At 70.1% G+C, this 94,033-nt stretch carries 70 protein-coding genes, 2 pseudogenes, 1 CRISPR repeat array and 1 riboswitch (1 of these 74 running past the window's edge); of the genes and pseudogenes, 27 read left to right on the top strand and 45 right to left on the bottom strand.

The features are described from left to right. Positions 1 to 543 carry the 5' end (the start) of a glycosyl hydrolase family 18 protein gene (locus tag ABZ565_RS06335; RefSeq protein ID WP_361021014.1) on the bottom strand. The gene continues 1,227 nt to the left of window position 1, outside the view, so only the first 543 of its 1,770 coding nucleotides appear in the window; the start codon lies at positions 541 to 543; its stop codon lies off the left edge, out of view. Positions 544 to 789: 246 nt separating this feature from the next. After that, a complete protein-coding gene (locus ABZ565_RS06340) occupies positions 790 to 3,210 on the bottom strand; it encodes an excinuclease ABC subunit UvrA (protein WP_361021016.1) in 2,421 nt (806 codons plus the stop codon). 95 nt (positions 3,211 to 3,305) lie between these two features. Here ABZ565_RS06340 and ABZ565_RS06345 point away from each other — a divergent pair, with 95 nt between their 5' ends. Continuing rightward, positions 3,306 to 3,791, top strand: coding sequence for a hypothetical protein (locus ABZ565_RS06345; RefSeq protein WP_361021018.1), 486 nt, complete (start codon positions 3,306 to 3,308; stop codon positions 3,789 to 3,791). A 36-nt stretch (positions 3,792 to 3,827) separates the two neighbouring features. Here the strand turns inward: ABZ565_RS06345 and ABZ565_RS06350 are convergent, their stop codons facing one another. Next, positions 3,828 to 4,043: a dodecin gene (locus ABZ565_RS06350; protein ID WP_164401437.1), complete on the bottom strand. Its 216-nt coding sequence runs from the start codon at positions 4,041 to 4,043 to the stop codon at positions 3,828 to 3,830. 201 nt (positions 4,044 to 4,244) lie between these two features. Between ABZ565_RS06350 and ABZ565_RS06355 the strand changes: the two genes are divergently transcribed. Next, positions 4,245 to 5,501 carry an extracellular solute-binding protein gene (locus ABZ565_RS06355; RefSeq protein WP_361021021.1) on the top strand — a complete coding sequence of 419 codons (1,257 nt, stop codon included), beginning with the start codon at positions 4,245 to 4,247 and terminating at the stop codon, positions 5,499 to 5,501. 57 nt (positions 5,502 to 5,558) lie between these two features. Here ABZ565_RS06355 and egtD read toward each other — a convergent pair whose 3' ends face one another. Genes egtD through egtA form a run of 4 tightly spaced genes read right to left on the bottom strand, consistent with a single transcriptional unit; the run spans position 5,559 to position 9,920 of the window. Next, positions 5,559 to 6,521, bottom strand: coding sequence for an L-histidine N(alpha)-methyltransferase (gene egtD / locus ABZ565_RS06360; protein ID WP_361021023.1), 963 nt, complete (start codon positions 6,519 to 6,521; stop codon positions 5,559 to 5,561). Next, the gene (gene egtC, locus ABZ565_RS06365) at positions 6,518 to 7,273 is read right to left on the bottom strand and encodes an ergothioneine biosynthesis protein EgtC (protein WP_361021025.1); all 756 of its coding nucleotides are present in this window, start codon (positions 7,271 to 7,273) and stop codon (positions 6,518 to 6,520) included. The genes egtD and egtC overlap by 4 nt, the downstream gene beginning before the upstream one ends. Further along, positions 7,273 to 8,607 (bottom strand): ergothioneine biosynthesis protein EgtB, encoded by a 1,335-nt coding sequence (gene egtB, locus ABZ565_RS06370; protein WP_361021027.1) that lies wholly within the window; start codon positions 8,605 to 8,607, stop codon positions 7,273 to 7,275. The genes egtC and egtB overlap by 1 nt, the downstream gene beginning before the upstream one ends. Next, positions 8,604 to 9,920 (bottom strand): ergothioneine biosynthesis glutamate--cysteine ligase EgtA, encoded by a 1,317-nt coding sequence (gene egtA, locus ABZ565_RS06375; RefSeq protein ID WP_361021029.1) that lies wholly within the window; start codon positions 9,918 to 9,920, stop codon positions 8,604 to 8,606. Before egtA ends, egtB begins: the two co-directional genes overlap by 4 nt. A gap of 147 nt (positions 9,921 to 10,067) precedes the next feature. Here egtA and ABZ565_RS06380 point away from each other — a divergent pair, with 147 nt between their 5' ends. Beyond that, complete coding sequence (locus ABZ565_RS06380) at positions 10,068 to 10,895, top strand: TIGR02452 family protein (protein WP_361021031.1); 828 nt, start codon at positions 10,068 to 10,070, stop codon at positions 10,893 to 10,895. A 48-nt stretch (positions 10,896 to 10,943) separates the two neighbouring features. On the opposite strand, the gene ABZ565_RS06385 is transcribed toward ABZ565_RS06380, so the two are convergent. Then, positions 10,944 to 11,411, bottom strand: a complete 468-nt coding sequence (locus ABZ565_RS06385; RefSeq protein ID WP_361021033.1) for a type II toxin-antitoxin system PemK/MazF family toxin — start codon at positions 11,409 to 11,411, stop codon at positions 10,944 to 10,946. Between the two features lie 76 nt (positions 11,412 to 11,487). Between ABZ565_RS06385 and ABZ565_RS06390 the strand changes: the two genes are divergently transcribed. Then, entirely contained in the window at positions 11,488 to 12,510 is a 1,023-nt protein-coding gene (locus ABZ565_RS06390) for a LacI family DNA-binding transcriptional regulator (protein ID WP_361021035.1), read from the top strand. Positions 12,511 to 12,554: 44 nt separating this feature from the next. Continuing rightward, complete coding sequence (locus ABZ565_RS06395; RefSeq protein WP_361021037.1) at positions 12,555 to 12,890, top strand: hypothetical protein; 336 nt, start codon at positions 12,555 to 12,557, stop codon at positions 12,888 to 12,890. Between the two features lie 28 nt (positions 12,891 to 12,918). On the opposite strand, the gene trxA is transcribed toward ABZ565_RS06395, so the two are convergent. Further along, entirely contained in the window at positions 12,919 to 13,305 is a 387-nt protein-coding gene (gene trxA / locus ABZ565_RS06400) for a thioredoxin (protein ID WP_361021039.1), read from the bottom strand. A gap of 119 nt (positions 13,306 to 13,424) precedes the next feature. Here trxA and ABZ565_RS06405 point away from each other — a divergent pair, with 119 nt between their 5' ends. Beyond that, positions 13,425 to 14,861 (top strand): NAD(P)/FAD-dependent oxidoreductase, encoded by a 1,437-nt coding sequence (locus ABZ565_RS06405; RefSeq protein ID WP_361021041.1) that lies wholly within the window; start codon positions 13,425 to 13,427, stop codon positions 14,859 to 14,861. A 75-nt stretch (positions 14,862 to 14,936) separates the two neighbouring features. On the opposite strand, the gene ABZ565_RS06410 is transcribed toward ABZ565_RS06405, so the two are convergent. From ABZ565_RS06410 to ABZ565_RS06420, 3 genes are all read right to left on the bottom strand, one after another. Continuing rightward, entirely contained in the window at positions 14,937 to 15,404 is a 468-nt protein-coding gene (locus ABZ565_RS06410; protein WP_361021042.1) for a hypothetical protein, read from the bottom strand. 156 nt (positions 15,405 to 15,560) lie between these two features. Continuing rightward, positions 15,561 to 16,229, bottom strand: a complete 669-nt coding sequence (locus tag ABZ565_RS06415; protein ID WP_361021044.1) for a helix-turn-helix domain-containing protein — start codon at positions 16,227 to 16,229, stop codon at positions 15,561 to 15,563. A 337-nt stretch (positions 16,230 to 16,566) separates the two neighbouring features. Continuing rightward, positions 16,567 to 17,145: a histidine phosphatase family protein gene (locus ABZ565_RS06420; protein ID WP_361021046.1), complete on the bottom strand. Its 579-nt coding sequence runs from the start codon at positions 17,143 to 17,145 to the stop codon at positions 16,567 to 16,569. A 124-nt stretch (positions 17,146 to 17,269) separates the two neighbouring features. After that, positions 17,270 to 17,361: riboswitch (adenosylcobalamin (AdoCbl) riboswitch) on the top strand. A 45-nt stretch (positions 17,362 to 17,406) separates the two neighbouring features. Here ABZ565_RS06420 and ABZ565_RS06425 point away from each other — a divergent pair. Together ABZ565_RS06425 and ABZ565_RS06430 are read left to right on the top strand one after the other, a co-directional pair. Next, positions 17,407 to 17,622 carry a CbtB-domain containing protein gene (locus ABZ565_RS06425; RefSeq protein ID WP_361021048.1) on the top strand — a complete coding sequence of 72 codons (216 nt, stop codon included), beginning with the start codon at positions 17,407 to 17,409 and terminating at the stop codon, positions 17,620 to 17,622. Positions 17,623 to 17,654: 32 nt separating this feature from the next. After that, entirely contained in the window at positions 17,655 to 18,425 is a 771-nt protein-coding gene (locus tag ABZ565_RS06430; protein ID WP_361021050.1) for a CbtA family protein, read from the top strand. 64 nt (positions 18,426 to 18,489) lie between these two features. Here ABZ565_RS06430 and ABZ565_RS06435 read toward each other — a convergent pair whose 3' ends face one another. Together ABZ565_RS06435 and ABZ565_RS06440 are read right to left on the bottom strand one after the other, a co-directional pair. Continuing rightward, entirely contained in the window at positions 18,490 to 18,984 is a 495-nt protein-coding gene (locus ABZ565_RS06435) for a GNAT family N-acetyltransferase (protein WP_361021052.1), read from the bottom strand. A 66-nt stretch (positions 18,985 to 19,050) separates the two neighbouring features. Beyond that, positions 19,051 to 19,398: a tetratricopeptide repeat protein gene (locus tag ABZ565_RS06440; RefSeq protein WP_361021054.1), complete on the bottom strand. Its 348-nt coding sequence runs from the start codon at positions 19,396 to 19,398 to the stop codon at positions 19,051 to 19,053. 121 nt (positions 19,399 to 19,519) lie between these two features. Here ABZ565_RS06440 and ABZ565_RS06445 point away from each other — a divergent pair, with 121 nt between their 5' ends. The 5 genes from ABZ565_RS06445 to ABZ565_RS06465 all read left to right on the top strand — a co-directional run bounded on the left by ABZ565_RS06445 (position 19,520) and on the right by ABZ565_RS06465 (position 31,178). Beyond that, positions 19,520 to 20,485 carry a pirin family protein gene (locus ABZ565_RS06445; RefSeq protein ID WP_361021056.1) on the top strand — a complete coding sequence of 322 codons (966 nt, stop codon included), beginning with the start codon at positions 19,520 to 19,522 and terminating at the stop codon, positions 20,483 to 20,485. A 629-nt stretch (positions 20,486 to 21,114) separates the two neighbouring features. Further along, positions 21,115 to 21,582, top strand: coding sequence for a transposase family protein (locus ABZ565_RS06450; RefSeq protein ID WP_361021058.1), 468 nt, complete (start codon positions 21,115 to 21,117; stop codon positions 21,580 to 21,582). A 54-nt stretch (positions 21,583 to 21,636) separates the two neighbouring features. Continuing rightward, on the top strand, positions 21,637 to 25,254 hold the full coding sequence (locus ABZ565_RS06455) for a hypothetical protein (protein WP_361021060.1): 3,618 nt from the start codon (positions 21,637 to 21,639) through the stop codon (positions 25,252 to 25,254). A 453-nt stretch (positions 25,255 to 25,707) separates the two neighbouring features. After that, positions 25,708 to 30,330 carry an AAA domain-containing protein gene (locus ABZ565_RS06460; RefSeq protein ID WP_361021062.1) on the top strand — a complete coding sequence of 1,541 codons (4,623 nt, stop codon included), beginning with the start codon at positions 25,708 to 25,710 and terminating at the stop codon, positions 30,328 to 30,330. Then, positions 30,327 to 31,178: a hypothetical protein gene (locus ABZ565_RS06465; protein WP_361021064.1), complete on the top strand. Its 852-nt coding sequence runs from the start codon at positions 30,327 to 30,329 to the stop codon at positions 31,176 to 31,178. The genes ABZ565_RS06460 and ABZ565_RS06465 overlap by 4 nt, the downstream gene beginning before the upstream one ends. Before the next feature lie 1,129 nt (positions 31,179 to 32,307). On the opposite strand, the gene ABZ565_RS06470 is transcribed toward ABZ565_RS06465, so the two are convergent. Beyond that, positions 32,308 to 32,490: a DUF397 domain-containing protein gene (locus ABZ565_RS06470; protein ID WP_219567515.1), complete on the bottom strand. Its 183-nt coding sequence runs from the start codon at positions 32,488 to 32,490 to the stop codon at positions 32,308 to 32,310. Beyond that, positions 32,487 to 33,284, bottom strand: a complete 798-nt coding sequence (locus tag ABZ565_RS06475) for a helix-turn-helix transcriptional regulator (protein ID WP_361021066.1) — start codon at positions 33,282 to 33,284, stop codon at positions 32,487 to 32,489. Before ABZ565_RS06475 ends, ABZ565_RS06470 begins: the two co-directional genes overlap by 4 nt. A 295-nt stretch (positions 33,285 to 33,579) precedes the next feature. Here ABZ565_RS06475 and ABZ565_RS06480 point away from each other — a divergent pair, with 295 nt between their 5' ends. Together ABZ565_RS06480 and ABZ565_RS06485 are read left to right on the top strand one after the other, a co-directional pair. Continuing rightward, entirely contained in the window at positions 33,580 to 33,942 is a 363-nt protein-coding gene (locus tag ABZ565_RS06480) for a hypothetical protein (RefSeq protein ID WP_361021068.1), read from the top strand. Positions 33,943 to 33,968: 26 nt separating this feature from the next. Beyond that, positions 33,969 to 34,469, top strand: coding sequence for a hypothetical protein (locus ABZ565_RS06485; protein WP_361021070.1), 501 nt, complete (start codon positions 33,969 to 33,971; stop codon positions 34,467 to 34,469). Positions 34,470 to 35,083: 614 nt separating this feature from the next. Here the strand turns inward: ABZ565_RS06485 and ABZ565_RS06490 are convergent. From ABZ565_RS06490 to ABZ565_RS06505, 4 genes are all read right to left on the bottom strand, one after another. Then, positions 35,084 to 35,221, bottom strand: a complete 138-nt coding sequence (locus ABZ565_RS06490; RefSeq protein ID WP_361021072.1) for a hypothetical protein — start codon at positions 35,219 to 35,221, stop codon at positions 35,084 to 35,086. An 871-nt stretch (positions 35,222 to 36,092) separates the two neighbouring features. Then, positions 36,093 to 37,274, bottom strand: coding sequence for a cytochrome P450 (locus ABZ565_RS06495; protein WP_361021074.1), 1,182 nt, complete (start codon positions 37,272 to 37,274; stop codon positions 36,093 to 36,095). Between the two features lie 4 nt (positions 37,275 to 37,278). Continuing rightward, the gene (locus tag ABZ565_RS06500; RefSeq protein WP_361021076.1) at positions 37,279 to 38,454 is read right to left on the bottom strand and encodes an MAB_1171c family putative transporter; all 1,176 of its coding nucleotides are present in this window, start codon (positions 38,452 to 38,454) and stop codon (positions 37,279 to 37,281) included. Further along, positions 38,451 to 38,810 carry a hypothetical protein gene (locus ABZ565_RS06505; RefSeq protein WP_361021078.1) on the bottom strand — a complete coding sequence of 120 codons (360 nt, stop codon included), beginning with the start codon at positions 38,808 to 38,810 and terminating at the stop codon, positions 38,451 to 38,453. Before ABZ565_RS06505 ends, ABZ565_RS06500 begins: the two co-directional genes overlap by 4 nt. Positions 38,811 to 39,434: 624 nt before the next feature. On the opposite strand from ABZ565_RS06505, the gene ABZ565_RS06510 reads away from it, so the two are divergent. After that, on the top strand, positions 39,435 to 40,196 hold the full coding sequence (locus ABZ565_RS06510) for a helix-turn-helix domain-containing protein (protein WP_361021080.1): 762 nt from the start codon (positions 39,435 to 39,437) through the stop codon (positions 40,194 to 40,196). Positions 40,197 to 40,238: 42 nt separating this feature from the next. On the opposite strand, the gene ABZ565_RS06515 is transcribed toward ABZ565_RS06510, so the two are convergent. From ABZ565_RS06515 to ABZ565_RS06565, 11 genes are all read right to left on the bottom strand, one after another. Next, positions 40,239 to 40,388: a hypothetical protein gene (locus ABZ565_RS06515; RefSeq protein ID WP_361021082.1), complete on the bottom strand. Its 150-nt coding sequence runs from the start codon at positions 40,386 to 40,388 to the stop codon at positions 40,239 to 40,241. Positions 40,389 to 40,597: 209 nt separating this feature from the next. After that, on the bottom strand, positions 40,598 to 41,083 hold the full coding sequence (locus ABZ565_RS06520; protein ID WP_361021084.1) for an NUDIX hydrolase: 486 nt from the start codon (positions 41,081 to 41,083) through the stop codon (positions 40,598 to 40,600). Further along, complete coding sequence (locus ABZ565_RS06525) at positions 41,080 to 41,769, bottom strand: PIG-L family deacetylase (RefSeq protein ID WP_361021086.1); 690 nt, start codon at positions 41,767 to 41,769, stop codon at positions 41,080 to 41,082. Before ABZ565_RS06525 ends, ABZ565_RS06520 begins: the two co-directional genes overlap by 4 nt. Positions 41,770 to 41,779: 10 nt before the next feature. After that, entirely contained in the window at positions 41,780 to 42,667 is an 888-nt protein-coding gene (locus tag ABZ565_RS06530; protein ID WP_361021088.1) for an aminoglycoside phosphotransferase family protein, read from the bottom strand. An 83-nt stretch (positions 42,668 to 42,750) separates the two neighbouring features. Next, positions 42,751 to 43,929 carry a GNAT family N-acetyltransferase gene (locus ABZ565_RS06535; protein WP_361021090.1) on the bottom strand — a complete coding sequence of 393 codons (1,179 nt, stop codon included), beginning with the start codon at positions 43,927 to 43,929 and terminating at the stop codon, positions 42,751 to 42,753. Between the two features lie 13 nt (positions 43,930 to 43,942). Beyond that, positions 43,943 to 44,473, bottom strand: coding sequence for a MaoC family dehydratase (locus ABZ565_RS06540; protein ID WP_361021092.1), 531 nt, complete (start codon positions 44,471 to 44,473; stop codon positions 43,943 to 43,945). Further along, positions 44,470 to 45,318, bottom strand: a complete 849-nt coding sequence (locus ABZ565_RS06545; protein ID WP_361021178.1) for a CoA ester lyase — start codon at positions 45,316 to 45,318, stop codon at positions 44,470 to 44,472. Before ABZ565_RS06545 ends, ABZ565_RS06540 begins: the two co-directional genes overlap by 4 nt. A gap of 5 nt (positions 45,319 to 45,323) precedes the next feature. Next, positions 45,324 to 46,352, bottom strand: a complete 1,029-nt coding sequence (gene dmpG / locus ABZ565_RS06550; RefSeq protein ID WP_361021094.1) for a 4-hydroxy-2-oxovalerate aldolase — start codon at positions 46,350 to 46,352, stop codon at positions 45,324 to 45,326. Beyond that, positions 46,349 to 47,227 (bottom strand): acetylating acetaldehyde dehydrogenase, encoded by an 879-nt coding sequence (locus ABZ565_RS06555; RefSeq protein WP_361021096.1) that lies wholly within the window; start codon positions 47,225 to 47,227, stop codon positions 46,349 to 46,351. The genes dmpG and ABZ565_RS06555 overlap by 4 nt, the downstream gene beginning before the upstream one ends. Before the next feature lie 34 nt (positions 47,228 to 47,261). Next, positions 47,262 to 48,077, bottom strand: coding sequence for a fumarylacetoacetate hydrolase family protein (locus ABZ565_RS06560; RefSeq protein WP_361021098.1), 816 nt, complete (start codon positions 48,075 to 48,077; stop codon positions 47,262 to 47,264). A 166-nt stretch (positions 48,078 to 48,243) separates the two neighbouring features. Continuing rightward, positions 48,244 to 48,606, bottom strand: coding sequence for a hypothetical protein (locus ABZ565_RS06565; protein ID WP_361021100.1), 363 nt, complete (start codon positions 48,604 to 48,606; stop codon positions 48,244 to 48,246). Positions 48,607 to 48,890: 284 nt separating this feature from the next. On the opposite strand from ABZ565_RS06565, the gene ABZ565_RS06570 reads away from it, so the two are divergent. Together ABZ565_RS06570 and ABZ565_RS06575 are read left to right on the top strand one after the other, a co-directional pair. Beyond that, on the top strand, positions 48,891 to 49,934 hold the full coding sequence (locus tag ABZ565_RS06570) for an XRE family transcriptional regulator (RefSeq protein ID WP_361021102.1): 1,044 nt from the start codon (positions 48,891 to 48,893) through the stop codon (positions 49,932 to 49,934). Positions 49,935 to 49,950: 16 nt separating this feature from the next. After that, positions 49,951 to 50,523 carry an HD domain-containing protein gene (locus ABZ565_RS06575; RefSeq protein WP_361021104.1) on the top strand — a complete coding sequence of 191 codons (573 nt, stop codon included), beginning with the start codon at positions 49,951 to 49,953 and terminating at the stop codon, positions 50,521 to 50,523. 77 nt (positions 50,524 to 50,600) lie between these two features. On the opposite strand, the pseudogene ABZ565_RS06580 reads toward ABZ565_RS06575, so the two are convergent. After that, a pseudogene (locus ABZ565_RS06580) lies at positions 50,601 to 50,759 on the bottom strand (transposase); the annotation flags it as partial. Between the two features lie 2,386 nt (positions 50,760 to 53,145). Between ABZ565_RS06580 and ABZ565_RS06585 the strand changes: the two are divergent. Then, positions 53,146 to 53,313, top strand: coding sequence for a helix-turn-helix domain-containing protein (locus tag ABZ565_RS06585; protein WP_361021180.1), 168 nt, complete (start codon positions 53,146 to 53,148; stop codon positions 53,311 to 53,313). Between the two features lie 70 nt (positions 53,314 to 53,383). Here ABZ565_RS06585 and ABZ565_RS06590 read toward each other — a convergent pair whose 3' ends face one another. The 4 genes from ABZ565_RS06590 to cas5c all read right to left on the bottom strand — a co-directional run bounded on the left by ABZ565_RS06590 (position 53,384) and on the right by cas5c (position 58,225). Further along, positions 53,384 to 54,118: a tyrosine-type recombinase/integrase gene (locus ABZ565_RS06590; protein WP_361021106.1), complete on the bottom strand. Its 735-nt coding sequence runs from the start codon at positions 54,116 to 54,118 to the stop codon at positions 53,384 to 53,386. A 578-nt stretch (positions 54,119 to 54,696) separates the two neighbouring features. Then, entirely contained in the window at positions 54,697 to 55,566 is an 870-nt protein-coding gene (gene cas7c / locus ABZ565_RS06595) for a type I-C CRISPR-associated protein Cas7/Csd2 (protein ID WP_361021108.1), read from the bottom strand. Positions 55,567 to 55,617: 51 nt separating this feature from the next. After that, positions 55,618 to 57,450 carry a type I-C CRISPR-associated protein Cas8c/Csd1 gene (gene cas8c, locus ABZ565_RS06600; protein WP_361021110.1) on the bottom strand — a complete coding sequence of 611 codons (1,833 nt, stop codon included), beginning with the start codon at positions 57,448 to 57,450 and terminating at the stop codon, positions 55,618 to 55,620. A 1-nt stretch (position 57,451) separates the two neighbouring features. After that, positions 57,452 to 58,225: a type I-C CRISPR-associated protein Cas5c gene (gene cas5c / locus ABZ565_RS06605; RefSeq protein ID WP_361021112.1), complete on the bottom strand. Its 774-nt coding sequence runs from the start codon at positions 58,223 to 58,225 to the stop codon at positions 57,452 to 57,454. 154 nt (positions 58,226 to 58,379) lie between these two features. Between cas5c and ABZ565_RS06610 the strand changes: the two genes are divergently transcribed. Both ABZ565_RS06610 and ABZ565_RS06615 read left to right on the top strand, forming a co-directional pair. Beyond that, positions 58,380 to 60,707: a CRISPR-associated endonuclease Cas3'' gene (locus ABZ565_RS06610; RefSeq protein WP_361021114.1), complete on the top strand. Its 2,328-nt coding sequence runs from the start codon at positions 58,380 to 58,382 to the stop codon at positions 60,705 to 60,707. A 1,249-nt stretch (positions 60,708 to 61,956) separates the two neighbouring features. Next, a CRISPR array of direct repeats spans positions 61,957 to 63,369; the repeat unit is 37 nt; unit sequence GTGGCGGTCGCCCTCCGGGGCGGCCGAGGATCGCAAC. Between the two features lie 195 nt (positions 63,370 to 63,564). Further along, positions 63,565 to 63,747, top strand: coding sequence for a helix-turn-helix domain-containing protein (locus tag ABZ565_RS06615; RefSeq protein ID WP_361021116.1), 183 nt, complete (start codon positions 63,565 to 63,567; stop codon positions 63,745 to 63,747). Positions 63,748 to 63,817: 70 nt separating this feature from the next. On the opposite strand, the gene ABZ565_RS06620 is transcribed toward ABZ565_RS06615, so the two are convergent. After that, positions 63,818 to 65,017 carry a tyrosine-type recombinase/integrase gene (locus tag ABZ565_RS06620; protein WP_361021118.1) on the bottom strand — a complete coding sequence of 400 codons (1,200 nt, stop codon included), beginning with the start codon at positions 65,015 to 65,017 and terminating at the stop codon, positions 63,818 to 63,820. A 49-nt stretch (positions 65,018 to 65,066) separates the two neighbouring features. Here ABZ565_RS06620 and ABZ565_RS06625 point away from each other — a divergent pair. After that, positions 65,067 to 65,231 (top strand): annotated as a pseudogene (locus tag ABZ565_RS06625) (pirin); the annotation flags it as partial. Positions 65,232 to 65,274: 43 nt separating this feature from the next. On the opposite strand, the gene ABZ565_RS06630 reads toward ABZ565_RS06625, so the two are convergent. Continuing rightward, on the bottom strand, positions 65,275 to 65,784 hold the full coding sequence (locus ABZ565_RS06630; protein WP_361021120.1) for an N-acetyltransferase: 510 nt from the start codon (positions 65,782 to 65,784) through the stop codon (positions 65,275 to 65,277). 59 nt (positions 65,785 to 65,843) lie between these two features. Further along, a complete protein-coding gene (gene rsgA / locus ABZ565_RS06635; protein ID WP_361021122.1) occupies positions 65,844 to 66,932 on the bottom strand; it encodes a ribosome small subunit-dependent GTPase A in 1,089 nt (362 codons plus the stop codon). A gap of 649 nt (positions 66,933 to 67,581) precedes the next feature. Between rsgA and ABZ565_RS06640 the strand changes: the two genes are divergently transcribed. Both ABZ565_RS06640 and ABZ565_RS06645 read left to right on the top strand, forming a co-directional pair. After that, positions 67,582 to 68,733: a type III PLP-dependent enzyme gene (locus ABZ565_RS06640; RefSeq protein WP_361021182.1), complete on the top strand. Its 1,152-nt coding sequence runs from the start codon at positions 67,582 to 67,584 to the stop codon at positions 68,731 to 68,733. Next, positions 68,730 to 69,236 (top strand): GNAT family N-acetyltransferase, encoded by a 507-nt coding sequence (locus ABZ565_RS06645; RefSeq protein WP_361021124.1) that lies wholly within the window; start codon positions 68,730 to 68,732, stop codon positions 69,234 to 69,236. Before ABZ565_RS06640 ends, ABZ565_RS06645 begins: the two co-directional genes overlap by 4 nt. Before the next feature lie 7 nt (positions 69,237 to 69,243). On the opposite strand, the gene ABZ565_RS06650 is transcribed toward ABZ565_RS06645, so the two are convergent. The 6 genes from ABZ565_RS06650 to ABZ565_RS06675 all read right to left on the bottom strand — a co-directional run bounded on the left by ABZ565_RS06650 (position 69,244) and on the right by ABZ565_RS06675 (position 77,144). After that, the gene (locus tag ABZ565_RS06650) at positions 69,244 to 70,584 is read right to left on the bottom strand and encodes a glutamine synthetase family protein (protein WP_361021126.1); all 1,341 of its coding nucleotides are present in this window, start codon (positions 70,582 to 70,584) and stop codon (positions 69,244 to 69,246) included. Between the two features lie 88 nt (positions 70,585 to 70,672). Further along, the gene (locus ABZ565_RS06655; protein WP_361021129.1) at positions 70,673 to 71,653 is read right to left on the bottom strand and encodes a ketoacyl-ACP synthase III; all 981 of its coding nucleotides are present in this window, start codon (positions 71,651 to 71,653) and stop codon (positions 70,673 to 70,675) included. 268 nt (positions 71,654 to 71,921) lie between these two features. Further along, positions 71,922 to 72,713, bottom strand: a complete 792-nt coding sequence (locus ABZ565_RS06660) for an ABC transporter ATP-binding protein (protein ID WP_361021131.1) — start codon at positions 72,711 to 72,713, stop codon at positions 71,922 to 71,924. Beyond that, a complete protein-coding gene (locus tag ABZ565_RS06665; RefSeq protein WP_361021133.1) occupies positions 72,710 to 74,575 on the bottom strand; it encodes a dipeptide/oligopeptide/nickel ABC transporter permease/ATP-binding protein in 1,866 nt (621 codons plus the stop codon). The genes ABZ565_RS06660 and ABZ565_RS06665 overlap by 4 nt, the downstream gene beginning before the upstream one ends. 2 nt (positions 74,576 to 74,577) lie before the next feature. Next, complete coding sequence (locus tag ABZ565_RS06670) at positions 74,578 to 75,546, bottom strand: ABC transporter permease (RefSeq protein WP_361021135.1); 969 nt, start codon at positions 75,544 to 75,546, stop codon at positions 74,578 to 74,580. Positions 75,547 to 75,560: 14 nt separating this feature from the next. Further along, positions 75,561 to 77,144: an ABC transporter substrate-binding protein gene (locus tag ABZ565_RS06675; protein WP_361021138.1), complete on the bottom strand. Its 1,584-nt coding sequence runs from the start codon at positions 77,142 to 77,144 to the stop codon at positions 75,561 to 75,563. 510 nt (positions 77,145 to 77,654) lie between these two features. Here ABZ565_RS06675 and ABZ565_RS06680 point away from each other — a divergent pair. The 3 genes from ABZ565_RS06680 to ABZ565_RS06690 form a co-directional block, all read left to right on the top strand. Then, positions 77,655 to 77,981, top strand: a complete 327-nt coding sequence (locus ABZ565_RS06680; protein ID WP_361021140.1) for a DUF5132 domain-containing protein — start codon at positions 77,655 to 77,657, stop codon at positions 77,979 to 77,981. Positions 77,982 to 78,190: 209 nt separating this feature from the next. Beyond that, on the top strand, positions 78,191 to 80,470 hold the full coding sequence (locus tag ABZ565_RS06685) for an ATP-binding cassette domain-containing protein (RefSeq protein ID WP_361021142.1): 2,280 nt from the start codon (positions 78,191 to 78,193) through the stop codon (positions 80,468 to 80,470). A gap of 94 nt (positions 80,471 to 80,564) precedes the next feature. After that, the coding region (locus tag ABZ565_RS06690) for an amino acid adenylation domain-containing protein (protein ID WP_361021144.1) at positions 80,565 to 94,033 on the top strand (13,469 nt) is incomplete at its 3' end.

Genomic DNA, 94,033 nt, shown 5'->3' on the forward strand with positions numbered 1-94,033 from the left:
GACCTTCTTCAGCGCCTTGTTCCGGCGGTCGATGCCGGCGCTGTTCGTCAGCGAGTTGTCCTCGATGTCCATGTCGAGGCGGGACACGTCGTACGTCGTGATGACCTTCTCGTACGCGGCGGCGATCGAGTCGACGTTCGTGCAGCTGTCGGCGATCTCGGTGCCGGTGTTGTCCGCGGTGTAGCCGCCGAACGACGGGATCACGTCGCCGCCGCGCGAGCGCATCGTGGTGAAGTCGGCGCCGAACTCGGACTGGGCGATGGGCATGCCCGAATCGCCGTTCCAGTACGGGGTGCAGGAACCCTTGGTCGCGGCCTGGATGAAGGCCATCGTCAGGTACTTGGCGCCGGACGCCTGGGCGAGCGCGGCCGGGCTGTCGCCGTTCCACGCCTCGAAGTACGGGGCGAAGACGTGCGCGGGCATGGGGGTGGCGGCGGTGGTGGCGGCCTGTGCGCCGGCGCCTGATCCGAGCACCAGACCTGCGGACGCGACGGCGGTGGCCAAGGCGCTCAGGACGGCGCCGACTGTTCTTGGACGTCTCATGGGGCAGCTCCCAGCGGGGTGGGACAACGGGCGGATGCACGGCTCGGCCGCGCCCGGAGTGGGGCGCGGCCCGTTCCTGTGATTCCCGGCCGGGGCTCACATGCCGCACGGTGACGTACGACCGTGTGGCATGCCCATGATTGGTATGGACCAGATAACTGTCAACATTCTTTACTGTTTCATTTCCCTTCCCCGCGCCGGCCGCCAATCTGCGTGGCCTCCACCGGAGTTGGGTGGACGGGCCGCTCAGGCGAGCCCCATGGCCACCCGCAGGTACCCCGCCGTGCGGCTCCCCGGCGCCCGCGCCACCTCCAGCGGAGGCCCCTCGGCCACGATCCGGCCGCCCCGGTCACCACCGCCGGGGCCGAGGTCGATCACCCAGTCCGCGCCCGCGACCACGGCCATGTCGTGCTCCACGACCACCACCGTGGAACCGGCGTCCACCAGCCCGTGCAACTGCCGCATCAACACCTCGACATCGGCCGGATGGAGCCCCGTCGTCGGCTCGTCCAGGAGGTACAGCGTGCGCCCCCGGCACGCCCTCTGGAGCTCCGCCGCCAGCTTGATCCGCTGCGCCTCGCCGCCGGACAGCTCCGTCGCGGGCTGCCCGAGCCGCAGATAGCCGAGCCCCACGTCCAGCAGCGTCCCCAGGCTGCGCGCGGCCGCCGGAGCCTCCGCGAAGAACCCGGCCGCCGACTCCACGGTCAGGTCCAGCACCTGGGCGATGTCAAGCCCGCGCAGCGTGACATCCAGCGTCTCCGGGTTGTACCGCGCGCCGTGACAGTCCGGGCAGGGCGCGTACGTGCTCGGCAGGAACAGCAGCTCCACCGAGACGAACCCCTCGCCCTGGCACGTCTCGCACCGCCCGCCCGCCACGTTGAACGAGAACCGCCCGGCCCGGTACCCCCGGTCCCGGGCCAGGGGCGTGGCCGCGAAGAGCTTGCGCACCACGTCGAAGAGACCGGTGTACGTGGCCAGGTTGGAGCGGGGCGTACGTCCGATCGGGCGCTGGTCCACCTGCACCAGCCGGTCCACCGCGCCCAGCCCCTCGGCGCGGGTGTATCCGGCGACCGGCTGCTCGTCGCTCCGGTCCTCCGAGGCGCCGCGCCGGTCCGCGAGCGCGCCTGCCAGCACCTGCCCCACCAGCGTCGACTTGCCGGAGCCGGAGACCCCGGTCACCGCCGTGAACACGCCCAGGGGGAACGCCGCGTCCACCCCGCGCACGTTGTGCCGCTCCACCCCGTGCAGCCGCAGCCACCCCGAGGGCGCGCGGACCTCGCGAGGCGGGGGCGGCGCGTCCGGGAACAGGAAGCGCCGGGTGGCCGACTCCGCGACCCCGGCGAGCCCAGCGGGCGGACCGCTGTGCAGCACCCGGCCGCCGTGCTCACCGGCCAGCGGCCCCACATCCACGAGCCAGTCCGCCTGCCGCACCACGTCCATCTGGTGCTCCACCACGAAGACCGTGTTCCCGGCCTCCTTCAGCCGCCCCAGCACCGCGAGCAGCGCCTCGGTGTCCGCCGGGTGCAGACCGGCGGACGGCTCGTCCAGGACGTACACCACGCCGAAGAGCCCCGCGCGCAGCTGGGTCGCCAGGCGCAGCCGCTGGAGCTCACCGGAGGAGAGCGTGGGCGCCGTGCGGTCCAGGCTCAGGTAGCCGAGGCCCAGTTCGGTGACGGTCCCGATGCGGGCGAGGAGGTCCGCCGTCAGCACCCGGACGGTCCCGTCGCCGCCCGCCGCCGCGAGCAGGCCGGCGAGTTCGGTGAGCGGAAGACCCGCGAGCTCCGCGATGGTGTGCCCCGCGAACGTGACGGCCATGGCCTCCGGCCGCAGCCTGCTGCCCCCGCACACCGGACAGGGCTCGCTGGTCAGGAAGCGCTCGGCCTTCGTCCGCAGGGTGGCGCTCTTCGAGTCGGCGAAGGTGTGCATCACATAGCGCCGCGCGCTCATGTACGTGCCCTGATAGGGCCGTTGGATGCGCCCCGCTTCGCGCACCGGATGCACGGTCACCACCGGCTGCTCGTCGGTGAACAGGATCCACTCCCGGTCGGCCGGGTCCAGTTCCCGCCACGGCCGGTCCACGTCGTAGCCGAGGGCGCCCAGCACATCGCGCAGGTTCTTGCCCTGCCAGGCCCCGGGCCAGGCGGCGATCGCGCCCTCCCTGATCGACAGGCCCGGGTCCGGGACCAGCAGCTCCTCGGTGGTGCGGTGGACCCGGCCGAGGCCGTGGCAGCGGGGGCACGCCCCGACGGCGGTGTTCGGCGAGAACGCGTCCGAGTCCAGCCGCTCGGCCCCCTCCGGATAGTCCCCGGCTCGTGAGAACAGCATCCGCAGCGAGTTGGACAGCGTCGTCACCGTGCCCACGGACGACCGGGTGCCCGGCGCCGATCTGCGCTGCTCCAGCGAGACGGCCGGCGGCAGCCCGGTGACCTCGCCGACCGCGGGCGCGCCGGCCTGGTGGATCAGCCGCCGGGCGTACGGGGCGACGGACTCGAAGTAGCGGCGCTGGGCCTCCGCGTAGATCGTGCCGAAGGCCAGCGAGGACTTGCCCGAGCCGGAGACGCCGGTGAAGACGGTGAGGGTGTCTCGGGGAATGTCGACGTCGGCGTTCCGCAGATTGTGCTCGCGGGCGCCTCGGACCCGTACGTACGCATCGTGGGGCGTGGTCATGGGGGGAGGGGTCTCCGTACTCGGTGCGGGTCTGTCGGCCGACCGGTGGCTGTGCCGGTTCGCCGGACGGTGCTTCCGCTTGGTTTGCTGGCCGCATGAGAAACGACGTCCGGCCGGTGGCCGTGTTCGATCTTGACGGTACGCTCGCCGACACCACGCACCGCCAGCACCATCTCGAGGGCCGCCGGAACTGGGCCGCCTTCTTCGCGGCAGCCGTGGACGACCCGCCGCTGGACGAGGGCGTACGGCTGGCGCTGAGCAGCGCCGAGGAGTGCGAGATCGTCTACCTCACGGGGCGGCCGGAGCGGTGCCGCAAGGACACCGTGGCCTGGCTGGCCCGTCAGGGGCTGCCCGAGGGGCGGCTGCACATGCGGCGCAACGACGACCGCCGGCCGGCGCGCCGGACCAAGCTGGAGATCCTGGAGCGGCTCGGCCGCGACCGTACGGTACGCATGCTCGTGGACGACGACGAGATTGTCTGCGACGCCGCCGAGCTGGCCGGATTCACCGTGGTACGCGCCCGCTGGACGCCGGCCTCGCCCGCGCTGAAGGACGCGCAGGAGCGCGAGGGGCGCACCTGAACCGGTCGCGCCCGCACGGGGCGGTGGGCCGACGCGTCACTTCGGGTCGTCGAGCCGGAAGCCCACTTTCAGGCCGACCTGATAGTGCGCGATTCGGCCATCCTCGATCTGCCCGCGCACCTGCGTGATCTCGAACCAGTCGAGATTGTGCAACGTTTCCGAGGCTCTTGCGACACCGTTACGAATCGCCTCGTCCACGCCCTCATGGGAGGTTCCTACGATTTCGGTAACGCGATACGTGTGATTTGACATGGTTTGTCTCCTCTCGTCCCTACCAAGGTGCCCCACCTCGGCCCGGTTCGCGAGAGGTCGCGGACGTCACGCATGTCCGGAACGGCGCTTGACCAAAGTATTGGTCCATACCAAAATCCAGCCACGCCCGTGCGAGCGCAGCCCGCAGTCCCCCACACCGGGTCCGCACATTTCGTCCTGCCGTTCCGCAGAAGGTGAACCGTGAAAAACCGCATGCTCGTCGGGGCTGTCGCCCTTATTTCCACCGTTGCGCTGGGTGGCTGCGGCGTGATCCCCGGAACCGGCGGCTCCGGCGGCAAGAAGGTGACGATCTGGCTGATGAAGGACAGCGTTACCGCCGATTTCCTGGACCGTTTCACGAAGTCCTACGAGGATGAGCACTCCTCGGTCGAACTGGAGTTCAAGTTCCAGGAATGGGGCGGCATCGGCCCCAAGGTCCTGGAGGCGCTCGCCGGCAAGGACACCCCCGACGTCATCGAGGTCGGCAACACCCAGGTCGCCCAGTACGCCGAGAGCGGCAACCTGCGCGACCTCACCCTGGAATCCATGCGTGACCTGGGCAGAGAGGACTGGCTGCCCGGTCTCGCCGAGCCGGGGAGCATCGGCGGTGTCCAGTACGGCATCCCCTGGTACGCGGCCAACCGTGTGGTGATCTACAACAAGGACATCTTCGAGGACGCGGGCATCAAGAACCCGCCGAAGACGCGCGCGCAGTGGATCAGCGACACCCGGAAACTGAACCGCGACGGAATCCAGGGCATGTATCTGCCGGGGCAGAACTGGTACGTGCTCGCCGGGTTCATCTGGGACGAGGGCGGCCAACTCGCCGGCGACGAGGAAGGCGACTGGGAGGGCACCCTCGACACACCCGCCGCGCTCAAGGGCATGGACTTCTATTCCCAGCTCCAGGCGCTGGGCGACGGGCCCAAGGACGCCGACGAGGAAAAGCCCCCGCAGGCCGATGTGTTCGCCGAGGGGAATGTCGCCCAGATCATCTCCACCCCCAGCACGGCGACCCTGATCGAGAAGAAGAACCCCGGACTCAAGGGGAAGCTCGGCTACTTCCCGATCCCCGGCAAGACCGCCAAGGCCCCCGGGTCGGTGTTCACCGGCGGCTCCGACCTGATCGTCCCCCGGAAGTCCGACCAGCGCGCCGCCGCCTACGAGGTCATCAAGGCGCTGGCCGGGGCCGAGTGGCAGGAAGAACTGGCCAAGACGATGAGCTACGTGCCCAACAAGCCCGCCCTCGCCCATGTCATCGAGGGCGAGGAGAGCACCGCCGCCATGGCCGAGGGGGCGGCGCAGGGTCACGCCACACCCAACTCCCCGCAGTGGGCCGCGGTCGAGGCCGACAACCCCATCAAGAGCTACATGACGGCGGTCCTCCAGGGCGGTGACCCGGCGACCGAGGCGAAGACCGCCTCCGAGAAGATCACCGCGGTGCTCGCCGGCAGCTGACCCCCGGCGCGGGTACGGGACCGGACACCGCCGGCCCCGTATCCGTACCGTGCCCGGTCAGTCCACCGTGGACAGGGACAGCGCGAACCTGCCCTCGGAGTCCGTCCACCAGTGGGCCAGGCGGAGCCCCGCCCCGGCCAGTTCGCCGCGCACCCCCTCCTCGCGGAACTTCGCGGACACCTCGGTGCGCAGCTCCTCACCCGCCTCGAACGGCACCACGAGATCCAGTTCCGGAATCTTCACCGTCAAGGACCGGCGGGCCCGCAGCCGCATCTCGATCCACTCCTCCCGCGGATTCCACCGCGCGACGTGCGCGAAGTCCTCCGGTACGAAGTCCGCGCCCAGCTCGCGGTCGACGACCGACAGCACGTTGCGGTTGAACGCCGCCGTCACCCCCGCCGCATCGTCGTACGCCGCGACCAGCACCTCCTCGTCCTTCACGAGATCCGTGCCGAGCAGCAGCGTGTCCCCGGGCACCAGCAGATCGCGTACCGACTTCAGGAACACCGACCGCTCACCCGGCAGGAGGTTGCCGAGGGTGCCGCCCAGGAACGCCACCAGCCGTGGCCCGGGCGTCTCCGGCAGCGAAAGGCCGGCCGTGAAGTCCGCGATCAACGCGTGCACGGACAGCTGCGGCCGCTCCCTCAGCAGGGCGTCCGCCGCCCCCCGCAGCGCGCTCTCGCTGACGTCGACCGGCACGTAACTGTGCAGATCCGTCAGCGCGTCCAGCAGATACCGCGTCTTCTCCGACGAGCCGGAACCCAGCTCGACCAGCGTGCGGGCGCCGGACGCGGCGGCGATCTCGCCCGCCCGGTCGATCAGGATCTCCCGCTCGGCGCGCGTCGGGTAGTACTCGGGGAGCCGGGTGATCTCCTCGAACAGTTCGCTGCCCCGGGCGTCGTAGAACCACTTGGGCGGCAGCGTCTTCGGGCGCCGGGACAGGCCGTGCAGCACATCGGCGCGCAGCGCCGCGTCCGTCGCGTCCTCGGGCAGGGTGCGGGTCAGCAGGAAGGGACTCACGTGCGGGGCTCCTTCAGCGGGGTCAGCAGGACATCGCCGGCGGTTGCGGTCAGCAGGGTGCGGTCGGGTACCTCGTGCCAGCGGGGGTCGTCGTCGTAAGGCTCCGAGGCGACGACCGTGTGCCGGCCGGGCTGGGTCAGATGCCACAGGGTGTCGCCCCAGGCGGTCGCCACGATGGTGCGGCCGTCGGTGAGCAGCAGGTTGAGCCGGGAGCCCGGCGCCGCCTCAGCCACCTCGGGCACCGTGTCCGCCACGGCCTGCGCGAGCGGGTCGCCCGTCGCGAGCCGGTGCCGCACCAGGGCCCACACCAGGGCGGAGTCGCTGCGCGCCGCGAGCCGCAGCAGCTCGGCCGGGGGCAGGGTGGCCGCCACGGACGCCAACGCACCGGGCCAGCCCCGCACCGCGCCGTTGTGGCTGAACAGCACCCGGTCCGCGGCGAACGGCGCCGCGGCCGCCTCGCCGTCCGGATCGGCGCCGGTCGCGTCCCGGACCGCGGCGAGCAGGGCGTGGCTGCGGACCACCCGGACCAGGTCGGCGAAGGTCTGGTCGCCCCAGACGGGGCCCTGGCGCCGGTAGCGGCCCGGGACCGGGTCGCCCTCCGCGTACCAGCCGACCCCGAAGCCGTCCGCGTTGACCGTGCCGTGCCGCTGGCGGCGGGGCTCCCAGGACTGCCGCACCAGGGAGTGCGCCGGGCGCGACAGCACCTCGCCCAGGGCGACCGGCGGCCCCAGGTAGGCGATGTGCCGGCACATCAGAGGTCCCTCGCGGTGCGGAACCCGGCGAAGATCTGCCGCCGGACCGGCAGGTCCCAGTTGCGGAACGTGCCCCGGCAGGCCACCGCGTCCACCGCGAACGAGCCGCCCCGCAGCACCTTGTGCTCCGGGCCGAAGAACACCTCCGAGTACTCGCGGTACGGGAACGGCGTGAACCCCGGGTACGGCAGGAAGTCGCTCGCCGTCCACTCCCACACGTCACCGATCAGCTGACCCGCCCCGCACGGCGCCCGTCCGGCCGGGTACGCCCCGGCGGGCGCGGGCCGCAGATGGCGCTGCCCCAGGTTGGCCCGCTCCGGCGTCGGGTCCTCGTCGCCCCACGGATAGCGGCGCGAGCGCCCGGAGACCGGATCGTGGCGCGCCGCCTTCTCCCACTCCGCCTCGGTCGGCAGCCTGCGGCCCGCCCAGCGCGCGTACGCGTCGGCCTCGTACCAGCTGACGTGCACCACCGGCTCGTCGTCCGGCACCGGCTCGGTCACCCCGAAGCGCCGCCGCAGCCACTGCCCGGCGTCCCGGTGCCAGAACAGCGGGGCGCCCAGACCGTGCTCCCGGACCATCGCCCAGCCCTCGGGCGCCCACCAGCGCCGCTCACCGTAACCACCGTCCTCGATGAACGCCCGGTACGCGCCGCACGTCACCGGAGCCGTGTCGATGACGAACCCGGGAACGTCCCGCCGGTGCGCGGGGCGTTCGTTGTCCAGGGCCCACGGCTCGGCCGACGTACCCATGGTGAACGGGCCGCCGGGCACCAGGACCTCGGCGGGCAGCGCCGGGGCGTCGTCCGCCGGGCGCGGCGGCTCCGGGGCCGTCAGGGCGGCCGGACCGGAGCGCAGTTGATGCGTGATCAGCATCGTCTCGTCGTGCTGCTGTTCGTGCTGCGCGATCATCCCGAAGGCGAAACCGGACCTGACCAGCGCGGGCCCGTCACCGAGCGGGGCGGACTCCAGCACGTCCAACGCCCTGCCGCGCACCTCCGAGGCGTACGAGCGGGCCTCGTCGGGAGCCAGCAGCGGCAGCGACGGCCGGGTGGCGCGCGGATGCTCGAAGGCGTCGTACAGCCCGTCGATCTCCGGGCGCATCGCCTCCCGTCCCGCCACACCGCGCAGCAGCCACAGCTCCTCCTGGTTGCCGATGTGCGCCAGGTCCCAGACCAGCGGCGACATCAGCGGCGAGTGCTGGGCGGTCAGTTCGTGATCGTCGACGCTGTCGGTGAGGAGCGCGGTACGCCTGCGGGCGGTGAGCAGCGCGGCGAGCGCGCGCTCGCGCAGCGCCTCGGCGTCCCCGGCGTGCGGGGGCGCGGGGGATTCGGTCATGACAGGGTCCCCTTCGGATGGGCCGGGCGGCGCGCCCCGCCCGTGGTGAGCAGGTCCCGCAGGTCGTCGGACGGGCATCTGCCCCGGGCGACGAAGCGGTCGTGGAAGCCGGCGACCGCGTCCTGCACCGCGACGCTCGCGCCCAGCCGGGGCAGCGCCTCCAGGGCGAGCCGGAAGCAGACGTCCGCCGCCTGGCGCAGTTCCGGATCGGCCAGGCCGTCGCGGGCGGCCGCGGTCCACAGCGGATTGCCCGGAGCGGCTCCCGCCCCGGCCGTCTCGGCGAGCGGCTTCACGGTCCGGTACACCGTCTCCGCGGCCTCCGGGTCGTCGAACAGGGCGGTCGTGACGGCGAGGGGCACGATCCAGCCGTCGTGACCGGACTGCGCGTCGATCATGCGCAGCTCCAGGTGCCCGCGCGGCCGGGCCGGCGGGAACAGCGTGGTGAGGTGGTAGTCGAGGTCGCTCAGGTCGGGGCGTCGGGGCGCCCCGGACCGGATCCAGTCGCGGAAGGTGAGCCCGTCCGGCACGTGCCACGGTCCCTCGCCCCGTACGCACAGCACGGGCGTGTCCAGGACGTGCGCGGCCCAGGCGTCCCGGGGCGGCATCGGCCCCTCCGGGGCCAGCGTCCGCTTCGGGTCCAGGGTGGCCCACAGCGCCTGGCGGGTGGACCGCCACGGCGTCGGCGCGCCCTCCCGGAACGGGGAGTTGGCGAAGGCCGCCACGAGGACGGCGCCCAGGAGATGGGCGAGCTGCCAGCGGCGCGCGTACCCGAGCGGGCCGGGCTCCTCCTCCCCGGCGTCCAGGCAGACCTGGACGGACGCGGTGGTGCACATCATGGCGCGGCCGGCCGGGCCCCACCGGTCGAGGGCCTTCTCCATGGCCTCGTACCGGGGCTCGCGCAGGAGCCGGCGCGGTGTCTGCCAGGGATCGACGCCCAGCCCGGCCGGAGCCAGGCCCAGTCCGTCCAGGGCGGCGCGTACGGCGGTGAGATCGGCGGCGGTGTCCTCGACACACGCCATCAGGGAAGCGGCGGGGCGCGAGCTGAGTTCCAGCTGGCCGCCGGGTTCGAAGGTGAGCGCCGCGCTCAGGGGCAGCGCCCGGACGGCCGTTGCGGCCGCCTCCAGCAGGTGGGGCGGGACGGTGCGACGCGGTTGGTCACGGTCGTGCAGGAGCCATTCCAGCTCGACGCCCACCGTGCGCGGCGGTCCCGTCTTGAAACAGATGCCGCGCAGTAGATCCTCCGCCTCGCCCTCACCGAGGGGCGGGGTCTGACCGGGTGGCGGACCATGGCCGCCGGGTGTCTCGGATGACATGCCGGGCCTCCTTGTTCCGGTGCGTCCGTCCTACCCAAACCGCTGCTGAGGCATCGCACAAGAGTGCCTTCTTCGCCGGATATTCGCTTGCGTGTCCGGGAGAAGAACGCCGATCATGCCCCGTATGCACCATAAGGGGGAGGGCCCATGAGCGCCCGGCTGCGCGGCATCGCGCGCGAGACGGAAACGATCGTCCGGGCGGGTTCCTACCGCGCCGGGAACGGGCGCGGGATCAGCATCGAGAAGGCTGTGGCGGCCGCCCTCGCGGGCACGCGACTGTACGGCCCCGAGCCGGTGCCGGTGGCCCCCGGCCGGGACCGGACCCCGGTCATCGAGGTCACCGGCGAGAGCAGCCTTCAGGCGGCCGCCCGGATGACCCGCGAGGGGCCCGGCGAGGTCGCCGTCCTGAACTACGCATCCGCCCGCAACCCCGGCGGCGGCTACCTCAACGGCGCCCAGGCCCAGGAAGAGGCCCTGTGCCGGGGCTCCGCGCTGTACGCCACGCTGCTGCGGGCACCCGACTTCTACGCCCATCACCGCGCCGAACGCAGCGCGTTCTACACCGACCGGGTCATCCACTCACCCGGCGTGCCGGTCTTCCGCGACGACCGGGGCCGGCTGCTCGACGCCCCGTACACGGCCGGATTCCTCACCTCGCCGGCCCCCAACGCCGGGGTCATCCGCGCCCGCACCCCGCAGGAGGCCCATCGCGTTCCGGCCGCGCTCGCCGCCCGGGCCGAACGCGTGCTGGAGGTCGCGGCGGTGTGCGGCTACCGCAGGCTGGTCCTGGGCGCCTGGGGCTGCGGTGTGTTCCGCAACGACCCGGCGGAGGTGGCGGGCGCCTTCCGCGCGCTGCTCACGGGAGAGGGCCGGTTCGCGGGCCACTTCGAGCAGGTCGTCTTCGGCATCCTCGGCCGCGACGACGATTCGCCCACCCGGGTGGCGTTCGACCGGGTGTTCGCCGACCGGGGGTAACCCTGACCCTGAAGTCGAGGGTGAGGGCCGGGCCCTGTCGGGCGGCCCTCACGCCCAGCCGTAGCGCTCCCGCAGCCGCCCGGCGACCAGGTCGAACCTGGCCCGGTCCAGGGCGCACGCCTCGCGCCGCATCCCGTCCTCGTGCACCCGCAGGACCCGGTCCAGGTCCACCCACGACTGACGCCCCGAGCTGTCCCAGGGGCCCGCGCCCAGCGCCACCCACTCCCGCTCCATGTCGTGCTGCTTGCTGGACAGCTGCACGGCCAGCAGCGTGCCCGCCGCCTCCCGCGCCACGACCAGGACCGGCCGGTCCTTCCCGCGCCCGTCGTTCTCCTCGAACGGCACCCAGGTCCAGACGATCTCCCCGGGGTCGGGGGCGCCGTCCCGGTCGGGGGCGTACGAGGTGCGGACCGGGCCCACATCGCGCGGATCGGCCTGGGCGGTCGCGGTGGAACCGGTCCGGCCGGGGAAGGCGGCCGGCTCGTCGTAACTGTCGCTGCGGTGCTGGATGGTCATCGCCACACCCTAGGTGGTTCCCCCGCCCGGCCTGCGCGCCGGTGCGCCGCAACGGTCTGGAAGACTGCCCGGAGCCATGAGTCAGTTACCCGATCAGCCCACCGAAGGCCCCGTCCCGACCAGCGCCGACGTGGCGCGGGTCGCCGGCGTCTCCCGGGCCACCGTGTCCTACGTCCTCAACAACAACGCGCAGGTGCGGATCAGCGATCAGACCCGCCGCCGGGTACGGGAAGCCGCCGACGAACTCGGCTACGTACCCCACGCCGCCGCCCGCACCCTGCGCGCCGGCCACTCGCGCATGGTGCTGCTGCCCACCGGCAACGTGCCGGCCGGGCCCCTGCACCTGCGCTTCCTGCGCGACCTGGAGGCAGGACTGCGGCGCCTCGACTACACGGTCGTCCAGTACGGCTCGCTCGGCCTCGGCGCCGACGACGCCGCCCGAGCCTGGGCGGAACTGCGCCCCGCCGCCGTCATCGTGCCCGGCTCCGTCCCGCTCGCCCCGCGCGGCACGGCCGTGCTCCGGCGCTCCGGGGCCAAGGCGGTCATCACCCTCGGCCCCCACCCGGTGGAGGGCGCCCACGCCCTGATCATGGATCAGCGGGAGGTCGGCGGCTGCGCGGTGCGCCATCTGCTGGAACGCGGCAGGCGCCGCATCGGCGTGGTGATGCCCGAGGACCCCGCCACCGCGCTCTTCGCCGCCCCGCGCCTGGCCGGCGCCCGGGAGGCCGCGCGGAACGGCGGCGCCCACGTCGAGGTGCTGCCGCTGCGCTACGAGGAGGAGTCGGCCGCATCCCTGGCCGCCCGCTGGCCCGCGCTCGGCCTGGACGCCGTCTTCGCGTACGACGACACCTACGCGATGCTGCTGATGCGGGCGCTCCAGGACGCCGGGATCGGGATACCCGACGAGGCCGCCGTGGTGGGCGCCGACGACTCGATGCTCGGGCGGCTGCTGCGCCCGAGGCTCAGCAGCGTACGGATGGAGCTGGCGACCGTCCAGCCGCTGGCCGACCTGGTGGACCGCCTCGTCCGCCACCCGAGGACCCCGCCCGAGCGGCACGACCTGCTGCGCGCCCGCACCGTACGACGGGAATCCAGCTGAGCCGGACCGACGACGTGCGCGGCGCACCGCCCGTGCCTAGCGTCATGACCATGAGCGATCCGCAGAGCTACGAAATCCTCATCGTCCCCGAGTTCACCGACGACAGGGCCCCCGCGGCCGGAGAAGGCGCGACGGGGGCCAGCGTCAGGGGCGCGGCGGCCAAGGGCTCCGACGGCGGGGGACCGGGCGACGCCATCCGGTCGGCCGTGGTCACCGCCACGGGTGAGACGGGCGAGACCGGCTACCCCCGGTACGCGGGCGACGGCATGGTGGCGGACATCGACCCCAGGACCAGGGCCGTCGAGGGCCTGCTCGTCGACGGTTCCGAACTCGCGTACGGGCTCTCGGCCCGTATCGCGGAGCGCGGCACGGACACCTGAGGCCGCCCCGCGCGGGGGAGTGGCGGCGCTACTGCTGCTGCCCCTCCGCCTTGGCCTTCTGCTCGGCCTCGACGGCCTTGCGCACCTCGTCCATGTCCAGCTTCCTGGCCTGGCCGATGACGTCCTCCAGAGCCGCCTCCGGAAGCGCGCCGGGCTGCGCGAAGACCGCCACGTTGTCCCGGACGATCATCAGCGTGGGGATCGACCGGATCTCGAAGGCCGCCGCCAGCTCCTGCTCCGCCTCCGTGTCGACCTTCGCGAAGACCAGGTCCGTGTGGCGCTCGGACGCCGCGTCGTACACCGGGGCGAACTGCCGGCACGGGCCGCACCAGGAAGCCCAGAAGTCGATCAGGACGAACTCGTTGTCGCTGACGACCTGGTCGAAGTTTTCCTTGGTGAGCTCTACGGTGCTCATGCGTTGCTCCCTCTTCCTGTGCCCGTATGAGACGTGTCCGGGTCAACGGTGCCCGTTCTCGTGCTATTCCGTGCCTGCCCATGTGGCCGACGCCCACACCCCCCGCCAGAATGGGCCGCATGACACATGGAGCGGAGCCTGTCGCGTACGACGTCGTGGTCATCGGAGCCGGGCCGGTGGGTGAGAACGTGGCCGACCGGGCCCGGGCCGCCGGGCTGACCACCGCGGTGGTCGAGTCGGAGCTGATCGGCGGTGAGTGCTCCTACTGGGCGTGCATGCCGAGCAAAGCCCTCCTGCGCCCCGTCGTCGCCCGCGCCGACGCCCGCCGCGTCCCCGGCCTGAGCGGCGCCGTCCAGGGACCGCTGGACGCCGCCGCCGTCCTCGCCCACCGCGACGCGTACGCCTCGCACTGGAAGGACGACGGCCAGGTCGCCTGGCTCGACGGGATCGGGGCCGACATCTTCCGCGGCCATGGCCGGCTGACCGGACCCAAACAGGTCACCGTCACCGCGCTCGACGGCACGGAACACCGGCTCACCGCCCGGCACGCCGTCGCCGTCTGCACGGGCAGCCGGGCCGTGGTCCCCGGCCTGCCCGGCATCGAGGACGCCCGCCCCTGGACCAGCCGCGAGGCGACGAGCGCCAAGGAGGTCCCCGGCCGGCTCGTCGTGGTCGGCGGGGGAGTCGTCGGCGTTGAGATGGCCACCGTGTGGAACGCGCTCGGCGCGAAGGTCACCATGCTCGTACGCGGTGAGGGGCTGCTCCCCCGGATGGAGCCGTTCGCCGGTGAACTGGTCGCCGATGCGCTGACCGAGGCCGGAGCGGAGATCCGTACCGGCGTCTCGGCCACCGCCGTACGCCGCGCGGACGGCGAAGGGCCGGTCACCGTGGAACTCGACAACGGCGAGAGCGTCGAGGCCGACGAGGTCCTGTTCGCCACCGGCCGCGCCCCGCGCACCGACGACCTGGGCCTGGAGACGGTCGGCCTGGAACCCGGCTCCTGGCTCACGGTCGACGACAGCTGCCGGGTCGAGGGCACGGACTGGCTCTACGCGGCCGGCGACGTCAACCACCGCGCGCTCCTGACCCACCAGGGCAAGTACCAGGCACGCATCACGGGCGACGTGATCGGGGCCCGCGCGCTGGGCAAGCCGCTGGACACCGCCCGCTGGGGCGCCCACGCGGCGACCGCCGACCACGCGGCCGTCCCGCAGGTCGTCTTCACCGACCCGGAGGCCGCTTCCGTGGGCCTCTCCCTGGCCGAGGCGGAACAGGCGGGCCACCGCGTCCGTGCCGTCGACTACGACCTCGCCTCCGTGGCCGGGTCCGGGCTGTACGCGGACGGCTACCGGGGCCGCGCCCGCATGGTGGTGGACCTCGACCGCGAAGTCCTGCTGGGCGTCACGTTCGTCGGTCCCGGCATCGGTGAACTGCTCCACTCGGCGACGATGGCGGTCGCGGGCGAGATCCCCGTCGACCGGTTGTGGCACGTGGTCCCGTCGTACCCGACGATCAGCGAGGTGTGGCTGCGGCTGCTGGAGACGTACCGGGGGTAGGAACAGCCGCTCGGCCCGGCGGTGAAGGTCCCCGCCGGGCCGAACGACCCCCCGTGCTCCGGCCGGAACGGCGGATCAGATGTCGACGACCCGGTAGGCGAGGGTGTAGACGCCACCGGAGCCTTCCAGCACCCGGTACTGCGTCTCCGCGCCGAACTCGTTGCCCGTGACGGTCACCGAGCCGAGCCTGTCGTCGCCGCTGGTGCTGTCGTAGTCCCACAGCGAGAGCGTGCGGGACTCGGTCTTGCCGAAGAGCAGCAGCGCGTTGCCGTTGCTCTCGTCCAGGGCGCGGCGGTAGCCGGTGCCCATGGTCTGGTACGACGCGCCGGCGGGCCACAGCCTCACGGGCTTGCCGCCGTTCGCCGCGATGTTGAGGTACGCCTCGTCGTGGTCGCCCTCGCTCTGGGACCCGCAGTACAGGTCGACGAGCTGGATCTGCACATAGTCGACCGGATCGGCCTGCGCGGCGCCGGCGGCACCCACCAGCGAGGTGAGGCCCAGAGCGCCCGCCAGGGCGAAGGTGGTCAGTCGTCGGACAGACATGATGTCCCCCATGGATTCAGGTTCTCGCCGGTCCCCCGACCGGCTCGAGGAACAGACTGCCGGACCGCTGTCCGCCGTTCTACGCGCGTTCCACTGAGTGGAACCGGCGCGCGGAACGAGACCGGTTACCTCGTACGCCCCGGAGGTGACGGTGGGTCAGTAGCGGAGGACGGCAGGCAGACGGGGCGGGGCGTCGGCGCGGGCGAGGGTCGCGGTGACGGCCGCGGCCGCCCGCGCCGCCTCCTGGGCCGCCCGTTGCAGTTCCGGCGCGGACAACGTCATGACGGCGATCGCGGCGACGGTCCGGTCGTCGCGTCCCCGCACCGGCAGCGCCGCGCAGCACACCCCGTCCATCACCTCCGCGCACTCCAGCACCGCCCCCGGCAGCCGGCCCCCGGAGCAGGCCCGGCCTCGGACGCTCAGCACCTGGCCGGCCGCTGTGTCCAGCGGGAAGCTCATACCGTTCCGCACCGGCACCAGCGGCTCCGCCCCGCCCGGCACGGACGCCACGGTCAGCGCCCGGCCGTCATGCAGGACGGTCAGCAGGGCGCTCGCGCCGGTGGCTGCCCGCAGCCGGTGCAGCGGGTGACGGGCCGCCCCCCGCAAGCCCGGGTGCGGCTCCCACGTCTGGCCGAGGCGGTAGAGCTGCGAGCCGACGCGGTAGCGACTGCCCCGCCGCTCCACCGCACCCACCAGCAGCAACTGCTCCAGCAGCCGGTGGGCGCTCCCCTTGGGCAGGGCGCAGGCCGCGGCGATCTCGGTGAGCCCGGCCTCCCCGCCGCACCTGCGCAACGCCTCCAGGAGCGCGAACGCCCCCTCGATCACGCCTCTCCCGCGGCCTGTTCCCCGCTCCTGCTCCGTGTCCGCGTGTCGCGGCATCTTCTCCCCCAGGCGGTCACCGGGCCGTACCTCTTCGCACGGCCGCCGGGAGAGAATGCCCGACCTTCACAACAGGGGCACACCCCGCCACGCGCGAACGTGACCCACGGCACACCGCGCGCCGCTACCCGTGGGGCGAGAGGAGCGCAAGAGGCTTTGAGGTCCTGGTGAGGCCGGTCGGCGGCGTGCCTCCGGGCTCGGATCCCGGCCAGGGCCGGAGCGGGCGGCCCGTTCTCGTCGAGGGGTCCTCGTTTCCGGCCGGTAGGCGCTCCGTACGCACGTCTCAGCCGGCCGGCGCCGGTGCGAGGGGCCGGCCGCAGCGCAGGTTCCACCGCCCCGACCGGCCGCTCAGCTCCGTCAGCGTGAGCGGGGCGACGTCGAGGCGCCAGAACGCCTGGGGCGGCAGCGCGAGGGCGTGGACGACGGCAGCCCGCACCACGGACGGCTCGGCGACGGCCAGCACCCGGACCTCACCCTGCAGCGAGTCGAGCCACGTGCCCGCCCTCGCGCACAGGTCGAGCAGCGACTCGCCGCCGTGCGGGGCGGCCGAGGGGTCGGCCAGCCAGGCGGCGACCCCCTCGGGCTCGCGCGCGCTCACCTCGTCCAGGCGGGCGCCCGACCAGCGCCCCAATCCCCATTCGCGCAAGGCGGGTTCACCCGACGAGCGCAGGCCCAGCGCTTCCGCCGTCCGGGAGCACCGCTCGGAGGGCCCGTGCACCGCCCGGTCCGCTTCGGGGACATGTGGCGCGGCCGGCGCGGCCGCCCGCACGCCCGACGCGTCGAGCGCGGCGTCACCCGCGAACCGGGCCTCCCGCAACGCCGCGTTCATGGCCGGTGAGACCAACAACACCCGTACCGTCATCCCCGCCCTCAACTCCCTGAAAAGTGGCCGCACGACCGAACCCACCATGGCATCCGGGCTCCGCGGGCTGTCCGGACGGGGCATGGCGGCGCCGGGCGTCCAGGCGGTATGGTCGCGGCGACATGACGAAGGTGTGACGGAAGTCCGGTGAGAATCCGGCACGGTCGCGCCACTGTGTACCCGCGCACGCGGGAAGTCAGACCCAGCACCTTCGTCTCAGGCACCACGATCGGGACGCGTGTTCCCACAGGAGGTTCTGCCATGGCACAGAGTGCTGCCCCCGCAACCGGCGCACCCGCCATCACCCCCATCTCCCTGAAGGCCATTGCCCCTTGGGCGGTGTTCTTCGGCATTCTCATGCTGGTCCTGCTCTACTTCGTCGGCGCCGAACAGGGTGCCACGGCCCTCATCTCGGGCGAAGGCGTCCACGAGTGGGTCCACGACGGCCGTCACCTGCTCGGTTTCCCCTGCCACTGACCGCCCATCCGGCTGATCCAGGGGAATCCCTCATGAACTCCGTATCCGTCAGAGCCCTGTTGGTCCGCGGCATGCTCGCCGGAGTGGCCGCGGGAGCGCTCGCGCTGCTCGTCGCCTACTTCCTCGGCGAGTCACGGGTCGACGCGGCCATCGCGCTCGAAGAGGCCGCGCACAGCGCCCACGGCCACCATCACGGCGCCGGCGAGGAACTCGTCGGCCGGGGCGTGCAGTCCACCGCCGGCCTGGCCACCGGTGTGCTCGTCTTCGGCGTCGCGGCCGGCGGCATCGCCGCGCTCGTCTTCTGCTACGCGCTGGGCCGGGTGGGCCGGTTCGGCCCGAGGGCCACGGCCGCGCTGATCGCGGGCGCCGCGCTGGTGAGCGTGTACGTCGTGCCGTTCCTGAAGTACCCGGCCAACCCGCCGGCCGTCGGCAACCCCGACACCATCGGCAGACGCACCGCGCTGTTCTTCCTGATGGTCGCCCTCAGCGTGCTGCTCGCGGTCGCCGCCGTCATCGTCGGCAAGCGGCTGGCACCCCGCCTGGGCAACTGGAACGCGACGGTCGCGGCGGCGGCCGGCTACGTCCTGCTGATCGCCCTCGCCTACGTGTTCCTGCCCTCGTTCAACGAGGTCGGCAAGGACTTCCCGGCCACGCTGCTGTGGCAGTTCCGGCTGGCCACGCTCGCGGTGCAGGCCACGCTGTGGACCACGTTCGGCCTGCTCTTCGGCCACCTCACCGAACGGCTGCTGGTGCCGAGGGCCGACGCGCTCGCGGGTGGCCGGACAGCCGCCGCGATGGGCTGACGGCAGCCGTACGTATGGCAACGGGTGGTGCCCGCCGGGTGGCCGACGGCGGGCACCACCCGTTTTACGCCGCCCACTCGGCGAGGTAGTACTTCAGCGACGCGTCCTCGTTCACGAGTCGCATCCCGGCCGCCGTCATGACCCGCTGCGAGGGGATGTTGCCGGAGTCGGCGTCCCCGCGCACCCGCGCGACGCCTTGTTCCCGGGCGAACCGGAGCAGCGCCCGGAGCGCCTCGGAGGCGTAACCCTGTCCGCGTGCCGACTCCACGAGCCCGTAACCGATCGTGACGCTGCCCCGCTCGTCCGGCGCGCCGTGGAAGCCGATGCCACCGATGACCACACCCTCCGCACGGAGCCGTATCTCGTAGGAGCAGAACGGGCTGGGATCTCCGTTCTCCGCGCATGTGGCGAGGAAGCGCGTCGCGGCCCCCTGCTCGCCGGGGGAGGGGTAGCCGGGGGCCCAGCGCGCACCGGCCGGGGGTGCGCCCGCGGCGACGTGCTCGGCGTCGGCGGGCGACATCGGGTGCAGGAACAGGCGCGGCGTCTCAAGGTCGGTCATGGTCCTGTGGAGTATCACGCGGCTGCTGCTCCCGGCACCCGAAATACGGCGGGTGCCCATACGGGCTTACGCGGGCCCGAGGTCACCGGACAGCGCGGCGGCCAGCCGCAGCTGGGTGTCCGCCTCGGCCTGCCGCCCCTGGCGCTCCAGGGTCCGGCCGAGCATCAGGCGGGCGTAGTGCTCCACCGGGTCGCGCTCCAGAACCGCGCGAAGCTCCGTCTCGGCCCGCCCGAGGCTCGCCGAGTGGTAGTAGGCGCGGGCCAGCAACAGCCGGGGCGCCACCTGCTCCGGGACCTCCTCGACGAGTCCGCCCAGGATGCGGGCAGCGGTCGTGTACTCCTTCGCGTCGAAGAAGAACCCCGCGCGCTCCCAGCGCTCGGCGGCGGTGCCGAACTCGTAGTAGCTGTCGCTCATGTCGTCTCCTCGGTCGGTCGGGCGTCCGGTCCCCACAACACCAGCAAGTGGTTTAACATTCCACTAATTGTCCGGCGTGGGCGCTACCCGCCCCCGCCCGCATCGGAATAGGTTGAGCGCCATGAGCAATCTCGATCGCCAGGCCGTCCCCACCGTCTGCGGGGGCCGGGGTTTCGTCGTCGCGGAGCCCGTACGCGAACTGCTGGCCCCGCGCAAGGTGCGGCTCGGCGAGTCCACCGAGGTCCGCAGGCTGCTGCCCAACCTGGGCCGCCGGATGGTCGGCGCCTGGGCCTTCGTGGACCACTACGGGCCCGACGACATCGCCGACGAACCCGGGATGCAGGTGCCGCCGCACCCCCACATGGGCCTCCAGACCGTCAGCTGGCTGCACGAGGGCGAGGTCCTGCACCGCGACAGCCTCGGCAGCCTCCAGACGGTCCGCCCGCGCGAACTCGGCCTGATGACCTCCGGCCGCGCGATCAGCCACTCCGAGGAGAGCCCCAAGCAGCACGCCGCCCTGCTCCACGGCGCCCAGCTCTGGGTGGCTCTCCCGGACGCGCACCGCTTCACCGAACCCCATTTCCAGCACCACAGCGACCTGCCCGTGGTCACCGCCCCCGGCCTGACGGCCACCGTGATCCTGGGCGACCTCGACGGCGCCACCTCGCCCGGCACCGCGTACACCCCGATCGTGGGAGCCGACCTCTCCCTGACCCGTGGCGCGCGGGCCCGGCTCCCCCTGGACCCCGACTTCGAGTACGCCGTGCTCTCGATGTCCGGCGAGGCCGAGGTCGACGGCGTCCCGGTCCTCCCCGGCTCCATGCTCTACCTCGGCTGCGGCCGCACCGAACTCCCGCTCCGCGCGGAGTCCGACGCGGGCCTGATGCTCCTGGGCGGCGAGCCGTTCGAGGAGGAGCTGATCATGTGGTGGAACTTCGTGGGCAGAACCCAGGACGATATCACGCAGGCTCGCGAGGACTGGATGAACGGTGATCGGTTCGGCACCGTACATGGCTATGACGGGCCGCCGATCCCGGCTCCCGTGCTGCCGGACGTGGCGCTGAAACCTCGTGGACGCGTGCGCTGATCTGCGGTTCTGCGCTTGCGCGGAGTGCGGCCCGCTTTTCGGAGGTGGGCCCTGTGGGAGTAGGCGTGCAAGCGGAGCGAGACTGCCCCGGAGGGCGCCTGCTGCTAGGTGGGGCTATCTCATCTGTGTCAGCGTGTTTCCGTGTGTGCCAGGGCGGATGCTGACTTAATGCTGACTTTCCTGATGGGGCGTCAGTTGAGTTCGATCGTCGGTCGGGATGCTAGCCCTGGGCGCTCCCCGGTGAGCGTGGCTGCGGCCCAGCTACGTCAGGCGCTTGCTCCTCGGGCTGCCATCGTTGCCACGGGGCGCGTCTAGGAGGCGGCGTGAGGAACCCGGTTCGGGTGCGCGGGGAAACCACACCGAAGGCCTAACACGGTTGTGCATGGAGAAGTCGAGCAGGCGCCGGCGGCGGCGGGGGCCGGCCGGGAGCTGGGGCAGCAGAGGGGGAGGCAAGCCCAGCCACCTTGAGGGCCGCCCCGTAGGACTCCTCCCAGCGATTCTGTGAGTCGAGAGGGCTCTCACGTCTGTGAGTCGAGAGGGCTCTCACGCTGGCCCTCGCCCCCGCCCGTCGCTGCTGGGGCCCGTGCGGTCGCCCATGGCCTCGGCGACGAACTTGTCCCGACGGCGCCGTGCTGCCGATCGACCGCAATACCGCCGACAGGCCGTACTACTCGGAGAAGAAGCACCACAGGATGAACGTGCAGGTCCTCGCGGATCCCGCCGGTCGCCTGATCTGGGCCTCGGACGCGCTACCAGGAGACATGCGCGATCTGACCGCGGACCGGACCCACCACATTCCCGCCGTTCTCTCCGCCAACGACACCAAGTTCTGGGCGGATCAAAGCGGATCAAAGCGCACGACCTGCTGTTGGCGTCCCGTGCCGAGGCAAGATCCTGCGCGGCTGGCGCCGACGCCACAACCGCGATCCGCAGCCTCGGGCGACCGCGCCATGGCCACCCTCAAATGCTGGCGTCTTCTACGGAAGCTCCCCTTGCAGCACCACCCGGATCTCTGCCGTCCTCCGTGCCGTCGTCGCCCTAGAAGTCGCCACCTGATCAAGATGGAAAGGGCTCACTGTGTCAGCGGCGTCGCCTAGGCTGGATGTGCTGATCAGAGCCGTAGAACAGGGGCTGGGTGTATGAGTGGGGCAGTGCAGGCCGACGGGCGCTACCTGTACGAGCGGCTCGATGAGAAGACGTTTCAGCGACTGTGCAATGCGCTGCTGGCTCACAACTTTCCTGAGACGCGCTGCTATCCGGTCGGACACTCCGACGGGGGACGTGATGCCACCCGTGAGGTGGACGGAAAGCTGGTCGTCTACCAGGTGAAGTGGACCAGCAAGGCGCAGCAGAAGCCGGCGGCCTGGCTGAACGAAGCAATCGCGGGCGAAGCCGACAACATTCGGCGGCTCGTCAGGGAAGGCGCTAAGGCCTACTATCTGATGACCTCGGTCACTGGGACAGCCGTGCCGAAACGCGGATCAATGGACAGGCTGGACGACCTTCTCGACAAGCACGCAGAAGAATTGGGTATTCCCATCCACGTGTGGTGGCGTGCCGATATCGACGCGCGCGTGGATGCGGCCCCCGACGCGCTCAAATGGGCTTACTCCGACATGCTGGCCGGTCATGACCTGGTCCACTACCTCATCCATGGCGCGAAAGCGCAGGCGCACGATCACGCGCTTCGCAAGCTCGCTATGAACGTGATCGCCACGCAGTGGGAAGACGATGCGAAGGTCAAGTTCAAGCAGGTGGAACTCACCTCACACCGCCTGGAAGACCTGTTTATCGACGTCGAAGCCGTCCGTGTGGCAGTTCCCAACAACATCGTTGGTCGCATATCCGTGCAGCCCGACAGCACGGGCCTGGGCGGAGCCGCAAGCTACCTGATGAACACACGTCAGCCATTCACCTTGATCAGAGGTGAGCCTGGGCAGGGCAAGTCCACCCTCGGACAGTACGTGTGCCAGCTCCATCGTGCCGCCTACCTGGGGGAAGTAATCCCGGACGGCGCACCAGCCGCCAGGGAGCCAGGCGGGGACCCGCGTCTGCCCTTGCGGGTGGACTTGCACGACTACGCGGCCTGGCTCGCGGGGATAGATCCTTTCGATACCGCCGTCCAAAAGCCTCGCGCGACGCTCCGCCGCGAGGGGACTCTGGAGGAGTTTCTCGCACACGTGCTCACGGTTCATAGCGGCGGTCTGTCGGCGACGGCGGTCGAGGTCGCCGGTATTCTCGAGCGCCTGCCCGCACTCATCGTCCTGGACGGTCTGGACGAAGTAGCACGGGCGCAGACCCGCGAACGTGTCGTCGAGGAGATCGACCGCTTCACCGCCCGGCTGCGTACCGCCTTCGACGCACAGCTGGTCGTCACCACCCGTCCCAATGTCGGTGGCCTGGCCGAGCCCACCCCCGACCGCTTCGAAATGATCGCCCTGGACCGGCTCAGTGACAGTCTGCGTACCACCTATCTGCACAAGTGGGTGAATGCCAGGTCCATCTCGGAGAAAGAACACCGTAATCTGGAGCGCATTTTCCATCAGCGCTCGGCCGAACCGCACATCGCTCAGCTCGCCAACAACCCCATGCAGCTGACGATCCTGCTCTCCCTGATGTACAAGCGTGACAATTCGGTCCCGGCCAACCGAACCGACCTCTACACCTCGTACATGGAGACGTTCCTCGACCGGGAAGCCGCGAAGACCCCGGCGGTGAACGAACACCGCACCGACCTTGAGGAAGTGACCGCCTTCCTCGGGTGGCAGCTGCAAGCTGATGCGGAGAAGGAAAGCAGCAACGGCCAGCTGCCCATCCGGGAGCTGAAGCGCCTGATCCTGAACTACCTCTTCAGCGTGGACAAGAACATCGCCCTCGTTGACGACCTCTTCACCGGCGTCACCGACCGCGTGTGGGCACTGGCGAGCAAGACCCAAGGAACCTTCGAGTTTGACGTCCAGCCTCTGCGCGAGTACTTCGCCGCGCGCTATATGTACGAGTTCGCCGGCGCCGACGATCGTACCTTCGACCGCTCCGAGATTTTGCGTCACCTCGTACGCCGGAGCTACTGGCTGAACACCAGCCGCTTCTTCGCCGGCTTCGCACGGCCCAACGAGCTCGCTGGGCTGGTGGAAGCCTTGGAAGAAGAGCGCGACGAAGGCGCCCGGCCGAGACAGCTACGGCTTTCTGCCTGGGTACTCCTGGCCGACGGGGTCTTCAGCGGCCGGTCGAAGACCCAGAACCGGGCCGCGGACATGTTCCTGGACGACCTAAGCGTCCGCTTCATTCACGAAGCCCTGACGCAACAGGACGATCTTCCCGTCCCCACACTCGACCGCGGCGCAAAGTACCTCGCCGACAAACTCCTAGACCTCGTCAGCGAGGCCCCCGCCTCGCAGGCCACCCCGGAGCGGCTGGATCTTGCCGTCTACCTTCTTGACGACGCAGATGCCTTCTACGAATGGTGGCACCCCCACATGCGGCGCGCCATGGGGAGCGGCCACGAGACCGCATGGCTGCGGATAGGCATCGCCTTTCACAGCGCCGGTCGACTCACGGCGCAAGAGACCACCCATCTCGCCCTTGCCGATGACCTCGCGGCTACTGCTGCCCTCGACGCCGGCCTGACACCCGCTCCAGGTTCCCAGCAGGAACATCGCATGATCCAGGCCGTGCTCAACGGGCATGCAAGTGATCTGCCGTGTTCCGCTTCAACCTTCGCCGCCAGCTTGATGCGGGTACTTCGGCCGCAGAACTTCCTCAGAATGGCGGACAATGCTGCTGCCCATCTACTCGCGGTCGTTGGCCATCTGGCTGCGGACGTTGACGCCCAGCACCGCCAAAGGGGATTCAAGCGCCTCAAAGAACGCGATCCGCGCTTCGCCGGCCTTCAGACCGCACTGAAATTTCAGAAGGGTCAGAGCCACACTACCTCTCCCTGGAGCAATACCGCACGCGTCCTCACTACTCTCTTCGGCCCCTCATGGCTGGCCGCAGAAATCACGGTGATCGGCGCTGCTGCAGCGAACTACACCACGGGCGGGGATCTCACCCCCGGCTCGCAACCACTGGGGCCGGCCCTCGACCACGGCCGTCTTCTGGCCGAACTCCGGCGCAACCGCACCGATGCCTCCTGGTGGAGCGAACAACACGGCGCCCATTCCGATCCGCTGTCGCGTGCAACATGGCTGCTCGGCCTGTTCGCGGTCGCGGAGGAGCATGTGGTCAACCAGTACCTGCCGCTCATGAACGCCACCCTCAACGCTCTGCCCGAGAACATGCGGCAAGCTCTCCTGATGAGCTCCAGTCGTATAGGCCTCACAATCGCCCGGCCCTTGAGCCACGATACGTTGCTAGCGGCAGCCGCACTCTCCCCGGCTATGGCCGTCGCTATATCCCACTACGCACACCGACCTGATCGGGTGCCATTCGAGGGGCGCGACATTCCTGGTCTCTCCACTGAGACCTTGACAGATATGGCCCGATTCTCTGCCGCCGCCTGGCCAGTACACATGCCGCTTATGGCCCGCACACTCAATGATCATCGCAACTTCGACTTCACCGTGCTGAAGACATTCAAGGCGCTTGGCCCCAAGAGCGAAATTCCCGCCACCAGAGTCGTTTTTCCCTCGGAGGCGGCTGCCACCATCCTCAGTTCTCCATTTGACTATCCGATGTCGGTTGTGGATGCGGCGGCTACATCTGGCGGCCGTGTTGCCACGATGTATCTTGCCGATGTGGCTGCTCAGACGAGGTGGTTTCCGGCCTAACGGCCGATGTGTGCTCCCGCAGCCTCCAAGAAAGAGTCATCTGCCCCTGCCGATGACCCGGAATTCTCGGGAGTGTCCGCTGAGCCCTTTTCGACCCAGCGTCCGCGCTATTTCAGCGTCTTCCGTCCAGAACCTGCGTCAGCTCGGAGAAGGCTCACCGCCTTCGGGGCGGTCCGGCGCCCCCCGTAAGCCGCGTTGGAACTGCCAGTTCCTGCCAGATCGAGAGGTGCTGTTCGACGGTTGCGCGTGACACCGTCCGTGCGTCTTTTCGGGGCTGCGGAAACGCTTCTACCTCCTGCTCCGCCTCCTCTGTCGAACTGGCGTTTTATCTCTTGGGTCGTCTGTTGCGGTTCTGTTCCATGGAGTGAATCTGGCCATCTTCGACAATGTGTGTGCTTGCTGACCGGGGCATCCCTCATCCTGGACCGTTCGTCATCGACCGGAAGGAGAGAAGTGAACGCCCCGCGACGCCATGCAGCCGATCCGGATGTCATCGCACAGACCACCGGGCTCGTGAATTTTCTGCGGGACATGGTGCACAGCAGCCATCAGCGCCAGCGCGACGACCGTGGACGGGGCCGGCTGTGGCTGGCCGATCTCCCTGAACAGGTGCGCCGGCCAACTGCACGCGAGGACGGCACCGTGCTGCGCCTCGATCACGTCTCACAGTCCACGCCGCCGGAGTTGCCCGAGGTGCTCGACGGGTGGGTGGACCAGGCGGCTTGTCTGGATGCCGACGGCATCGATCCGCCGCTGGCCGAGGCGGGACCGGGCCGGTCGCTGCTTCCCGCGCGCGGTACGGAGGAGGACGAAGAGGACGCGGCCATCACCATGGCGCGCGATGAGGCCGGTGAGGTGTTGCGCGCGTACGGCCCCTGGCTTCAGCGGTGGCGCAAGTGGGCCGAGCGGGAGCGCCAGGAACGACCCTTGCGGGCGCTTTACGACAAGGTCTACGCGTGGCATCAGCAGCTGGCGATGGAGGACGACCGCACGGAACTCGTGCTGGCTGTTGGGTTGTTGGCGTGGGCCAGGCCCGGTGAGGAGACGGTGCACCGACATCTGCTCACGCAGCGGGTGGAGACGTCGATGGATCGCCGGACGGCGCAGGTGACGGTGCGGCTGTCGGCCGAGGGTGCGTTGCGGCTGGAGGACCAGGACTTCCTGGACACCGATGACGGCTGGGTGAGGGAACGGGGGGCGGCGCTGGCCGAAGAGATCGCCGCCCGGTCGACGCATCCGTTGCATCCCGACGCGGTGGAGTTGCTGGCGCAGTGGCAGGAGCGGGCGACCGAGCAGCGCGTCGTGTTCAGTGCGCGGTGGCAGCCGCCGCAGGTTCCTGAGCCGGTGGCGCGGCTGACGTATGCTCCGGCGCTGGTGCTGCGGCCCCGGAACATGAATGCGCTGCTGCGTGTGTACGGTCAGATCTCGGACGCCATAGTGGCTGAGACACACGCGCCGCTCGGCCTTGCCCAGATGGTGATGAACCTCGATCCTCCCGAGCGTGCGGCCTGGGATGTGCGTGGTGGACGGCGAGCGCCGTTGTTCGGTGACGATCCGCTTTTTCCCGGCAAGACCAACGAGCAGCAGCGCAGTGTGCTGCGACGCCTGGAGAAGGAGACCGGGGTTGTGGTGCAGGGTCCTCCCGGTACTGGCAAGACCCATACGATCGCCAATCTGGTCTCGGCGCTGCTTGCCCAGGGGCAGCGTGTTCTGGTCACCAGTGCGCGTGACCAGCCGCTGACCGTGCTGCGGGACAAATTGCCGCCGGCTGTGCGTGACTTGTGTGTCCTGTTGTTGAGTTCGACCCGCCACGGCGGAACGAGTGAGCTGGACCGCACCGTCACCGCCCTGACCGAGCAGGTCGCTGGGGCGGACACCGAGACGCTCCGCGCCGAGATCGACCGCCTCACCAAGCTGCACCTCGATATCCGCGGCAGGATCAACACTCTCACCGACCAGGTGCTTTCCCTGCGTGAGGAGGAGTACCGGCACCGGTCCGTGGCCCCGGGCTACGACGGGACCTTGGCCCGGATCGTTCAGCAGGTCCAGGACCAGAGCGGGGCACACGGCTGGATCGGGGCGCTGCCGGAAGGTGCCGGAACCTCGCCCGCGATCACCGCGGAGCAGGCCCTGGAACTGCTCCTTCTGTTGCGCGATGGCGCGGGCGAACCACGCTCCGGAGGTGCGCTGCCTTCGCTCGAACATGTGCCTCCGGTGAGCGAGGTCGCGGCCACATTCGGTGCGAGCCGTGTCACCAATGACGGGCTGACGTCACAAACGGTGGAGTTGCGCAACCTGCTGGCCTCGCTCGATCCGGCGGTCACCGACGAACTGGCGCTGCAGCTGGAGGAAGCGGCCACGGCCCTGCACCATCTCGGTGTCTCTTCCGATGCCACACGCTGGGATGCCGGTTCCTGGGTCACGCGTGCGCTCACGCTGCGGCTGTCGCGTGGCGGTCTGGGGCTGTGGGAGCGCGTCACCACCACGGGTGTGCACATTGCCGGCGCGCGTGAGGCCCTGGACGCAGCGGGCCTGCGCCCGGTCCGTCTCCCGGAAGACCTGGACGCGGACCGGGCGGGGCGCATGGTCACCACGGGGCAGGCATTACGTGACCACCTCGCGGCCAAGGAGGGCCGCACAGTACGCGACCGGCTGTCGCGCTTCGCCTCTCGGGCGCAGAAGGACGCCCAAGAGATCCTGACCTCGTGCACCATCGACGGCCATGCGCCTCGTACCGCCGCCGACCTCGACCACATCCTGTCCCGGCTGCGCGCCCACATCGCCCTGGACGCGGTGGCCTTGCGCTGGAAGCAGGCGGACGCGCCCCTGCCCCCCGGTGACCTTGAAGTGCAACTGGCCGAACTGAACAATCGCAACGCTCAGTTGGGAAACGTAGACGCCTTCGCTCGGGCCCGTGAGAGCGCCGACGACATCCTGGTGCGGCACGGCGTCCGCATGCTGCTCACCACACCGGAGGCGTGGCAGGACCTCGCAGTCGCGGTCACTGCGCTGGGCGGACGCCGCGCGGCCGACAAGGCGCTCGCCCGGCTGGCTGCCTGGGACGAGGAACTGAGCGCCACCCAGGAGGGTGAGCACATGTGCGAGGAAGCCAGGTCATTGGTCTCGGCCCTGCGCGACCAGGACGTCGATGCCTACGCCAAGGCCGTCGACGCGCTGGAGCACGCCCACGTTCGCGATACCCGCCGGAGGCGGTGCGGACGGCTTCTCGACGATGTGCGGGCCGCGCATCCACTGCTCGCCGGTCGGCTTCTCGACGAGGCGGAGGACCCCGCGTGGGAGTCGCGTCTGGCGGCACTTGACCGGGCGTGGGCATGGGGCAAGGCGGCGCAGTTCGTCAGGGTGCGCCGCGCGCCCGGACTCGAACGCCGGCTGGACACCGAACTGACCGAACAGGAGGACCGCCTGGAGGAAGTAACCGGCGACCTCGCCGCCGCATGGGGGCGGCTGCACTGCCGTCAGAACATGACGCAGGAGCAGAAGTCCGCCCTGCAGGCGTACCGCACCCACATGGCGTCCGTCGGACGGGGTAAAGGCCGCAGCGCCGGGCATTTCCGGGCTGCCGCCCGCGAGCGGATGGCGGTGGCGCAGGGGGCGGTGCCCGCCTGGGTCATGCCGATCGCCCAGGTCGCCGAAATGGTCCAGGCCCAGCACGACACGTTCGATGTCGTCATCGTCGACGAGGCCAGTCAGGCCGGCATGGACGCGCTGTTCCTGCTGTGGCTCGCTCCCCGCGTCATCGTCGTCGGCGACGACAAACAGTGCGCGCCCCCAGTCAGTGGCAAGGGACGCCATCAGGCGATCCGCGACAAGCTTGCGGCCCACCTCCCCGACATGCCCACCGGCCTGCGTGAGCTGTACATGCCGCACACCAACCTCTACGGCCTGCTCACCACGTTCTTTCCCGAAGTCGTACGGCTGGACGAGCACTTCCGCTGCGTTCCGGAGATCATCAACTGGTCGTCCAGCACCTTCTACGACAACAAGCTCCTGCCCCTGCGCCAGTACGGCGGCGAACGTCTCGACCCGCTGTGCACCACTTTCGTCGAAGACGCCGCGACCGTGGGCCGGGAAGGGCGCATCCACAATCCCAAGGAAGCGGAAGCGATTGTTGACACCTTGGAGCGGCTGACCTCGGACGAGGCCTACCGTGACAAGACGATCGGCGTGATCGTGCTGCAGGGCTTCGGGCAGATCAGACTCCTGGAAAACCTGATCAAGAAACGCATCCCCGCCCCAGTACGCGAACACCACCGCATCCGAGCCGGCAACGCCGCCTCCTTCCAGGGCGACGAACGCCACGTCATCCTCCTGTCGATGGTCGTCACCGACCCGCACCGCGCTGCCGGCGGCGCCCGCAGCGAGCAGCAGGCGTACAACGTCGCCGCCAGCCGCGCCCAGGATCAGATGTGGCTCTTCCACTCGGTACCGCCCGACCGCCTCCGCCCGAACGATCTGCGGCTCAACCTCCTCACCTACATGGAGAACCCGCCCACGGCCCTTGCCGCGAATGGCGACATCGGCCTGGTCCGCCCGGATGTGCACAGGCCGCCGTTCCAGTCCCTGCTTGAGCAGCAGGTCTATCTGAAGATCAAGGAGCTGGGCTATCACGTCCTGCCGCAGTACCCGGCGGGTACGAAAAGCATCGATCTGGTCGTCGTCGGCGCCCGTGGACGACTGGCAGTGGAATGTGACGGGGACTACTTCCACCACACCACACGCGAACAGATCGACCGCGACCACCAGCGCGACCGTGAACTTCGCCGCGTCGGCTGGCGGTTCTGGCGGGTGCGGGAGAGCGAGTTCCGCTTCGACCCGGACGAAGCGCTGAGCGGGCTGTGGGACGAACTCGACCGGCTGGACATCCGCCCGGCCGACTACTCCCGCCCCGCCACCGCTCCCACCGATGCCACGCCCTGGACGCCGCTCAACCTCCCGGACGCCCCGGACGACGACACCGCCGACGCCGGCGCCGACCCCGAAGCATCACACACAGACGCCGCGGAAGAGATCAACGTGGCTGCCGAAACCCTTCACTCCATCAAGGACCCCGCATGACACAGACGCACGTGGCCGCCATCGCGGCTCCGCTGGACACCAACACCCTCAAGGAACTCGTCCGCGTCCTGTGCGGCGACGACCATCTCCTCTACCGCCCCGCCTACAAGATCTCCGAGTTCCTCGAGAACGCCGGCTGGCGCAACCTCCCCGAAATCGATGGGGAGTCCCGCGCGGAGTGGACCCTCGAACGTCTCATGGAGCGCCGCACGGACCACAGTGCCCTGGAGGACGTACTGCTCCGGCTCGCCGACGCCCGCGAGTACTACGAAGAACCCGAGCAGCTTCCCAGGGTCGTCGCGGCCGTCAACACCTTCCTCGTCCATGAGGGCCTCCGCCTGGAGAACCCGGGAGGCCGCCCACGTCTCGTGCCATGCGACCCCGCACTCGCCCACCCCGGCCAGCACGCGCCCCTCGAACTCAAAGCAACCATGGCCGACATCATCGGCGACGAACGCATGGCCGCCCTCCTCGAACACCGCCTGGACGAGGCCCGCACCTGCTTTGCCAACGGCGCCCACGTCGCGGCCACCATCATGCTCGGCAGCCTCCTCGAAGGCGTCCTCCTCTCCGCCGTCCAGGAACGGGACGCCACCCTGCTCGGCAACAAGAGCCCCCGCAACATCGGCCTCCAAGAGCTGATCGACATCTGCCGCAAGGCCGGCTGGATCGACGCGGACGTGACTTCCTTCAGCCACGCCCTGCGCGACTACCGCAACTTCATCCACCCCCACCGCGAGTACCGCGAGGCATACCGGCCCGACCGCGACACGTTCAACGTCTCCTGGCAGGTGGTGAACGGCGCCCTCAACGACCTCGCCGCAACCCGCCCTCGGACCACGTCCTGACGGCCGTCTCATGGATCACCGCGCCGGGCGAGGCGACGGGCCGGTGAGCCACGCCTTCCAGGAGACGCACGAGCCGATCTCGAATCGAGTGGAACTCCCGCACGCCGGACGGATGGCTTCGTTCAGTCTCAAAGGGTTCTGGCTCATCTTCCGTGCTGAGCGACGCTCCGTCAGGGCTGGACATCGAAGAGCGCAGCGGAAGGGGGCGGGGAGAGCAGTGCGCGAAGGCGCGTCAGTATGGCTCGCCACCGCTTCCAGTCCTCCGGGTCGACCCACCCGTCGCATTCTGCTCACCATGTTCGCCAACGGCCTCGTCGACAACCCGCATCCGACCCCAGCCCAGAACGTCCGTACCAGCGCGCACAAAAGCCTCGCGCAGAAAGCCGCTCTCGCATCAACCGTCCTGCTCACCAACCGGTCAACGACCTCGCCGCTGCCCACATCACTCAAATCCCTCGCCGTCATCGGCCCCGCGGGAAGCGACGCCCTCACCGGAGTCGCCGGCTCGTCCTACGTCGATCCCGGTGACTGGGCCACCCCCTACAGGCCATCAAGACTCGCGCCGGCCGTGGCATCACGGTCACCCACTCCCAGGGAACCCTCGGCGACATCCCGCTCACACCCGTCCGACCGGGGTGTTAGCTCGGGGCGCTCCCCGGTGAGCGTGGCTGCGGCCCAGCAATGTCAGGCGCTTGCTCTTCGGGCTGTCATCGTTGCCACGGGGCGCGCCCAGGAGGCGGCGTGAGGAACCCGGTTCGGACGGTGGTGAACTGATAGCGCACTGGGCGGAGGTCGACACTGCTGGAGAGATCGTTCAGGAGCACTCGGCCGGGATGTCATGCGCTGGCCAGTCGGACGGACTGCGCCGTCCAGCCCAGGTGCCCAGGCCAGAACGCCGACCTGGTCTGGGTTCCGTCTCAGAGACAAGGCCCGGTCTGCGTCAGACGATCTTCGACGCAGACTCACGCCCACGACCAGCACGAGCACCCCGAAAAACGATCACACCAGCCCTTTGACCTGCGTCTTCAGGTTGGCGGAGGGTCAGTGCAGTGCGGAACCGGTCTGGTAAGCCCCTCAAGGTAGACGGACGGCCCCCTCGTGTGAGGGGGCCGTCGGGGCGCTCCTGGCGTCACTTCATCGAGCTGATGAAGGCCGTCCAAGCCGGCCGGGAGGCGTTCAGCTCCGGACCGATCTCGTCCTTGTGCTTGGAGTCGCGGACCATGACCTGAGGCAGGTTGTCCGCGACCTCCACGCACGCGTCGTTGCTGGAGCCGCTGTAGGAGGACTTGCGGTAGGTCGGCTGCTCGCTCACTTGAACCTCTTCAGTACTTCGTGGATTCGGCCGGTGGAGTCACGGGCGCTCAACGCCTCCTCGGCAAGGCGATCATAGACCCGCTGGTACTGCATGACCGTCGCTGTTTCCTCAGAGTAGCTACCCGTTCCGAAGCCTTCTGTGTATGTGGCCCGCCGGCCGCTGTTGAGGGTGAGGAGGGTGAACGATCCGCTGACGATGGCGGCCGTGTACGGCAGAACCCGGACGCTGATGTTCGGCTGCTCCTGTGCCTTCAGCAGGTGCTCGAGCTGCTCGCGGGCGACCTCGGGTTCCCCCATGTCGCAGTGCAGTACGGCCTCGTAGATGATCGCCGTCAGCCACGGCTGATGCTCTCCGCTCAGCACGCGGCGAGCGCGTTCCATGCGCTGGTCCACGATGTGCTGGATGCGCCGGGGATCGCCGGCTTGTCCTGCCAGTACCAGGGCTCGGGCGTACCCGGGTGTCTGGAGAAGGCCGGGGACTATCAGGCCGAAGTCGTAGAGCATCGTTGCCTCGGGGAGGCGGCGGATGTAGGGCCTGGCGTAGTCGTTGACGTTCTCCTGGTTCAGGATGCGCACCAGGTTGACGAGGGAATCGGGATCGAGGCCCAGGGTTCCTTCGAGCTTCTGCGCCAGGTCGGTGTCGGGCGGGACCTCACCCGTCTCGACCTCGGAGATCCGGCTCTGCGACGTGTACGTGCGCTTGGCGACGAATGCCTGGCTCCAGGGTGCGTCCTTGAAGTCACCCTTCTCCTTGGCCTCCTGCTGCCGCCTCAGGCGGGCGTCCTGAACCATCCTGCCGATGTACTGCTCCAGCCCCTGGCTGGGATCTACATCCCTCGTCTTTGTCATATGCCGGATATCCCGATCGCCGCCCGGTACTCAACTCCTAGTGATCGTAGGGCTACTGGCGGCATCTTGGGAGGGCCGAAGGAAGGCAACGGATCGCCGGGACACGGAGAAGCCAGGAGCAGCTATGTCGCACCCCCCGAACGAGGCCCAACAGGCACCAGCCCTGAATCTCGCAGCCGCTGCCGCCCTTGCTGACCAAACGCTGCGCCTCCAGCTCGGAACCACCACACTCCCCGCCATGCAAGTCCAGGTCGCGCTTCTAGTGGAGCAGATCCGCTGCTTCTTCGAGGCCGGTCTTCCCGAGAACCAGGAGGAGGCCGACGCGCAGCGCCAGGAAATCCTCCCGCTCCTCGAAGAAGTGCCCGCCGGGGATGACGTTGCCTGGCGTACGTGGACGCGCATGCGGGCGCTGGGCCGCGTTCTGCGGCGGCACGTTGCCCAGTACACCGACCGGAGGCTCGGCGAGGGTCGAGAGCCGAGGGACGTTTCGGCGGTAGCTCCGGGCAGTGTGGGTCCCAGGGGCACCTACCGGGTTCCTACCGTCCTGGAGATGCAGCGTGCTGAGCAGTGGCTGAACCGTTCGGCGGGAGGGCACCAGTGATCGGGACGGCCGCCGTGGCTCGTGCGGTGAGCGACTACATACACCGCCGCCCAGGGGAAGCCCTGACGCTCGCCCCGTTGTGGCAGACGCTCTCCCAGCACGCGAAGGCGGGCATCTGCCACCACCGGGGCACTTGTCCGATCGTGACGGCAAGCCCGATCGTGCTCAACGAGCGCCAAGAAGTGCTGGTGCTGGGGGTCGGGCGTGGCACTGTAAGGATTCCCGAGGCTCGGTTCGAGGATGGGTGGGACACCCTCGCTGAAGCTGCCTCGATGCTGGCGCGGGCCCTTGGAGTTCATGAGTTGTGGACTCAGCCGGGTTGCGAAGACCCGGTTCAACTCCACGCGGCTCGCGCGGATGCTCAAGACGGTGAGCGTATGCGGGTCGCGGCCCGTTATCTCTTTCGCACCCATGCCGGCCTCTGCCACTTCGCGCCGGGCGCCCCTCAGACGTGGGTGCCGCTGGCTAAGGCGGACATCGAGCTGGCCACGCGTGTCCATGCCCTCGTCGCTGAGGTGCCCCTGTGAACCGGCAGGCGCCCGAGTGGATCTACCTCAGCGTTCTGGCGGGCCTCACGGTTCTGCTCGTCGCCGGAATCTGGGCAAGCCGGTGAGCGGCACTCATGTGCTCACGACTGTCACCGTGACCCCTGCGCAGGTTCGTGCCGGCGACCTCGTCCGCTGCGAGGGGGCGTGGCGAACGATCCGGGATCTCCGCCGCACCGGACGCGGCGGAAGGGCTGCCGTGATCAACGGCCTGCCGGGCGTCTGGAAGCTCCCCAGCACCTTCGACGTGATGCGTCCTGCCCGCCGAAGTTAAGGCTCCGTCCCGGTGAGAGCACAGCTCTCCCCGGAGGCCAGTCGGCCCTCGGCCCGCTCTGTCCGCCCCTCCTCCACGCGGCAGACGGATCGGGCCCGAGGCCCCGACACCCTCTCCAATCACGAAGGAAGAACGAATGAAGTCCACCATTCCCTCGCCCTGGCCCTGGGTACGGCTGTCCGTGCTGCGCACCTGGCGCTCACAGCCAGGCAGCACCGCGACGTGACGTGCGGTGCCTCGGGCTGGCGCACATGCATGGCGAGCTGATCCGGGACACGGCCCCGAACCGCCGACCTCGCGCTGACAGCACACCCGGATCGGCCTACCAGGCCATGCGCTGACTTCCGTCCGTGGACGTAGCCGTGACGTCCGCGCACCACGCCCCGTGCTCGGCTGGCACCTCCAGCGCCGCGAAGCACCTGGCCGCCCGGATCGCGCCCGCCATTTCCAGCTTGAGCATGTGGTGTTCCCACGACTTGTTCAGCAGTTCGCACGACTTCGGCCGGTCCCGGTCGTGGCAGAAGAAGAAGTGAATCCCGTACCGGGAGACCTTCGGGTGCAGGCCTCAGGAACAGTCGGGCAGGTGAGGTGGATACGGGGATGGACCTTGTGGATCTGGTCCCCTTCCAGGCCGCGTCCGGGGCCGGGGAGGGATGAGTCGAGGCGGCTCGGTTCAGGATGCACGGCAGTGAAAGGCATGAATCGCTTCTCCCGGCGATCGGCATGCTTGCGGCGTACCTAACAGGACAACAGATATCAGGCACCACTGACAGCGGGCCGCCAGCGTCTGGTCCTTGCCGTCGCCCCGTACATCGACAAGGCGTTACCCCCCAGTTCATCTACAGCTGGGACGCGCGGCACACCGCACCGGCTCGGCGCTGAGGTCGCCAGGCTGGGCGAACTGCCGCCGGAAGGCCCCGGGCGGACACTCCTCTGGCGGCGGCCGCCGTTGCGATCGGAGCCTGCGCCCCCGCACGAGCGCGGGCGCCTGGGCCAGACCCGCTGGATGCTCGACCGGCACAACGACACCGAGCACCTCAGCCTCCTCACGCCCGAGCCGACCTCGTGATCGCAACCTCGCGCGGCCCCCAGATACAACTGGCGCACATTCTTCTCGGCGCAGTCGATATCGCAGCGGACCCCGCGCTCCCGCCCCGCGTCGTACGCCTGGTGGCCGGCGACGGGCATCAGTTCAAGTCCGGTCCGCCGAGAACGCTCCTGCCTCAAGCCTTCTCACGGAGACACAGGCTACTTGTCTGTCCTCGCGCAGGCCATGACGCCGTCGGCGAACCCGGGCCTTCCCATACGCCCCGGCAGCGGGCGCCGGATCGCTACGTCAGTACGGGGAGTGACGCGAGTCCGCGTACGAGGCGGGTGTGCTTCCAGTGCAGGTGTTCGGCCGGTATGGCGAGCCGGATTCGAGGGAAGCGGGTGAGTACCGCTCGCAGGGCGATCTCTGCCTCGGCTCTGGCGAGGGGTGCGCCGAGGCAGCGGTGGATGCCGTGGCCGAAGCCGAGGTGTCCGGCTGCGTTCCGGTCCAGGTCGAGTAGGTCCGGCTCCGAGAATCGTCTTGGGTCACGGTTGGCGGCTCCGATGGCGAGCAACACCGGCACGCCAGAGGGGATTTCGGTCCCGCCGAGGGTGATGGTTTCCGTGGTGAAACGGAAGGTGGCTGTGCTCACCGCCGAATCGAAGCGGATCAGTTCGTCCAGCGCGGCGGGAATGCGGTCCGGGTCGTCGCGGAGGCGGCGGAGTGCGGCTGGGTGCTGGAGCAGCGCGAGCAGGGCGTTGCCGAGGGTGCTGGCGGTGGTCTCGTGGCCGGCCACGAGCAGAAAGACGGCCAAGGAGACGAGTTCTGTCTCGCTCAGGTGGTCACCTCCGTCGCGGACGGCGATGAGCCGATCGAGAAGGGCGGTGCCGGGGGAGCGGCGCTTGGCGGTAACGAGGCTCGTCATGTAGTTGGCGATGTGGTGCGAGGCCGTGTCGATGGTGTCGGGTTCTTCGGCTGCGAACAGTTCGGCTGACCAGCGCCGGACATCGGCTCGGTCGGTCTCCGGGACGCCGAGCAGCTCACAGATCACGGTCACCGGAAGCGGCACCGCCACACTGGCCATGAAGTCGAACGGTTGGTCTGCGGGGCATTCGTCCAGCAGCTCGTGGGTGACCTGGGCGATGAACGGGCGCAGCCCTTCGACGGCTCCGGTGGTGAACGCCGCGGTCACTAGCTTGCGCAATCTGGTGTGGTGCGGCGGGTCGGTGGCCAGCATCGTGTGTGCCACCGCTGGATGCAGGCGACGCCCTGACTCCTTGCCGGCGAAGAAGACCGCTGTGTCCTTCGAGAGGCGGCGGTCGTTGAGCGCCGCTCGTGCCTCCGGATATCCGGTGACCAGATAGCCGGGGCGCTTACCTGGCCCGGTGGGAAGCGGGTGCACGGGGCTGGCGGACCGCTTGGTCGTGGAGGCGGCGGGGTAAGGGCCTTGCGGAGGTCGGTCGTCCTGGGCCGGGTCGGTCATTTGTTCAGCCTCCAACATGCGTCGATGGGGTGCCTTCGGTGACCCAGCCGGCAGTCTTGGTGTAGGCGCGGGCCACCTCGAGTAGCCATTCGGCTTCCTCGCGCAGATTCCCGCGTCCAGGCGTTGTCGCTGGCAAGGGGATTACGTCGTCGGCAGGCTGGCCTGCCGCGAGGTCGGCGAGGGCCGCCTTGACGATAGCTGCCTCAAGTGCTGCGTCCTCCGGGCCTGCGCCGGGGACGAGCGTCTTCCGGGCTGCTTCGAGGGCCCTTCGGGATCGATAGGGACGCAGGGCGAGGACTCCGTCGCTGATCTCGATGACTCTTCGCTGAAGGGCGAAGCCCGTGTCGTCCGATACGTCGTCTACGGGTGCCAGAACGATGTGCGGCATCGCCGCCGTCAAGTCCCTCCACAAGGTGTCCAGCGCCTGGACAGCGTCAGCTTCCCAGTGCCGGCGGCGTCTCTGGCTGAGCGGGTAGGCCACCGCAGGCAAGGTCAGGCCGAGGCAGATGAGCAGGACGGCAAGTGCCGGAGCAGTCACGCTGAACATGCAGCGCGTGGCAGCGAGCGACGAGCATCTCGAATGCTCGCCTATGAGCCCCAGTCCTAGGCCGAGGTCGACGAGGCGCAGGGTCTTGTAGCCGAGGTAGAGCAGTGCGAAGCCGCACCCCACCGCTGCGGTACGCAGACCGGTTCGCACGGCGCGTCGGCGGGTTGTTGTTGCCTGGCGGAGGGCCTGTGCCAGGAAGCCGACGACGGACTGGGCGAGGCAGGTCACGTACAGCAGCAGGTACAGAGCGTACGCCTGGGCGGACTGGCGGCTCATCTGCTCGTACACGAACAGGCCGGTCATGCCGAGGACGGCAGTGGCGAGGGCTACGAGTCGTACTCTGATGCGTCGCGCGGCCGACACTCGGTCCAGGTTGAGTTGGACGGAAACGGCGAGGGCTGCGGTGGCCGCCGCCAGCGAGGCCGAGTTACTGATAAGGCGGGCGACGTGTGGCGCGAGACCCTCGACGGCGCTCTCGAACACGGGGGCGTAGGAGACGAAGGCGAGAGCGAGAGATCCGAGAAGCGCACCCACGGCCCATGTACCCGCAGGGCGAGGCGTTCCGCGGCTGATCACCCAGAAGAAGCCGGCCAGAGCGAGTACCAGAGCCATGCTGAGGAAGAGGATGTTCACGGGCCTACCCAGCGCTTCCTGAAGGGCTGGGAGAAGAGAGCGTCCCAGCTTTCCGTGCCTTGCTTTGGCCTGGAGGGAGGGCGTTCCCGGTCTTGGTAGATACGCCGTCGGATCACCGAGGCCATCATCTCGGCCTGGCGCTCTTCGTCGGTCGAGTAGCTCGTACGACCCGACATGCGCAGCATCAGCGCTGGGTTCACTCCGAGGGAACGAGCGGTGGCGGCGTCGACTTCCAGAGTTCCGGGGTGGTTGAAGTGCACGTGGCATAGCTCATGCGTGAGGATATGCCGCTGATGATGCACAGATGTGCCCTCCTCATAGAAGAGGAGGTCTGCGGTCGGAGTCTCGATTCTCATGCCACAGGGAGCGTCGACGGCTGCGCCAAGAGTGGACAACGGCCTGATCAAGATTTGCTTGCCGCGGCGTGCGGCTATCGATTCGAGCAATTTCCGTGTGGTCAGCGGATGTGGGAGGTGGAGGAGATCGACCTGGTCCTCGCACCACTCGCGTAGCCGCGATCCGTTCGCTTGTGACAAGGGCATGGCAGTCTCCGACCTTTCGGTCTGGCGTATGTCAATTCCCGACTCTTGCTGCTGAGCGGGCGTGGAAAGAATGCCAAACGAAAGCAGGAACTTGCGCTTCCAGGAACTGGCAGTTCCGACTACGCAAAGTGAGTTCAAAAGTAGACTGATCGAGCGGAGAGGCTGTCGCTTCCGCCCTCCTTCCGCTGCCCGCGCCCTGAAAACTCGGCCCGACGTGATATGACGCTCAATCGAGGGCAGTGCAAGTGGCCCCCTTTGTCTGACTACGCTGAATGACTGAACCATGATCGCGGGATGAGAGCTCGCGGTCGTTTGTGGCACAGGTCACGTAGCAGAGGCCTATTTCGGGGCCGTGCGACCGCGGTGGAGGGTGAGGGCGTGAGCGGTGACCGCGACCCAGGGTCGCTTCCTGCGCTGCTGCGAACATGGCGGGGGCGTATGAGTCCCAGTGAAATCACTGGTCTGGTGGCAGAAGGCCGCAGAGGGAAGGGCTTGACGCAGCGCGATGTCGCTCGCCTGACGGGAGTGAGCGAACGTTGGTACGGCGCCTTTGAGCGCGGGATCGAAGCTGAGTACTCGCCAGCCTTTCTCGACCGGCTCTCTTCCTTGTTCCGGTTAAGTCCCGCTGAGCGCCGGACTCTCTACCTCAATGCGCTAGGCCGCCCGCCAGCCCCCGCAGGATCTCTGGAAGCGGGTGCTGTCCCGGAGGTGGACGAGAAACTTCTGCAACAGTTCCTCGACAACCAAACCCCCGCTCCCGCCTATGCGACCGACCTTGCATGGAACGTAATTGCGTGTAACGACCCGCTGCTGCGCTGGTTTCCGTGGGTATCATCCCAGGCGAACCAGATGCGATGGGTGTTCCTGGATCCGGAGGCACGCGAACAACTGGTCGCATGGGAACGCGACTGGGCACGGCCCTTTCTGGGGCAGATCCGCTACGAGCGAGCCCACCACCCGAACAACGAGGCACTGCTTCGCCTTGAGCGGGACATCCTGGAGGGTTCGCCGGCTGCACGAGAAATGTGGGATCGCCGCGAGGTGGTCGACCACTCCCACGGCGACCTCCGACGGCTCAAACTGCCCTGCCACCAAGGGCGGGAAGTCGCCATCCGTATCGTCACGGTGCGGCCGATGCACAGCGAACTCTTCTGCGTGAACGTGTTGCTGCAGGACCAGCAGAGCGGCATGGGTGCCTGATCGGGCTAAGGGCGGTGCAGGCTTCCCCGGCTGGTCCTACCGTCACTCGTCGTCGAGCAGGTCCGAGTTGTCCATTTCGGGCATCCCCTCAAGCCTGCGGGCCTGCTCGATCACCGTGCTCACCATGTTCAGACTCGATGTACTCAGTCCATCCGCGCGCAGGGCGACCCGGAGCACGTTCTGGTCGCGCATGGCAGCCACTACTCGGATCTCCGCGCGTTGCCGAGATCCAGATCAGCGAACCCGAGCCCGACACGGAGCCGACCGACACGATGGCCCTATTCTGACGACGGCACCCGGCAGGAAGAAGCAGCGCACCGTGGCCCCATGGTGGCTGGAGTTGGCCGTGAACAGGACCGTGCCCTCTATCCATGACGAGACAGGGGGCATGGGTGCGGCCGTCAGCTCTCCAGATAGGCGATCGTCCCGGTACGCCGGGCGTCGTCGGTCGCTTTGAGCCGGGCGAAGCTGTACGGCGACATGATCCCCTCCCACTCCTCCACGGTGTGCACTCGCAGCTCGGTGTGCTCGTCGGGGTCGAGAACGATGGCATTGATCTGCTCGTCGGTGAGCCGGCCGCCGTCGAAGATGACGCCGAACTTGTTGAGCGGCCAGTTCGTTCCCTGGCTGATGAAGTGGAACGCGAGGAATTTCTTCTCGCCCGCGAAGGTGATGCCGGTCTCCTCGCTGCACTCGCGTACCGCGCATTCCCACGGGGTCTCGCCGTGGTCCATGTTCCCGCCGGGCCACTGCCAGGTCTCCGCGCTGAGGGCTGAGCGGAGTTGGATGGGGCGGCCCGCAGTGTCGGTGAAGTAGAAGCCCGCGTAGGAGGTCGCGTTGGCGATCGTCTTGACGTACTGCTCCGGCGGGAGCCAGGTCGGGCTCATGCGGGTCCTTCCGTGGAGGGGCGTCGTTGGAATGGATCTGCCCGGCCTGCGAACTCGATATCTCTCGCTGTGCGGAAGAGCTCGGCGGAGTTCGTCCCCGGAGGGAAGCGCTCGACCACGCGGTGGTGTACGTGCTGTCGGTACACGACCTCGGCGAGCTTGCGGAAGACGTCCATGTCGAGTTGCTGTTGCGAGGCGAAGCACCTCAGAGCCCTTGCTTTGAGGTCCAGGAGTTCCTGGGTGCCCACGAAGATCTTGGTGGGTTCGAACCCGATGCTGTAGGGGGAGCGGAAGTAGATCAGGTTGTTGGCTGCGCGCAGGGCGACGGTCGTGGCCTCCTGCGCGGTGACGCGGTGATCGAGGTGCTGGTCGTCGGGAAAGTGCGTGTAGACGACGTCCGGGCGGGTCTCGTCGAGGAGCTTGACGAGGTCGCTGTTGATCTCGCCGCGATTCTCGACGAACCGGGTGTCGGGGATGTTCGAGAAGCTGTAGTTCTCCACGCCCAGGATCGCGCCGGCGGCCACGCACTCGTCCCTGCGTTCCGGGGTGCCGTCCGGTCCGGGTGCCCCGGTGGTGAGGCAGTGCACCCAGACCCGTGCTCCCTGCCTCGCGTACTCGTGGATGCGCATCCCCATGGCTATCTCGGCATCGTCGGGGTGTGCCACGACGATGAGGACGGTCGTCATCAGGACGCCCCTATGCGTGCGTCAGGCGGCTGAGGACGAGGTGCCCCCGCCTGACGAGCACCGGGTTCTGCTTGGAGAGGCCGGTGGCGAGGTAGGAGACACCGAGCCTCGCGGTGAGGAGGAGCAGCGCCCTCTCCTCGCTGTCCGACAGGGCGCGGCCGTATCCGGTGAAGTATGCGGCCTTGAGGTCCGGGTGGGGCGCCCATACCGCTCCGCACAGCCACACGAACTCTTCGACGGCGACGCCGTGGGCGGACATCTCGAAGTCGATCACGCCGTAGCCGTGGTGGGCGTCCCACAGCCAGTTGCGGGTGGCGTAGTCGCCGTGCCGGTACACGACGGGCAGCTTCTCGGCGAGCTGCGGCAGCTCGTGGGCAACGCACTGGACCAGAGCACGCTGCCTGTCGTCGAGGTGTCCGGCGGTGGTCTCCAGGCAGGCGGCTGCTTCGCTCGCCTGGCCGGCCATGGATGCGTGGATCGTGTCGCGGTCCTGCTTCGAGGCGGGGGAGGAGGCGTCGTGCCAGCGCCTGAGCAAGATTCCCGCCCGTTCGTGCACCCGCAGCTCCTCCTGCCTGCCGAGGGGCAGCCCGCGTACGACGCGGCCCGGCTGGAGCGAGGTCATGACCGCTTGCAAGCCGGGATCTGCGGCGAGGAGGCGGGGCGCTTCCTGCGGGGCGAGGACACGCGCCGCGTACGCGTAGCCTGCCACCTCCCGCTCGTAGTCCTTCGGGCTCGGGCTGAGCTTCACGAAGACCTCGGTCCCAGCCGTGGGCACCCTCCAGACTCGCGAGTCGCCGCGGTCCCAGGAGACGTCCTCGGCCTTGTCGGGGTCCCCGTCCGGCAGGCTCTCGGTGATCCATCGGCGCAGGTCAGGAGGCATGGGGGTGTTCCGCGTCATGTGGTGGTTTCTCCGAATTGCGTGCAAGCAGTGGGATCGGCCCGTAAGCGTGAAGGGTACTGCGGCGCCGCGCGGCATACGGGTCAGAAGTGGTCAGCGAGCCACGGTTCACGGTCGGTGGTGACAGCCAGGAACCGGGCGACGGTGCGCGGAGGGGCGGCCACTCCGGCCAGGGTGGCGGCGGCCGTGCTGCGGTAGCCGCCGGCGTACCAGACGGCGAACTGTCCTCTGGTCAGGGTGATCTGTCCCGCTCGCGTGGTGGGTTCCAGATCGGCCTTTCCGTCGGTGATCCGGAGCGTGTAGCGCTCGGTGGCCTCGCCGCTCTCGGTGACGATTTCGATCGGGAGGGTGAGGTTGACCTCGTCGGGCCAGCCGCGCAGCTGCACTGCCCGGCGCAGATCCAGGATGCGGAGCATCCACGGGTGCCAGGACCGCGCGGTCAGGGAGCCGGGACGGTCCAGGCGGTGCAGCAGCAGCGGTCCGGGCGGCAGACCGGTCCGCTGGAAGGCGACGGTGGGGATGCGGCTGTTGTGCCGGCCGAGGAAGGCAAACATGGCGGCGGCCGTGTCCTGGTCCGCCGCCCAGAAGTCGTGGACGACGACCTGCCGCCCCTCGATGGGGTGAGGCTCGTTGGCCACGCAGAGGACGCCGGTGGGCTCCTGCCCCGGCCGGTTGAACCGGTAGGTGGTGAGGCCGGGGTGCTTGCCCCGCTGCCAGTCCGCCCACCACTGCGGTCGCTGCCACGTTCCGTTCCACCAGGCCGCCAGGTCGTTCTGGAGCAGGCGGACCTTCGCGTTCGTGCCGTGGGTGATCTCGAATCCGGTCTCAGTGAAGCGCCGTTTCAGTTCGTCGGTGGGGACGGCCCACGAGTACACCTGGGTGGGGGCCTCCCAGCCGAGGCGGCGGGCGTAGCCGCTGGACGCGGTCCAGAGCGTGGAGACCACGGCTCCCTGGTCGCGTAGCGGGCGCAGGCGTTCGGAGATCATGCGGAGGGAGAGGCGGGCTCCGCGTTCCTCCGGGGCGACGCAGCCGGCGCCGAGGAGTGCGGACGGTACTGGGGCCCCGCCGAAGAACTGCGGCAGGAGGAGGCCGAGACCGCCGGCCACGACGTGACCGTCCCTGACCGCGAGGCGGATATCCGCATGGGGACGCAGGAGGGCGATGTCATCCACGGGGTGGCCGTAGCTCCGGGCCGCGAGACTGTCGTACTGCTGCCAGTGGTCGTCGTTGACGACCTCGGTGAACAGGGTCCGATCGGGCATGGGACGTCCGCTTCTAGTAGTTCGTGCGGTCTCGGACGGAGGCGCTGTCGAGAGGGACGAGGAAGCTCCTGCTGAACGCCATGACGACTTCGTCGTTCTGGTTGCGGCCGGTCGTGCGGCAGGTCACGATCCCCGTCCCGGGCCGACTCCCGGATACCCGACGGCCGGTGACTTCGGTCTCCGCGTAGAGGGTGTCGCCGACGAAGACCGGGTGGGTGAAGCAGATCTCCTCGAAGCCGAGGTTCGCCAGGGTGAGGCCGCTGGTGCTGCGTACGGTCATTCCGCCGACGATGTGGAGGGTGATGCTGCTGCAGACCAGGGGGCGGCCCCAGTCGGTGAGACTGCTGTAGTGGGCGTCCGTGTGGAGGGGAGCGTCGTTCCCGCCGAGCGTCGTCATCAAGACGTTGTCGGTCTCGGTGAGGGTGCGTCCGGGCCGGTGCTCGATGACCAGGCCCACGGTCAGCTCGTCGAACCCGAGACCGACGACCTCCCGGTAGCGGCCTTCGGCGATCCGCCGGTACCCCTGCGGGCCGACGGTGCTCATGCGCGCACCTCGTGTGGTGTGTCGGCACGGGTGAGGAGGGAGCGGGCGGCGGCGACCATGGGGGGACCGATCATTTGGTGGCCGACACGGACGATACGTCCGCCGGCAGTTTCGGCGGCCTCGACGATGGTGCGGGCGGCGGCGATCTCCTCGTCCGTCGGACGGAACACCTCCGTCACCGCGAAGAGCTGCCGAGGGTGCACGCAGCACTTCCCGGCGAAGCCGAGCGTCTTGACCTGCTCGGCTTCACGACGCAGCCCGTCGAGGTCGTCCAGGTCGAAGAACGGGGAGTCAATGGCCGGGATGCCCGCGGCGGCGGCGCTGGTGACAAGCGCGGACCGGGCGTGCAGCATCGCCTCCCAGCCCATGGCGCTGCCGGCGGACGTCGCGTAGTCGGCCGTCCCGAACAGGACCCCGGCGATTCGGTCGGCCCGCACGATCGACGGCAGCGCCTCCACGGCGCGCGGGGTCTCGATCAGCGCGTACAGCAGGGGCGTGTAGTCGGGGGTGTCGAGGACACCGGCGACGATCTCGAAGTCGCGCGGCGATTCCACCTTGGGGATCAAGACGATCTGCGGCTTCACAGGGAAGACCGCGATGGTGGCAAGGTCGCGAACGCCGTCGAGGGTGGCGGGCGAGCTGATCCTGACACCGAGCGTGCACTCGGGCGCGGCGGGGGCGGCGAAGAATCCGCGGGCGGCGGCACGGGCGGACGGCTTGGCCACAGAGGGCACGGAGTCCTCCAGATCCACGAGCGCGACGTCCGCGCCGCACTCGTGCGCGGTCGGGAAGCGCTCGGACGCGTGGCCCGGCGTGATGAACCAGACGCCGGCCGGGGCTGTCATGGCGGTCACCGGTCCGCTCCCCGCGTCGCGAGGCTGCGGGCGGCCTCCGGGATCACGTCCTCCTGCCCGGCGATCACCTGACGGCGGCCGAGTTCCTGGAACAGGTCCCAGGGGTGAACGCCTTCGCGCGCGGCGGCCTCCAGGACGGGCTTCTTGAACCCGGAGAAGACGCCGGCGAGTCCGGACGCGAGGCCGGTCGAGTCGATCGACGGCGGCGCGGGCATGAGCGTCTGCCCGGCGAGGTCGGCGGCGTCGGCCAGGCGCCGGACGTCGATCCCTGTGGCGTGGCCGCAGCGCTCCAACACGGGCACGAGAACTTCCAGTTGGGTGTTGCCCGCGCCCGCGCCGAACCCCCGGGCGCACGCGTCGATGACGCGGGCTCCGGCCTCGGCGGCGGCGACGGAGTTGGCCACGGCCATACCGAGGTTGTTGTGCCCGTGGAAGATCACGGGCACCTCCACCGCCGAGGCGATGGAGCCGATGCGGGCGGTGACGTCCTCGGGCAGGTAGAAACCGGCGCTGTCCATGATGCCGACGGCCTGAGCCCCGTAGCCGACCAGAAGCGCGCACTGCTCGGCGAGCTGCCCAGCATCGGCCATGTGGCTCATCATGAGCACGGCCTGTGCTTCGGCGCCGAGTTCCCGGATGACTCCGAGATGGCGTTCAGCGGCGGTGGCCTCGGTGCAGTGCACCGCGATACGGGCCACGTCCGCGCCGTGGCGTACGACGGCGTTGCGGAGGTCGGCGGAGGTTCCCCAGGCGGGTGCCATGAGGACGGCCATCTTGCTGTGTGTGAGGGCCTCGCGGGCGGTGGACAGCATCTCGTCGTCGCTGATCTTGCTGTGTCCGACCTGGAAGGAGGACGCGCCGAGTCCGTTGCCGTGGCCGATCTCGACGACGGGGACGCGGGCCGCGTTGGCGGCGGCGGCGTAGGCACCGATCTGGTGGCGGTCGAGCTGGTGGCGCACGGCGTGCTGGCCGTCGCGCAGGGTCGGGTCGTGGACGATCAGGCGACCCTGGTTGCTGGAGGTCATCGTACGTACTCCTTCATTGCCGAGGGCCGGGTCAGGGCGTGTTGTTCGGCGGCATGGATGGCGGCGGCGCTGATCACTTCGAGGTTCCCCGCGTGCACCGGCATGTTGGTGCGGGTGGCGGCGACCTCGACGGCCACGCGGATCGTGTCGTCGGCGACGGTGCACGAGGCCACGTGGAAGCCGGGGACGAAGGACCGCATGGTGTCAGCCGTGGAATCCACGATCTTGCGGACCGGCTCCGCCCCCGCGCCCGGGGCCAGGAGCGTCATCGTGCTGCGGAAGCGCGGCGGCGGCGTGGCGGGGCTGATGTTCAGCATGGTCTTGACGGTGTCCGCGTCGGTGAACTGCTGGATCGCGGACTGGGTCGTCTCGATGTACTCGTCGAGGTTGAGGCGGCTGGCCCGGCCGACGCTCTTGGTGGCGGCCGTGGCCACCATCTCCACGTGGAGGGCCGGGTAGTGCTGGGTGATGGCGTGGAGGACGGGGATCGAGGTCTGGCCGCCACACGAGGCGAGGCTGATGTGCTGGTGTGCGGCGGCCTGGTCGCCGTTGATGGCGGGAAAGATCAGCGTCCCGGTGTTGGCGGGGGTCAGGTTGATGACCGTTGCTCCGGTGCCGGCGAGGCGGGCAGCGTGCTCGGGGTGGGCGAAGGCGTTGGTGACGTCGAAGACGATGTCGAACGGCTCCTTCGAGTTGGCCAGGGCGGTGATGCTGCCCGCCGCGGTGGCGCAGCCCATGGCGGCGGCCTTGCTCAGGCCGGTGCTGTCGGGGGCGCGGCCGACGACGAGACCGCAGTGTAGGTGCGGGGAGTTCTGGATGCGCTCGACCAGGTCGAGGGCGAGGAGACCGGTACCGAGAACGGCCGTGTTCAGCACGTGTACTCCATTCTTCAAACGAAGCGGGCAGGACTCAGACGGCGTGCGTATGGATGGTGGGGAGCCGGGGCGACGTGGCCCGGATGTCCATGTCGGCGGTGAGCGGGATGCTGGCGTGCACGGAACCGGCCAGGACGATGTCGCCCGCGCGCAGCGTGGTCTTGAGGACGGGGAGGCGGTACGTCAGCCACATCAGCGCCTTGAACGGGTCGCCGAGGATGTCGCGTCCCTCTCCGGTCGCCACGGTCTGGCCGTTGAACCTGACCGTGATCTGCTCTGCGGCGACGTCCTCGATGTCGTCGACGGGGACCGGGGTTCCGGTGATGACCCGGGCGCACGCGGCGTTGTCGGCGATGCTGTCGACCAGCGTGATGTTCCAGTCGGTAAAGCAGGTGTCGAGGACTTCGAACGCGAGGAACACCTCCGCCACGGAGGCGCGGACGGTACGAAGGTCTGCGGGGGCGTTCAGGTCGCGGCCGATACGGAAGGCGATCTCCGTCTCGATCCGGGGCGCCATGAAGTCCGCGATGCTCAAGCGGCTGCCACTGGGCGCGATCATGTCGTCGAGGACGAATCCGGAGTCGGGCTCGTGGATGCCCATCTGCTGCTGCATGGCAAGCGAGGTCAGCCCGATCTTGTGACCGACGACGCGGCCCCCCACCGAAACGCGACGTGCCACGTTGAGTCGCTGAATGCGGTACGCATCTTCGAGAGTCAGGCCCGGGACCCGGCTGGTCAGCGACGGCACGGGAGCACGGACGCGGCTTGCGTCCGCCAGTTCCCCGGCCAGGGCGGCGAGGGGCGGTCGCTTCCCACCATGGGGCACGTGGGAGTTCAGCAACTTGGCCATCCGTGCTTCTCCTTCGCTGAATGTGGCAGAAGACTGCGGCTGGGGGCGATTCAGGAACTAGGCGTGCCGGCTATGGCCGGCGCGACGACGACGACGAACGTGACTACGACGACGAACGCGGGGATAGCCAGGTGCTGGCGCCAGCCGGACCAGAGGCGTAACCGGGTCACAGGAGCTGGATGTTGTCCGCGGCCGTCGTCCACTCGATCCCACCCCGGGGGCGGATGTGCGCGATCCGCACGGTGCCGTGGCTGTGGAGCTCGTGCGTCACGGCGACGAGGAGGCCCTCACCGTGCGAGGTAGAGTCCCGGACGTTCTTGTTCAGGAGTGGGTGCTGCTCGTACCCGTCCGGATGGACCGGGTTCACGTTCCCGCCTCCGGTCGGCTCGCGGCGGCGCATGAACTTCTCCCAGCCGTCGGCCGCCCGCAGGCGCAGAGCACGGCTCGGCGCACCCGGCTGGGGCTCCGGCGGCGCGTACGTCCGGCCGCTCGCGCCGGGGGCCCTACGGGGCAGTTCGGAGGCGGTCACGTGGTCGCTCCTCTCGTGTGGGCAGCAGCGGGCCGCGGTTCGGGACGCGACGAGGCCCGCTGCCTCGGGGGCCGCCCGGAGTCCTTAATCTCCGACCGAATGCGTCAACAGGTCGAACCCATCCGGGTGCTGTCGGTTTCCGCGTCTTGAACGTACGGTCACTCTGAGCGCGGTAGGACTGACTGGCAGTACGGGTTGGGGGATAACGCGCACTCGGGGAGCAGGACATGGCAGCGAGACCGCCCGCACGGGGACGTGCGGCAAAAGGATCGGTTGCGGGGTTCGTGCTGCGGCTGGCGCGGGAGAGCATCCCCCGCACGCAGACGACGATGGCGGAGGCCCTGGATGTGGACCTGGGCACCTTGCAGGGCTGGGAGTCGGGGCGCCGCCCACTGGCGAACATGAAGGCGGGCGCGCTGCTCAGCCTGCGGCGCCGGCTCGGGTTACTCGGAGCGGATCCGCGGGTGGTGGGCTTACTCGATCCGGCGATGGACGCGGACCAGATCATCGGGGCAGCGCTCGACGCACCGGAGGAGCTGGACCTGCACCCGCTGGCGTCGTGGGTGCACACGAGGGACACCGCGCACATGCTGGCGTGGGCCTTGACGGGACTGGCGCCCCCAGCCCTCGCCAGCCGGGTTCCTGCACCCAGGCGGGGGCCTTCGGCTCTTGCTCCGCAGCTCGGCATAGGGGAGCGGGCGCAGTTTTTCGAGAACCTGCGGGATACCGCCGAAGCGGCGCGGAGCCCGGCAGGTGGGGCTCTGCTACACCGCCAGGCGCTCTATCTCGCCTCATACGACCGGGGACCCGCGGCGGCGTCCTGGACGGCGCAAGCCCTACATGCACGGCGCGGGGTGCTGGCCCGACGGGGGTGGTCGGAGCACTGGGCGGAGGCGCGTTCGACGGCGACCGCACTTGCCCGTCTGGGTGATCCCCAACCGCTTAGGGACTTCATCGAGCGGTCCCTGGCCGACGACGACACTGCCGAGGCCGCTAACTTGAACTACTGGGCCTACTGGCTCGGCGGCGTACGACTGCCACAGTCCGACGACCGGTTCATGCGGGATCGTGAACTGACCGCCTGGGACCCGGTCACGTTACTGCGGGGCCTGGTGCGAGGGTTCCACTACGCCCCTGGGTATGTCGACCTGTACGCCCACACCCTTTGGGCGCTGCTGATCGCGCACCCATGGCTCCCAGCAGCGGCGAAGGGGCTGGCGGGGGAGCTTGAAGCACGTACCGAGAGGGTGCTGGACGGGAATGGGATCTCGGAAAGGTCCCGCCGCGAACTCAACGTCGTGCACTACGTTTTGCGTGATCGCATCTGAGAGCGGAGGTCAGCACATGGCGGACGACACGGCAAAGGGCACAGCCGGCTTCATCTTCGAGATGGGCGTGATGAAGCAGGCCAAGAGGACCGGCTGGTGGTTCACCGGCAACAACAACCCCGAGTCGATCGCCGACCACTCGTTCCGAGTTGGGATCATCGGTGCCGTCCTCGCGATGATGGAAGGTGTGGACCCAGCGAAGGTCGCGCTGATGTGCATCTTCCACGACACCCAAGAGACCCGGATCGGGGACATCCCCCATATCGGCCGCCGCTACATCAAGGCCGCGCCGAACGAGACCGTCACCGCCGACCAGACCGCCCGCGCGCACCCGGCGGTGAAGGCCGGAGTCCAGCGTGTGGTTGAGGAGTACGAGGCCAACGACAGCCCCGAGGCGATCGTGGCCAAGGACGCGGACAAGCTGGAGTGCTTGGTGCAGGCGGTGGAATACCGGGCGCAGGGAAACACGCTGGTGCAGGACTGGATCGACACATCGTTGAACAGCCTCAAAACGGCGTCCGCCCGAGAACTGGCCGAGGCGGCGCTCACGATGTCGCCGCTGGAATGGCGCCAGACCTTCCTCGGCTGACTGAGTGAAACGACGTAGTCTCCGCCCCGGAGCGATCCGGATCGGCGGAGGCTACGCCGTATTCACGGTTCGAACGGCTCGGGCAGATCCCGCCACTGCACACCGGTCCGCACCCTGTAGAGAACACCGTTGACCACTCGACAGTGCTCACTCCACCGACCACCACGCGCACCACCAGGAGGTAAGAACGACTCCAGCCGATCGCACTCCGCATTCGTCAGATCGCCACGGCTCATACAGCCAGCCTGGCGCCAACGCGCGACCGGCGTCGGGAGATCCGAGTAACCGCGCCCAGGCCACATTGCGATCCTCGGAGGGCGACCGCCACGGCGGTCGGGGGAGTACCAGCGGTTCGGGGCAGGACGGGATGGACCATCGGCCGCCCCGGAGGGCGACCGCCACCCGGGCAGGCCGAAGCAATGAGCATCGCGGACTTGTGGTTGCGATCCTCGGCCGCCCCGGAGGGCGACCGCCACAAGATGTCGCAGAAGGACTTCGCCGCCGCGGTCAAGTTGCGATCCTCGGCCGCCCCGGGGGCGACCGCCAGGCTGGCTGACCAGGGCCTTTACCTCAAATCCGCCTGGGTTCTCTCCATGAACTCCTCTGCAGGCCCGGAGTTTCGGACATTCTCCTTGGGCGCGGCCCGCGTGTCACGTGTGTGCTTGGGGTTCCGAACCGCCAACGGCTCTCAGCGGAGTGGGTGAGTTCGAGGATGCAGCATCGGCGCGGCCATTTTCCCGTAAGCCCAGTTTTTCCTTTGACTGTCAGTGGGCTCGTGTAGCTTCTGCCTACCAGGCGAATCGGGGAGGTTCGTGCTGGCAAGGGGGTTTCTATGTCTTCAGTGTCTTCAATGCCTTTATATGCGCATAGTCGAAGTCCGGGAGCACTACGCCTACCGCCCCGCCAGGCAGGACTCATCCTCCTCGAACAGACGTGGTCCGAGTCAAGCGCGGTGGCGGTCGTCCTTCGGGGTGGCCGAGAATCGCAACTCGTGCCCCCTCCGCGCCGTACGGGCCCGGCAGGCCGTGGCGGCCGGGGATCGCAACATGGAAGGGGGCTACGCGCTGATCTGCCGGTGCGGTGGTGGCGGTCGGCCTCCGAGGCCGAGGATCGCAACTTCACCGAGTGTGCCAAGGGTGAGGCGGACAGCGTGGTGGCGGTCGCCCTCCGGGGCGGCCGAGGATCGCAACACCGGCCTGTACGACGGGACGGACCCGCTGGCCATCGTGGCGGTCGCTTTCCGGGGCGGCCGAGGATCGCAACGTCCGGGAGCACCCGGACCGGGTCCGCCTCACCGTGTGGCGGTCGCCCTTCGAGGCGGCCGAGGATCGCAACCTCCCGGGGCCGCTGCCCACCGTCGGCCAGTGGACGTGGCGGTCGCCCTTCGGGGCCAGCCGATGATCGCAACACGTCGGGTACGTGCGCGGGCGCGTCGACTCGGGCGGTGGCGGTCGCCCATCGGGCCGGCCGAGGATCGCAACGGCACGACCACGGTCGTGATCACACCGACGAGGAAGTGGCGGTCGCCCTCCGGGGCGGCCGAGGATCGCAACAGCATTGAACCCGTCTACCGCAACATCCCCTTCTGCGGTGGCGGTCGCCCTTTGGGGCGCCGAGGATCGCAACAGGAAGACGGACGCGAGACCGGTGATCCAGCGGAACGGTGGCGGTCGCCCTCTGGGGCGACCGAGGAGCGCAACGCCTAGACGCTGCGGTGGCTGCGCAGGATCGCCCCGTGGCGGTCGCCCTACGCGGCGGCCGAGGATCGCAACACGCACAACCCTGGCGAAGACGAGGAGACCGCCGAGGTAGAGGTAGCCCTCCGGGGCGACCGAGGATCGCAACGGGATGGCGCTGGACCTGTGGTCGAAGACCGACCTGGTGGCGGTCGTCCTCCGGGGCGGCCAAGGATCGCAACCAGGAGAACCTGGTGCTGCTGCTCGCGGAGGCGTATGGGCGGTCGCCCTCCGGGACGACCGAGGATCGCAACACCTCAGCGACCGCCGTACGAATCATCGTCGGCTCGGGTGGCGGTCGCCCTTCGGGGCGGCTGAGGATCGCAACCTGCTGTACGTCGGCATTCAGGGCGTCGGCATCCGGTGGCGGTCGCTCTCCGGGGCGGCCGAGGATCGCAACATCCGGTCCTGTGTGAACGCGCCGGCTGCGGCCGACGTGGCGGTCGCCCCCGGGGGCGACCGAGAATCGCAACCTTGGCAAGGCCGGCTACGGCAAGGTGGAGATGTGTGGCGGTCGCCCTCCGGGGCGTCTGAGGATCACAACGGCAGGACGTTGACCCACACAGCACCAGCGCGAGGTTGGCGGTCGCCCTCTGGAGTGACCGAGGATCGCAACGGATATGGCAGAGCCGCGGTCCCGGCGGCGTTGGCCCCCGGGGCGACCGAGGAGCGCAACGGTGGGCACGCCGAACCTCGACCGATGTATCCAAGCCACGAGCGTCGTTGTGTAGGTGAATGAACCTGGCGTCCGCCCGTCCGAACATACGAGATGACACCTTAGCGGAATTTCCCGGCCAATCCAAAGCGCAGGCCCCGTGGAGTATATGAACGTCTCGGAGACCTAGACGTTCCACTGGAAGGGCGGACAGTGATGGCTGTGCAGTTCATGGATGTAAGGCAGGTAGCTCAATACCTCAACATGTCCGTGCCTTGGGTGTACAGGGAGGCGGCAGCTGTGGGGCTGAAGGCTGACAAGTTCGGCAATGGAAGTAACGCCAAGATTCAATTCAAGTCTTCGGAAGTTCAGGCTTGGGTTCGGATGCGGCAGCTCTGAACGTCGTCGCTCTAAGGAAACGGCCCCGTGGGGCCCCTGTGCGTGTACCGACAGGGGCCCCACCTACGTTCTATGCAGCCAATCCCATATTGAGCATCTTCGCGGCCCTTCCGATTGAACCCGGAATTAGGTGGCGATAGATCTTGAACGTGATATCCAGGCTCCTGTGGCCCATCCATTCTGCTACGTCGGTGATCGGAATTCCGTGACTCAAGCAGTTCGAGGCGAAGTAGTGCCGGAAGCTGTAGATCACTAGCCCCTCCGGGATGTCCACATTTCCGGAGGCTTTGATTCGCTTCCATTGATTGGAGAGGCTGTAGGCCGGGTACGTCTGGCTGGGATCCCGAGGATGACGCATCAAGTACCCCTCGGGGCTCGTCCCGTGCTTATCGGCGTACCAGAGGATCGTCTGCCTCGTGTGGGCGGGGAGCGGTGTGTCGCGGTACTCGCCCAATTTTCGGTGCTTGAGGCGGTCATACAGCTTCGTCGTTTGGTTCACTTGCTCGGTTATTCGGTAGATGTCGTCGGCGACGATGTTGTTGATATTGACCGCTGCCGCTTCTCCGTTGCGCATTCCGCAACCGCTCATCAAGTCGGTGATCAGGAGGAAATCGTCATCGCCGGCAACCCGGAGCTTCTCCCCGGAGGGCGACCACCACGGGGTTGCAGATGCCGTGGGTGCGCAACGGGAGGCAGTTCCGATCCTCGGCCGCCCCGGAGAGCGACCGCCAATCCCGACGAGTTCCGCCTCCCCGCGGGTGACCATGTAGTTGCGATCCTCGGCCGCCCGGAGGGCGACCGCCACCGGAGACCGGCAGTGTGCAGCTGGCCGACGAGGACTAGTTGCGATCCTCGGCCGTCCCGGACGGTGACCGCCACCAAGGGCGTCGACCCTGATGGTCTTCTGCTTGGGGCTGTGACCCTTGGCCGCCTGAAGGGCGACCGGCACATGCCCAGGTGTGGGCCCAGAGTTTCGACGTCGAAGGCGTTTCGATCCTCAGCCATTCCGGTAGATCGGTTCTAGTGTAAACAGAGCTACACCCAGGTCTTCGGCTTTGGTGCCATTGCGATCCGCGGCCTCCCACCAGGCGACCGCCAGGGCCAAAGCATCCACTATGGGGCTGGCCACTATGTGGTTGCGATCCTCGGTCGCCTTGAAGGGCAAGCGCTAGCCGGAAATACAGCTCGCCGTGGTGGTCTGCGCTATTGGTAGCGACGCTCGGCCGTTCCGAGGACGATCGCCACCTGAGTAGTGTTTTGCGGTGCCCTGAGGAAAGGGGGCGTTGCGACCCTCGGCTGTCTCGGGGAACGATCGACGCATGTCGCGCCGCTCGGTGGCGAGGACAAATGGGCGTTTGTGATCCTTGCAGGCGGAAGATGAGTTCAGTCGATGAATCGGGTCAGGGTCACCCCGGCGGGCACGTTGTGTTCGTCGATGGTGATCCGGTCGGTGTAGTCGTCCCAGGATCGTGCCTCGCTGTGACCCAGGGGATTGATACGGATCAGATCGAAGAGCTTGTGGGCGGGGGCTCGTCCGTAGGCGTCGGCGTGGGAGAAGATGTACAGGCCGCGCATGGCCATTTCGCCGCGGGAGGATGCCCGGTCGTGGTCGAACATCATGGTCAGGGACTGCCAGTAGGCGGCGAGGTCTTCTGGGGTGACTCGTGCCTTGGCTCCGAGGGCTCCGGAGTAGAAGCCGTGGCCGCGGTAGAGGCCGTAGGGGATGTAGTGCTTGTTGCCCATCTCGGTGACCTTGCCCTTGGCCAGGTCCTCGGGCTTGTTCGGGGCGACACGAGTGATGCCAGCCTCGAGTGGGGTGACGGGGTCGATGGAGCGGGAGAAGGTGAGCTGCATGGGTCCGCGGGCCCTGCCGGCGTGCTTCTTCTGGTCGCCCACGGACATGACGGCTCCGAACAGGCGCACGTCCCAGAAGTTTCGGATCATCCATTCTTGCGCGGTGGCGGTTTCGCCTTCCTTGGCGCCCCCTTCGATGTAGGCACGCTGGATCTGCGGGTTGAGGGCAACACCTTGCTCTACGTACATCTCGAAGCCGGGCTTGCCCTGGTGGACGAGGGTGATGGTATTGCGGATCTTGCGCTTGAGGGCGACGTCGGTGATGAGGCCCTGCCCGGTGATGGGGTCGGTGCGGGGCATGCCTCCGGCGTCGGGGTCACCGTTGGGGTTGCCGTCCTTGACGTCGATGAGGAAGACGTAGTCGTGCTTGCGGGTGGGGTCCAGGTGCGCGTCGGTCATGGTTGTGCTCGTGTCCTTCCGGGGCAGTGGTGAACGGGTGGCGGCAGGCGTCTACCAGAGGGTGCTGTCCGAGGATTCGGTGTCCTCGGCAGAGACTTCGGGAAGGGCGTCCGCTTGCTGTTCTGCGGCAAGTTCCTTGCCGGCTTCCCGTGCCTTGATGGCTTGTGCCGCAGCACGTGCGGAGTGGGCTCGCTGGTGGTCGTAGCCGAGGATGAACAGGGCCTGCTGCTCGGCGCTCAGGTGCGCGGGAATGGTGTCGAGCAGGTCGAAGACGTCTCGCAGTCTGTTGTCCATGGCCTTGGCTGCGGGGTCACTGGCCCGGCCGATGGTGCGCAGGTGCGGGCGTGCTCCGATACGGAGGCGGGTGAGGACGGCTCGGGGGGAGACTACGGCAGTGCTCAGGTACTTGTCGGTGATGGTGGTGTTGACCTTGGGCATGGCCTTGCGCTGGATCGCTTCGAGCATGGCCATGATCCGTCCGCATACATAGCCGGGCTCGGTCGACTGGGGGTTCAGCTGGGGCACACAGAGCTCCTTGTGGCGGGTGGTGGTACGGATCAGGGCGAGGCGCAGCAGGGCTAGGCGGGGCCGGTCGAGGTGGTGGTCGGCGCGGATGCGTTGCAGGAGGACCGGCAGGAGATGAGCTGGTGGTGCGGCGCCGTGGAGTGCGGCTTTGGTGAGGTCGGCCTGGAGGTGCTTGGGGACGGTGGTGTCGATGTATTTGTTCTTGCGCTTGTCCCAGCGGGCGCAGGCGAGGGCGAGCCGCCAGACCGACCAGTAGGTGTAGATGTTGTTCCAGCCGTCCCAGGTCTGTTGGTCGGCGAACCAGGTCCCGAGTCTCTGTTTCAGTTCGGGGACAGGGATGGTGATCCAGTCGGCGACGATGACCCTGTTGGTGTTCACCCGCAGAGTGAGGGCGTAAAAGGCATCCTCGTCGAGGACCGTCAGCGCGTCTCGCCCCCTTTGGGGGTGGCGGAGGCCGGCGACGAGCTGGGCCACTTCCTCGGGCTGGGGGTCGCTCAGAGTCCACATGGATGTGTCGGTGTCGGGATCGCGGGTCCACCAGACGATGGCGGAGTCGTCGGCAAAGGCGCGGTGTTCGGGGTCGGCGAGCAGCCTGTTCAGAGCGGTGGCGGACTTGGTGCCGCAGTCGACGCAGATGGGGGTGGCACCAAGTTGCTTGGTGCCGGCACGGAAGTGGGCGGGTTGGTTGAGGCAGACCAGCTGGGTGTTCATCCCGGAGTTGGGGATGCCCTTGATGGGAACCGGCAGCGTGGACAGCAGGGGCATGACGTGTCCGCACACGAGGCAGAGTCCCTGGTTCGCCTTGCCCGTCCTCCCGCTCTTGGCCTTCTTGACCTTCTCGGCCCACCAGCTCCTGGCCTCTGGCAGGTCGTGGAGCCACTCGCCGTCCACGCTGATGGCGATGAGGTGGTCCTTGTCCATCTCCAGCGGCCACGCGGTCGGCATCGGGCCATTCAGCCACGCGGACACTGTCTGTGCCTGGGGAAGATGTGGGTGGTCGTCGCACCAGGAGGTGACCAGGTCACGGTAGGCGGCATGTCGATTTCTTGCCTTGGTGACGTCGACAGCGCCGATTGAGAGAGTCCTCTCCCCGTCCGGTCCTTTGATCAGGCCGGGGTGGGCGAGCGCGAACTGTGCGGTGTCGGCTAACAGGAGTGGTGCCGGCTTGGACCCTGAGCGGCCGGTGTACGGGGCGGTGATCTTCCGCTGTTCCTGACGAAGGTCGATGACCAGCGGTTCGGTGCTCCCCATGCCGGTGCCGGATAGGTCGATCTGCCACATGACCCGGCGCGCGAGGTAGTACTCGGGGGTGTCGTCCTGGCGGCTGCCGGCTTGCCGGACAAGGCTCTGCAGCAGCATTTCAGGCCACCCCGTCCGCGGAGGCGCGCCCCTCGGCGCCGGGCATGCCACTGACTTCGGCGGGGGCGAGCGGGCGGTCGGGCACATGGAGAACGCCGTGCTCGAGGCTCGCCCGGAACCAGTGGTAGCGCTCCTTGCCTTTCGGGAGGTACTCGATGTGGTGGAGCATCAGTCCGAGTTCGTCGATGGGCGGAATGCCTGTCTGGTCAGCCGGGGTGACTGCACCGGCTTCCTCCGCCGACCCATGGGGCCCGAAGAAGGCTGCGAATTCACGGCAGCCGAAATGGGGTTGCTCGTAACAGGCGCCCCGTACGAGCCGGCGGTCGAACTGGTCGCGGTACTTCGGCAGCGGCGCGGTGCACCGACCAGTGGCGTGGATGGTCGCGTGGACGCGGTAGGCGACATCGCTCAGGGCGACGGTGACCCGCTGACCGCGGTCTTCGGTGACGTCATAGTAGTAGCCGTTGTTGGCCCGCAGGCTCACGTAGGCGTTCTTGGTGATGATCGAGTTGTTGACCTCGTTGCGCCGGAAGCGGGTCCACCTCACTGGCTTGAGCTGTTCGATCCGCTCGATCCGGTAGGTCATCTCCGGCTTCCAGAAGATGGCCTCCAGGAGCCCTCTCGCTGCGGAGGGGGTCATAGTCGGATAGGAAACACGTTCGACTTTGAGCTCCGGGCGGGTGAAGCATGCCAGCGGTCCCCATGTCTCCACCTGGACATGAAGGGGCCGGTCAGCCCTTACCTCGAGCTGCTTTCGGGGATGTGACGCAGTCATGCACTTGTTCCCATTCTTGCCTTCTGGCGCAGGCTGTTGTCAGTGCCTGCGTCTACCTTCCTTACGTCGCGCGACCCCGAAGTCTGCACCTGCGCTTCGACATGTATGCGGCGATCTGGTCGGATCTCAGCGCATACCTGATAGAAAGTCAAATATGGTTGTACAAAGGGCAGTTGCTGCGCTAAAGGGTGTCTTGCCGTCCCCTGTAGACAGGCTCGTGGCTCACTCGCCGGGCCATCAAGGGACATGGCACTGGTACGAAGATCACGCCCGCGGTACGGCCGAACTGGCTAGCCGGTTCGCCGAGCCGTGGGGAGGCGGAGATCTCGCCTACCGGCTCGGACGCGACCACGACACGGGCAAAGGAGCCTGTGCATGGCAGGAAGGATTGATCGAGGAGGCCACCACCGGCCGCAAGATCAGACGACCCCCGCATAACAACGCCGGGACGCTCTTGTTCGCGCGGACGGCCGAACGGGTTCCCGCCCTGCTGCCATGCGCCGGAGTGATCGAGGGACACCACACCGGTCTGTCCGCGTGGTCGGAAGTCCGACTCCGCCTGAAATCCCTGATGATCGACTCCAGCGAGGTGGACGAAGCGATCCACCGCGTAGCCATGGTCATGCCGGAAGTCCTGGACGGCTCATGCCCCACCGTCCCGAACTGGCTCGATCCGCGCGATACGGCCGCTGTGGAGATGCTGGTCCGCATGACCTACTCGGCCGTGATCGACGCCGACCGGCTCGACACCGCCGCCCACTTCAGGCCCGGCACGCACATCAGGCCGCACGTCGGGATGCATGAGCTATGGGAGCGGTACGAGGCCCGCAGACAGGGGGCCATTGTCGAACGTCAGCGTTCCAAGGGTGCCTCCTGGCTGGACAAGCTGCGTGAGAACGTCTACCAGGAGGCCCTTGAGGCCGCCGCTGGCAAGCCTGGCGTGTACCGGCTGCACCTTCCGACGGGCGCCGGAAAGACGTTCACCGGCGGCGGCTTCGCTCTCCGCCACGCTTCCCTGCACGGACTGCGACGCGTCATCGTCGCAGTCCCGTTCATCTCGATCACCGAGCAGAACGCAGCAGAGTACCGAAGCCTCCTGGACCCGGAGCAAGGACCACCGGTGGTGCTGGAACACCACTCTGCCGTGAACGTCGAAGCACCACAGTCCCCCGGCACCTCGACCAACGCACGCCACGGCCAGAAACGTGGACAACCGAACCGGTGGGCGAAACTGGCGACCGAAAACTGGGATGCTCCCTTCATCGTCACCACCACCGTCCGCCTGATCGAAACGATCTTCGGAAACACCCCATGGGCCACCCGCCGGCTTCACCGGCTCGCCAACTCCGTGATCGTCCTGGACGAGGTCCAGGCTCTTCCCGACGGGCTCCTGACGCCGATCCTCTCGGGTCTGCGGGAACTCGTGGAGCACTACGGCGTGACCCTCGTGCTGTCATCGGCGACCCAGCCGGAACTCGCCGCACTGAATCCCTGGCGCTCCGGCCTCCCGCAACGTGACGTCGTCGCCGCCCCCGCGCCACTCTTCGAACAACTGCGCCGGGTCAGGTACGAGTGGCGGACCGGCCCGGACGTGACCCTCACAAGCATCGCCGCCGAGGCGGCCGACCACGACCAGGTCCTCGTCGTGGTCAATGGGACCAAGGACGCCAATCGGATCCATCGCGCCTGGATCGGCACGAACCACGAGGAAAACCCAGGCATCTTGCATCTGTCGACCCGCATGACCGGCGGCCATCGCCGAGAAACCATCCAGGCGGCGAAACAGCGTCTGGGGGAGGGTATGGGAACCTTCCTCGTGTCGACCTCTCTCATCGAAGCCGGCGTCAACCTCGACTTTCCCCGCGGGTATCGCGCCAAATCAACACCGGAGTCCGAGCAGCAGGCTGCCGGACGGATCAACCGCGAGGGCAAGCGCCCCGTGAAGGACAGCGTCATGACGGTATTCGACCCTCAGGACGGCCTCAAGCCGGAGATGGTCTACAACACATGCGCCATCGCAGCAGCCTCCCGTCGCTTCGGCGACGGGCTGGCTGATCCCGACGATCTGGACGCTCTCCGCTCGTACTACCAGCACCGCTACCGCCTCCAGGCAGGACAGCATTCCAAGGACCCCAATGGAGCCACCGGGGAAGTCATCGAGGCGCTGCGAGCAAAGCTGCACTACCCGGAGGTCGCACGCAGAATGCGGATGATCGACAACGAGCACTCCCTGGCTGTGGTCGTCATCCGTCCCCGCCTCGAAGAAGAAGCCCGACAGGCCGTCCAGAAGGCAGTTGACCAGCTCCGCCACGGCCTGCCGACGCCAGCGACCTACCGAGCCCTCCAGGAACACATGGCATCCATTCCCAAACGGGAGCTGGAACTGGCGATCAACGCCGGCCACGCCATCGAAATCACCGGTGACCTGCACCAGTGGGTCGGCTCCTACCACCCCCAACGAGGCATCGAACCTCCCGCATGACCATTCAGACCACCGAGTAGCATTTCAACTACGCCGGAACCTCAAGCACATACACGACACGCAGATCGCACCGAAGCAAAGTGTCCCTTTCGGTGCTTTGGTCGCCCGCTCGCAATGCCGACTGCGCGGGCTGGGAACACACGTCCAGGGCGGCCGAGGATCGCAACAGGCTGAGACCGCTCGGGAACCGATACCCGGGCCGATGTGGCAGTCGTCGGCCGGGGCGGCCGAGGATCGCAACAAAGATGTGCGCATGCTCCCAACAAGTACCGAGATGTGGCGGTCGCCCTTCGGGGCGACCGAGGATCACAACGGCCTGTTCGCGGGCACCGCCGAGGGCCGGTTCGCCGTGGCGGTTGCCCTCCGGGGCGACCGAGGCTCGCAACGGCTGCGCCCACGCGTCCAGCCACATGCGCACGCGCGTGGCGGTCGCCCCCGGGGGGCGACCGAGGATCGCAACGGCGATACTGATGCCGATTCACTGCTCGACGAAGACGTGGCGGTCGCCCTCTGGGGCGGTCGAGGATCGCAACGGGGTGAGTTCCGCCGACCATGTTCCGTCCCCCTGCGTGGCGGTCGCCCACCGGGGCGGCCGAGGATCGCGACGGGTTGGTCACGCTCGTGCCCGGGCCGGCGTGCGGAGGTGGCGGTCGCCTTCCGGGGCGGCCGAGGATCGCAACTTCTGGACCATCTGTGCGTGGCTCATTGGCGTTGCCGTGGCGGTCGCCCGACGGTGCGGCCGAGGATCGCAACGACGACAGCCTCACCTGGACCGACCCGGGCAACGGCAGTGGCGGTCGCCCTCCGGGGCGGCCGAGGATCGCAACATCTGGGCGTCCGTGGTGGCGGCGTCGACTTAGGGTGGCGGTCGCCTTCGGGGCGACCGAGGTTCGCAACTCCGCTTCCCGGCCCTCGGTGGTCGCGGCCCGTACGGGTGGCGGTAGCTTCCGGGGTGACCGAGGATCGCAACGCCGAGACGAACTGGGTGATGCGGCCGGTCGGGGCGGTCGAGGATCGCAACAGCACCAGGAGGCGAACGCGGCGCTCGGTCTGACGGGTGGCGGTCGCCCTCCGGGGCGGCCGAGGATCACAACTGTGCCTGGTAGAGCTCAGCCGTGCTCTCAGCATCGTGGCGGTCGCCCTCCGGGGCGACTGAGGATCGCAACCAGCGGGCCGTCGTCGCGAAGTACCAGGGCACTACGGAGGATCGCAACATCGAGACCGGTGGCGTGATCAGGCTGTGGGGCGGGTGGCGGTCGCCCTCCGGGGCAGCCGAGGATCGCAACCTCGGTAACGACCGCATCGCGCCGTACACGAAGCAGTGGCTGTCGCCCTCCGGGGCGGCCGAGGATCGCAACCGCTGAAAGTCGCGGAGCCCGTCAACCTGAATCGTGGTGGCGGTCGCCCTCCGGTGCGGCCGAGGATTGCAACGGCCCGTCCGGCACCGCCGGTACGACCTCCTGGCCGGCGGCGGTCGCCCTCCGGGGCTGCCGAGGATCGCAACTTCCAGAAGGGCCTAAAGGAACAGCATGAAGAGCATGGGTGGCGGTAGCCCTCCGTGGCGGCCGAGGATCGCAACACGATCAGCAGGACCGCTATGCCGATGGGGCCGGTGTGGCGGTCGCCCTCTGGGGCGGCCGAGGATCGCAACTCCAGCTCAAGCCAGGCCGGAGCCAGCAGCATGCGCGTGGCGGTCACCCTTCGGGGCGGCCGAGGATCGCAACACGTAAGCCCGGCCGGCTACGGACAGCACGACCGCAGGTGGCGGTCGCCCTCCGGGGCGGCCGAGGATCGCAACGTTTCCTGCGGCGCGTACTGACCGGTGAGCACCTCGTGGCGGTCGCCCTCCGGGGCGGCCGAGGATCGCAACAACCGGGTGGTCCTGGACGACGCGAGGAACCTGTCGTGGCGGTCGCCCTCCGGGGGGCCGAGGATCGCAACCCGGCGATGATCCTCGCGTCGTCGGCACCGTGGACGCGGTGGCGGTCGCCCTCCGGGGCGGCCGAGGATCGCAACAGCCCCGCGCTCCACCTGCACGCCATGCTCCCCGCGTGGCGGTCGCCCTCCGGGGCGGCCGAGGATCGCAACGCGTTCGGCGGCAAGGACAACACGTTCGTCAGCGAGGGTGGCGGTCGCCCTCCGGGGCGGCCGAGGATCGCAACACCACCCGCGCGCAGCGCCTCCTGGACCGCCACCCTGGTGGCGGTCGCCCTATGGGGCGGCCGAGGATCGCAACGCTGCTTCCACCGAACCGGGAATCTGCCCACTCTTGTGGCGGTCGCCCTCCGGGGCGGCCGAGGATTGCAACCGCGTCATCGACGGGCAGCTGCACCTCGACCAGGCGGTGGCGGTCGCCCTCCGGGGCAGCCGAGGATCGCAACGCTGCGCTTGGCCCGGCGCCGGGCGGTCTTCCGCTGGTGGCGGTCGCCCTCCGGGGCGGCCGAGGATCGCAACGCCAGGCCCCCGTCCATGTCTCCGGTCGGCTGTCCAGGTGGCGGTCGCCCTCCGGGGCGGCCGAGGATCGCAACAAGATCGAGGAGGAGAGCAAGGACGTCGAGGCGGCTGGTGGCGGTCGCCCTCTGGAGTGACCGAGGATCGCAACGGATAGGGCAGAACCGTGGTCCCGGCGGCGTTGGCCCCAGGGGCGACCGAGGAACGCAACGGTGGGCACGCCGAACGTCGACCGATGTATCCAAGCCGCGAGCGTCGTTGTGTAGGTGAATGAATCTGGCGTCCGCCCGTCCGAACATGCGAGATGACACCTTAGCGGAATTTCCCGGCCAATCCAAAGCGCAGGCCCCGTGGAGTATATGAACGTCTCGGAGACCTAGACGTTCCACTGGAAGGGCGGACAGTGATGGCTGTGCAGTTCATGGATGTAAGGCAGGTAGCTGAATACCTCAACATGTCCGTGCCTTGGGTGTACAGGGAGGCGGCAGCTGTGGGGCTGAAGGCTTACAAGTTCGGCAATGGAAGTAATGCCAAGATTCAATTCAAGTCTTCGGAAGTTCAGGCTTGGGTTCGGATGCGGCAGCTCTGAACGTCGTCACTCTAAGGAAGCGGCCCCGTGGGGCCCCTGTGCATGTATCGACAGGGGCCCCACCTGCGTTCTATGCAGCCAATCCCATATTGAGCATCTTCGCGGCCCTTCCGATTGAACCCGGCATTAGGTGACGATAGATCTTGAACGTGATATCCAGGCTCCTGTGGCCCATCCATTCTGCTACGTCGGTGATCGGAATTCCGTGGCTCAAGCAGTTCGAGGCGAAGTAGTGCCGGAAGCTGTAGATCACTAGCCCCTCCGGGATGTCCACATTTCCGGAGGCTTTGATTCGCTTCCATTGATTGGAGAGGCTGTAGGCTGGGTACGTCTGGCTGGGATCCCGAGGATGGCGCATCAAGTACCCCTCGGGGCTGGTCCCGTGCTTATCGGCGTACCAGAGGATCGTCTGCCTCGTGTGGGCGGGGAGCGGTGTGTCGCGGTACTCGCCCAATTTTCGGTGCTTGAGGCGGTCATACTGCCTCGTCGTTTGGTTCACTTGCTCGGATATTCGGTAGATGTCGTCGGCGACGATGTTGTTGATATTGGCCGCTGCCGCTTCTCCGTTGCGCATTCCGCATCCGCTCATGAGGTCGGTGATGAGAAGGAAATCGTCATCGCCGGCAACTCGGATCTTCTTAAGCTGGTCAGGTGAAGGAATAACCGCGCGCTTCGGGTCGTACTGCGGTGGCTTGATGCCCTCCAACGGGTTGTCGTCGTACAGGCCGAGGCGGTGGGCATCGAGGAGGATGGCCTTCAACTTGTCGAAGGCATTGGATTGGGTTGCCAGCCCGGCCCCCTGCCGTTCCATGGTCTGGATGAAGCCGTCCACCACCTTGTGGTCGAAGCTGCTCATGCGACGGCTGCCAAGAGCGGGGATCAGGTGGTGCCTCATCAAGGACTCGAGGTGGCGCAGTGAGCTCGCGGACAGGTCGCGTTGGCTCGACTTCCAGTCCGCGGCGTACTCCTCGAAGCGCATCTGCCCGTACTTCTGGATCCGGGCTGCCCTGGTCTGACTCTGCGGCGCAGCCTTCTTCGCGGTGTGGATGGCGGTCAGCCGCTCGATGGCCTGGTCCTGGTCGGCAAAGCCCGATTCCTCGGTCTGCTTGCCGGCCGTGTTGCGGTACCTGATCTTGTACTCGTGGGGGCACTTCGACCACCTGCTGTTGCTGTGCTCGCAGTCCTTGAAGAAGGTGCCCATACCGCGGGCCAGGGGTTTGCTCGCCATCGTTCCGTCTTCGGGGTCGCTTGCTGACACTTTGCTGACCACGGATGGTGCGTCACGCCTCTGAGCTGGGATGAAACGCCGAAGGCGTGATATGTGGTGGAACTTCGTGGGCAGGAGCCAGGGCGAGATCGCCCGGGCTCGCGAGGACTGGATGGGCGGTGACCGGTTCGGCACCGTGCACGGTGACGACGGCCCGCCGATTCCGGCGCCCGCGCTGCCGGACGTGGCGCTGAAGCCGTGGGGGCGCGTGCGCTGAGCCGGTGGCGCCCCGGAGGGGTTCCGGGGCGCCACAGCAGGGGTCAGACGCCGAACGCGGCGGGGTACTGGATGGTGCCCGTCGGGGCCGGGCGGGTGTCGTCCAGGATCATGGCCATCATGGCCTCGTCCGGAACGTCGAAGGGGGCCCGGATGCCGAAGCCGGAGGCCGGTGTGAAGCCGAACCGGGGGTAGTAGGTGGCGTGCCCCAGGACCAGGACGAGGTTTTCTCCCCCGGTCCGGGCGGCGCTCAGTGCTGCACGGATGGCCGCCGAGCCGGCACCGGTGCGCTGGGCCGATGGCAGGACGGCGCATGGAGCGAGGGCGAGCGCTGGTTCGCCGTCGACGTGACAGCGGGTCAGCAGTGCGAGCGCCACGGGGGCGTTGTCGGGGCCCGTCGCGACCATGGAAAGGCCGTCGATCCATGCCTTCGGGTCGGCGCGCAGGGCCTCGACGATGTCGGCTTCCTGGGGGGTCGGAAAGGCCGCGAGGTTGATGTCACGGATGGCGGGGATGTCGTCGGGGGTCTCGGGGCGGGTGGTCCACAGGGGCATGGTCGTTCCGTTCTCAGGGGCGAGTGGGGCGGTGCCGGCGATGGAGTCGTGGTGGCCGCTCACCGCTGGCGGTCCCGGAACCGGTAGGTCGCCCGCAGGTGCTGCGTGATGTCCTTCTTGGTGGCCTCGCGGCCGGCCCGCAGGCGGGCGTCGGTGCGCGAGGCTTCGTAGGCGTTCTCCCTGAGCAGCCGGTCGTAGCTGGCCAGCCGGCGCCGGGAGATCTCCCCGGTCTCGACGGCGGCCTGCACCGCGCAACCCGGCTCGCTGCCATGTCCGCAGTCGGTGAAACGGCATTCCCGCGCGAGGAGTTCGATCTCCGCGAAGGTCTGCTCAAGCCCCTTCTGCGCGTCGTGCAGACCGATTGCCCGCAGGCCGGGAGTGTCCAGCAGGACCCCGCCGCCCGGCAGCGGGACCAGCTCCCGCCACGCGGTGGTGTGCCGGCCCTTCCCGTCCACGTCGCGCACGGTGCCGGTCGCCAGCCGCTCCTCGCCGAGCAGTTGATTCCCGAGAGTGGATTTGCCCGCCCCCGAAGGACCGAGCAGCACGATGGTGCCGTTCAGGACAGCCGTCAGGGTGTCCAGTCCCTCCCCGGTCACGGCGCTGGTGACGAGCACCTCCGCGCCGGGTGCGACCTCGGACACCTCGGCCGCGGCCTGCTGGGGGTCCGCACACCGGTCGGCCTTGGTGAGTACGACGACCGGCCGGGCTCCGCTCTCCCAGGCCAGAGCGAGCATGCGTTCCGTCCTGCCGTGCTTCCGCGGAACAGCCAGCGACACCGTCACCACGACGGTGTCGACGTTCGCGGCCAGGACCTGGCTCCGGGAGGTACGCGAAGCGGTCGACCGTACGAGCGACGTGCGTCGCTCCAGTACCGCGTGCAGCACCGGCCCGCGGCTCGCGGTGGCAGGAGACAGGACAGCCCAGTCGCCCGCGGTGGGCGCTACCCGCTCGGCGCCGCCGGGGATCTCCGCATGGCGGATTCCGGCGTCGGTGCCCGCTTCGCACGAGCCGTGCTCGGCGCGCACGATGCGGGCCGGGACCAGTCCGGCCTCGCGGTAGGGGGAGAAGGCGTGGTCCCACGCCTCGTCCCAGCCGTAATCCGTGAGGGAGTACGGCTGGGCATGGTGGTGGTGCGAGAATTGAGACAACGTAAAGACCCTTGAACGAGGGCCCCGTGGGGGAGCGCGAAGCTCAGGTCAGACCGGGGCCCGGGACGTGAGGATGGTCCGGAGGGCGCTGCGAACGGCAGCGGTCTCTACGGCAGTCATCAATCTCACCTCCCATTCATCGAGCGTCGACCCAGTCGTCTCTGCGACATGCACGCTAACACGGCTCAGAAGAGCCGGGGCGCCTCCACCCAAGGGTCCGTACGGCCTCGGCCGTACTCCCGCGCTCGACGATTGCCAAGATCGTCAAGATCGGGGAGGCGCACATCGAAGTCGTTCGGGTGGTTCTGCCCCCCGACCACGAAGACGCCGCTGACCGGTGAGGCACGGCTGCCTCGGGCCCCCCGAAGCGGCGTCGTACGGGGTGACCGCGCCCGGCACCGGACAGGTGCGACTCCACATCTCCATAGAGTTGTGGCGAGGAGGGGAAGGCGGGGCGGAGGCCCCCAGCCGGTTCGCGCGCTGCCTCCTTCATCTCGCGGCTGCCAGAGGGAACTTGGCGCCGGTCGTCCACCGAATTGGGAGTTCGTACGTGACGCCTCAGTGCTCCGACACGCGTCAGATCGCCGCGCAGCGCCGGGCGGGCGACCGGGCCAGAGCCGGTGGGCACACCACGGCCGAGCCATCCGCGCTGCGTGCCGCGCTCGCCGCCGCGTCCGAGGACACCCTGGTGTACGACCTGGACGGCATCGGGCGGCAGTACGCGGCACTGTGCGGCGAACTGCCGGGCCTGGAAGTGCGGTTCGCAATGAAGGCGTGCCCGGTGGACGAAGTGCTCGGCCATCTCGCCCGGCTCGGGTCCGGCTTCGACGCGGCCGGTCCGCAGGAGATCGCGCAGGCGCTGCGCACCGGAGTGCGGCCCGGGCTGATCCACTACGGCAACACCGTCAAGTCCGACCGCAACATTGCCGAGGCGTACCGGCTGGGCGTGCGCGACTTCGCCACCGACAGCCGCGAGGACGTCGCCGCGATTGCGCAACACGCCCCCGGATCACGGGTTTTCTGTCGGGTCTCCACCACCGGGAGCGGCGCGCTGTGGGGGCTCAGCCACAAGTTCGGCTGCTCGCCCGAGGACGCCCTGCGCGTGCTCGGAGCGGCCCGGGCCGCCGGCCTTGTGCCGTCCGGGCTGTCGGTGCACGTCGGCTCCCAGCAGATGACGGCGGAGGCGTGGGGTGAGGCGATCGAGACACTGGCCGACCTGGTGACCGCGCTCAACCGGCAGGGCATCGTGCCGGACCGGATCAACCTCGGCGGGGGGCTGCCGGCGCTCGGCGTGCTCGACCGGTACGGGCGGCCACTGGATCCTCCGATGGACAAGATCTTCCGGGTGATCCGCGACGGCATGGAACGGCTGAGCGCCGGCAACGCGGGGCCCCTGCGCTTCCTGCTGGAACCCGGCCGGCACCTGGTCGCCGATCACGGCGCTATCCGGGCCCACGTTGCCCGGCTCACCTCCCGCCAACGGCTCGACGGCACCCGCGAGGACTGGCTCTTCCTCAGCTGCGGCAAGTTCAACGGCCTCTACGAGATGGACCAGTTGCGGTACCGGCTGGAGTTCCCCTCCCGCTCCGACGGCCGGTTCGTCGAGGCCCTGGTGGCCGGACCGACCTGCGACAGCGACGACGCGTACGCGCGGGAGGGCGGCGCGGTCCGCGTTCCGCGCGCCGTTGCCTCCGGCGACCCGGTCTGGGTCCACTCCTGCGGCGCGTACGCTACCGCCTACACCACCCGGGGCTTCAACGGCTTCGCGCCCCTGCCCTACACCTGTGTCGGTGGCGCATGACGGATTCCGGGACGATCCGCCCGCTCCGGGAAGAGGACTGGGGCGAGGTGGTCGCGCTGGAGCGACGCGCCTATGCGGCAAGCGGTCTGTCCGAGGGCGAGGAGGCACTGCGGTCCCGGCACCGCGCATCGCCGTCCACCTGCTTCGTGCTGTTGTGCGAGGGTGCCTTCGGCGGCTACCTGCTCGCCCTGCCGTACCCGCTCGGCCGCTGCCCGGACCTGCGCCTGCTCGAACAAGTGGGGCCGGCGGGGACCAACCTGCACCTACACGACCTGGTGATCGCCGAGCGGCTGCGCGGGCGCGGCCTGGCTCCCCGGATGCTGCGGCACCTGGAGGAAGCCGGGCGGACGGCCGGATACCGGACTTCCTCCCTGGTCGCCGTGCACGGCACGCAGGGGATGTGGTCCGCGCTGAACTACCGCGTCCGGCCCGGAACCCCACTGCCCGCGAGCTACGGCCCGGCCGCGGTCTACATGACGCGGGAGTTGAACGGGTCGGGCTGACCGCTCGTCAGTACCGCCAGCGCGTCGCCTCGATGACCTCCACGTCCGAGCGCCCCGCGAACAGGTCCGCCTCCGCCCGCCGCACCGCCAGCACCGCCTCGTACAACTCGCGTCCGAGCGTCTGTCGCAGCAGCGCGGACTTCTCGAACGCGTCGGCCGCCTCCGACAGGCTGACCGGGAGGCGCTCGGCGGAGGCCGCCGTGACCGGGTCGCCCCGGGTCTCGGGAGGCAGGGGCAGTCCGGCATCGAGCCCGGACAGCCCGGCGGCCAGCACACCGCCCACCGCGAGATACGGGTTGGCGGCGGCATCGAAGCACTTGAACTCGGCGTTCGCCTGCTCGGCGGTGGAGCCCGTGATCAGGCGCAGCGCCGCCTCACGGTTCTCCAGTCCCCAGCACCGGTATGCCCCGGCGAAGTGGGCCGGGACCAGGCGCAGGTAGGAGGCGGCCCCCGGCGCGCCGAGGGCGAGCAGCGCGGGCAGTTCCGCCAGCGCTCCCGCCAGGAAGTGCTCCGCCTCGGGGTGCAAGCCGTGGGGGCCGGAGCCACCGTGGCCGAGGTTGCGGCCCTCACGCCAGAGGCTGAGGTGGAGGTGGCTGCCGTTGCCGAGCGCGCCTTCGGTGAAGACGGGGGCGTACGAGACGCGCAGGCCGTGCCGGGCGGAGACGGCCCGGATCGTGTGGCGGATCAGCATCGTCGTGTCGGCCGCCTCGACCGGGCCCTCGGCGGCCACGGAGACCTCGAACTGCCCGGCGGCGTACTCGGGATGGAGCTGGGCCACGCTGAGCCCCTGCGTGGTGAGGGCTCGCAGCACGTCCCGGAGGTAGTCGGAGTGCTCGATGAAGCGGGTCATGCCGTATCCGGGCCCGGTCGTCGCCGGATCGCCCGCGGCGTCGGCCACCGCCCACTCGACCTCGATCCCGGCGCGCAACGTCAGGCCGCGCCGCTCCAAGGCCTCCGCGGCCCGGCGGGCGAAGCCGCGCTGACAGCCGGGGTGCGGAGCGCCGTCCTGGGAGTAGCGATCGGCCGGGGCCCAGGCCCAGCCGGGCTGGGCCGCGAGGGGGGTGAGCCGGTCGAGATCCGGGACGAGGCGCAGATCGCCCACCGCGCCCGTGCTGGAGGGGGCGGAGGTGAAGGAGTCGTCCACCAGGGCGAGATCGAAGCAGGGCGGGGCACCGACCCCGAACTCGGCGGCGTGTACGAGCTGGCTGAGGGGCACCGACTTCACCCGGGTGAGCCCGGCGTTGTCGACCCAGCCGAACACCACCCCGTCGATTCCATCGGTGGCGAGCTGGGCTTCGGCCGCCCGGGCCTGGGCGGCCCGTTCGGCCCCGGAGCGCGTGATGATCATGAGCCCATGCTGTCGTTCGCGGCGGACGGTGCGCCACGGTACGGCAGGCAGTTCACTCGTCCGTGGACGCCCCGAACGACACGCTGACTCAGGCGTGACGCAGGCAGAGGCTGCCCCACTGGAAGCCCGCGCCGATGGCGGAGAGCACATAGACGTCCCCCGGAAGCAGGGCGCCCTCGGTCACCGTCGTGTGCAGCGCCGTGAAAACCCCCGCCGAACCGGTGTTGCCCAGCCGGTCGATGGTGACGGTGGCGCGCTCACGAGGGACGTCGAGGGCGCTCAGGGTCTCGTTGAGGATGTTCAGGTTGGCCTGGTGCAGGAAGAAGTGCCGCACCTGGTCCACCGGCACACCGGCCTGGTGCGCGGCGCTGCGGATGCTCTCGGGGAGGCGTGTCGTCGCGGTGTTCCACACGGCACGCCCGTCCATGTGCAGATAGTGCTCCCCGGCGGCGACGGTGGCGCTGCTCGCGGGCAGCCGGGAGCCCCCGGCGGGGATCTGGACGTCGTACGAGAGCTGGGAGCCCAGGTCGTACGAGAGCAGACCGGCTCCGGGCGTCTCGCTGCGGGTGAGGACGACGGCCGCCGCGGCATCCCCGAAGAAGACGCGCGTGGTGCGGTCGGCGGGGTCGGTGATCCGGGACGCGCAGTCGGCCGCGAGGATCAGGATCGTGTCGATGGACGGGTTCTGAAGGAGGTGGGCGGCGATCAGCACGGCCTGGATGCCCGAGGCGCACGCGGCCTGGGTGACGTCCAGCGACAGGGCACGGTGGGCGCCCAGGGCGTCCTTGACGATCAGCGCGGTCGACACGAGCGGCTGGTCGCCCGTGTAGCTGGCCACGATGACCGCGTCCAGCCCGGCCGGCTCGATCCCGGCCGCCTCCAACGCCGTACGCGCGGCGGCGACACACATGTCCGAGGTCGCCAAGTGCGGTGCCAGACAGCGGCGTTCGCGGATGCCGGTCCGGCTCGTGATCCACGCGTCGCTCGTGTCCAGGGTGCGCGTCAGCTCCTGGTTGGTGACGACCGCAGGCGGCAGGTGCATCCCGGTACCGGCGACGGCGAAAGGCACGGACAGGCCGGCACCGGTCTGATGGGACCGGCTCCGGTGGGGCAGAGGCTGGTGGGGCAGAGGCTGGTGGGGCAGGGGCTGGCCGGGCGCGAGAACTCCCATATTCCGTACCTTTCGAAAGCGGTTCGAGAAAAGAAAGGCCCCGTCGCATTCTGAAGCCGCCGCATCGTCTCACGGAAAACCCGCGGGAAAAGTGTGCGGTAATCCGTGAGCGTGAGGAATTATGCGTCGGCTTGACAGCAGAATGGCGGATACGCATTCCTGGCGGTCACGACGTCGTTTTCCCGGGCGGCGCGGTACGCAGGGACGGTACGGAGTCGAGCAGCGTCCGGGTGTACGGGTGGGCCGGCGCGCGCAGAAGCGTTCCGGTGGGCGCGGTCTCCACGATCCGGCCGTGCCGCATGACCGCCACCGCGTCGGAGACATGGCAGACCGCCGGCAGGTTGTGGCCGATGAACAGCATGGACAGACCGAGCCCCTGCTGAAGCCGGCGGACCGTGTTCAGGACGGACGCCTGCACCGAGACGTCGAGCGCCGAGGTGATCTCGTCGGCGATCAGCAGGCCCGGCTCGACGGCCAGCGCACGAGCCAGGGCGACCCGCTGCCGCTGACCCCCGGACAGCTGCCGGGGCAGGCGGTCGGCGAGCCCGGCGTCCAGGCCGACCAGCTCCAACAGCTCGGCGACGCGTTCCGTGCGCCCCGCCCGGTCGAGCCGGCGGAACACCGTGGCCGCCTCGACCAGCGCCTGACGGGCGGTCATCCGGGGATCGAGCGCGGTGTCCGGGTCCTGGAGGACCACTTGGACCCGACGGCCCAGTCGGCGCCGGTCCCGGAGGGTGCGGGTGCGGATCTCCTCCCCGTCCACGAGGATCCGGCCGGCCCGCACCGGCACCAGGCCGACGATCGCGCCCGCCAGCGTGGACTTTCCGGAGCCCGACTCCCCGACGAGACCCAGCGTCGTGCCCGGCGCGATCTCCAGTGAGACCCCGTCCACGGCGGCGAAGGAGCCGCGGGGGCCGGTGCGCCGGACGGTGAGGCCGTCCACCCGGAGGGTTGTCATGACGCGGCCGCCGTCTCCGCGGCGGCCGTCACCGGCAGCGGGTACCAGCAGGCGACCCGGTGGCCGGAGCCCAGATCGTCCAGCGGCGGAGCCTGCTCGGCGCAGCGGTCCCGGCGGCGCGGGCAGCGGGCCTCGAACGCACAGCCGGGGGAGGGCGCGAGCGGATCGGGCGGGGCGCCCCCGACCGTCGGCAGCGGGCGGCCTCGGTCGGCGGCGAGGTCCGGGACCGACGCGACGAGCGCCCGGGTGTAGGGGTGCCGGGCGCCCGCGGCGAGCCGGCCGACGGGCAGGGTCTCGACGATGGTGCCCGCGTACATGACCAGCACCCGTTCGCAGAACTCGGCGACCAGTGCGACATCGTGGCTGATGAACAGGATCGCGGCGGAGGTGTCCCGCCGGATGTCCACGAGCAGCCGGGTGATCTGCCGCTGCACGGTCACGTCGAGCGCGGTCGTCGGCTCGTCCGCGATGATCAGCCCCGGCCGCACCATCAGACCGGCGGCGATCATCACCCGCTGGCGCTGGCCGCCGGAGAGCTCGTACGGGCGCGAGCGCAGCAGTGACGGGGGGAGGGCGACGCGGCGCAGCGCCTCGGCGGCCTGCGCGGTGGCCTCGGCGCGGCCCGCCCCGCGATGGGTCCGGACCGCCTCGGTGAGCTGGGTGCCGATCCGCAAGGCAGGGTTGAGCGCGGACGCCGGGTTCTGGAACATCACCGACAGGCCCGTCGCGAGGTGCCGGTCCCGCTCCTTCCGCGTCAGCGCGCCGAGATCGGTCCCGAGCAGGCGCAGCGTACGCCGGGAGACCCGGGCGCCGTACGGGAGCAGGTCCGCGACGGCGAGAGCGGTCAGCGATTTGCCCGAACCCGATTCGCCGACCAGCCCGACGATCTCGCCCCGCCCCAGCGACAGGCTCACCCCGCGCACCGGGCGGATCGGTCCGGCGGGGGTCGGGAGTTCGACGGTGAGGCCCTCGACCTGCAGGACCTGCCCTTCCTCGGCGGGACCGCTCGGGGCGGAGCGCTGTGCCGGGACGCGCACCACCGGGCCGCGCCGGGCGGCACCCCCGGCCAGGACCTCGCCCAGCAGCTGGAACGTCAGCGCCGCGTACACGAGCGCCAGGCCCGGTGCGAGCGCGGGAAGCGGCTCGGCGTAGATCCGGTCGAGCCCCTGGCTGAGCAGCTGCCCCCAGTCGTAGCCCGGAGGCTGGACGCCGAGACCGAGGAAGCTCAGCCCGGAGAGCGCGACCAGGGCGGTGCCCGCCGCCGTGGTGACGCTCAGGAGCAGCGGCTCGGCGATGTTCGGCAGGACATGGCGCCACAGCAGCCGGAACCGGCCCAGCCCGAGGACTCTGGCGGCGGCCAGGTGGTCGGTGCCCGCGACGCCCGCCGCGAGGGTCTGGGCCAGCCGCGCGAACCCGGGCACCCCCGCGGCGGCGAGTGCCAGCACCGCACCGGCCGTGCCCGCGCCGAACACCACCGCGAGGAACATCGCGACCAGGAGCGCCGGGAACGCGAGCAGGAGGTTGATCAGCCCGGCGGCCAGCCGGCGGGCGCGTCGGCCGACGACGGCGGTGCAGGCCCCCAGGAGCACGCCCGCGGTCGCCCCGAGCAGCACCGACGCCAGCGCGAGCAGCAGCGAGGGCCGGGCCGCCGCCAGGATCCGGGCCAGCAGGTCCCGGCCGAGGCCGTCCGTGCCGGCCGGGTGGGCCGCCGAGGGCCCCTGGAGCACGGCCGAGGGGTCGGGGCGGTCGGCCGCCGCGCCCCAGAACAGCGGGCCGGCCACGGCGAGCACGACGAGCGACGCCAGCATGACCCCGGTGACCCAGGCCATGGGGGAGCGCCGGAGACCGGCGGGAAGGCTCATGATCACATCTCCCGGATGGCCGAGCGGGGGTCGAGCAGGGCGAGCAGCACGTCGACCAGGAGACCGGCGAGCAGCACGGTGGTCCCGAGCACCAGCACCATGGCCTGGACCACCGGGTAGTCCTGCGCGCCCACGGACTGGGCCATCGCGGACCCGATGCCGGGCCAGGCGAACACCTTCTCGACCAGGACGGTGCCCGCGATCAGTGCGGGCAGCAGGCTTCCGGCGACGGTGAGCGCCGCGGACGCCATGTTCGGTGCCGTGTGCCGCAGATGGCGGCGTGCGGCGGGCAGCCGCTTGCTCCGCGCGGTACGCAGATAGTCCTCGTCCAGCACCTTCAGCGCCTCCACCCTGACGATGCGCAGCAGTACGGCGGTGGGGGTGAGGGAGAGCGCGAGGACGGGGAGCACGAGGGAGGCGACGCCCGCCGCACCGGCCACCGGGAACAGCTGGAGGCCGACGGCGAGCAGGGCGGTGAGCCCGGCGGCCAGCACGAAGTCGGGTACCCCGGTCAGACCGGCGGTGACCGTGGTGAACGCCAGCTCGCTACGCGGGCGGCGGCCGTCGCGGGTGCGGACGGCGGCGAGCAGCCCGCCGGGCAGGGCGACGGTGAGCGCGGTGAGGAAGGCGAGGCCGGCGATCTCCAGGGTGGCCGGCAGCCGGGTGCGGACCAGCTCCGCGACCGGCGCCCCGGTGACCAGCGAGGTCCCGAGGTCGCCGTGCAGCAGACCGCCGAGGTACTGCCGGTACTGGGTCAGGAACGGCAGGTCCAGCCCGAGCGCGTGCCGTCGGGCGGCGACGAGGTCGGGCGCGGCGTCCACACCGAGCGCGGCCCGCACGGGGTCGCCGGGGATGAGGCGGATCATCGCGAATGACGCGGTGACGACGATGCCGAGGGAGACGAGGAGCCGGAGGCCGCGACGGCCCAGGAACACCGTCCAGGGGTGCCGCAGCAGTGGGGGAACGGTCATGGTGGGCCCCGGGATCACTGGTGGAGGCGGATGCTCGTGGGGACGAGCCGGCCGCCGAACGTAGTGGTGAATGTGGTGCGGTGGCCGTACACGCCGCTGCGGCCCTCGGCGATCGGCAGAGCGGCGGCGGAGCGGAAGAGCGCGGCGGCGGCCCTGTTCCAGGTGGCGCACCCTGTCGTGTCCGGCTCCCGGAGGGCCCGGGAGACCAGGGCGTCGTACTCCGGATCGGCCACCCCCGCGAAGTTCAGGCCCTCGGCGGGGGCGGGGCCGGAGAAGAAGGGGATGAAGCCCGCCGGCAGGGCGAAGCCCGGCGTACTGCCGACCACCACGTCGAAGTCGGCCGTCGTGTACATCGCGTTGACGAGGGCGGGCAGGCTCTCGGTGACCAGCTCGACCTTCGCGCCGAGCGCCGTCCACTCCCGGGCCATCAGCTCGGCGACGGATGCCAGGGTGGGGCCGAGATCGGGGCTGGTGATCAGGCGGAGCCGGAGCGCCCGGCCGTGCTTGGTGAGCGGACCGCCGGCGGAGCGGGTCCAGCCCGCTTCCCGCAGTGCTTCGGCGGCGTCCCGGGTGGGCAGGTTGGCGTCGGCGAGGTCGGCATGGCAGACGGCCCCCTCGGCGCCGAAGTCCTCGGCGGGGCTGCCGGCGCCGCCCACGGCGACGTTGGCGAGCCCCCGGCGGTCGAGGGCGGAGACCAGGGCCCGGCGCACGGCCCGGTCGGCGAGGATCCGGTCGGGGCGCTGGTTGAAGAAGGTCAGCCCGACGACGGTCGCGACCTCGGAGACGGCCAGGCCGTGGCCGGTGAGCCGGGCGCGGTCGGGCCCGCTCACCCGCGCGATGTCGACGCCCCCGGTCAGCAGGAGGTTCGCCGCCGTGGAGGTCTGGGGCACCACCGAGAGCCGGATGCGCTCGGGCAGCCCGCGCTCGGCGGTCGTCGCACCGGCGGGCCCCCAGGTGTAGCCGTCGCGGACGGTGAACTCGTAGGGCCCGCCGGGGGTGTAGCGGGTCAGCACGTAGGGGCCGGTGCCCTGTGTGGCGCGGGCGAGCGAGCCGGGCCGGTCCAGGCCCGCCGGGCAGACGATGGGCAGCAGGCCGATGGTGCGGATCAGGAAGGGGAACGGGGCGCCGGCGGAGACCGACACCGTGCGCGTCCGGTCGTCGGCGCGCGCCGTGAAGGGGACGTTCGGCAAAACCGTGCGGGCTCCCGCGAGCTGGTTGTCCGGGTCGGCCGCGTAGGTCAGCGACCGGGCGACCGCCGAGGCGGTGAGGGCGGTCCCGTCGGAGCAGGTGACGCCCGTGCGGAGCGTGAACACGGCGCTGGTGGCCGTCGCCCGCCAGGAGGCGGCCAGGCCGGTGGCCAGGCCGCCGTCGGCGGCGGGGTTCACCAGGGAGTCGTAGGCGTAATGGGCCTGGGAGGCGCCGAAGGTGGAGTACGGGTCGAAGCTCGGCGTCTCGCTGGCCTCGGCGATCCGGACGGTGCCGCGGTCCACCAGGGGGGTGTTCGTCGAGGAGCGGGCGACGCCGCCGCAGCCGCTCAGCGCGAGGGCCGAGGCGGTGAGCGCGGCCGTCAGGACGGCCGGCGGGGTGCGTCGGAGCATGGCGCCATGGTGACACCGGGGAGCGGTCGTGATGATCCGACTTCCTTACCCGCAAAGCCTGTTCGAGCACCCGGAATCGCCCGGCCGCCGGGGCCGGGCGCGGCGGGGATCGGCGGGGGCGGCCGAACCTGATTCACCCGTACGAGTCGGGGGAGGGGCGTCGGGGCATGTGCCAGGCAGCATGTTTCGAAGAGGATAGTCGGATCATCAGTCCTTAGGCGCGCCGGAGTGTGCTTAATTCCGGACACGAGAAATGGCCACGGACACTCACACGAGTGAACCCGGAGGAATCCATTTGGCCCAGGTGGGTGTTGTTCGACTACCGTGATCAAGGGATCGGACGGCGTGTTCCTGTCGTCCGGGAATTCGACTTCCGGGAACATCCGGAATTTTTCGGCTCTGTACCGGAATTCGAAACGGAATGTCTATTTCCGCCCGGCGGTGCGCCGCTCCCCTTCTCGTCGTGCCCGGGTTCCCTGTCATACGTATGCGTGGAGAGGATGGAGCGTCATGCCGCCTGTAGTACCGCCGTTTCTCGTCGGACTCATCGTCGCGCCGCTGGCCAAGCGTCTGCTGAAGCCACTGGTGGGTGGAGTCGTCAAAGCGTCCGTCGGAATCGCGATGGAGGTGAAGAAGGCGGCCCACGAGGCCGGGGAGAACATTCATGACCTCGCGGCCGAGGTCGCCGCCGACGTGGTCGCCGCACAGATCGCCGCCGGCGACACCGAGGGCCGCTCCGTGCCCGGTCAGCACGCGACCGGAGACGGTGCCAAGGGGGACCGGAGGGCCCCGAAGATCCGCGCGACCGCCGAGAGCGCCGCCGGAAAGACGCACTGACGGCCTGTGCGACCCGCGGCCGCCACCGGGCGCGCCCGCCGATCGATTGCGGCGGCACGCGCCAGGGTGGCGGCCGTTCCGGGGCCGCCCCGCCTGCGCCCCCCGAGGCCACCGTCGGCCCGCTCCGCATCTCAATTCCCGCTCCGTCGCCCTGATCCGTCGAGTCCGTGACGGCCTTCCGCGACCTCCGCAAACAGGTGAACGTACACATGCCATCGCTACTGGGAGCCGCATCCGGATTCCGCTCCGTGGAACCGGCCGCGAGCCCTCGCTCGGTCACACCGGGCCGCCAGCGCTGGGACGTCGGGCTCGTCGTCGGACGCCCCCGGACGGCCGAGATTCTCGCCACCGCGCTGCGCCACATCCCCGGGATCACCGAGGCCCAGGCCAGCCCGGTCACCGGCGGGGTGCTCGTCCGGCACGACGCACGGCTGTGCGCCGCGGACGTCGGCCGGATCATCGGCCGCACCGTCGCCCGGCTCGCCCGGGAAGCGGCCGGCACGGGACGAGCGGCGACGGACCGGTCCGTGCCGGCCCCTCGGGCGGACCGGGGCCTTGTCGTACGGCCGGTGCTCGCCGTCGGCGGCGGGGTCGCGGCGGGCACCGCGCTGGTCAAGGGATCGGCCCTGACCAGGCAGCTCGTCGCCGTCGGCGGAGTGGCCGCGGCGACCGCGGTCGTCCTGCGGAAGGCGTGGCGCGGAACGGCCGAGGCGGCCGGGCCCGACGCCGAGCGGCACCCCCTGCTGGAGATCGTGGGACCCCACCGCCCCCGCCTCTACCGGGCCGCAGCCCTGTCCGTCGCCTGCCAGGCTGCGGAAATGGCGCTCGGTACCTTCCTCGGATGGACCGGCCTGGTCCTCATCAAGGGGGAGGCCGCACCGCTGGCCGGCCTCGGCCTGACCACGGCGTCCGCCCAGCTCTGGGGCCTGGCGGGACTAGTGGCCGCTGCCTGCGCCGCCGTCGCGGGACTCTCGTACGCCTCGAACCTCCAGTGGCGCCGGCTCGGCCAGGACATCGAGCACGACTGGCGGGGACGCACCTACCGGCACGTCCAGCACCTCGAACTGGGCCAGTTGGAGGGCGAACGGACCAGCAGGGTGGCCGGCACCCTCACCAACGACGTCGGCCAGCTCGGCGCCTTCTTCGCGGGACCGGCCAACGACGTGCTGCAACTCGGCACCAGCCTGGCCCTTCTGGTACCGGCGTTCCTCCTGCTGGCACCCCAGATCGCCTGGATCGCCTTCCTCCCTATCCCCGTCATCGCCTGGCTTTCGCTGCGCCACCAGGAGAAGGCCGCGACGGACTACGCCGCCACCGGCGAACACCGCGCCAGGCTCGGCAGCCAGGTGATCAACTCGCTCGAAGCCGTTGCGACCGTCAAGAGCTTCTGCACCGAGGCGTACGAGGCCGAGCGCGTCGACCAGTTGAGCGACGCGGTTCAGGAGAGCAGCCACCGCACCGACCGCGGCACCCTCCGCCACGGCGAGACCGTCCGGGCCTGCACCACCGCTTCGATGGCCGGCACCCTGCTCATCGGCGGCCGCGCGGTCCTCGACGGCACCCTCCGCTTCGAGGTGTTCAGCCCCCTGATCGGGCTGCCTCAGATGCTGCTCATGCGGATGAGCCGGCTCGGCGGCATCGCCGACCAGTACCAGCGCACCCTCGCCTCCTACGAGCGGGTCCAGCGGCTGCGTGAGCTGCCCGTCGAGGCCGACAGCGGCGAAGGGGCGCTCGAACTCCCCGCCGTGCGGGGCGAGATCGTCCTGGACGAGGTCACCTTCGCCTATCCCGGCCGCCCGGCGACCCTGGACAGCCTCTCGCTGACCATCCCGGCCGGGCGGGTCACCGCGCTGGTCGGCGCCACCGGCTCCGGCAAGACGACGATCGCCAAACTGCTCATGCGCTTCCAGGACGCCGAGTGCGGCCAGGTCATGCTCGACGGCCGGGACGTCAAGGACCTGCGGCGGCACGACCTGCGCCACGCCATCGGCTTCGTCGCCCAGGACCCGTTTCTCTTCGACGGCAGCATCGCCGACAACATCCGCTACGGCAGCTTCGGCGCCTCCGACGAGGCCGTCGTCCGGGCCGCCGCCATGGCCGAGGCGCACACCTTCATCACGACCCTGCCGAACGGCTACGAGACCCTCATCGGCGAACGCGGCGCCGCGCTCTCCGGCGGCCAGCGGCAGCGGATCGCCCTGGCCCGCGCGATCCTCAAGGACCCGCCCGTCGTGATCCTGGACGAGGCGACCTCGGCCGTGGACAACGAGACGGAGGCCGCCATCCAGCGCACGCTGCACAGCTTCGCGGCCGACCGGACCATGATCGTCATCGCCCACCGCCTCTCCACGGTCCGCCACGCCGACCGCATCTTCGTCCTGGACAAGGGCGGCATCGTCGCCGAGCAGGGCACCCACGACGAACTCCTCGCCCAGCACGGGCTCTACGCATCCCTCTGGCAGCTCCAGGCCGGCGAACTCGCCGCCTGACCGCAGGAATCCGCCCCACCCGCCCGGCCGCGTGACGCCACCGCGGCCGGTGCGCCCTGCGCGCATGCCCTTTCACACCTCTGGAGGTACCCCCATGTCCCGTCGTGACGGCGACGTCCTGCCCCTGACCGCGGCCCAACGGGAGATCTGGCTCGCCGAGCAGAGCTCGCCGACGCCGATCCCGGGCTACCGCGTCGGTGAGTGCCTGGAGATCCATGGGCCGGTCGATCCGGAGCTGTTCGAGGCCGCGCTGCGCCGGGTGGTGGACGAGGTCGACGCCCTGCACGTGACCTTCACCGACGAAGGGGACGGCCCGCACCAGATCCTCCGCGCGACCTGGGACTGGGCACCGGTGCACCTCGACTTCGAGGCGGAGCCGGACCCCAGGGCGGTGGCCGGCGAGTGGATGGAGCGCGACCTCGCCCGCCCGCTCGACCTGTCCCGCGATCCGCTGTTCGGCCACGCGCTGATCCGGCTGTCACCGACGGAGTACCTCTGGTACCTGAACTACCACCACGTGGTCCTGGACGCGATCAGCAGCTCGATGATCCGCGGGCGGGTCGGCGAGGTGTACTCGGCGCTGGCCGGGGACGCCCCCGTGCCGCCGTCCCCGTTCGGCACGCTGCGGGACCTGGTCGACAGCGACGCCGACTACCGCGCCTCCGACGCCTTCACGGCGGACCGCGCCTACTGGACCGGGCGCTTCACCGATCTGCCCGCCCCGACACGGCTCACCGACATCTCGGCGACCGACCCGCACCGGGTCCTGCGCGTGGCCGGCGAGCGGGAGCTGCGGAGCCCGGAGGCGTTGCGGGCGGCGGCGGCCCGGGCCGGGGTCAGGTGGTCCCGCATGGTGATCGCGGCGACCGCGCTCTACGCCCACCGGCTGAGCGGCGCCCAGGACGTGGTTCTCGCCCTCCCCGTCACCGGCCGCCGTGACGCCGGCCGCGACCTGATGGCTGTGCCCGGCACGATGTCGAACGTGGTTCCGCTCCGGCTGACCGTGCGGCCGGACATGCCGTGGGGCGAGCTCGTGGCCCAGGTGGCGAACGAGGTCGAGGCGGCTGTCGCACACGAGCGGTACCGCGGCGAGGACCTGCTCCGCGACCTCGGAGCGCCCGGGGGCATCGGTACGGCGTTCCCGCTGATCGTCAACATCATGGCCTTCAACGCCAGGCCCAGCTTCGCCGGACATCCCGCGTCCGTGCACCACTTCGTCTCCGGCTCGACCACCGACCTCGCCGTCTGGCTGTTCGACTACCGGGACGGCAACGCCCCGCTGCTCAGGCTGCACGGCGCGCCGGACGCGTACCGCGACGACGACCTCGCCGCACACCAGGGACGGCTGCTCGCCCTGCTCGACGCGGTGGCGGACCTCGATCCGGACGAGACGGTGGGCGGGGTCGACCTGCTCACGGCCGAGGAGCACCGCGAGGTGGCGGTGCTGGGTACCGGGCCGACGGCGGCGCCCCCGGCCGCGAGCCTGCCCGAGCTGTTCCGGGAGCAGGTGCGGACGGTCCCGGACCGGGTGGCGCTCGCGTGTGGCGATGTGTCGTTGTCCTACGCGGAGTTGGATGCGCGGGCGAACCGTTTGGCCCATGCGCTGATGGCGCGCGGGGCGGGTCCGGAGCGGCTGGTCGCGGTGGCGTTGCCGAGGTCGGCGGAGCTGGTGGTGTCGATCCTCGCGGTGCTGAAGTCGGGCGCCGCGTATGTGCCGGTGGATCCGGAGTATCCGGCCGCTCGGATCGCGTATCTCCTGGACGACACCCGGCCGGTCCTGACACTGACCGACGCCCGCACCCTCGGCCACCTGCCGGAGGGGCCGTGCGACCGGCTGGTGCTCGATGACCCGGCGACGGTGGCGGAGCTCAAAAGCCGCCCTGCCGCCGATCCGATGGTGGCGGTCGACGCGCGTCACCCCGCGTACGTCATCCACACCTCCGGGTCCACCGGCCGCCCCAAGGGCGTCGTCGCCACCTACGGCGGCCTGGCCGATCTGCTCACCGACCACCGGAACGCCCTGTTCGCACCGCTGTTGAAGGAGCGGGACCGGCTGCGCGTGGCGCTCACCACCTCGGTGTCCTTCGACGCCTCCTGGAACCAGCTGATGGCCCTCTTCGCGGGCCACGAGCTGCACGTCCTGGACCACGCGGCCTGGACGGACCCGGAGGCGTTCGTCGCGTACGCGGCAGACCGTGGGCTGGACTACGTGGAGGCCACTCCCTCATACCTCCACGCCCTTGTATCTCATGGCCTGTTGAGCGACCCACGACGCGGCCCTGCGGTGGTCGCGGCCGGTGGCGAGGCCGTACCGCGGCAGCTGTGGGAGCGGTTGCGGGCGGCTGACGGCACGTACTGCCTCAACCTGTACGGCCCCTCCGAGTGCACGGTCAACTCGGTGACCGCAGCCGTGGCGTCGAGCCCGGGCCCGGTCATCGGCCGTCCCGTCACCAACGCCCGGCTGTATGTGCTGGACGGTGCGCTGCGGCCGGTGCCGGCCGGTGTGTCCGGCGAGTTGTACATCGCGGGTCCGGGTCTGGCGCGGGGCTACCACGACCGGCCGGGTCTCACGGCCGGGCGGTTCGTGGCGGACCCGTTCGGTGAGGGTGGTGCGCGGATGTACCGCACGGGTGACCTGGTGCGCTGGAACGGCGAGGGTGACCTCGAGTTCCTGGGGCGTACGGACGACCAGGTGAAGGTACGCGGCTTCCGTGTCGAACTCGGCGAGATCGAGGCTGTCCTCGCCGAACACCCGGGCCTCGCCCGCACCGCCGTCACCGTGCGCACCGACGAGGAGCCCCTTCTCGTCGCCCACGTCGTGCCCGTCGCCGGACAGGACGTCCGGGCGGACGCCCTGCGCGCCTGGCTCCGCGACCGGCTGCCCGCGTACATGGTGCCCTCGGCGGTCGTGGTGCTGGAGGCCCTGCCGCTGACCCCGAACGGCAAGCTGGACCGGCGCGCCCTGCCCGCCCCCGAGCACCGGCCCACCGCACCGGTCCGCGCCCCGCGCAGCGCGGTCGAGCACCAGCTCGCCGGGCTGTTCGCCGAGGTGCTGGGCGTCCCCGCGGTCGGCCTGGACGACGACTTCTTCGACCTCGGCGGACACTCCCTGCTCGGCACCCGGCTCATCGCCCGGGCCCGGTCCGTGCTGGGCGTGGAGCTGCGGCTCAGCGACCTGTTCGACGCGCCGACGGTGGCCCGGCTGGCGGCAGGGGCGGACGCGGCCGGCCAGGCGCGCCCGGCGCTGGGCCGGCGCGAGCGGCCCGAGACCGTGCCGCTGTCCTCCGCGCAGCGCCGGCTGTGGTTCCTGCACCGGATGGAGGGCCCGAGCGCCACGTACAACATCCCGCTGGCGCTGCGGCTGACCGGGAGCCTGGACGAGCGCGCCCTCGAAGCCGCCCTGGCGGACGTGGCCGAACGCCACGAGACCCTGCGCACCGTCTTCCCCTCGGTCGCCGGTGTGCCGTGCCAGCGGGTGCTGGACCCCGACGCGGCCCGGCCCCGGCTGCGGGTGACCGAGACCGGCGCGCGCGAGCTGTCCGACCGGCTGGCCGAGGCGGCACGGCAGGGGTTCGAGCTGTCCGACGAACCGCCGTTGCGCGCCGAGCTGTTCCGGCTCGGCGACGAGGAGCACGTCCTCCTGCTCGTCGTCCACCACATCGCCGGCGACGGCTGGTCGACGGGCCCGCTCTCGCAGGATCTGACGACCGCCTACGCGGCCCGGAGCGAGGGCGCGAAGCCGCGGTGGTCGCCGCTGCCGGTCCAGTACGCCGACTACACCCTGTGGCAGCGGGAACTGCTGGGCGCCGATGGCGATCCGGACAGCCTGCTGGACGCCCAGCTCGCCTACTGGCGCGAGCGGCTGGCGGGCCTGCCCGACCAGGTCGAGCTGCCCTTCGACCGGCCCAGGCCCGAGGCGATGTCCTACCGGGGCGCCCAACTGCCGGTGCGCGTCGACGCGGAGCTGTACGAGGGTCTGCGCGCCCTCGCCCGCGACGGCGGGGCCAGCCTCTTCATGGTGCTCCAGGCCGGACTGGCCGCGCTGCTCGGAAAGCTGGGCGCCGGGACCGACGTCCCGATCGGCACGCCCGTCGCGGGACGCACCGACGAGGCCCTGGACGACCTGGTGGGCTTCTTCGTCAACACACTGGTGCTGCGCACCGACCTGTCCGGCGACCCGACGTTCACCGAACTCCTGGCCCGAGTCCGCTCCGAGGCGCTGGCCGCGTACGCGCACCAGGACGTGCCGTTCGAGCACCTGGTCGAGGCGCTGAACCCGGCGCGGACCCTCGCGCACCACCCCCTCTTCCAGACGATGCTGACCCTTCAGAACGCGCCGTCCGGCACCTTCGACCTGCCGCGGCTGCGGGTGGCGTCCGACCTGGTCCCCACCGGCACGGCCAAGTGCGACCTGACCTTCGTCCTCGCCGAGCAGCCCGGCGGGGGCGGCCTGTCGGGTGTGGTGGAGTACAGCACGGACCTGTTCGACGCGGCCACCGTCACGGGCCTCGTCGAACGCTGGCTGCGGCTGCTGCGTGCCGTCGCCGCCGACCCCGGACGGCGCCTCGGCCAGGTGGACGTGGTGTCCGCCGACGAACTCCGGGCACTGCGGCCGGCCGGTCGGGGCGGGGAACCGCCGCAGCACAGCCTGCCCGCGCTGTTCGAGCGGCAGGTGCGGGCCGATCCGGACGCCGTCGCCCTCACGGACGGCACGGCCACCCTCACGTACGGCGGTCTGAACGCACGCGCCAACCGGCTGGCGCACGCCCTGATCGAACGGGGCGTCGGGCCCGAGCAGTTGGTGGCGCTGAAGCTGCCGCGCTCGGCGGAGCTGGTCGTGGCGGTGCTGGCGGTGCTCAAGGCGGGTGCCGCCTATGTGCCGGTGGACCCGGAGTACCCGGCCGCCCGCATCGCCTACCTGCTCCAGGACACCCGGCCGTCCCTGCTCCTGACGACGAGCCAGGTGGGTGCGGAGGAGGGTGTGGACCGGCTGCTCCTGGACACCGCTGACCTCGACGGGCTGCCGGACACGGACCCGGGGGCCGCCGTCGACCCGGCGCATGCCGCCTATGTCATCCACACGTCGGGTTCCACCGGAAACCCCAAGGGCGTCGTGATCCCGCACCGCAACGTGGTGCGTCTCTTCGACGCCACGCGCGAGCAGTTCGGCTTCGGTCCCGACGACGTGTGGACCCTCTTCCACTCGTACGCCTTCGACTTCTCGGTCTGGGAGCTGTGGGGACCTCTGCTGCACGGCGGCCGCCTCGTGGTCGTGGACCACGAGACGAGCCGTTCGCCCGGCCGGTTCCTGGACCTGCTCGTCCGTGAACGGGTGACGGTACTCAACCAGACGCCGTCCGCCTTCCACCAGCTCATGCAGGCCGACGCCGAGGATCCCGCGACCGGCCGCGGGCTCGCCCTGCGCACGGTGGTCTTCGGCGGCGAGGCACTGGAGCACGCCCGGCTGGCCGGCTGGTACGACCGTCACCCGGAGGACGCGCCGCGCCTGGTCAACATGTACGGCATCACCGAGACCACGGTGCACGTCACGTACGCGGAACTCGGCCGGACCGCCACCGTCCCCGGCGACATCGGCACCGCCCTCCCCGACCTCTGGGCGTACGTCCTGGACGCCGGCCTGCGCCCGGTCGCCCCGGGCGTTCCCGGCGAGCTGTACGTCGCGGGAGCCGGCCTGGCACGCGGCTATCTGAACCGGCCCGGGCTGACCGCGGGGCGCTTCGTGGCCGACCCGTACGGACCCGCGGGCTCGCGCATGTACCGCAGCGGCGACGTCGTGCGCCGCAGCGCGGACGGCACCCTGAGCTACGTCGGCCGGGCCGACCAGCAGGTGAAGGTGCGCGGCTTCCGCATCGAGCTGGGCGAGATCGAGGCGGCCCTGGCCGCGCACCCGGACATCGCGCAGGTCACCGTCCTCGCCCGTCGGGACCGGGCCGACGACACCCGGCTCGCCGCGTACCTCGTACCGGCCGCCGACGCCGCCCCGCTCCCCGCTGCCCTGCGCACCTACCTGCGCGAGCGGCTGCCGGAGCACATGGTGCCCTCGGCGTTCGTCACGCTGAACGACCTGCCGCTGACCGTCAACGGCAAGCTGGACCACCGCGCCCTGCCCGCCCCCGACCTCACCCCGGTGACCACCTCCCGCGCCCCGCGCACCGCCCAGGAGCAGATCCTCTGCGAGCTGTTCGCCGAGGTCCTGGGCGCGCCGTCGGCCGGCGTGGACGACGGCTTCTTCGACCTCGGCGGGCACTCCCTGCTCGCCACCCGCCTCGCCGCCCGGATCCGCGCGACGCTCGGCGTGGAGATGCCGCTGCGCACCCTGTTCGAGGCGCCGACCCCGGCAGCGCTGGCCGCCGCACTGCGAGCGGCCGGCCCGGCGCAGACCGCTCTGGCGCGCCGCGAGCGCCCCGAGATGATCCCGCTGTCGTTCGCGCAGCGCCGGCTGTGGTTCCTGCACCAGCTGGAAGGCGCGGGTGGGAACTACCACATCTCCCTCGCCTGGCGGCTCTCCGGAGCCCTGGACCGGCAGGCCCTGGAGGCCGCCATCGGTGACGTCGTCGCCCGGCACGAGAGCCTGCGCACCGTGTTTCCGGCGGTGGACGGCGTCCCGCACCAGCGCGTGCTGGACGTGGACGATGCCCGCCCGCGCCTGGCCGTGCACCCGGCCACCGAGGCCGGGCTGCCGGGCCTGATGGCGGCGGCGCGGGAGCGGCGGTTCGACCTGGCCGCCGACATGCCGCTGCGCGCCGAGCTGTTCGCCCTCGCACCGGACGACCACGTCCTCCACCTGGTGCTCCACCACATCGCGGGCGACGGCTGGTCGCTGAGCCCCCTCGCGCAGGGCCTGACCGACGCCTACACGGCGCGGCTGGGCGGCCGGGCCCCGCAGTGGGCGCCGCTTCCCGTCCAGTACGCCGACTACACCCTCTGGCAGCACGAACTGCTCGGCGACTCCGCCGACCGGGGCAGCCTGCTCGCCGGGCAGGCCGACTACTGGACCCGGCAGCTCGCCGGGCTCCCCGAGCTGATCGAGCTGCCCGGCGACCGGCCCCGCCCGGCGGTCGCCTCGCACCGGGGCGGCTCCGTGCGCGCCGGCCTGGACGCCGAGCTGCACCGGGGACTCCGCGAGCTCGCCCGCGCCCATGGGACGAGCCTCTTCATGGTGCTCCAGGCGGGGCTGGCCGCGCTGCTGAGCAAGCTGGGGGCCGGCGACGACATCCCGGTCGGCAGTCCGGTCGCGGGCCGGACGGACCAGGCGCAGGACGAGCTGGTCGGCTACTTCGTCAACACTCTGGTCTTCCGCACCGACACCTCGGGCGACCCGACGTTCGCCGAGCTGCTGGACCGGGTCCGGGACACCGCGCTCGCCGGGTACGCCCACCAGGACGTGCCGTTCGAGTACCTGGTCGAGGTGCTGAACCCGTCCCGGTCGCTCGCGCACCACCCGCTGTTCCAGGTCATGCTGGTGCTCCAGAACGCGCCGCGGGCCGAGTTCGCGCCCCCAGGGCTGCGCGTCGAGGACGTGCCGTCGGCGTCGGCCACGGCCAAGCTGGACCTGATCTTCACGATGGCCGAGCGGTATGGGGAGGACGGCTCCCCGGTCGGGCTCGACGGGTCCGTCGAATACGCCGACGACCTCTACGACTCCGCCACCGTCGAGACGATGCTCGCCCGGTGGGAGCGGCTTCTCCGCATCGCGGTCGCCGACCCCCGGCAGCGGCTCAGCCGGCTCGACCTGCTCACCGCCGACGAGCACCAGGCGCTCGCGGCCCTGGGCACCGGCCCGGCGGCCCCGGCCCGCAGTGAAACGTTGCCGGAGCTGTTCCGGGAGCAGGTCCGGAAGGCTCCGGACGCGACGGCACTCGTGTGCGGCGACGTGTCGTTGTCGTACGCCGAGTTGGATGCGCGGGCCAACCGGTTGGCGCATGCGCTGAGGGCGCGGGGTGCTGGTCCGGAGCGCTTGATCGCGGTGGCGCTGCCGAGGTCGGCGGAGCTGGTGGTGGCGATCCTCGCGGTGCTGAAGTCGGGTGCGGCGTACGTGCCGGTGGATCCGGAGTACCCGGCCGCTCGGATCGCGCACCTCCTGGATGACGCCCGGCCGGTCCTGACGCTGACCGACAGCCGTATCCAGCAACGGCTTCCGGAGGAGCCGGGCGACCGGCTGGTGCTCGATGACCCGGAGACTTCCGAACGGGTCGAAAGCTGCCCCGCCACCGACCCGATGGTGCCGGTCGATCCGGCCCAGCCGGTCTACGTCATCTACACCTCCGGGTCCACCGGCCGCCCCAAGGGCGTCGTCGTGACGCACACCGGCGTGGTCAACCTGTACGCCAACCAGGGGCCGCTGGTCTCGCCCACGGGGGAGCGGCTGCGCGTCGGGCTGACCACGTCCGTGTCGTTCGACGCCTCCTGCGACCAGCTGTTCGCCGTGTTCGCCGGGCATGAGCTGCACGTCCTGGACGAGGCGATCTGGACCGACCCGGCGGCCTACCTCGCGTACGCCGTGCGGGCCGGGCTGGACACCATCGGCGGCACCCCGTCCTACCTGCACGTCCTGGTGGATCACGGCCTGCTCGACCACCCCCGGTGGCGCCCCGCGCTCGTCGCCCTGGGCGGGGAGCCCGTGCCCGAGCAGCTGTGGGAGCGGTTGCGGGCCGCCGAGGGGGTGCGCGCCCTCAACTACTACGGCCCGTCCGAGTGCACGGTCGACTCGGTCGTCGCGCCCCTGGCGTCGAGCCCGCGTCCGGTGATCGGCCGGCCGATGGGGGGTGCCCGACTGTATGTGCTGGACGGTGCGTTGCGCCCCGTGCCCGGTGGTGTGGCCGGCGAGTTGTACATCGCGGGTCCGGGCCTGGCGCGGGGTTACCACAACCGGCCGGGGCTGAGCGCCGGGCGGTTCGTGGCGGACCCGTTCGGTGCGGCCGGCTCGCGGATGTACCGCACGGGTGACCTGGTGCGCTGGAACGGCGAGGGTGACCTCGAGTTCCTGGGGCGTACGGACGACCAGGTGAAGGTACGCGGCTTCCGTATCGAGCTCGGCGAGATCGAGGCCGTCCTCGCCGAGCACCCGGGCATCGCCCGCACTGCCGTGGTCGTCCGGCGGGACGGCGCGCAGGGGCCGAGGCTCGTCGCGTACGTGCAACCCGTCACCGGTTCCGCCCCGCAGACCGAGGAGCTGCGGGCGCGCCTGCGCGAGCGGCTGCCTGAGTACATGGTGCCGGCCGCCTTCGTCGCACTGGACGCGCTGCCGCTGACCCCGAACGGCAAGCTGGACCGGCGCGCCCTGCCCGAGCCCGACGCCACGATGACGGCGGGCCGGGCGCCCCGCACGCCCGAGGAACACGTGCTGGCCGGGCTGTTCGCCGAGGTGCTGGGCGTGCCACGGGTCGGTGCCGACGACGATTTCTTCGACCTCGGCGGACACTCCCTGCTCGCCACCCGGCTCGTCGCCCGGGTCCGTGCGACCCTGGGCGTGGAGCTCGCCCTCCCGACCCTGTTCCGTACGCCGACCGTGGCCGGACTGGCCGCCGGGCTGGGCGCCGCCGGCCGGGCCCGGCCCGAGCCGGCACGGGCGGATCGGCCCGAGCGGGTCCCGCTGTCGTCCGCTCAGCGCCGCCTCTGGTTCCTGCGCCAGCTGGAGGGCGCCGAATCCGTCTACAACATGCCCCTCGCCTGGCGGCTCACCGGCCCGCTGGACCCCGCGGCCCTCGAAGCGGCGCTGGGCGACCTCGTGGACCGGCACGAAACGCTGCGTACGGTCTTCCCGGCCCAGGACGGGGTGCCGTACCAGCAGGTGCTGGCAGAAGGAGAGGCGCACCCGGCCCTGGCGGTGACCCCGGCCGCCGCGCGGGACCTGACGGCGCGGCTGACGGCCGCCGCCGCGCGGGGTTTCGACCTCGCCGCCGAACCGCCCCTGCGCGCCGAGGTGTTCGAAAGCGCGCCGGACGAGCACGTGCTGCTCCTGGTGATGCACCACATCGCCGGCGACGGCTGGTCGCTCGGCCCGCTGGCCGCCGACCTGGCCACCGCGTACGCGGCACGCGTCCGTGGCGAGGCCCCTCAGTGGGCGCCGCTTCCCGTGCAGTACGCCGACTACACCCTCTGGCAGCACGAACTGCTCGGCGACGCCTCCGACGAGGACAGCCTGCTCGCCCGGCAGACCGACTACTGGACCCGGACCCTCGCGGGCCTGCCGGAACAGATCCGGCTCCCCGCCGACCGTCCCCGTCCCGCCGCCCCTTCCAGCTCCGGCGGCCGGCTCGCGATCGAGCTGGACGCGGAACTCCACGCCGGACTGGTCCGGCTCGGCCGCGAGCACGGGGCCAGCGTGTACATGGTGCTCCAGGCGGCCCTGGCCTCCCTGCTGGACAAGCTGGGTGCGGGCAAGGACATCCCGGTCGGCAGCCTGATCGCCGGCCGCACCGACCAGGCCCTTGACGACCTCGTCGGGTTCTTCGTCAACACGCTGGTCCTCCGCACCGACACCTCGGGCGACCCCACGTTCGCCGAACTGCTGGGCCGGGTCCGGGAGAGCGCGCTCGGCGCGTACGCCCATCAGGACCTGCCGTTCGAGCAGGTCGTGGAGGCACTCAACCCGTCCAGGTCGCTCACCCGCCAGCCGCTGTTCCAGGTACTGCTGGCGCTCCAGAACGTGCCCCGCACCGACTTCGCGCTGGACGGCCTGGCGACCGAACCCGTCCTGGTGGGGACGCCGACGACGATGTTCGACCTCGGCTTCCACCTGTTGGAGCGCGGCGGCCCCGGCGCCGCCGAGGGCATCGTCGGGCGCGTCGAGTACAGCACCGACCTGTTCGACCCCGCCACCGTGGAGACGCTCGTCGCCCGCTGGCTGCGGCTCCTCGCGGCCGTCGTCGCCGAGCCGGGGCTCCCGCTCAGCCGGATCGACGTCCTCACCGCCGACGAACGCCACGAGCTGCTGGCCGCCCGCAACGACACCGCCCGCCCGGCAGCCGACGCCACCCTGCCGGCACTCTTCGAGGAGTGGGTCCGGGCCGCCCCGGACGCCCCGGCCGTGGTCTTCGAGGACACCGTGCTGTCGTACGGCGAGCTGAACCGCCGGGCCAACCGCCTCGCCCACGCGCTGATCGCGCGCGGAGTGGGCCCCGAGCAGGTCGTCGCCCTCCGGCTGCCGCGCTCCGCCGAGCTGGTGGTCGCGGTCCTCGCGGTGCTCAAGACGGGCGCGGCGTACCTGCCGGTGGACCCGGACTACCCGGCCGCCCGTATCGCCTACATGCTGGAGGACGCGCGCCCCGCCGTGGTGCTCGACGACCTCGCCGCCGTAACGCCGCCCGGCACGCTGCCGGAGCGCGACCCGGGCGTGGGCGTGGACCCGCGCCACCCGGCGTACGTGATCTACACCTCCGGGTCCACCGGACGGCCCAAGGCCGTCGTCATGCCCGCCGCCGCGCTGCTCAACCTGCTGGCCTGGCACCATCGGGCCGTCGGCGGCGAACCCGGCACGCGTACCGCGCAGTTCACCGCGATCAGCTTCGACGTCTCCGTGCAGGAGATGCTGTCCGCGCTGCTGTACGGCAAGACCTTGGTGGTGCCCACCGAGGAGCAGCGCCGCAGCGCCGAACTGCTCGCCCACTGGCTGGACCGCCACCGCGTCGAGGAGCTGTTCGCGCCGAACCTGGTGGTCGAGGCGCTGGCCGAGGCCGCCGAAGAGGCCGGTCTCGACCTGCCGCACCTGCGGCTCGTCGCCCAGGCCGGGGAGGCGATGCGGCTGGGCGGTGCCCTACGCCGCTTCGCCGCCCGGCCCGGCCGGGCGCTGCACAACCACTACGGACCAGCCGAGACCCACGTCATCACCGCCTACCCGCTCCCGGCCGACCCCGCCGACTGCCCGCGGCCCGTGCCGATCGGCCGCCCGGTCGACAACTGCCGGGTGTACGTCCTGGACGAGGCCCTGCGCCCGGTCGCCCCCGGCGTCCTGGGCGAGCTGTACCTCGCCGGGACCGGGCTCGCCCGGGGCTACCTCGACCGGCCCGGGCTGAGCGCCGGACGTTTCGTCGCCGACCCGTACGGGGCGGCCGGCGCGCGCATGTACCGCACCGGCGACCTGGTGCGCTGGGGAGCCCACGGCGAGCTGGAATTCGCCGGCCGGGTCGACCACCAGGTCAAGGTGCGCGGCTTCCGCGTCGAGCCCGGCGAGATCGAGGCCGAGCTGACCGCGCACCCGGGTGTCTCCCAGGTCGCGGTGCTGGCCCGGGAGGACCGGATCGTCGCCTACGTCGTCCCGTCGGACCCGGCCGCGACGACGCCGGCCGCGCTGGCCGCGTACCTGGGCGACCGGGTGCCGGACTACCTGGTGCCGTCCGCGTTCGTGCTGCTCGACGCGTTGCCGCTGACGCCGAACGGGAAGCTGGACCGGGCGGCGCTGCCGGCGCCGGAGGCCGCGTCCACGGGGAGCGGCCGGGCGCCGCGCACCCCGCAGGAGCAGATCCTGTGCGAGCTGTTCGCCGACGTCCTGGGCCTCGCCCGGGTCGGGGCCGACGACGACTTCTTCGCGCTCGGCGGGCACTCCCTGCTCGCCACCCGGCTCGTCTCGCGGGTCCGGGCGACCCTCGGGATCGAACTGGAGCTGCGCGCCCTGTTCCGGACCCCGACACCGGCCGGGCTGGCGGCCGGGCTGCGCGACGCCGGCACGGCGCGCCGTGCACTCGTGCCCCGCCCCCGGCGCGAGATGCTGCCGCTGTCGTTCGCCCAGCGCCGCCTCTGGTTCCTCCAGCAGTTCGGCGCGCCGAGCGCCACCTACCACATGCCGCTGGCCCTGCGGCTCGCCGGCGACCTCGACCGGGACGCGCTCGGCGCCGCCCTGGTGGACGTGATGACCCGGCACGAGACCCTGCGCACGGTGTTCCCGCACACGGGCGGCATCCCGCACCAGCGGGTGCTGGACACCGGGGAGGTCGGCGCCCCGCTGACCGTGCGGCCGGCCGGGGAGGCCGAGGTGCCCGCGCTGCTCAGGGACGCGGCCGTGCGCGGCTTCGACCTGACCACCGAAATCCCGCTGCGGGCCGAGCTGTTCGCGGTCGCGCCGGACGAGCATGTGCTGCTCCTCGTCATGCACCACATCGTCGGCGACGGCTGGTCCATGGGTCCGCTGGCCCGTGATCTGGCCGCCGCCTACACCGCCCGGCAGGGCGGCGGGGCACCGGAGTGGCCGCCGCTGCCGGTGACGTACGCCGACTACACCCTGTGGCAGCACGAGATCCTCGGCGACGAGAACGACGCCGACAGCCTCTTCTCCCGCCAAGTCGCCTACTGGCACCGGACGCTGGCGGGCATGCCCGAACAGCTGCGACTCCCGGCCGACCGGCCTCGCCCGGCCGTCATGTCGTACGGCGGCGATGTGCTGGAACTTCGTATCGGCGCCGAACTGCACGCCCGTCTCGCGGAGTTGGCGCGCCGGTCCGGAGCGACCCTCTTCATGGTGTTGCAGGCGGGTCTGGCGGCGTTGTACACGCGGTTGGGTGCGGGGACGGATATCGCGATCGGGAGCCCGATCGCGGGGCGTACGGA

This window comes from Streptomyces sp. NPDC016469, from assembly GCF_040632905.1.
In the GTDB taxonomy this organism is placed as follows: Bacteria; Actinomycetota; Actinomycetes; order Streptomycetales; family Streptomycetaceae; genus Streptomyces.

Coding starts and splice junctions, on each gene's coding strand:
- ABZ565_RS06340 (WP_361021016.1), bottom strand. CDS start 3,210: ATGACCACGCCCCACGATGCGTACGTACGGGTCCGAGGCGCCCGCGAG.
- ABZ565_RS06345 (WP_361021018.1), top strand. CDS start 3,306: ATGAGAAACGACGTCCGGCCGGTGGCCGTGTTCGATCTTGACGGTACG.
- ABZ565_RS06350 (WP_164401437.1), bottom strand. CDS start 4,043: ATGTCAAATCACACGTATCGCGTTACCGAAATCGTAGGAACCTCCCAT.
- egtC (WP_361021025.1), bottom strand. CDS start 7,273: ATGTGCCGGCACATCGCCTACCTGGGGCCGCCGGTCGCCCTGGGCGAG.
- egtB (WP_361021027.1), bottom strand. CDS start 8,607: ATGACCGAATCCCCCGCGCCCCCGCACGCCGGGGACGCCGAGGCGCTG.
- egtA (WP_361021029.1), bottom strand. CDS start 9,920: ATGTCATCCGAGACACCCGGCGGCCATGGTCCGCCACCCGGTCAGACC.
- ABZ565_RS06380 (WP_361021031.1), top strand. CDS start 10,068: ATGAGCGCCCGGCTGCGCGGCATCGCGCGCGAGACGGAAACGATCGTC.
- ABZ565_RS06385 (WP_361021033.1), bottom strand. CDS start 11,411: ATGACCATCCAGCACCGCAGCGACAGTTACGACGAGCCGGCCGCCTTC.
- ABZ565_RS06390 (WP_361021035.1), top strand. CDS start 11,488: ATGAGTCAGTTACCCGATCAGCCCACCGAAGGCCCCGTCCCGACCAGC.
- ABZ565_RS06395 (WP_361021037.1), top strand. CDS start 12,555: ATGACCATGAGCGATCCGCAGAGCTACGAAATCCTCATCGTCCCCGAG.
- trxA (WP_361021039.1), bottom strand. CDS start 13,305: ATGAGCACCGTAGAGCTCACCAAGGAAAACTTCGACCAGGTCGTCAGC.
- ABZ565_RS06405 (WP_361021041.1), top strand. CDS start 13,425: ATGACACATGGAGCGGAGCCTGTCGCGTACGACGTCGTGGTCATCGGA.
- ABZ565_RS06410 (WP_361021042.1), bottom strand. CDS start 15,404: ATGTCTGTCCGACGACTGACCACCTTCGCCCTGGCGGGCGCTCTGGGC.
- ABZ565_RS06420 (WP_361021046.1), bottom strand. CDS start 17,145: ATGACGGTACGGGTGTTGTTGGTCTCACCGGCCATGAACGCGGCGTTG.
- ABZ565_RS06425 (WP_361021048.1), top strand. CDS start 17,407: ATGGCACAGAGTGCTGCCCCCGCAACCGGCGCACCCGCCATCACCCCC.
- ABZ565_RS06430 (WP_361021050.1), top strand. CDS start 17,655: ATGAACTCCGTATCCGTCAGAGCCCTGTTGGTCCGCGGCATGCTCGCC.
- ABZ565_RS06435 (WP_361021052.1), bottom strand. CDS start 18,984: ATGACCGACCTTGAGACGCCGCGCCTGTTCCTGCACCCGATGTCGCCC.
- ABZ565_RS06440 (WP_361021054.1), bottom strand. CDS start 19,398: ATGAGCGACAGCTACTACGAGTTCGGCACCGCCGCCGAGCGCTGGGAG.
- ABZ565_RS06445 (WP_361021056.1), top strand. CDS start 19,520: ATGAGCAATCTCGATCGCCAGGCCGTCCCCACCGTCTGCGGGGGCCGG.
- ABZ565_RS06465 (WP_361021064.1), top strand. CDS start 30,327: ATGACACAGACGCACGTGGCCGCCATCGCGGCTCCGCTGGACACCAAC.
- ABZ565_RS06475 (WP_361021066.1), bottom strand. CDS start 33,284: ATGGTTCAGGACGCCCGCCTGAGGCGGCAGCAGGAGGCCAAGGAGAAG.
- ABZ565_RS06480 (WP_361021068.1), top strand. CDS start 33,580: ATGCAAGTCCAGGTCGCGCTTCTAGTGGAGCAGATCCGCTGCTTCTTC.
- ABZ565_RS06490 (WP_361021072.1), bottom strand. CDS start 35,221: ATGCTCAAGCTGGAAATGGCGGGCGCGATCCGGGCGGCCAGGTGCTTC.
- ABZ565_RS06495 (WP_361021074.1), bottom strand. CDS start 37,274: ATGACCGACCCGGCCCAGGACGACCGACCTCCGCAAGGCCCTTACCCC.
- ABZ565_RS06505 (WP_361021078.1), bottom strand. CDS start 38,810: ATGAGAATCGAGACTCCGACCGCAGACCTCCTCTTCTATGAGGAGGGC.
- ABZ565_RS06510 (WP_361021080.1), top strand. CDS start 39,435: ATGAGTCCCAGTGAAATCACTGGTCTGGTGGCAGAAGGCCGCAGAGGG.
- ABZ565_RS06515 (WP_361021082.1), bottom strand. CDS start 40,388: ATGCGCGACCAGAACGTGCTCCGGGTCGCCCTGCGCGCGGATGGACTG.
- ABZ565_RS06520 (WP_361021084.1), bottom strand. CDS start 41,083: ATGAGCCCGACCTGGCTCCCGCCGGAGCAGTACGTCAAGACGATCGCC.
- ABZ565_RS06525 (WP_361021086.1), bottom strand. CDS start 41,769: ATGACGACCGTCCTCATCGTCGTGGCACACCCCGACGATGCCGAGATA.
- ABZ565_RS06530 (WP_361021088.1), bottom strand. CDS start 42,667: ATGACGCGGAACACCCCCATGCCTCCTGACCTGCGCCGATGGATCACC.
- ABZ565_RS06535 (WP_361021090.1), bottom strand. CDS start 43,929: ATGCCCGATCGGACCCTGTTCACCGAGGTCGTCAACGACGACCACTGG.
- ABZ565_RS06540 (WP_361021092.1), bottom strand. CDS start 44,473: ATGAGCACCGTCGGCCCGCAGGGGTACCGGCGGATCGCCGAAGGCCGC.
- ABZ565_RS06545 (WP_361021178.1), bottom strand. CDS start 45,318: ATGACAGCCCCGGCCGGCGTCTGGTTCATCACGCCGGGCCACGCGTCC.
- dmpG (WP_361021094.1), bottom strand. CDS start 46,352: ATGACCTCCAGCAACCAGGGTCGCCTGATCGTCCACGACCCGACCCTG.
- ABZ565_RS06560 (WP_361021098.1), bottom strand. CDS start 48,077: ATGGCCAAGTTGCTGAACTCCCACGTGCCCCATGGTGGGAAGCGACCG.
- ABZ565_RS06575 (WP_361021104.1), top strand. CDS start 49,951: ATGGCGGACGACACGGCAAAGGGCACAGCCGGCTTCATCTTCGAGATG.
- ABZ565_RS06585 (WP_361021180.1), top strand. CDS start 53,146: ATGGATGTAAGGCAGGTAGCTCAATACCTCAACATGTCCGTGCCTTGG.
- cas7c (WP_361021108.1), bottom strand. CDS start 55,566: ATGACCGACGCGCACCTGGACCCCACCCGCAAGCACGACTACGTCTTC.
- cas8c (WP_361021110.1), bottom strand. CDS start 57,450: ATGCTGCTGCAGAGCCTTGTCCGGCAAGCCGGCAGCCGCCAGGACGAC.
- cas5c (WP_361021112.1), bottom strand. CDS start 58,225: ATGACTGCGTCACATCCCCGAAAGCAGCTCGAGGTAAGGGCTGACCGG.
- ABZ565_RS06610 (WP_361021114.1), top strand. CDS start 58,380: ATGGTTGTACAAAGGGCAGTTGCTGCGCTAAAGGGTGTCTTGCCGTCC.
- ABZ565_RS06615 (WP_361021116.1), top strand. CDS start 63,565: ATGGCTGTGCAGTTCATGGATGTAAGGCAGGTAGCTGAATACCTCAAC.
- ABZ565_RS06630 (WP_361021120.1), bottom strand. CDS start 65,784: ATGCCCCTGTGGACCACCCGCCCCGAGACCCCCGACGACATCCCCGCC.
- ABZ565_RS06645 (WP_361021124.1), top strand. CDS start 68,730: ATGACGGATTCCGGGACGATCCGCCCGCTCCGGGAAGAGGACTGGGGC.
- ABZ565_RS06650 (WP_361021126.1), bottom strand. CDS start 70,584: ATGATCATCACGCGCTCCGGGGCCGAACGGGCCGCCCAGGCCCGGGCG.
- ABZ565_RS06660 (WP_361021131.1), bottom strand. CDS start 72,713: ATGACAACCCTCCGGGTGGACGGCCTCACCGTCCGGCGCACCGGCCCC.
- ABZ565_RS06665 (WP_361021133.1), bottom strand. CDS start 74,575: ATGAGCCTTCCCGCCGGTCTCCGGCGCTCCCCCATGGCCTGGGTCACC.
- ABZ565_RS06670 (WP_361021135.1), bottom strand. CDS start 75,546: ATGACCGTTCCCCCACTGCTGCGGCACCCCTGGACGGTGTTCCTGGGC.
- ABZ565_RS06675 (WP_361021138.1), bottom strand. CDS start 77,144: ATGCTCCGACGCACCCCGCCGGCCGTCCTGACGGCCGCGCTCACCGCC.
- ABZ565_RS06680 (WP_361021140.1), top strand. CDS start 77,655: ATGCCGCCTGTAGTACCGCCGTTTCTCGTCGGACTCATCGTCGCGCCG.
- ABZ565_RS06685 (WP_361021142.1), top strand. CDS start 78,191: ATGCCATCGCTACTGGGAGCCGCATCCGGATTCCGCTCCGTGGAACCG.